General features: G+C 70.6%; 102 protein-coding genes, 1 tRNA gene and 1 riboswitch (1 of these 104 cut by a window edge). Of the genes, 56 read left to right on the forward strand and 47 right to left on the reverse strand.

The genetic code is table 11. The features are described 5' to 3' along the window. Positions 1–509: 509 nt before the first annotated feature. Together ACFYWM_RS36115 and mgrA are read left to right on the forward strand one after the other, a co-directional pair. A complete protein-coding gene (locus tag ACFYWM_RS36115; protein WP_389923481.1) occupies positions 510–2,570 on the forward strand; it encodes a S9 family peptidase in 2,061 nt (686 codons plus the stop codon). Further along, positions 2,567–3,595 carry an L-glyceraldehyde 3-phosphate reductase gene (gene mgrA / locus ACFYWM_RS36120; protein WP_389923483.1) on the forward strand — a complete coding sequence of 343 codons (1,029 nt, stop codon included), beginning with the start codon at positions 2,567–2,569 and terminating at the stop codon, positions 3,593–3,595. The genes ACFYWM_RS36115 and mgrA overlap by 4 nt, the downstream gene beginning before the upstream one ends. A 64-nt stretch (positions 3,596–3,659) precedes the next feature. Here the strand turns inward: mgrA and ACFYWM_RS36125 are convergent, their stop codons facing one another. Next, entirely contained in the window at positions 3,660–6,086 is a 2,427-nt protein-coding gene (locus tag ACFYWM_RS36125; RefSeq protein ID WP_389923485.1) for a flippase-like domain-containing protein, read from the reverse strand. 73 nt (positions 6,087–6,159) lie between these two features. On the opposite strand from ACFYWM_RS36125, the gene ACFYWM_RS36130 reads away from it, so the two are divergent. The 3 genes from ACFYWM_RS36130 to ACFYWM_RS36140 all read left to right on the forward strand — a co-directional run bounded on the left by ACFYWM_RS36130 (position 6,160) and on the right by ACFYWM_RS36140 (position 10,634). Beyond that, complete coding sequence (locus ACFYWM_RS36130; RefSeq protein ID WP_389923487.1) at positions 6,160–6,609, forward strand: RpiB/LacA/LacB family sugar-phosphate isomerase; 450 nt, start codon at positions 6,160–6,162, stop codon at positions 6,607–6,609. Between the two features lie 163 nt (positions 6,610–6,772). After that, the gene (locus ACFYWM_RS36135) at positions 6,773–8,521 is read left to right on the forward strand and encodes a M28 family metallopeptidase (RefSeq protein WP_389923489.1); all 1,749 of its coding nucleotides are present in this window, start codon (positions 6,773–6,775) and stop codon (positions 8,519–8,521) included. A gap of 94 nt (positions 8,522–8,615) precedes the next feature. Further along, positions 8,616–10,634 (forward strand): molybdopterin-dependent oxidoreductase, encoded by a 2,019-nt coding sequence (locus ACFYWM_RS36140; protein WP_389923492.1) that lies wholly within the window; start codon positions 8,616–8,618, stop codon positions 10,632–10,634. 39 nt (positions 10,635–10,673) lie between these two features. Here the strand turns inward: ACFYWM_RS36140 and ACFYWM_RS36145 are convergent, their stop codons facing one another. Beyond that, on the reverse strand, positions 10,674–11,036 hold the full coding sequence (locus tag ACFYWM_RS36145) for a MazG nucleotide pyrophosphohydrolase domain-containing protein (protein WP_389923494.1): 363 nt from the start codon (positions 11,034–11,036) through the stop codon (positions 10,674–10,676). A 149-nt stretch (positions 11,037–11,185) separates the two neighbouring features. On the opposite strand from ACFYWM_RS36145, the gene ACFYWM_RS36150 reads away from it, so the two are divergent. After that, positions 11,186–11,650, forward strand: coding sequence for a hypothetical protein (locus ACFYWM_RS36150; protein WP_389923495.1), 465 nt, complete (start codon positions 11,186–11,188; stop codon positions 11,648–11,650). An 81-nt stretch (positions 11,651–11,731) separates the two neighbouring features. On the opposite strand, the gene ACFYWM_RS36155 is transcribed toward ACFYWM_RS36150, so the two are convergent. From ACFYWM_RS36155 to ACFYWM_RS36165, 3 genes are all read right to left on the reverse strand, one after another. Beyond that, positions 11,732–12,100, reverse strand: coding sequence for a VOC family protein (locus ACFYWM_RS36155; RefSeq protein WP_389923497.1), 369 nt, complete (start codon positions 12,098–12,100; stop codon positions 11,732–11,734). 95 nt (positions 12,101–12,195) lie between these two features. Continuing rightward, positions 12,196–12,519: a DMT family transporter gene (locus ACFYWM_RS36160; protein WP_389923499.1), complete on the reverse strand. Its 324-nt coding sequence runs from the start codon at positions 12,517–12,519 to the stop codon at positions 12,196–12,198. Between the two features lie 19 nt (positions 12,520–12,538). Next, positions 12,539–12,604, reverse strand: a riboswitch (guanidine-III (ykkC-III) riboswitch). A gap of 59 nt (positions 12,605–12,663) precedes the next feature. Further along, a complete protein-coding gene (locus ACFYWM_RS36165; RefSeq protein WP_389923502.1) occupies positions 12,664–13,449 on the reverse strand; it encodes a class I SAM-dependent methyltransferase in 786 nt (261 codons plus the stop codon). Between the two features lie 168 nt (positions 13,450–13,617). Here ACFYWM_RS36165 and ACFYWM_RS36170 point away from each other — a divergent pair, with 168 nt between their 5' ends. Beyond that, positions 13,618–15,447: an acyl-CoA dehydrogenase gene (locus tag ACFYWM_RS36170; RefSeq protein WP_389923504.1), complete on the forward strand. Its 1,830-nt coding sequence runs from the start codon at positions 13,618–13,620 to the stop codon at positions 15,445–15,447. A gap of 127 nt (positions 15,448–15,574) precedes the next feature. Here the strand turns inward: ACFYWM_RS36170 and ACFYWM_RS36175 are convergent, their stop codons facing one another. Further along, positions 15,575–15,877 carry a hypothetical protein gene (locus ACFYWM_RS36175; RefSeq protein ID WP_389923507.1) on the reverse strand — a complete coding sequence of 101 codons (303 nt, stop codon included), beginning with the start codon at positions 15,875–15,877 and terminating at the stop codon, positions 15,575–15,577. 5 nt (positions 15,878–15,882) lie between these two features. Then, entirely contained in the window at positions 15,883–16,161 is a 279-nt protein-coding gene (locus tag ACFYWM_RS36180; RefSeq protein WP_389923510.1) for a hypothetical protein, read from the reverse strand. Positions 16,162–16,364: 203 nt separating this feature from the next. Here ACFYWM_RS36180 and ACFYWM_RS36185 point away from each other — a divergent pair, with 203 nt between their 5' ends. The 5 genes from ACFYWM_RS36185 (at position 16,365) to ACFYWM_RS36205 (ending at position 20,869) form a co-directional block, all read left to right on the forward strand. Continuing rightward, the gene (locus ACFYWM_RS36185; protein WP_389923512.1) at positions 16,365–17,108 is read left to right on the forward strand and encodes an NUDIX domain-containing protein; all 744 of its coding nucleotides are present in this window, start codon (positions 16,365–16,367) and stop codon (positions 17,106–17,108) included. After that, positions 17,105–18,085, forward strand: coding sequence for a lipopolysaccharide kinase InaA family protein (locus ACFYWM_RS36190; protein WP_389923515.1), 981 nt, complete (start codon positions 17,105–17,107; stop codon positions 18,083–18,085). The genes ACFYWM_RS36185 and ACFYWM_RS36190 overlap by 4 nt, the downstream gene beginning before the upstream one ends. 42 nt (positions 18,086–18,127) lie before the next feature. Then, positions 18,128–19,084 carry a hypothetical protein gene (locus ACFYWM_RS36195; protein ID WP_389923517.1) on the forward strand — a complete coding sequence of 319 codons (957 nt, stop codon included), beginning with the start codon at positions 18,128–18,130 and terminating at the stop codon, positions 19,082–19,084. Between the two features lie 293 nt (positions 19,085–19,377). Further along, positions 19,378–20,592, forward strand: a complete 1,215-nt coding sequence (locus ACFYWM_RS36200) for an adenylosuccinate synthetase (RefSeq protein ID WP_389923520.1) — start codon at positions 19,378–19,380, stop codon at positions 20,590–20,592. Between the two features lie 52 nt (positions 20,593–20,644). After that, positions 20,645–20,869 (forward strand): DUF6458 family protein, encoded by a 225-nt coding sequence (locus tag ACFYWM_RS36205; RefSeq protein ID WP_389923523.1) that lies wholly within the window; start codon positions 20,645–20,647, stop codon positions 20,867–20,869. A gap of 14 nt (positions 20,870–20,883) precedes the next feature. Here ACFYWM_RS36205 and ACFYWM_RS36210 read toward each other — a convergent pair whose 3' ends face one another. The 5 genes from ACFYWM_RS36210 to pdhA form a co-directional block, all read right to left on the reverse strand. Further along, positions 20,884–21,177, reverse strand: coding sequence for a Dabb family protein (locus ACFYWM_RS36210; protein ID WP_389923526.1), 294 nt, complete (start codon positions 21,175–21,177; stop codon positions 20,884–20,886). 127 nt (positions 21,178–21,304) lie between these two features. Next, positions 21,305–23,134, reverse strand: coding sequence for an ABC transporter ATP-binding protein (locus tag ACFYWM_RS36215; RefSeq protein WP_389923528.1), 1,830 nt, complete (start codon positions 23,132–23,134; stop codon positions 21,305–21,307). A gap of 649 nt (positions 23,135–23,783) precedes the next feature. Continuing rightward, positions 23,784–25,379 (reverse strand): dihydrolipoamide acetyltransferase family protein, encoded by a 1,596-nt coding sequence (locus ACFYWM_RS36220; protein WP_389923531.1) that lies wholly within the window; start codon positions 25,377–25,379, stop codon positions 23,784–23,786. A gap of 13 nt (positions 25,380–25,392) precedes the next feature. Further along, positions 25,393–26,370 (reverse strand): alpha-ketoacid dehydrogenase subunit beta, encoded by a 978-nt coding sequence (locus ACFYWM_RS36225; RefSeq protein ID WP_389923534.1) that lies wholly within the window; start codon positions 26,368–26,370, stop codon positions 25,393–25,395. After that, a complete protein-coding gene (gene pdhA, locus ACFYWM_RS36230; RefSeq protein ID WP_389923537.1) occupies positions 26,367–27,458 on the reverse strand; it encodes a pyruvate dehydrogenase (acetyl-transferring) E1 component subunit alpha in 1,092 nt (363 codons plus the stop codon). The genes ACFYWM_RS36225 and pdhA overlap by 4 nt, the downstream gene beginning before the upstream one ends. Before the next feature lie 334 nt (positions 27,459–27,792). Between pdhA and purS the strand changes: the two genes are divergently transcribed. The 4 genes from purS to purL all read left to right on the forward strand — a co-directional run bounded on the left by purS (position 27,793) and on the right by purL (position 31,752). Then, positions 27,793–28,050: a phosphoribosylformylglycinamidine synthase subunit PurS gene (gene purS / locus ACFYWM_RS36235; RefSeq protein WP_389923540.1), complete on the forward strand. Its 258-nt coding sequence runs from the start codon at positions 27,793–27,795 to the stop codon at positions 28,048–28,050. 141 nt (positions 28,051–28,191) lie between these two features. After that, the gene (locus tag ACFYWM_RS36240) at positions 28,192–28,659 is read left to right on the forward strand and encodes an ATP-binding protein (protein ID WP_389923542.1); all 468 of its coding nucleotides are present in this window, start codon (positions 28,192–28,194) and stop codon (positions 28,657–28,659) included. Between the two features lie 157 nt (positions 28,660–28,816). After that, the gene (gene purQ, locus ACFYWM_RS36245; protein ID WP_389923545.1) at positions 28,817–29,500 is read left to right on the forward strand and encodes a phosphoribosylformylglycinamidine synthase subunit PurQ; all 684 of its coding nucleotides are present in this window, start codon (positions 28,817–28,819) and stop codon (positions 29,498–29,500) included. Then, the gene (gene purL, locus ACFYWM_RS36250) at positions 29,497–31,752 is read left to right on the forward strand and encodes a phosphoribosylformylglycinamidine synthase subunit PurL (RefSeq protein WP_389923547.1); all 2,256 of its coding nucleotides are present in this window, start codon (positions 29,497–29,499) and stop codon (positions 31,750–31,752) included. Before purQ ends, purL begins: the two co-directional genes overlap by 4 nt. Before the next feature lie 158 nt (positions 31,753–31,910). On the opposite strand, the gene ACFYWM_RS36255 is transcribed toward purL, so the two are convergent. Next, on the reverse strand, positions 31,911–32,951 hold the full coding sequence (locus ACFYWM_RS36255; RefSeq protein WP_389923549.1) for a hypothetical protein: 1,041 nt from the start codon (positions 32,949–32,951) through the stop codon (positions 31,911–31,913). A gap of 304 nt (positions 32,952–33,255) precedes the next feature. Here ACFYWM_RS36255 and ACFYWM_RS36260 point away from each other — a divergent pair, with 304 nt between their 5' ends. The 3 genes from ACFYWM_RS36260 (at position 33,256) to ACFYWM_RS36270 (ending at position 37,625) form a co-directional block, all read left to right on the forward strand. Beyond that, a complete protein-coding gene (locus ACFYWM_RS36260; protein ID WP_389923552.1) occupies positions 33,256–35,244 on the forward strand; it encodes an adenylate/guanylate cyclase domain-containing protein in 1,989 nt (662 codons plus the stop codon). Positions 35,245–35,301: 57 nt separating this feature from the next. Then, positions 35,302–35,970 (forward strand): Crp/Fnr family transcriptional regulator, encoded by a 669-nt coding sequence (locus ACFYWM_RS36265; RefSeq protein ID WP_389923555.1) that lies wholly within the window; start codon positions 35,302–35,304, stop codon positions 35,968–35,970. Between the two features lie 170 nt (positions 35,971–36,140). Next, positions 36,141–37,625 (forward strand): MFS transporter, encoded by a 1,485-nt coding sequence (locus tag ACFYWM_RS36270; protein ID WP_389923558.1) that lies wholly within the window; start codon positions 36,141–36,143, stop codon positions 37,623–37,625. Here the strand turns inward: ACFYWM_RS36270 and ACFYWM_RS36275 are convergent. After that, positions 37,611–38,276 carry a TetR/AcrR family transcriptional regulator gene (locus ACFYWM_RS36275; protein WP_389923734.1) on the reverse strand — a complete coding sequence of 222 codons (666 nt, stop codon included), beginning with the start codon at positions 38,274–38,276 and terminating at the stop codon, positions 37,611–37,613. The genes ACFYWM_RS36270 and ACFYWM_RS36275 overlap by 15 nt on opposite strands. Before the next feature lie 82 nt (positions 38,277–38,358). Here ACFYWM_RS36275 and ACFYWM_RS36280 point away from each other — a divergent pair, with 82 nt between their 5' ends. After that, a complete protein-coding gene (locus ACFYWM_RS36280) occupies positions 38,359–39,795 on the forward strand; it encodes an MFS transporter (protein WP_389923560.1) in 1,437 nt (478 codons plus the stop codon). A gap of 89 nt (positions 39,796–39,884) precedes the next feature. Here the strand turns inward: ACFYWM_RS36280 and ACFYWM_RS36285 are convergent, their stop codons facing one another. Then, positions 39,885–41,981, reverse strand: a complete 2,097-nt coding sequence (locus ACFYWM_RS36285; RefSeq protein WP_389923736.1) for a PhoX family protein — start codon at positions 41,979–41,981, stop codon at positions 39,885–39,887. 160 nt (positions 41,982–42,141) lie between these two features. Between ACFYWM_RS36285 and ACFYWM_RS36290 the strand changes: the two genes are divergently transcribed. Further along, a complete protein-coding gene (locus ACFYWM_RS36290; protein WP_389923739.1) occupies positions 42,142–42,597 on the forward strand; it encodes a sterol carrier family protein in 456 nt (151 codons plus the stop codon). 33 nt (positions 42,598–42,630) lie between these two features. Here ACFYWM_RS36290 and ACFYWM_RS36295 read toward each other — a convergent pair whose 3' ends face one another. Continuing rightward, positions 42,631–44,142: a hypothetical protein gene (locus ACFYWM_RS36295; protein WP_389923562.1), complete on the reverse strand. Its 1,512-nt coding sequence runs from the start codon at positions 44,140–44,142 to the stop codon at positions 42,631–42,633. A gap of 160 nt (positions 44,143–44,302) precedes the next feature. Here ACFYWM_RS36295 and purF point away from each other — a divergent pair, with 160 nt between their 5' ends. Continuing rightward, a complete protein-coding gene (purF, locus tag ACFYWM_RS36300) occupies positions 44,303–45,748 on the forward strand; it encodes an amidophosphoribosyltransferase (RefSeq protein WP_389923564.1) in 1,446 nt (481 codons plus the stop codon). 28 nt (positions 45,749–45,776) lie between these two features. Next, a complete protein-coding gene (purM, locus tag ACFYWM_RS36305; RefSeq protein ID WP_389923567.1) occupies positions 45,777–46,802 on the forward strand; it encodes a phosphoribosylformylglycinamidine cyclo-ligase in 1,026 nt (341 codons plus the stop codon). A gap of 201 nt (positions 46,803–47,003) precedes the next feature. On the opposite strand, the gene ACFYWM_RS36310 is transcribed toward purM, so the two are convergent. Beyond that, the gene (locus ACFYWM_RS36310; RefSeq protein WP_344747622.1) at positions 47,004–47,237 is read right to left on the reverse strand and encodes a DUF3073 domain-containing protein; all 234 of its coding nucleotides are present in this window, start codon (positions 47,235–47,237) and stop codon (positions 47,004–47,006) included. Positions 47,238–47,386: 149 nt separating this feature from the next. Continuing rightward, positions 47,387–48,490, reverse strand: a complete 1,104-nt coding sequence (locus tag ACFYWM_RS36315) for a Glu/Leu/Phe/Val dehydrogenase (RefSeq protein WP_389923570.1) — start codon at positions 48,488–48,490, stop codon at positions 47,387–47,389. Positions 48,491–48,669: 179 nt separating this feature from the next. On the opposite strand from ACFYWM_RS36315, the gene ACFYWM_RS36320 reads away from it, so the two are divergent. Continuing rightward, on the forward strand, positions 48,670–49,527 hold the full coding sequence (locus ACFYWM_RS36320; protein ID WP_389923572.1) for a hypothetical protein: 858 nt from the start codon (positions 48,670–48,672) through the stop codon (positions 49,525–49,527). A 318-nt stretch (positions 49,528–49,845) separates the two neighbouring features. Continuing rightward, positions 49,846–50,049: a developmental transcriptional regulator BldC gene (gene bldC, locus ACFYWM_RS36325; RefSeq protein ID WP_013133571.1), complete on the forward strand. Its 204-nt coding sequence runs from the start codon at positions 49,846–49,848 to the stop codon at positions 50,047–50,049. A gap of 180 nt (positions 50,050–50,229) precedes the next feature. Here bldC and ACFYWM_RS36330 read toward each other — a convergent pair whose 3' ends face one another. After that, the gene (locus tag ACFYWM_RS36330; protein WP_389923575.1) at positions 50,230–50,964 is read right to left on the reverse strand and encodes a TetR/AcrR family transcriptional regulator; all 735 of its coding nucleotides are present in this window, start codon (positions 50,962–50,964) and stop codon (positions 50,230–50,232) included. A 135-nt stretch (positions 50,965–51,099) separates the two neighbouring features. On the opposite strand from ACFYWM_RS36330, the gene ACFYWM_RS36335 reads away from it, so the two are divergent. From ACFYWM_RS36335 to ACFYWM_RS36345, 3 genes are all read left to right on the forward strand, one after another. Further along, the gene (locus tag ACFYWM_RS36335; RefSeq protein WP_389923577.1) at positions 51,100–52,188 is read left to right on the forward strand and encodes a LacI family DNA-binding transcriptional regulator; all 1,089 of its coding nucleotides are present in this window, start codon (positions 51,100–51,102) and stop codon (positions 52,186–52,188) included. A 123-nt stretch (positions 52,189–52,311) separates the two neighbouring features. Beyond that, positions 52,312–52,560, forward strand: coding sequence for a hypothetical protein (locus ACFYWM_RS36340; protein ID WP_389923580.1), 249 nt, complete (start codon positions 52,312–52,314; stop codon positions 52,558–52,560). Between the two features lie 88 nt (positions 52,561–52,648). Then, positions 52,649–53,524 (forward strand): N-acetylmuramoyl-L-alanine amidase, encoded by an 876-nt coding sequence (locus ACFYWM_RS36345; protein ID WP_389923583.1) that lies wholly within the window; start codon positions 52,649–52,651, stop codon positions 53,522–53,524. A 37-nt stretch (positions 53,525–53,561) separates the two neighbouring features. Here the strand turns inward: ACFYWM_RS36345 and ACFYWM_RS36350 are convergent, their stop codons facing one another. Continuing rightward, positions 53,562–55,097, reverse strand: coding sequence for a N,N-dimethylformamidase beta subunit family domain-containing protein (locus ACFYWM_RS36350; protein ID WP_389923586.1), 1,536 nt, complete (start codon positions 55,095–55,097; stop codon positions 53,562–53,564). 131 nt (positions 55,098–55,228) lie between these two features. Here ACFYWM_RS36350 and ACFYWM_RS36355 point away from each other — a divergent pair, with 131 nt between their 5' ends. Further along, positions 55,229–56,872 carry a beta-N-acetylhexosaminidase gene (locus ACFYWM_RS36355; protein WP_389923588.1) on the forward strand — a complete coding sequence of 548 codons (1,644 nt, stop codon included), beginning with the start codon at positions 55,229–55,231 and terminating at the stop codon, positions 56,870–56,872. A gap of 141 nt (positions 56,873–57,013) precedes the next feature. Here the strand turns inward: ACFYWM_RS36355 and ACFYWM_RS36360 are convergent, their stop codons facing one another. From ACFYWM_RS36360 to ACFYWM_RS36380, 5 genes are all read right to left on the reverse strand, one after another. Then, entirely contained in the window at positions 57,014–57,217 is a 204-nt protein-coding gene (locus ACFYWM_RS36360; protein WP_389923590.1) for a heavy-metal-associated domain-containing protein, read from the reverse strand. Between the two features lie 491 nt (positions 57,218–57,708). Continuing rightward, the gene (locus tag ACFYWM_RS36365; RefSeq protein ID WP_389923593.1) at positions 57,709–58,818 is read right to left on the reverse strand and encodes a quinone-dependent dihydroorotate dehydrogenase; all 1,110 of its coding nucleotides are present in this window, start codon (positions 58,816–58,818) and stop codon (positions 57,709–57,711) included. 11 nt (positions 58,819–58,829) lie between these two features. Then, positions 58,830–59,174: an STAS domain-containing protein gene (locus ACFYWM_RS36370; protein ID WP_389923596.1), complete on the reverse strand. Its 345-nt coding sequence runs from the start codon at positions 59,172–59,174 to the stop codon at positions 58,830–58,832. Beyond that, positions 59,171–59,878 (reverse strand): GAF and ANTAR domain-containing protein, encoded by a 708-nt coding sequence (locus ACFYWM_RS36375; protein ID WP_389923598.1) that lies wholly within the window; start codon positions 59,876–59,878, stop codon positions 59,171–59,173. Before ACFYWM_RS36375 ends, ACFYWM_RS36370 begins: the two co-directional genes overlap by 4 nt. A gap of 44 nt (positions 59,879–59,922) precedes the next feature. Further along, positions 59,923–60,393: a GAF domain-containing protein gene (locus tag ACFYWM_RS36380; protein WP_389923601.1), complete on the reverse strand. Its 471-nt coding sequence runs from the start codon at positions 60,391–60,393 to the stop codon at positions 59,923–59,925. A gap of 186 nt (positions 60,394–60,579) precedes the next feature. On the opposite strand from ACFYWM_RS36380, the gene ACFYWM_RS36385 reads away from it, so the two are divergent. From ACFYWM_RS36385 to ACFYWM_RS36400, 4 genes are all read left to right on the forward strand, one after another. Beyond that, on the forward strand, positions 60,580–60,963 hold the full coding sequence (locus ACFYWM_RS36385; RefSeq protein WP_389923604.1) for a hypothetical protein: 384 nt from the start codon (positions 60,580–60,582) through the stop codon (positions 60,961–60,963). A gap of 414 nt (positions 60,964–61,377) precedes the next feature. Then, positions 61,378–62,082 carry a phosphatase PAP2 family protein gene (locus ACFYWM_RS36390; RefSeq protein ID WP_389923607.1) on the forward strand — a complete coding sequence of 235 codons (705 nt, stop codon included), beginning with the start codon at positions 61,378–61,380 and terminating at the stop codon, positions 62,080–62,082. A 40-nt stretch (positions 62,083–62,122) separates the two neighbouring features. Next, positions 62,123–62,788: a phosphatase PAP2 family protein gene (locus ACFYWM_RS36395; RefSeq protein WP_389923610.1), complete on the forward strand. Its 666-nt coding sequence runs from the start codon at positions 62,123–62,125 to the stop codon at positions 62,786–62,788. A gap of 294 nt (positions 62,789–63,082) precedes the next feature. Beyond that, positions 63,083–63,346 (forward strand): hypothetical protein, encoded by a 264-nt coding sequence (locus ACFYWM_RS36400; RefSeq protein WP_389923613.1) that lies wholly within the window; start codon positions 63,083–63,085, stop codon positions 63,344–63,346. 568 nt (positions 63,347–63,914) lie between these two features. On the opposite strand, the gene ACFYWM_RS36405 is transcribed toward ACFYWM_RS36400, so the two are convergent. Further along, complete coding sequence (locus ACFYWM_RS36405; RefSeq protein WP_389923615.1) at positions 63,915–65,816, reverse strand: glycoside hydrolase family 15 protein; 1,902 nt, start codon at positions 65,814–65,816, stop codon at positions 63,915–63,917. Positions 65,817–66,341: 525 nt separating this feature from the next. Between ACFYWM_RS36405 and ACFYWM_RS36410 the strand changes: the two genes are divergently transcribed. Further along, positions 66,342–67,268: a hypothetical protein gene (locus ACFYWM_RS36410; RefSeq protein ID WP_389923618.1), complete on the forward strand. Its 927-nt coding sequence runs from the start codon at positions 66,342–66,344 to the stop codon at positions 67,266–67,268. Between the two features lie 234 nt (positions 67,269–67,502). On the opposite strand, the gene ACFYWM_RS36415 is transcribed toward ACFYWM_RS36410, so the two are convergent. Further along, positions 67,503–68,459 carry a cupin domain-containing protein gene (locus ACFYWM_RS36415; protein ID WP_389923621.1) on the reverse strand — a complete coding sequence of 319 codons (957 nt, stop codon included), beginning with the start codon at positions 68,457–68,459 and terminating at the stop codon, positions 67,503–67,505. 392 nt (positions 68,460–68,851) lie between these two features. On the opposite strand from ACFYWM_RS36415, the gene ACFYWM_RS36420 reads away from it, so the two are divergent. Next, positions 68,852–69,364, forward strand: a complete 513-nt coding sequence (locus ACFYWM_RS36420; protein WP_389923624.1) for a DUF1772 domain-containing protein — start codon at positions 68,852–68,854, stop codon at positions 69,362–69,364. 190 nt (positions 69,365–69,554) lie between these two features. Beyond that, positions 69,555–70,691, forward strand: coding sequence for a serine hydrolase domain-containing protein (locus ACFYWM_RS36425; RefSeq protein ID WP_389923627.1), 1,137 nt, complete (start codon positions 69,555–69,557; stop codon positions 70,689–70,691). A 57-nt stretch (positions 70,692–70,748) separates the two neighbouring features. Here the strand turns inward: ACFYWM_RS36425 and ACFYWM_RS36430 are convergent, their stop codons facing one another. The 5 genes from ACFYWM_RS36430 to ACFYWM_RS36450 all read right to left on the reverse strand — a co-directional run bounded on the left by ACFYWM_RS36430 (position 70,749) and on the right by ACFYWM_RS36450 (position 75,100). Next, the gene (locus tag ACFYWM_RS36430) at positions 70,749–71,606 is read right to left on the reverse strand and encodes an NAD(P)-dependent oxidoreductase (protein ID WP_389923630.1); all 858 of its coding nucleotides are present in this window, start codon (positions 71,604–71,606) and stop codon (positions 70,749–70,751) included. Positions 71,607–71,738: 132 nt separating this feature from the next. After that, positions 71,739–72,770 (reverse strand): ABC transporter ATP-binding protein, encoded by a 1,032-nt coding sequence (locus tag ACFYWM_RS36435; RefSeq protein WP_389923633.1) that lies wholly within the window; start codon positions 72,768–72,770, stop codon positions 71,739–71,741. After that, positions 72,767–73,501: an ABC transporter permease gene (locus ACFYWM_RS36440; protein WP_389923742.1), complete on the reverse strand. Its 735-nt coding sequence runs from the start codon at positions 73,499–73,501 to the stop codon at positions 72,767–72,769. The genes ACFYWM_RS36435 and ACFYWM_RS36440 overlap by 4 nt, the downstream gene beginning before the upstream one ends. 223 nt (positions 73,502–73,724) lie before the next feature. Beyond that, positions 73,725–74,132 (reverse strand): molybdopterin-binding protein, encoded by a 408-nt coding sequence (locus ACFYWM_RS36445; RefSeq protein ID WP_389923636.1) that lies wholly within the window; start codon positions 74,130–74,132, stop codon positions 73,725–73,727. A gap of 245 nt (positions 74,133–74,377) precedes the next feature. Then, the gene (locus ACFYWM_RS36450; protein WP_389923639.1) at positions 74,378–75,100 is read right to left on the reverse strand and encodes a helix-turn-helix domain-containing protein; all 723 of its coding nucleotides are present in this window, start codon (positions 75,098–75,100) and stop codon (positions 74,378–74,380) included. A 385-nt stretch (positions 75,101–75,485) separates the two neighbouring features. Here ACFYWM_RS36450 and ACFYWM_RS36455 point away from each other — a divergent pair, with 385 nt between their 5' ends. Beyond that, the gene (locus tag ACFYWM_RS36455) at positions 75,486–76,715 is read left to right on the forward strand and encodes a serine hydrolase domain-containing protein (protein WP_389923641.1); all 1,230 of its coding nucleotides are present in this window, start codon (positions 75,486–75,488) and stop codon (positions 76,713–76,715) included. Positions 76,716–76,782: 67 nt separating this feature from the next. Here the strand turns inward: ACFYWM_RS36455 and ACFYWM_RS36460 are convergent, their stop codons facing one another. Together ACFYWM_RS36460 and ACFYWM_RS36465 are read right to left on the reverse strand one after the other, a co-directional pair. Beyond that, entirely contained in the window at positions 76,783–78,084 is a 1,302-nt protein-coding gene (locus ACFYWM_RS36460; RefSeq protein WP_389923644.1) for a ThuA domain-containing protein, read from the reverse strand. A 361-nt stretch (positions 78,085–78,445) separates the two neighbouring features. Continuing rightward, complete coding sequence (locus tag ACFYWM_RS36465) at positions 78,446–80,611, reverse strand: ATP-dependent RecD-like DNA helicase (protein WP_389923647.1); 2,166 nt, start codon at positions 80,609–80,611, stop codon at positions 78,446–78,448. A gap of 1,242 nt (positions 80,612–81,853) precedes the next feature. On the opposite strand from ACFYWM_RS36465, the gene ACFYWM_RS36470 reads away from it, so the two are divergent. From ACFYWM_RS36470 to ACFYWM_RS36480, 3 genes are all read left to right on the forward strand, one after another. After that, complete coding sequence (locus ACFYWM_RS36470; RefSeq protein ID WP_389923650.1) at positions 81,854–82,879, forward strand: LacI family DNA-binding transcriptional regulator; 1,026 nt, start codon at positions 81,854–81,856, stop codon at positions 82,877–82,879. A gap of 243 nt (positions 82,880–83,122) precedes the next feature. After that, positions 83,123–85,009 carry a ricin-type beta-trefoil lectin domain protein gene (locus tag ACFYWM_RS36475; RefSeq protein WP_389923653.1) on the forward strand — a complete coding sequence of 629 codons (1,887 nt, stop codon included), beginning with the start codon at positions 83,123–83,125 and terminating at the stop codon, positions 85,007–85,009. 312 nt (positions 85,010–85,321) lie between these two features. Next, complete coding sequence (locus ACFYWM_RS36480; protein ID WP_389923655.1) at positions 85,322–85,753, forward strand: hypothetical protein; 432 nt, start codon at positions 85,322–85,324, stop codon at positions 85,751–85,753. 369 nt (positions 85,754–86,122) lie between these two features. On the opposite strand, the gene ACFYWM_RS36485 is transcribed toward ACFYWM_RS36480, so the two are convergent. Both ACFYWM_RS36485 and ACFYWM_RS36490 read right to left on the reverse strand, forming a co-directional pair. After that, complete coding sequence (locus tag ACFYWM_RS36485) at positions 86,123–86,596, reverse strand: hypothetical protein (RefSeq protein WP_389923658.1); 474 nt, start codon at positions 86,594–86,596, stop codon at positions 86,123–86,125. Positions 86,597–86,921: 325 nt separating this feature from the next. Further along, positions 86,922–87,695, reverse strand: coding sequence for an SDR family NAD(P)-dependent oxidoreductase (locus tag ACFYWM_RS36490; RefSeq protein WP_389923661.1), 774 nt, complete (start codon positions 87,693–87,695; stop codon positions 86,922–86,924). Positions 87,696–87,921: 226 nt separating this feature from the next. Here ACFYWM_RS36490 and ACFYWM_RS36495 point away from each other — a divergent pair, with 226 nt between their 5' ends. After that, complete coding sequence (locus tag ACFYWM_RS36495) at positions 87,922–88,662, forward strand: hypothetical protein (protein WP_389923664.1); 741 nt, start codon at positions 87,922–87,924, stop codon at positions 88,660–88,662. 391 nt (positions 88,663–89,053) lie between these two features. Further along, positions 89,054–91,177 carry an MGMT family protein gene (locus ACFYWM_RS36500; RefSeq protein ID WP_389923667.1) on the forward strand — a complete coding sequence of 708 codons (2,124 nt, stop codon included), beginning with the start codon at positions 89,054–89,056 and terminating at the stop codon, positions 91,175–91,177. A gap of 131 nt (positions 91,178–91,308) precedes the next feature. Here ACFYWM_RS36500 and ACFYWM_RS36505 read toward each other — a convergent pair whose 3' ends face one another. From ACFYWM_RS36505 to ACFYWM_RS36530, 6 genes are all read right to left on the reverse strand, one after another. After that, positions 91,309–91,974 (reverse strand): response regulator, encoded by a 666-nt coding sequence (locus ACFYWM_RS36505; RefSeq protein ID WP_389923670.1) that lies wholly within the window; start codon positions 91,972–91,974, stop codon positions 91,309–91,311. Continuing rightward, positions 91,971–93,251: a sensor histidine kinase gene (locus ACFYWM_RS36510; protein WP_389923673.1), complete on the reverse strand. Its 1,281-nt coding sequence runs from the start codon at positions 93,249–93,251 to the stop codon at positions 91,971–91,973. Before ACFYWM_RS36510 ends, ACFYWM_RS36505 begins: the two co-directional genes overlap by 4 nt. 73 nt (positions 93,252–93,324) lie before the next feature. Further along, on the reverse strand, positions 93,325–94,110 hold the full coding sequence (locus ACFYWM_RS36515; protein WP_389923675.1) for an ABC transporter permease: 786 nt from the start codon (positions 94,108–94,110) through the stop codon (positions 93,325–93,327). 175 nt (positions 94,111–94,285) lie between these two features. Continuing rightward, complete coding sequence (locus tag ACFYWM_RS36520; RefSeq protein WP_389923677.1) at positions 94,286–95,206, reverse strand: ABC transporter ATP-binding protein; 921 nt, start codon at positions 95,204–95,206, stop codon at positions 94,286–94,288. A 481-nt stretch (positions 95,207–95,687) separates the two neighbouring features. After that, on the reverse strand, positions 95,688–96,881 hold the full coding sequence (locus tag ACFYWM_RS36525) for a cellulose binding domain-containing protein (RefSeq protein ID WP_389923680.1): 1,194 nt from the start codon (positions 96,879–96,881) through the stop codon (positions 95,688–95,690). Between the two features lie 556 nt (positions 96,882–97,437). Beyond that, positions 97,438–98,385 (reverse strand): PaaX family transcriptional regulator C-terminal domain-containing protein, encoded by a 948-nt coding sequence (locus ACFYWM_RS36530; RefSeq protein ID WP_389923683.1) that lies wholly within the window; start codon positions 98,383–98,385, stop codon positions 97,438–97,440. A 409-nt stretch (positions 98,386–98,794) separates the two neighbouring features. Between ACFYWM_RS36530 and ACFYWM_RS36535 the strand changes: the two genes are divergently transcribed. From ACFYWM_RS36535 to ACFYWM_RS36575, 9 genes are all read left to right on the forward strand, one after another. Beyond that, positions 98,795–99,076: a hypothetical protein gene (locus ACFYWM_RS36535; protein ID WP_389923686.1), complete on the forward strand. Its 282-nt coding sequence runs from the start codon at positions 98,795–98,797 to the stop codon at positions 99,074–99,076. A gap of 45 nt (positions 99,077–99,121) precedes the next feature. Further along, positions 99,122–100,378, forward strand: a complete 1,257-nt coding sequence (fmdA, locus tag ACFYWM_RS36540) for a formamidase (RefSeq protein WP_389923689.1) — start codon at positions 99,122–99,124, stop codon at positions 100,376–100,378. Positions 100,379–100,588: 210 nt separating this feature from the next. Then, complete coding sequence (locus ACFYWM_RS36545) at positions 100,589–101,446, forward strand: SAM-dependent methyltransferase (protein ID WP_389923692.1); 858 nt, start codon at positions 100,589–100,591, stop codon at positions 101,444–101,446. 782 nt (positions 101,447–102,228) lie between these two features. Further along, complete coding sequence (locus ACFYWM_RS36550) at positions 102,229–103,395, forward strand: glycosyltransferase (protein WP_389923694.1); 1,167 nt, start codon at positions 102,229–102,231, stop codon at positions 103,393–103,395. Continuing rightward, positions 103,392–104,711 (forward strand): aromatic ring-hydroxylating dioxygenase subunit alpha, encoded by a 1,320-nt coding sequence (locus ACFYWM_RS36555; protein ID WP_389923697.1) that lies wholly within the window; start codon positions 103,392–103,394, stop codon positions 104,709–104,711. The genes ACFYWM_RS36550 and ACFYWM_RS36555 overlap by 4 nt, the downstream gene beginning before the upstream one ends. After that, positions 104,708–105,220 (forward strand): aromatic-ring-hydroxylating dioxygenase subunit beta, encoded by a 513-nt coding sequence (locus ACFYWM_RS36560; protein ID WP_389923700.1) that lies wholly within the window; start codon positions 104,708–104,710, stop codon positions 105,218–105,220. The genes ACFYWM_RS36555 and ACFYWM_RS36560 overlap by 4 nt, the downstream gene beginning before the upstream one ends. A gap of 7 nt (positions 105,221–105,227) precedes the next feature. Next, on the forward strand, positions 105,228–106,454 hold the full coding sequence (locus tag ACFYWM_RS36565) for an MFS transporter (protein ID WP_389923703.1): 1,227 nt from the start codon (positions 105,228–105,230) through the stop codon (positions 106,452–106,454). Continuing rightward, positions 106,451–106,981: a carboxymuconolactone decarboxylase family protein gene (locus ACFYWM_RS36570; RefSeq protein WP_389923706.1), complete on the forward strand. Its 531-nt coding sequence runs from the start codon at positions 106,451–106,453 to the stop codon at positions 106,979–106,981. The genes ACFYWM_RS36565 and ACFYWM_RS36570 overlap by 4 nt, the downstream gene beginning before the upstream one ends. Continuing rightward, positions 106,971–107,507, forward strand: a complete 537-nt coding sequence (locus ACFYWM_RS36575) for a hypothetical protein (protein ID WP_389923709.1) — start codon at positions 106,971–106,973, stop codon at positions 107,505–107,507. Before ACFYWM_RS36570 ends, ACFYWM_RS36575 begins: the two co-directional genes overlap by 11 nt. On the opposite strand, the gene ACFYWM_RS36580 is transcribed toward ACFYWM_RS36575, so the two are convergent. Then, positions 107,450–108,106: a flavodoxin family protein gene (locus tag ACFYWM_RS36580; RefSeq protein ID WP_389923712.1), complete on the reverse strand. Its 657-nt coding sequence runs from the start codon at positions 108,104–108,106 to the stop codon at positions 107,450–107,452. The two genes, ACFYWM_RS36575 and ACFYWM_RS36580, sit on opposite strands and share 58 nt — an antisense overlap. Before the next feature lie 260 nt (positions 108,107–108,366). On the opposite strand from ACFYWM_RS36580, the gene ACFYWM_RS36585 reads away from it, so the two are divergent. From ACFYWM_RS36585 to ACFYWM_RS36595, 3 genes are read left to right on the forward strand one after another with little or no spacing between them, the layout of a single operon-like run. Further along, positions 108,367–108,732 carry a YbaB/EbfC family nucleoid-associated protein gene (locus ACFYWM_RS36585; RefSeq protein ID WP_389923714.1) on the forward strand — a complete coding sequence of 122 codons (366 nt, stop codon included), beginning with the start codon at positions 108,367–108,369 and terminating at the stop codon, positions 108,730–108,732. Then, the gene (locus ACFYWM_RS36590; RefSeq protein ID WP_389923716.1) at positions 108,729–109,637 is read left to right on the forward strand and encodes a hypothetical protein; all 909 of its coding nucleotides are present in this window, start codon (positions 108,729–108,731) and stop codon (positions 109,635–109,637) included. The genes ACFYWM_RS36585 and ACFYWM_RS36590 overlap by 4 nt, the downstream gene beginning before the upstream one ends. A 7-nt stretch (positions 109,638–109,644) precedes the next feature. Next, entirely contained in the window at positions 109,645–110,004 is a 360-nt protein-coding gene (locus ACFYWM_RS36595; protein ID WP_389923718.1) for a hypothetical protein, read from the forward strand. Between the two features lie 196 nt (positions 110,005–110,200). Here the strand turns inward: ACFYWM_RS36595 and ACFYWM_RS36600 are convergent, their stop codons facing one another. Both ACFYWM_RS36600 and ACFYWM_RS36605 read right to left on the reverse strand, forming a co-directional pair. Continuing rightward, positions 110,201–110,410, reverse strand: coding sequence for a hypothetical protein (locus ACFYWM_RS36600; protein WP_389923721.1), 210 nt, complete (start codon positions 110,408–110,410; stop codon positions 110,201–110,203). A 141-nt stretch (positions 110,411–110,551) separates the two neighbouring features. Continuing rightward, positions 110,552–110,634 (reverse strand) — tRNA-Phe (locus ACFYWM_RS36605). 184 nt (positions 110,635–110,818) lie between these two features. Between ACFYWM_RS36605 and ACFYWM_RS36610 the strand changes: the two genes are divergently transcribed. Beyond that, positions 110,819–111,277, forward strand: a complete 459-nt coding sequence (locus ACFYWM_RS36610) for a hypothetical protein (RefSeq protein ID WP_389923723.1) — start codon at positions 110,819–110,821, stop codon at positions 111,275–111,277. A gap of 121 nt (positions 111,278–111,398) precedes the next feature. On the opposite strand, the gene ACFYWM_RS36615 is transcribed toward ACFYWM_RS36610, so the two are convergent. Both ACFYWM_RS36615 and ACFYWM_RS36620 read right to left on the reverse strand, forming a co-directional pair. After that, entirely contained in the window at positions 111,399–111,992 is a 594-nt protein-coding gene (locus ACFYWM_RS36615; RefSeq protein ID WP_389923725.1) for a hypothetical protein, read from the reverse strand. 216 nt (positions 111,993–112,208) lie between these two features. Next, positions 112,209–113,222, reverse strand: a complete 1,014-nt coding sequence (locus ACFYWM_RS36620) for a WD40 repeat domain-containing protein (RefSeq protein ID WP_389923728.1) — start codon at positions 113,220–113,222, stop codon at positions 112,209–112,211. A gap of 231 nt (positions 113,223–113,453) precedes the next feature. On the opposite strand from ACFYWM_RS36620, the gene ACFYWM_RS36625 reads away from it, so the two are divergent. Continuing rightward, positions 113,454–113,524 carry the beginning of a helix-turn-helix domain-containing protein gene (locus tag ACFYWM_RS36625; RefSeq protein ID WP_389923731.1) on the forward strand. 1,132 nt of this gene lie beyond the right edge of the window, so 71 of the gene's 1,203 nt are visible here — the first part of the coding sequence; it begins with the start codon at positions 113,454–113,456; the stop codon falls past the right edge of the window.

Raw genomic sequence — 113,524 nt, forward strand, 5'->3', positions numbered from 1 at the left:
TCAGCCAGGCCCGAACTCCGGGGCGTTCGTTTTGTTTTATTCTGTTCTTTCGTTGTGCCCTTATTCTTTCAGGCCCGCTTTTTCGTGTCAAACCGGCTTGTTTTGATCCGGTTGATTCGATCTGGCTGGTCCTGCTGGAATTCGGGCGGCTCCGTTTCCAGAGCAACCCCTCAAACTTACCAGCCTCTGAGCGGCTCTGCGAACCGATCTTCGGAACCGTTGGGTTCAAAGGGATTGTCGGCAAACACGACACAAGCCATACGGAAGTCACCGGAGTGATTGGAGTGGTTTGCGCCGGACCTCGCCGACATCAAAAGATTAGCAGCCCCCGAAGACCGCTCGAGACGGAACGGCTAACCCCGCGCGACCGGGAGACGAACCGGAGGGCGAACCGAGCTGAACGGGCCTGCCGAGCTGAACGGGCGACCGAGCCGACGCCGACCGGACCGGCCGAGGAGGCCGGGCGGGTGGATCCGAACAGGCACCGGCGGAAACATAGACTCGGCCGAGTGAGCAGCCAGACGCCGCCGACGGCGAAGAAGGTTCCCAGCGAGCGCGTGCACCACGGGGACACCGTGGTCGATGACTACGCGTGGCTGACGGTCAAGGACGACCCGGAGGTGGTCGCCTACCTGGAGGCGGAGAACGCCTACACACAGGAGGCGACCGCCCACCTCAAGCCCCTGCAGGAGACGCTCTTCCAGGAGATCAAGGGACGCACCCTGGAGACCGACCTCTCGGTCCCCACCCGCAAGGGCGGCTGGTGGTACTACTCGCGGACGGAGGAGGGCAAGCAGTACGGCATCCAGTGCCGGGTGGCCGCGGACGGCGAGACGCCGCCCGAGCTGAAGGCCGGGGAGTCGCTTCCCGGCGAGGAGATCCTGCTCGACGGCAACGAGCTCGCCGGCGACTCCGACTTCTTCTCGATCGGCACCAGCTCGGTCAGCCCCGACGGCACCCTGCTGGCCTACTCCACCAACTTCACCGGCGACGAGCGTTTCACCCTGAAGGTGAAGAACCTCACCACCGGTGAGACCCTCCCCGACGAGATCCCCGGCATCTTCTACGGTGGCGCCTGGTCCGCCGACGGCACCGCGTTCTTCTACACGACGGTCGACGACGCCTGGCGGCCCAACCAGGTCCACCGGCACACGATCGGGAGCCCGGCCGAGGACGACGCGCTCGTCCACGAGGAGTCCGACGAGCGGTTCTGGGTCGGCATCGGGCTCAGCCGCAGCGAGCGCTACCTGGTCCTCTCAGCCGGAAGCAAGATCACCAGCGAGGTGCGCATCCTGGAGGCCGGCGACCCCACCGGCGAGTTCCGGGTCGTCAGGCCCCGGGAGACCGGTGTCGAGTACGGCGTCGACCACGCGGGCGACCGCTTCCTGGTCCTGCACAACCGGAACGCGGAGAACTTCGAGCTGGCCACCGCGCCCCTCGACGACCCCGGCAGCTGGACGCCACTCATCGAGCACCGCGCCGACACCCGGCTGCTCGACGTCGACGCCTTCGAGGGCCACACCGTCGTGCACTTCCGCAGGGACGGCCTCACCGGCATCCGCATCCTGCCCCGCGACGGGGAGGCGTACGAGATCCCCTTCCCCGAGCCGATCTACGACGTGGCGCCGTCGGGCAACCCGGAGTTCGTCACGGGGCGGCTGCGGCTCGGCTACACCAGCATGGTCACCCCGCCGTCGGTCTACGACTACGACCTCGGCGCGGGCGAGCTGGTCCTGCTGAAGCAGAAGGTGGTGCTGGGCGGGTACGACCCGGCCGACTACGAGCAGTTCCGCGAGTGGGCGACCGCCTCGGACGGCACCCGCGTGCCGATCTCGATCGTGGTGAAGAAGGGTACGGAGCGGCCCGCCCCCACCGTGCTGTACGGCTACGGAAGCTACGAGATCTCGATCGACCCCTCGTTCTCCGTCGCGAGGCTCAGCCTGCTCGACCGGGGCTTCGTGTTCGCCGTCGCGCACGTCAGGGGCGGCGGTGAGATGGGCCGCCGCTGGTACGAGAACGGCAAGTTCCAGCAGAAGAAGAACACCTTCACCGACTTCGTGGCCGCCGCCGAGCACCTCTCCGCGGCGGGCTGGTCGAGCGCGATCGTCGCCAGGGGCGGGTCCGCGGGCGGGCTGCTGATGGGCGCCGTCGCCAACCTCGCGCCGGAGACCTTCGCGGGCGTGGTCGCGGAGGTGCCGTTCGTGGACGCGCTGAACACGATCCTTGACCCGTCGCTGCCGCTGACCGTGATCGAATGGGACGAGTGGGGCGACCCGCTGCACGATCCCGAGGTGTACGCGTACATGAAGTCGTACACGCCCTACGAGAACGTCGACGGCCGGGTCTATCCGCCGATCCTGGCGATCACGAGCCTCAACGACACGAGGGTCTTCTACCACGAGCCCGCCAAGTGGGTCGCGAAGCTTCGCGACGTCGCGAGCGGCGGGCCCTTCCTGCTCAAGACGGAGATGGGCGCCGGGCACGGTGGCCGTAGCGGCAGGTACGACTCCTGGCGCGAGGAGGCCTTCACCCTCTCCTGGATTCTCGACACGACGAAGGTGACGCAGTGACATATATCGCGGCGAACGACAGGTACGACGATCGCCAGCCGTACAACAGGGTCGGCAAGAGCGGGCTCAAGCTGCCCGCCGTCTCCCTGGGGCTCTGGCACAACTTCGGCGACGACAAGCCCTTCGATGTCCAGCGGGACATCCTGCGGAGGGCCTTCGACCTGGGGGTGACGCACTTCGACCTGGCCAACAACTACGGCCCGCCGCCCGGGACCGCGGAGACCAACTTCGGGCGGCACTTCCGCCAGGACTTCGCGCCCTACCGGGACGAGCTGGTCATCTCCACCAAGGCGGGCTACGACATGTGGCCGGGCCCGTACGGCGAGTGGGGGTCGCGCAAGTACCTGCTCTCCAGCCTGGACCGGTCGCTGGAGCGGATGGGGATCGACTACGTCGACATCTTCTACAGCCACCGGTTCGACCCGGACACCCCTCTTGAGGAGACGATGGGCGCGCTGGACCACGCGGTCCGGTCGGGCAAGGCGCTGTACGCGGGCATCTCCTCCTACTCGCCCGAGCACACCAAGGAGGCCGCGCGGATCCTGCGGGAGATGGGCACGCCGCTGCTGATCCACCAGCCCTCGTACTCGATGATGAACCGGTGGATCGAGGGCGGGCTGCTCGACGTCCTGGAGGAGGAGGGCGTCGGCTGCATCGCGTTCTCGCCGCTGGCGCAGGGCATGCTGACCGACCGCTACCTGAACGGGATCCCCGAGGGGTCGCGGGCCTCGCAGGGGCGCTTCCTCACCCCGGACATGCTCACCGACGAGGCGATGAAGCACATCCGCACCCTGAACGAGATCGCGAGCCGGCGCGGCCAGTCGCTGGCGCAGATGGCGCTGGCGTGGGCGCTGCGCGACCGGCGCGTCACCTCGGTGCTGATCGGCGCGAGCAGCGTCGGGCAGCTGGAGAACAGCCTCGCGGCGGTGGAGAACCTCTCGTTCGACACCGGGGAGCTGGAGGCGATCGACAAGGACGCGGTCGACGCGGGCATCAACATCTGGGCCAGGTCCAGCGAGACCTGACCTCCCCTTTAGCGTACGGAGGCCGCTGGTCCAGGTGATCGGCGGCCTCTGCTTTCGGCAGGGGCTAGAGCGCCTCGTGTCTCTGCAGGTACGTGAACGAGGCCCAGCCAGGCAGCACCGGCAGCCAGAAGGTCAGCAGCCGGAACAGCAGCACGGCCGAGGCCGCCACCTCGCTCGGCACGCCCGCCAGGGTCAGGCCGGCCGTGAGGGAGAACTCGACGGCGCCGAGCCCGCCGGGGGTCGGGGCGGCCGAGCCGATGGCGTTGCCCGCGAGGAAGACGATGGCGACGGCGGCGAAGTTGATGGAGCCGCCGAAGGCGCGGACGCAGGCGTCCAGGCAGACCACGAAGAACACGGTGAGCAGCAGGGTGCCGCCGAAGCCCTCGACGATCTTCCGGGGTGACTGGAGGATGTCGAGCAGGCGCGGGATGACGCCGGAGAACAACGAGCGGAGCCGCTTGGTGATCGTGCGGCGCAGGCGCGGCACGCTCACGACGACCAGGATCAGCACGGCCACCGCGAGCAGAGTGATCACGAGGGTGCGCGACGGGGTGAACGACGAGGCGGTGTTGGAACCGGTGATGTAGGCGAACAGCAGCAGCAGGGCGATGTGGAAGGCCAGCCCGATGAGCTGGGAGGCGCCCACGCTGGCCACCGCCTGCCCCGGGGGGATGCCGCGTTTCTGCAGGTAACGGGTATTGACCGCGACCCCGCTCACCGCGGCGGGCGCGACAAGCTTGACGAACGACCCGGCGAACTGGGCGAGCACCGTACGGCCCAGGGGCAGCTTCTCCGGCACGAAGCCCATCAGCATGAGGGCGGCGGCGACGTAGCTCAGCATCGCGGCGGCCAGCGCCACCCCGGTCCAGCCCCATTTGGCCGACGTGATCATGTTGAGGTTGATCTGGGTCATGTAGTAGACCAGGAAGTACGCGGCGAACGCGGTGCCGATGATGGTGATCAGGGTCCGGGGGCGGAAGCGCTCGAGGCGCACCTCCTCGGCCTCGGTCCTCGGCTTGAGCTCGACGATCCGGTCGCGGATCTCGGTGAGCAGCTCCTTGTTCTTGGTGAGCGCGGCCCTGGTCTCCCTGGTCAGCGCGATCCGCTGGAGCAGGGGCAGCGCGTCGGCGAGCACGCCGGACCCGGCCACGGCCGCGGCGGCGGCGACCGCCCGCTCGGCGCCGACGCGCAGGCTGAGGTAGGTGAGCAGCTGGGCGATGTCGAGGCGGAGCAGCAGGTCGCCGGCGGCGATCTCACCGCTGCGGGCGTCCGTGAGGATGACCCGGCCCTCGGCGTCGACGTGGATGCTGTCGCCGGTCAGCCGCCGGTGGGCGAGCCGCTGGACCTGCAGCAGCAGGACCTGCTCCCAGATCTGGGCGAGCAGGTTGTCGTCGATCTCCTTGTCGGGGATGCTGTCGAGCGCCCGGGTGGGGGTGTGCTCGTAGGCGAGCAGCGCGGCCTCGCTGCCGATCTCGCTGGTGCCGACGAGCCTGGGGGTGCTCGCCCCGGCCGCCTGCGCGGCGTAGGCCATCAGGGCCTCGCGCTCCAGCTCGGCGCGGAGGGAGCGGATGGCCTTGCGGCGGGTCTCGGAGTTGAGGCGGATGCGCCGCCAGAGGCGGTAGAGGACCCCGGCGACCTGGCGGTCGCGGTCGAGGACGACGACGTCGAGGCGGCTGCCGTCCTTGAGGTCGACGGCGTAGCGGCGGCTGCTCTGGTAGTCGTCGTCGAGCCTGCGGGCCCTGACGGGGACGAAGCCCAGCTTGCGGAGCGCCGCGACGACCGTGCTGCCCGGGGGGCGGGTGTTGGGGCTGCCCACGCCGTACAGGGTGGCGTAGCCGATGGCCAGGCCGACCAGGATGGAGACGACGATGCCGAGGATGGTGGCGGCGAGCCCGGCGAACAGGGCGACGGCGTTGAGCGCGACCGCGCTCCACAGGGCCGCCCGCCAGGTGGGACGGCGGGATATCCGCACCGCGGTGACGTAGGCGATGATCGGGGTGAGCAGGGTGTTGATCGGCTCGACCCCGGCCCGCCCGCCGGTCAGCAGGACCTGCAGGTCCTCGGGCCCGGCCTTGAGGATCCATTCGCCGAGCACGAAGGAGAACACCATCGCGGCGATGGCCGCGAAGAGCCCCTCGGCCACCCGCAGGCCGTCGCGGTGGAGCACCCGCTCGATGGCGAAGGCGACGGGCACGCCGAGCATGGCCGACGCGCTCAGCACCCCGGCCAGGCCGCTGAGCAGGAACGGCGCCCGGCTGGTGCCGTCGGCGACGTCGCCCTCCAGGCCGTTGAGGGTCTTCTTCGCCACGAACGCGAGCATGATCACGGCCGCGAGCACGAACAGGGTCGCCAGGAAGCGCAGCAGGTCGGAGGGGCGGCGGATCCGCTGCGGCAGCAGCGGCTCGACGACGTGCACGGCGAGATCGTCATCCGTCGCCGGCCCTGTGCCGTCGACGGACGCCTCTTCGTCCAGTTCCCCGATTTTCGTCACCGCCTGCGATTCTGCACGCTCCGCATTACAGGTGCGTCACCGATCTTCTCCCTGAGTGGCCACAATCAGAGTCATGCGCATCTCAGTGGCCTCCGACAGTCTCGATGGTGTTGCCTCCATCCTGGTCTCCGCAATCGAAAAAAGAGGTCACACGGTGATACCGCGCGGGGCCCTGGCCGAGGAGGCGGCCGGCGAGCGGGCCGACTGGGCGTGGTGTTGCGCGCGTGCCGCCGGGGACGTGGCCTCGGGGGCCGCCGACCAGGCGGTCGTGTGCTGCTGGACCGGGACGGGCGCGTCGATCGCGGCGAACAAGGTGCCCGGCGTCCGGGCGGCGCTGTGCGCGGACGCGGCCACGGCGGACGGGGCGCGTCGCTGGAACGACGCCAACGTGCTGGCGATCAGCCTCCGGTTGACCTCCGCCCCGCTGCTCGGGGAGATCCTGGACGCCTGGTTCGCGGGGAGCCCCAGCCTCGACGAGGAGGACCGGGCGAACATAGCGTACCTGTCCGAGATGGAGAATTGACCGTTCTACCTGCGGGAACAATCAATTCGATGGGTGACGGCCTGAAAAACTGACCATCATGTTCCGTCACCCGTCCGCGTCCCGTCGAGCCGCGTCCGAGGGCCGGGAAGCCCCTTCCTTCGCTCCGAGGAAGACGCTGGCCGCGATCACCATGGTCTCGGTCGTGTCTCTGGCCACCGTCTCCACCGTGCCCGCCGTCCCGGCCGGCGCGGCGCCCGGTCCCGGGGGCATCGACTCCGGACGGGTCGGTGTGGTGTCCGTCTCGGAAAACGAGAACTTCGGACGGGTCGGCGTGGCGTCCGTCTCGGGAAACGGTGGCTCCGGCGCGGCGTCCGCTCCCGGGGGACCCGGCTTCGGGGCACCGGCCGGGGACCCCCTTCCGCCGGGCGCGGAGGCGTTCGGGGCTTCGGTCAGGCTCGCGGCGCTCAAAGGGCACCTGAGGAAGCTCCAGGAGGTCGCCGACGCCAACGGCGACAACCGGGCGGCGGTCACTCCGGGCTACGACGCCTCGTTCGCCTACGTCGCGGACAAGCTTCGTGCCGCCGGATATCGGGTCACCTCGCAGGAGTTCAAGATCTCCTTCTTCCGCGAGGTCGCGGCCCCCGTACTGAAACGGATCCGGCCCGCCGCCAGGGCGTACGTGCCCGGCACCGACTTCAGGACCATGACGTACTCCGGCTCGGGGAACGTGACGGCTCCGGTGCAGGGGGTCGACCTGGTCCTGCCGCCGGTGAGGACGGAGGAATCCACCTCGGGATGCGAGGCGAGCGACTTCTCCGGGTTCGTCCGGGGCAACATCGCGCTGGTCCAGCGCGGCACCTGCAGTTTCCAGGCCAAGGTGGAACAGGCCCAGGCCGCCGGCGCGTCCGGGGTGATCATCTTCAACGAGGGCCAGGCGGGCGAGGGGCCCGCCGACCGCCGGGGCCTGTTCGGCGGCTCGGTCAACACCTCCGCCGTGCGCATCCCGGTCGTCGGCGCCACCTTCGCGACCGGCGAGGAGCTGGCGGCGCCGGGGACGAGCGCGACGCTCGGCGTGGACGCGGAGAGCGCCCCCGACCGCAGGACGCGCAACCTCATCGCCGACAGCCCCTGGGGTGACCCGGACAGGATCGTCATGCTCGGCGCCCATCTGGACAGCGTCATGATGGGCCCCGGCATCAACGACAACGGCTCGGGCACCGCGGGCATCCTGGAGACGGCGCTGGCGGCGAAGTCGCTGCGGACGGAGAACCGGCTGCGCTTCGCCTTCTGGGGTGCCGAGGAGCTGGGCCTGCTCGGGTCGAAGCACTACGTGGCGGCCCTGCCCCGGGCGGAGCGGGCGAAGATCAAGCTCTACCTGAACTTCGACATGATCGCCTCACCGAACTACGTCTTCGGGATCTACGACGGCGACTCCTCCGGCCCGGTCGCCGGAGCGACCCCGCCCCCGGGATCGGGCCAGATCGAGAAGCTCTTCCAGGCGTACTTCGCGGCGGTGGGCGAGCCGTACCAGGACGCCGAGTTCAGCGGGCGCTCCGACTACGGCCCCTTCATCGCGGTCGGCATCCCCTCGGGCGGGCTGTTCACCGGCGCCGAGCGCCTCAAGACCGCCGAGGAGGCCGAGAGGTTCGGCGGCACGGCCGGGGTGGCGTACGACAAGTGCTACCACCAGGCGTGCGACACCATCGCCAACATCAACGACAGGGCACTGGAGGTGAACGCCGGCGCGATCGCGACGGCGGCGTTCGTCTACGCGTACGCCCGAGACCTCCCCGGCCGTCCCGGCGTCGTCCCCGAGGGGCCCGCCGCCCGCCGTGCTCCGGAGAGCCGGGAAGGACCGGGTAAGGGGGTCGTCGCCCCCGGCGGGCCGGGTACCGGCGCGGGCGGCCTGGAGGCCGGTCACGACCACGGGCACGGCGCCCTTCTCAGGTGACGCGCCCGCCCGGCCCTCCCGCCTCGTACCACGGGGGTCGCGGGAAGGGGAACGCGCGTGCGTTCCGGTCGGGGGGCGCGGCTACAGTCGGTGCATGTCGTCAGGCGAATTGCGAGTGCTGGGGGCGTGCCCGCTGGACTGCCCCGACACCTGCTCCTGGGTGGTGACCGTCCAGGACGGCAACGCCGTCAAGATGCGTGGCAACCCGGATCATCCGTACACCAGAGGCGCTCTCTGCGTGAAGGTCAACCGCTACCTGGAGCACACCCGGGCGGCCGACCGCATCCTGCACCCGATGCGGCGGGTCGGCCCCAAGGGGTCCGGGCGGTTCGAGCGGATCAGCTGGGACGAGGCCCTGGAGGAGATCTCCGTACGGTTGCGCGGCATCGTCGACGAGCACGGCGGCGAGGCGATCTGGCCCTACCTGGGCACCGGGACCCTGGGATACGTCCAGGGGTCGGAGGGGATCGCCGGGAGGCGGTTCTGGAACGTCCTGGGGGCGTCGAGGCACTTCCTGAACATCTGCTCCTCGGCCGGGAACGCCGGGCTGCGGCAGGTCTACGGCACGCCCGGCGGCATGGACCCCGAGACGTTCGCCCTGTCCAGGCTCATCCTGCTGTGGGGGACGAACACGCTGACGAGCGGGCACCACCTGTGGAAGTTCGTCCAGGACGCCCGCGCGGCCGGGGCGCACGTGGTGGCGATCGACCCGATCCGCACCCGCACCGCCGAGCAGGCCGACGAGCACCTGCCGATCCGGCCGGGCACCGACGCGGCCCTCGCCCTGGGCCTGATGAACGTCGTCCTGGCCGAGAGCGCCGAGGACCGCGACTACTTGGAGAACCACACGAGCGGCTGGGAGAACCTCCGCGAGGAGATTCTGCGCCATCCCCCGGCGCGCGTGGCGGAGATCACCGGGCTGCCCGAGGCCGACATCCGGGCCCTGGGGAAGCGCCTGGCGCACACCCGGCCCACCGGCATCCGGGCCACCATGGGCGTGCAGCGGCACGCGGGCGGCGGCACCGCGATGCGGACGATCGCCTCCATCCCCGGCGTGACCGGCGACTGGCGCCACCCGGGCGGCGGGATCGTGTACTCCACCAGCGGGCACGTCCACCTGAACATCGACACCCGCGACGACCTGCTCCCCGGCCCTGTCCGCACGCTCACCATGACCCGGCTGGCCGACGAGCTGGACGATTCGGTCAAGTGCCTGTGGGTGTACGCCGCCAACCCGATGGGCTCCACCTCCGGCCAGAACCGGGTCCGCGAGAGGCTGCTGCGCGAGGACCTGTTCACCGTCGTGATGGAGCAGTTCCCCACCGACACCGTCGACTACGCCGACATCGTCCTGCCCGCCACCATGCAGATCGAGCACGCCGACCTGCACGCGGGCTACGGGCACATGTATCTGATGTGGAACGAACCGGCCGTCGAGCCGCCGGGCGAGTGCCTGTCCACCACCGAGACGTTCCGCCGCCTGGCGCGGCACATGGGGCTCACCGAGCCGTCCCTGTACGACTCCGACCTCGAGCTGGCCGAGCAGCTGCTCACCTCGGGGCACCCGTCCCTGGAGGGGATCACGCTCGACCGGCTGCGCAAGGAGGGCTGGGTCCGGCTCAGCGTCCCCCGGCCGTTCGTGCCGTTCACCGACGGCTTCCCGACGCCCTCGGGCCGGATGGAGTTCGGGCCGGGACCGGCCTACGTCCCGTCGCACACGGCCTCGGCCGCGCCGGGGCCGTACCCGCTGGCGCTCATCACGCCCGCCTCCCACACCTTCCTCAACACCACCTTCGGCAACAACCCCGAGCTGCTGAAGCGCTCGAAGGGCCCGCGGATCCTGGTCAACCCCGAGGACGCCTCGCGCAGGGGGCTGGGCGAGGGGCAGCGGGCCCGGGTGTTCAACGACGACGGCGAGTTCGAGGCCGTGGTGGAGATCAGCGAGAGGGTACGGCCCGGCGTGGTCGCGTCCACCAAGGGGCACTGGCGCAAGCTCAGCCCGGGGGGCGCGACGGCGAACGCCGTGGTGGCCGCCCGCGACGCCGACATGGGCCGGGGCGCCGTCTATCACGACAACCTGGTGGAGATCGCCCCGTACGCCACGGCCGAATGACCGGCGCCTTTGGCGGGCTTGGCCCCGGGAGGAGAAGCGCTAGTCTCCTGCGAGCACCCCGGCCACGTCGGCGGGCGTGAACCCCGGCCCCTTGGCGGCCTTGCCGTTCTCGGTGCCGGACTTCGTCATGTTGGCCCTGTGCACCTCGGCGAGCACCCGGTCCAGGTCGATCCCGTACGTCAGGGCGGTGCCGTACGCGACGTAGACCACGTCGGCCAGCTCGTGCGCCACGGCGGCCAGGTCGCCCGCCTCGGCGGCCTGCGCCACCTCGGCCACCTCCTCGTCGAGGAACCTCTGCCGCAGGCGGGCCAGCTCCTCGGGAGGCAGGCCGGGGGCGTCGGAGAGGGGGAGCCCGATCTTCTCGTGGAACTCCCGAACCAGGCGCGCCGGTGATCCGTCCATGCGGGCCAGCCTAGGCCGTGCTCTCACCCGGGAAGGCCCCGGAGTCCCGGAGGGCTCCCGGCGGGCGGCGTCCCCGATGCGGCGCCTCCGGGGACAGTCAGGGTTGCTCCCCGATGTGGGCAAGGGGGTGCGGGAGGCACCCTGGTGGCATGAAAGACGAACTGACTCGAAGTGACGAGATGTCCATCGCCGGAGCGGCGCTGCGCGGCGCTCCCTGGAAGACCGCGGCCGTGGTCGGCGGCGCGGCGGCGACCACCGGCTTCGTGCTGAGCGTGTTCGCCGACGGCGGGGACCTGCCGTGGGCGATGGCGATCGGTATCGGCCTGTTCTCGCTCATCGCGGCGATCGGCTCGATCAGCAGGCCCACCGTCGGGGACCGGGTGACCAGGGAGGCCCGGCTCTGGGCGCTGCGCCACCCCTGGAGGTTCTCCCTCTATCCCGCGCTCGGCTCCGCCATCCTCCTCTATCCCGTGCAGCTCGTCCTCGACCGCGAGGGCGTCTTCGGGGCGGCCCTGGACGCGCTCCAGGGGGGTCTCGCGATCTATCTGATCACGGCGTTCGTGGCCATGACCCTCAAGGGACGCGGCCAGACCTCGCTGCCCGGTGGCCGCTGAACCCCGCTGAACCTCACGGTCCTGAATCTCGCGGCCCGGCCGAGCCTTTCGGCGGGACCGGGCCGAGACCGTCGGAAGACGCTAGACCCTCTCGTACTCGGCGCGGCAGACGCAGAACTCGTTGCCCTCGGGGTCGAGCATCGTGACCCAGCCGCCGTCGGGGTTGCGGTGGTCCTCGGAGACCGTGGCGCCGAGTCCGGCGAGACGCTCGACCTCCTCGTCACGGGTGGTGCCCGCCGAACCGGTGACGTCCAGGTGGACCCGGTTCTTGACCGCCTTGCCCTCGGGGACCCTGATGAACAGCAGGTCGACCCGGCCGCCCTGGAGAAGGACCTCGTCGTCGTCCTTCTCCGTGTCGGGGTGGAGCTCCCCGCCGGTGGCGTCGCGCCAGAAGGTCGCCAGCTCGTACGGCCGGGCGCAGTCGAAGGTCACGCAGTGAACGTCAATCATGCTCCCACCCAACCCGACACCACCAAAGCCGTCAAACCGGTTTCGTGCGGCGGGCCGGGGTTCGAGGGTCGCGCCGCGGAAGTGTCCGGGCGCGATCAGTGGCCGCCTCCGGCGAGGTTGAGCCCGACGACGCCCGCGATGATGAGCAGGATCGAGGCGATCTTGAGTGCGGACGCGTCCTCGCCCAGGGCGACGATGCCGAGCGCGGCGGTGCCGACGGCCCCGATGCCCGTCCAGACCGCGTAGGCCGTACCGACCTCCAGGGTCTTCAGGCCCATGGCGAGCAGGCCGAAACTGAGCACGCTGAAGACCACGAAACCGACGCTCGGCAGCAGCGCGGAGAATCCGTTGCTCAACTTCAGCGAGTACGCCATCGCGACTTCGAACAGACCGGCGACCAGAATGAAGACCCAGGCCATGACAGCTCCTTCTCGTTCAGGAGCGTCGTCTTTGCCTACCGGGTACGGCGCGTCTCGTCCGGGGACGTCTCTTCTGAGGGTCCGCCCATGGAACGCGGCCCGGCCCCGCTTGATTCCCGCCGGGCCCGGGAAAGCGATCGAGCCTCACCTCGGCTCCCACCAGAGCGTGAACCACCGGTCGCGGGGCACCGGCCACATGTCCAGCTCGACCACCGCCGCGACGACCTCGTCGGCCCGTTCCCGTTCGAGGCAGAGCCTGCGGCAGGCGCTTTCGGCGAGGTCTTCGAGCCGGGTGAAGCGGGGCAGCGGGGCCACGCGCCACTCGTGACGGACCTCGTGGCCGAGCGCCTCGGCGACGGCGATCACGTCCTGGGCCGTGGGCCTGCCGGGGCGGGTGATGCCGTGGAAGTGCTGCCAGAGGGGGTTGAGCCAGCTCATCGGGTGCCGGCCGGTGAGTTCCAGCACGACGCGGGAGCGGGCGTGGCGGGTGAGCTCGGTGAGGAACGCCGCGAGGTCGGGCACGTCGTAGACGACGTGGGCGGAGACGGCGACGTCCGCGACCGGTGTCCGCGCCGCGACGTCGGGCCAGCGGCCGTTGACGGTCCGGGCCGGGACGCCGAGCGCCGCGGCCCGGGAGGCCAGCTCGGCGAGCATGGCGTCGGAGACGTCCACCGCGATCAGCTCCCCCAGGTCCGTGCCCAGCGGCAGGGAGGCCGCCCCGGTCCCGGCGCCGACGTCCAGCACGCTGCCGCCGGGCGGCAGGGCCTCGGCGACCCGCGCCAGGGTCGGCCCCTCGGGAGCCGCGAGGGCGAGGTCGGTGCGCTCGGCGAACCGCGCCGGAGAGTGGCCCCAGGGATTCACCGGCGCCCTGGCCGCGATCTCCTCGGGGATGCCCCACCTCCCGAGATCGGCCCGCCACTGCTCGTCCATGGGACGAGCCTAGGAGAGCTTTCCCTGCCCGTCGATCAACCTCGCCAGGGCGTGTGACAGACGTCCCGGTAGGGGTTGTTTTTTAGGGGTTACTCGCGGGTAGCATTACAGGTAACGTTACTGGCGAGTATGGAAGTCCCGGACCCCCGGTTTCAAGGAGCAGACCCCATGGGCCACTACAAGAGCAACGTCCGTGACCTGGAGTTCAACCTCTTCGAGGTCTTCGGGCGCCGGGAGATCCTGGGCACGGGCCTCTTCGCCGACCTGGACGAGGACATCGTGCGGAGCGTCCTGGAGGAGGTCAACCGCCTTGCCACGGGCGTGCTCGCCGACTCCTTCGAGGAGGGCGACCGCACCCCGCCGGTGTTCGACCCCGCCACCTCGACGGTGAGGATGCCGGAGGGCTTCAAGAAGTCCTTCGCCGCCTACCGCGACGCGGGCTGGACCAACCTCGGCCTTCCCGCCGAGATGGGCGGGCCCGGCCTGCCGAACAGCGTGAACTGGGCCCTGGCCGAGCTGGTCCTGGGCTCCAACCCCGCCGTGTGGATGTACTCCAGCGGCCCGGCCTTCGCCCACATCCTGCACGGGATCGGCACCGAGGACCAGCGGCGCTACGCCGAGCTGGCCATCGAGAGGCAGTGGGGCGCCACCATGGTGCTCACCGAGCCGGACGCCGGCTCCGACGTGGGCGCGGGCCGCGCGAAGGCCGTCAAGCAGGACGACGGCACCTGGCACATCGAGGGCGTGAAGCGCTTCATCACCAGCGCCGAGCACGACCTGACCGAGAACATCTTCCACCTGGTGCTGGCCCGCCCCGAGGGGCACGGCGTCGGCACCAAGGGCCTGTCGATGTTCCTGGTCTCGAAGTACCACGTGGACCTGGAGACCGGTGAGCTCGGCGAGCGCAACGGCGTGTACGTCACCAACGTCGAGAAGAAGATGGGCCTGAAGGTCTCCACGACCTGCGAGGTCACCTTCGGCGGCGAGCACCCGGCCGTGGGCACGCTGATCGGCGAGGTGCACGAGGGCATCAAGCAGATGTTCATGATCATCGAGCACGCCCGGATGATGGTCGGCTCGAAGGCGATCGCCACGCTCTCCACCGGCTACCTCAACGCCCTCGAGTACGCCAGGCAGCGGGTGCAGGGCTCCGACCTCACCCAGATGGCCGACAAGTCGGCCCCCCGCGTGACGATCACCCACCACCCGGACGTGCGCCGGGAGCTGATGCTCCAGAAGTCGTACGCCGAGGGCATGCGGGCCCTGGTCATGCTCACCGCCACCTACCAGGACGACGTGCTGATCGCCGGGCACGAGGGCCGCAGGGACGAGCACGCCGAGGCGATGAACGACCTGCTGCTGCCGCTGGTCAAGGGCGTCGGCTCCGAGCGCTCGTACGAGCTGCTGGCCCGCTCGCTGCAGACCCTGGGCGGGTCCGGCTACCTGCAGGACTACCCGATCGAGCAGTACATCAGGGACGCGAAGATCGACTCCCTCTACGAGGGCACCACCGCGATCCAGGGCCTGGACCTGTTCTTCCGCAAGATCCTGCGCAACCAGGGGGCCGCCCTCGGCTCGCTGTACGCCGACGTGAAGGCCTTCGCCGCCTCCGAGGCGGGCAACGGGCGACTGAAGGAGGGGCGCAAGCTCCTGGGCGAGGCCGCCGACGAGGTCAAGGCCATGGCCGACACCATGGCGGGCTGGGCGATCGGCTCGCTGGAGACCCCGCAGGAGGTCTACAAGGTCGGCCTGAACACCACCCGGTTCCTGCTCGCCCTGGGCGACGTGGTGATCGGCTGGCTGCTGCTGCGCCAGGCCGAGGTGGCCCTGGCCGCGCTGGGCTCGGCCACCGGGGGGAGCGACCAGGCCTTCTACGCCGGCAAGGTCTCCGCGGCCTCGTTCTTCGCCCAGACCGTCCTGCCCCGCGTCGCCGCCGAGCGCCGCACGCTCGACGCCACCGACCAGGACCTGATGGAACTGCCCGAAGAGGCCTTCTGACCCTGTTCGCCCCGGCCCGAGCCCTCGGCTCGGCCCAAGGATCACCTGCTCCCGCGGCAGGCACGATGAGGGACCGGCCCCGTTCTCACGGGTCCGGTCCCTCATCCGTTCTCCACGGCCGGAAGGGTCAGGAGGCGCGTCTGTGCTGGTACTCGGTGACCGCCGCCATGATCACACTGATCGGGACCACGGCGTCCTGCCCGGCGAGCGCCGCCTCCACCCATTCCCTGATGAGCGCGGTTGGCTTCACCCCGCGTTCCTGTGCCCGCGCGCGGACCTGGTCCATCACGGGTTTCGGCAGTCGCAGCGAGGTGACGATCATCACCTCGTCGGCGGGCGTCGGCTCACGCGGAACCGCACGCCCCAGCTCCGCCGTCGTGTCGTGCTCGTCGTAGTAATCGGCCAGATCGTCGATTCCGTCTCGCGTCATGGTCATCACCTCGCCTTCCGGGCGAACAGCCGCTTCTCATTGGCGATCATGTCTCGTGCGGTGGCCACGTACCAGGCCCCCGATTCGGTGACACTCTCCACCAGGACGACGAGCAGGTATCGCCCGGCATCCGTCACGCCGTAGACGAGCGTGCTGCCCTCCCGGCCCGCCGCCTCCCAGTGGGGGCGGGTGAGCACCACCTGCTCCACCTCGGCCGGCGTGACGGCGTGTCGTGCGATGTGCCCCTCGGATCGCTCGGTCCAGTGAATGGTTCGATACCCCACACATCTTAACGTAATACGTTCGCATTACAAGGAATGGGCAAACCGCTGGTTCCCTGTCGTCGGAAAAGCCTGCTCGGAGGCGGGGTCCCGCACGACAGGGCCTACCGGAGCACGACGAACAAGGATGGATCGCCGCGAAGGCGTTGACAGCGGTCCTTTGTTATTCTCATACTGAGATTGTCTCAATCTGAGAAGGACATGTGATGGATGAAGCCGAGTTCCTGGCCGGGTACGACCCTCGGGCGTATCCGGCGGTCGCGGTGACGGTCGACGTGGTGGCGCTCACCATTCGCGGGGGCGGGTTGCGGGTCCTGCTGATCCGGCGGGCCGAGCAACCCCATGCGGGGCTGTGGGCGCTGCCCGGGGGGTTCATCAGGCCGGGGGAGGATCTGCCGCAGGCCGCGGCGCGGGAGCTGGCCGAGGAGACGGGGCTTTCTGGGCCGTCGGGACGACTCCACATCGAGCAGCTCGCCAGTTACGGGGCGCCCGAGCGCGATCCGCGGATGAGGATCGTGTCGGTCTCCTACCTGGCGTTCGCCCCCGACCTGCCCGATCCCCGGGCGGGTTCGGACGCGGCCGACGCCTCCTGGCACCCGGTCGACAAGCTGCCCGAGCTCGCGTTCGACCACGACCGCATCCTGGCGTACGGGCTGGAGCGGGCCCGAGGCAAGCTGGAGTACACCCCGCTCGCCACCGCGTTCACCGGTGAGAGGTTCACGATCTCCGAGCTGCGCGGCGTCTACGAGACGGTCTGGGGCGTGCCGCTGCACGCGGGCAACTTCCACCGCAAGATCCTGTCGGTGCCCGGCTTCGTGGAGAGCACCGGCGAGACCACCGAGAGCGGCGGGGCGAGGGGCGGGCCGCGCGCCAAGCTCTACCGGGCCGGCGACGCCCGGCTCCTGCACCCCGCCCTGCTGCGGCCGGCCAGGGAGGAGCAGATCAGATGACCACCACGGCCGAGGCGATCGCGCTGGTGAACGCCGCCCGCACGCCCGAGGACCTGTTCGGCGGGGACTTCCCGCACCGGACGTACCGGAGGCTGGCGAGGGCGCTCCACCCCGACCTCGCGCCGGGAGCGGAGGCCGCCGAGGCGTTCACCCGGCTGGCGGGGCTGTGGGCGGCCCGCGAGGGGGCCCTGACCGGAGCCCCGGAGCGAGCCAAGGAGACGGTGATCACCACCAGGCGGGGCACCTACCGGATCGGGGGCGTCTTCCGGCGGGGCGCCTCGGCCGTGCTCTACGAGAGCGGCGCCGACACGCTGCTCAAGCTCCCGCGCAGCCACGCGGACAACGACCTCATGCGCCGCGAGGCGGAGTCCCTGGAGACGATCGCGCGTGACGGCGACCCACTGCTCCTGCCGTACGTCCCCCGGCTGGTGGAGTCGTTCCGGCACCGCTCCGAGGGGGTCGAGCGGCAGGCCAACGTGATCAGCCGGGTGCCGGACGGGTTCCTGAGCCTGGACGAGGTCAGGCGGCGGCGGCCGGTGCTCGACGTGCGGGACGCGGCGTGGATCTGGCGGCGGCTGCTGGTGGCCGTCGGCGCGGCCCACCGGGCGGGGGTCGTGCACGGCGCGGTGTTCGGCCAGCACGTCCTCGTCCACCCGCTCGACCACGGCCTGGTGCTCGTCGACTGGAGCCAGTCGGTCCCGGTCGGCACCCCGATCACCGCCCTGGTGTCCAGGCGCCGCGACGACTATCCGGCCTCGGTCCTGGCCAAAAGGCCCGCGACCCCGGCCACCGACATCCACCTGGCCACCCGCTGCGTGGCCGCCCTGATGGGCGACCCCGTCCCCGCCCCGGTCAGGAACTTCGTCCGGGGCAGCCTGCTCAGCCCGCCGAACGACGCCTGGCGGCTCCTGGGAGAGCTCGACGACCTGCTCGACGACCTGTACGGGCCGAGGAAGTACCGGCCGCTCCATCTCTGACCCTCACAACATGTTCCACCCCTGATTCGAGGAGATCCATCCGTGGGAAGCGGAAACTGGTCCACCGACGTCTACTCCGCCGCCGCGAGCTACCGCGCGGCCAAGGGTTCGAGCGCCTTCGCCTACAGCGACAGCGGCGCACGCTCCGCTCACCCCGACCTCGACCCGCGCGGGGTGACGCGCCGCGAGAGCCGCGACTCCGCCGAGCACCCCAACTCCCTGGCCGTGGCCGTCCTGTTCGACGTGACCGGCTCGATGGGCGGGGTGCCCCGCACCCTCCAGACCAAGCTGCCCGACCTGCTCGGGCTGCTGCTCCGCAAGGGGTACGCCTCCGACCCGCAGATCCTCTTCGGCGCGATCGGCGACGCCACCTGCGACAGGGCCCCGCTGCAGGTCGGCCAGTTCGAGTCGGACAACCGGATGGACGAGCACCTGGGCAAGATCCTGCTCGAGGGCGGGGGCGGCGGCCAGATGACCGAGTCGTACGAGCTGGCGATGTACTTCATGGCCAGGCACACCTCGATCGACTGTTTCGAGAAGCGGGGCCGGCGGGGATACCTGTTCATCATCGGCGACGAGATGCCCTATCCGTACGTCAAGCGGCGCGAGGTCGAGGCGGTCGTCGGCGAGCGGCCCGGGCAGGACATCCCGATCAGGGACATCCTCGCCGAGCTGACCAGGGTCTACGACGTCTACTACATCCTCCCCGCCGGGGCGAGCCACGCCGGGGACGGCCGGGTGCTGGCCGCCTGGCGCGAGCTGCTCGGCCAGAACGTGCTGGAGCTGGACGACCTGGACGCGGTCTGCGAGACCATCGCGCTCACCGTCGGCCTCGGCGAGGACGCCATCGACCTGCGGGAGGGGCTGGACGACCTCGACGAGCTCGGCTCGAACGCCGGGACCGCCGTGGGCAAGGCCCTCGCCAAGCTCGACCGGGGCACCCTCGTGGTGGCCGACGGGCTCGACCTGGGCGGCGACAGCGGCGTGACGCGGCTCTGAAGACCTCCCCGCCGTGCGGCGGCCACCGCGAGAGCGGCGGGGAGTGCCACGAAAGGAGGCGGTCCCTCCCCGGCGGGAACGACACCCCGCCGGGGAGGGACCTCCGGAGGCCCACGGTAGGGCCGAACGGACGATGCCCACGGTGGAAAGCCGGACGGACGACACCCTCGGTGGAGAGCCGAACGGACGACACCCTCGGCGGAGAGCCGGGTGGACGACGCCCACGGTGGAGGACCGGCGGGGAAGGGCCCGCCGAGGAGAAGGGGAGGAGACGAGGGTGAACGGGTGGACGCATGCGTGAACACGTGATCGTGACCGACCTCGGGTACGGCGACGCGGGCAAGGGCACCGTCGTCGACTGGCTCTGCGCCCGCGAGCCCGTCCAGGCGGTCGTCAGGTTCAACGGGGGCGGGCAGGCGGCCCACAACGTCGTCCTGCCCGACGGGAGGCACCACACGTTCGCCCAGTTCGGGTCGGGGACGTTCAGGGGCGTGCCGACCCACCTGTCCAGGTTCATGGTCGTGGATCCGCTGTCGCTGGCCAGGGAGGCCGACCACCTGGCGGAACTGGGCGTTCCCGACCCGTTCTCCCTGCTCACCGTGGACCGGGACGCCCTGCTCGCCACGCCGTACCACGTGGCGGCGGGGCGGGCCAGGGAGCTGGCGCGCGGCGCGGACCGGCACGGGTCGTGCGGGATGGGCGTCGGCGAGACCATGGCCTACGCCCTGGAGCACCCCGAGCTCGCGCCGGTCGCGGGAGACTGCGAGGAGCCGGTACGGCTCGCCCGCAAGCTGCGCGCGCTCCGCGAGGCCCTGGGGGTGGCCGGGCCGCCGGTGGAGGACTGCGTCGACGCCTACCGGGCGTTCGCCGAGCGGGTGATCCTGGTCGGCTCCTCGTTCACGACCGCGCTGCTGCGCAGGCGGCCGGTGGTCTTCGAGGGGGCACAGGGGGTGCTGCTCGACGAGTGGCACGGTTTCCACCCGTACACCACCTGGAGCACGACGACCTTCGCCAACGCGCTGGAGCTGCTCGACGGGGTGCCCGCCACGCGGCTGGGCGTGCTGCGGACCTACACCACGCGGCACGGCCCGGGACCGCTGGTCACCGAGGACGCGACGCTCACGCCGCCCGAGGCCCACAACGGGACCGGCCCCTGGCAGGGGCCCTTCCGCGTCGGCCACTTCGACGCGGTGGCCCACCGCTACGCGCTGGCGGTCTCCGGCGGGGCCGACGCCCTCGCGCTCACCCACCTGGACGCGCCGGTGTCGCGGATGTGCGTGTCGTACGACATCGGCGAGCTTCCGGTGGGCACGGCGGGCGATCTCGACGGGCAGGCCGGGCTGACGGCACGGCTGGCGGGGGCGGGGCCGCGCTACGCCGACGGGATCGACGACTGGCCCGCGGCGGTGGCGGAGGCCCTCGGGGTGCCGGTGTGGCTGGGTTCCTCGGGGCCCACCGCCGCGGACAAGGTCCTTCTCAGTGGTGTGAGCGCCCCTGAGAGGGTATGACCAACTCCAGACTCTCTCTTTGCCTGGCTTTCAGCCTTACCCGGAGGAACCCATGGGTGTCGGGGTCAGCATCTTCTTTCTCACGCTCGGCGCCATCCTCCGCTTCGCCATCGATCCCGACGTCCTCGGCGAGGCGGTGCACATCGACGTGATCGGGCTGATCTTCATGATCGTCGGTGCCGTCGGGGTCGTGCTGAGCATCGTGATGGCCCCCAAGCGCGGGAACACCTCCGAGGAACGCCTGATGCACCGCGAGAACCACCCGCCGGACGTCTGAGCCGCGCCGTCGTCTCAGACCTCGAACTGCGCCGCCGCCCGCGAGGCCACGATCGGCTTGATGTACTCGGCGATCGCGGCCTGGTGCAGCGGGTGGTCGCGGTAGACGAGGAAGTCGTCGACGCTGTCGAAGTCCGCGACGACGGCGAACTGGTGATTGCCCGGGTTCACACCCGCGTCGGGGCCGAGGGTGTAGGAGCGGATCTCCGGGATGGCCCCGGGCAGCTCGCCGAGCCCCGTGGCGACCCTGGCCCGCTGCTCCTCCGTGGCCTCTTCCTTCCAGGTGAACAGCACGACGTGGCGGAACATGGTCTTCCCTTCGTTCGGGTGCCCCAGGTGTCCTGAGTGCCCGGCAAGCGTACGGCCAGGCGCGCCACCGCCCCTCACCACCCCCGGCCGGCGCGGGAGGGCGCCGACCTCGTACGGGAACCCGCTCTCACGTCGGGCGCAAAGCGGACCCGCGGGGCCCGGCGGACTTGATCCTTATCCGGCCGGAGCGTCTCGGCACGGCTTCGAGCACGATCTTGTGGGCCGCCTCGGGAATGAACCGGAGGTCGTGGGTGATCAGGATGGTGGTCCGCCCGGCCATCAGCCGCTTGAGCGGTTCCATGATCCGTGCGGCGGTGGAGGCGTCGAGGCCCGTCATCGGCTCGTCGAGGACGAGCACGGGCGCGTCGCGCAGGATGGCCCTGGCGATGGCGATCCGCTGGCGCTGCCCGCCCGACATCAACCGGCCGCGCTGCCCGATCGGCGTGTCGTACCCGAGGGGAAGCGCGGTGACGAAGTCGTGGACGTCCGCCATCACCGCGGCCCTGACGACGGCGTCCGGGTCCGCGCCGGGGCTTCCGTAGGCGATGTTCTCGCGTACGGTCCCGGAGAAGAGCAGGCTCTCCTGCTGCAGGATGGTGATGTTGTCACGCAGCGACTCACGCGACAGCTCCCGGACGTCCGTCCCGTCGAGAAGGACGTGCCCGGCCGTGGGGTCGTAGAAGCGCAGCAGAAGCTTCGCGATCGTGGACTTGCCCACGCCGCTGGGGCCGGTGCACACGACCAGCTCCCCCGGCTCGACGGCGAAGGACAGGTCCCGCAGCGTGGGCCTCCTCCTGTTCGGGTAGGTGAAGCCGACCCCGCGGAACTCGACGCGGCCCCGTCCGCGCCCCAGGTGGACGGCGTTGTCGCGGTCGGTGACGGTCGGCCGGGTCCCCAGGATCTCGATGACGCGGTCGGAGCCCGCCGCCGCCTCGGAGACGGTGAGGGCGATCTGGCCCAGGTTCTGCACCGCCGGGTAGAGGTAGGCGAGGTAGGCGGCGAAGGCGAGCAGGCCGCCGATGGTGAGGCGTCCCGAGGAGATCTCCCACGCGCCGAACCCGAGGATGGTGATCAGGCAGACGGTCTCGATGACCTGCAGCACGGGCCCGTACAGGGAGGAGAGCCACGCCTGCGCCACGTTGGCCCGCATCCAGGTGCTTCCCTCTTCGTGCAGCCGCGCGGCCTCGGTGCCCTGGCGGTTGTAGGACTGGACGAGCGACTGGTTGGACAGGCCCTCCTCGATGACGCTGTTCATGATCCCGTTGCTCAGCCGCTCGCGCGCCGACACGGTCCTGAACCTGCTCGCGAAGACCTTGGCGACCAGCAGGAAGGCCGGGACCAGCACGAACGTCAGCAGCGCCAGGTCCCACCTGATGTAGAAGGCGGCACCGGCGAAGAAGACGATGCTGACGAGCGTGGTGAAGAGCTTGACCAGGCCGGAGCCGATGAGCTCCTCGATGGCCTCGATGTCGTCGGTGAGCCTGGCCATCAGGTCGCCCAGGCGGCGGTTGTCGAAGAAGTCGGGCGTGAGCGTCTGGATGTGCTCGAACACCCTGTCGCGCAACCGCAGCAGGAAACGCTCGCCGCCGAGGGCGGTGACGTAGGAGCCCACGAAGGAGACCAGTCCCGCGGTCGCCGCGAGGCCCAGCCAGGCGGCGGCGGGGAGCCAGAAGGCCCCCAGGTTCTGCTTGCTGAGGACCTCGTCCGTGATGTGGCCGAACAGGCCGATCGCGGCGACCTCGCAGACGGCCGCGACGATGGCGAGCAGGCCACCGGCCACGAGCAGGTGGCGGATGCCCCAGGTGTACGGCCAGAACTCCCGGAAGGTCCTGCGGATGGTGACCGTCGGCGCCAGCGGGGGGCGGCGCACCGCGGCCCTCGCCCCGTGGGGCGAGAGCGACTTCGAGAACGAGAGCCGGCGGTTGACCCGCCGGCTCTCGTTTGTCTCCGCTAGCACCGGATCCGGCCTACCACCACCATCCGCCTCCGCCGCATCCACAGCGGCGCCGGCGGCGGCAGCATCCCCAGTCCATGAGCCGGCCGGTCGGGAAGAGCTGCTTGAAAGTCATGGCGTCCCCCTTCGTGCTGAGGTTGTCGCGCTTACCAACCACGACACTAGCACCCATACCCTGACAAATCACCAAATTCGGCACGCATTAAAGATGTTTTAACAAGCCATTCGGAGAAGTCGTAAAACGTATCGGGGGTAAAGGCTGGAACAAGTTCCAAGCGTTGCCCCGCAGCCTCGCCCCAGCTGGGGATACGCACCTTAAAGCTTGATCCACAGGAGACAAAAAAGGGGTTTCCCATTACCGCCCCGGTGACGGCCTCGTACGGCGTCCCGGAGGCCGTACGGGCCACTCGAAGCCCTCGGTCGTTTTCCCGTCGCGGCAATTGACGTACAAGACCGGGAAATGCCGGGAAGCCACTCCGGGACATATCGGAAGGGCCCGTCCCCCTTGGGTCGAGCGTCATCCTTTGACCGAGCCGTCCCCCTTTGGCTGAGCCGCCCGCCGGACCGCTCCGGCTCAAAGCCGCTCCGGCTCGGGAAACGCGGGCGGGCCCGCCCCCTCCTGTGAGGGGACGGGCCCGCCGGTGTCGTGGGGTCAGCCCCAGGCGAGCATGCGGAGGGGGTCCTCAAGCATGGCGCCGACGTCGCGGAGGAACAGCGAGCCCAGCTCCCCGTCCACCACCCGGTGGTCGAACGAGAGGGCGAGCGTGCAGACCCTGCGCGGCACGATCTGCCCGTCCACCACCCACGGCATCTCCCTGACCTGGCCGAACGCCAGGATCGCCGACTCTCCCGGGTTGAGGATCGGGGTGCCCGCGTCCACCCCGAAGACGCCCACGTTGGTGATCGTGATCGTGCCCCCCGCCATGTCGGCGGGCTGGGTACGGCCCGCCCTGGCGGTCTCGGCGAGGGCGCCGAGGGCACCGGCCAGGTCGGGCAGCGACATGCGGTGGGCGTCCTTGACGTTGGGAACCAGCAGGCCGCGGGGGGTGGCCGCGGCGATGCCCAGGTTGACGCGGTGCTTGACCACGATCTCCTGGCGGGCCTCGTCCCAGGCAGAGTTGATCATCGGGTAGCGGCGGGCGGCGACGAGCACCGCCTTGGCGACCATGAGCAGCGGGGAGACCTTCACCCCGGCGAAGTCGGGCAGCCCGCGCAGGCGCTGGACCGCCTCCATGGTCGCCGTCACGTCCACCTGGAGGAACTCCGTCACGTGCGGCGCGGTGAACGCGGACGCCACCATGGCCTGCGCGGTCGCCTTGCGGACCCCCTTGACCGGGATCCGCTCCTCGTCCTCGCCCTCCCAGGTCACGGCTCGGGGGGCGGGCGCGGCCTGGACGTCGTCCTCCCGGGCCTCCCGAGCCTCCCGAGCCTCCCGGGCCTCCCGGGCCTCCCGGGCCTCCCGGGCCTCCCGGGCCTCCCGGGCGGGGGTGGCGAGCGCGGCCTGGACGTCGTCCCTGGTGATCGACCCGTGCGGACCGGTCCCCAGGAGGGAGGCCAGGTCGACCCCGAGGTCCCTGGCGAGCTTCCGCACCGGGGGCTTCGCCAGAACCGCGACCCGCGCCGGGGCCGGGGATGCGGCCGAGGACAGGGCCGCGCCGGGCCCGTCCACGCCGGGCGGCACCGCCTCGGGAGCCCGCGCCGCGGACACCGTTCCCGCGGGGGCGCCCCCGGAAGACACACCGGACACGCCCCCGGAAGACACAGAAGACGCCGGAGACACCGGGGACATACCCGGAGACGCCGAAGACACGCCGGGAGACGCCTCGGGCGCGCTTCCCGGCGAGGAGGACGGTTTGCGGGGACGGCGCCTGGCCGCGCCCGGCTTGACGCCGTAGCCCACCAGCACCGGCTGCCGTACCTCGGCCGGCGGGGTCGGCACCATGTCGTCGGCCAAAGCCTCCGTCCGGCCCGCCGCCGGGTCCGCGGTGGGAGCGGGGGCCGGCGGGGGGCCGGAACCGTCGTCCACCGAGATGATCGGCCTGCCGACGTCCACGACCTCGCCCTCGTCCGCCATCAGGGCGGCCACCACGCCCTCGAACGGGGAGGGGAGCTCGACGACGGCCTTAGCCGTCTCGATCTCCACGATGATCTGGTTGACCTTGACCGGGTCCCCGGCCTTCACGTGCCAGCGGACGATCTCCGCCTCGGTCAGGCCCTCTCCCACGTCGGGGAGCTTGAACTCCTTCATCTCCAGCCCTTCCTCAGAACGCGAACGCGCGGTCGACGGCGTGCAGGACCCGGTCCAGGTCGGGCAGGTAGTGGTCCTCCAGCCGCGAGGGGGGGTAGGGGGTGGAGGGTCCTCCGACCCTCAGGACCGGGGCCTCCAGGTGGTAGAAGCACTCCTCGGTGACGCGGGCGGCGACCTCGGCGCCGAAGCCGTTGAAGACGGGCGCCTCGTGCACCACGACGCAGCGCCCGGTCCCGCGCACCGACTCCACGATCCTCGCGGTGTCGAGCGGGTTGAGCGAGCGCAGGTCCACGACCTCCAGGGAGCGGCCGTCGTCCTCGGCCGCCTTCGCGGCCTCCAGGCAGGTCTTCACCATCGGCCCGTACGCGAGCAGGGTGAGGTCCGTCCCCGGCCGCACCACCCTGGCCTCGTCGAAGGGGGTCCAGCCGGAGGATTCGACGTCCACCTCGGCCTTCTCCCAGTAGCGCCGCTTGGGCTCGAAGAAGATCACCGGGTCGTCGCAGCGGATCGCCTGCTGGATCATGGTGTAGGCGTCGGCCGGGTTGGAGCAGGCCACGACGCGCAGTCCCGCCGTGTGGGTGAAGTAGGTCTCGGGCGACTCGCTGTGGTGCTCCACCGCGCCGATGCCGCCGCCGCACGGGATCCGGACGACGACCGGCAGCTTCAGCTTGCCCAGCGAGCGCAGCGGCATCTTGGCGAGCTGCGTGATGATCTGGTCGGCCGCGGGGAAGACGAACCCGTCGAACTGGATCTCGCAGACCGGCCGGTAGCCACGCAGCGCCAGGCCGATGGCCGTCCCGACGATGCCCGACTCGGCCAGGGGGGTGTCGATGACCCGCTGCTCGCCGAAGTCCTTCTGCAGGCCGTCCGTCACCCGGAACACGCCGCCGAGCTTGCCGACGTCCTCGCCCATGACGAGGACCTTGGGGTCGTCCTCCATCGCCTTGCGCATGCCCTCGTTGAGCGCCTTGGCCAGCGTGAGAATGCTCATGCCTCGAACCCCTCCAGGTAGGTGGCGAACTCGGCACGCTCGGCGTCGATCAGGGAGTGCCGCTCGGCGTAGACGTTCTCGAAGATGGCCAGCGGTTCGGGGTCGGGCAGTTCGAGGCAGCGCTTGCGGACGTCCCGTCCCAGCTCGTCGGCCTCGGCGTCGACCGCGTCGAAGAACTCCTGGTCGGCGATCTGGCTCTTGAACATGTAGGCCCTGACCCGCTCGATCGGGTCCTTGAGCTTCCACGCCTCCAGCTCGGCGGCCACCCGGTAGCGGGTCGGGTCGTCGGAGGTGGTGTGGGCGCCCATCCGGTAGGTGAAGGCCTCGATCAGCATGGGCCCCTGCCCGGACCTGGCGTCGGCCAGTGCCTTGCGGGTGACGGCCAGGCAGGCGAAGACGTCGTTGCCGTCGACCCGGACGCCGGGGAACCCGAACCCGCTGGCCCTGCGGTACAGCGGGATGCGCGACTGCTTCTCCAGCGGCTCGGAGATCGCCCACTGGTTGTTCTGGCAGAAGAACACCACTGGCGCGTTGAACACCGACGCCCAGATGAACGACTCGTTCACGTCGCCCTGGGAGGTGGCGCCGTCGCCGAAGTAGACGATGCTGGCGGCCTCGGCGCCGTCGCGCTGGATGCCCATGGCGTAGCCGACCGCGTGCAGGGTCTGGCTGCCGATCACGATGGTGTAGAGGTGGAAGTTGTGCTCGGCCGGGTCCCAGCCCCCGTGGTTGACGCCGCGGAACAGGCCGAGGAGGTTGACCGGGTCGACCCCCCGGCACCAGGCCACGCCGTGCTCGCGGTAGGTCGGGAACGCCATGTCGGCCTCGGTCAGCGCCCGGCCGGAGCCGATCTGCGCGGCCTCCTGCCCGAGCAGCGAGGCCCACAGACCCAGCTCGCCCTGGCGTTGCAGGGCCACGGCCTCCAGGTCGACGCGGCGGACCATGACCAGGTCCCGGTAGAGCCCGCGGATCTCCTCGGGCGTCAGGTCTATGTCGTAGTCGGGATGCTCGACCCGTTCTCCCTCGGGGGTCAGCAGCTGGATGAGCTCCGGAGGTGCTTCCGCACCACGAGAGGCGTCGGCTGTCACGTGCCGCTCCTGTGTGCTCGGGGCCGTCTGGATGGGTTCTCCACCTTTGTCCGGCCGATTCGCGACGCGTTCGACCCGTCTGGTGGTGGTTCGTCCGCGCTTGTGGCCATCGTGGCAGAGGTCACAGGCATCTGCGCAAGACCTCCCTCGGCGTCCATATGCTCCCCGTTCCCCGCGCGTTCCCTTTCACCCGCCCGTTTCGGGCGTGTGGCGCGGAGCCGCCCGGGCTCCTCTCGCGTGTACGACATGGAATCCGGCCCCCGCACCGGAGCGCGGCCGGGGCCCGTTACTCTTGAGGCGCCGGACCGTCCCCGTCGCAACCAGGAGGAACACCGTGGCGCGCGTCATCGTCGACGTCATGCTGAAGCCCGAGATTCTCGACGCGCAGGGGCAGGCGATCGCCCGCGCACTGCCGCGACTCGGCTTCTCCGGTGTCTCAGCGGTACGGCAGGGCAAGCGGTTCGAGGTGGAGCTCGAAGGGCCCGCCGACGAGGCGGCACTTGCGGACGTCCGGAAAATGGCCGAGACCCTGCTCGCCAACACGGTGATCGAGGACTACACCGTCACCGTCGAGCCCGCCGTCGAGTCCTAGGACCTCACCCCCGCCGACCAACCGCCCAGATCCGGTTATATCCGGCTTTGTGGGCGGAGCAATCCCACGGCTTGACCACCAGTCAATAACATTACGGTTATTTTGCGGTTAGCCCGGATTCTGTAGGGAAGCCTTCACGAGGTGACATCTGACCCCGGGAGGGAACCGGTGGACATGGAGTTCTCGCTGGCTCTGCCACGACAGGCCGTCGGTATTCCGATGGTCCGCAGGGCACTCGGTGACTCCCTGCGCTCGCTCGGAGTCACCGAAGACTGCGTCGCCGACATCCTGCTGGCCGTGACCGAGGCGTGCGCCAACGCCGTACGGCACGGGGGTCCGGCCACCCGCTACGAGGTCGAGACCGCCATCGGCCACGGCCGCTGCGACGTCCGCATCATCGACCGGGGCCAGGGTCTCGTCCGGGTGCCGGAGCACTACCCGCCGACCGACGCCGAGAACGGCAGGGGCCTGCTCATCATGCAGGCCGTGGTCGACGAGATCTCCTTCGCCATCACCCCGGGCCGGGGCACCGTCGTGCACCTGCGCAAGCACCTCGACTGGGACGACGACGCGCTCCACCCCCGCGACCGGGTGCTCGCCGCCGTGTGAACCCGGTAAACCCCGCCCCCGTCCGCTGAGCTGTGCGATCGGACACTCCGCGCCTGACCGCTCGCCGGGAGCGGATAGCCTGGGAGGACCGCCGCAGACCGACGTCCGAGTGTGTGAGACGCCGGCGCGGCGCTCGTTTGTGGAGGGGAACGCTGTCATGAGTGCTGCCCGCGTGGGCGTGGTCACTTTTCCCGGAACTCTTGACGATCAGGACGCGGCTCGCGCCGTGCGCCACGCGGGCGGCGAGGCCGTCCCGCTGTGGCACGCGGACCCCGATCTCAAGGGGGTGGACGCGGTCTTCCTGCCGGGCGGGTTCTCCTACGGAGACTACCTGCGCTGCGGGGCCATCTCCAGGTTCGCGCCGCTGATGGAGGAGCTGATCCCCGCCGCCGGAGCCGGGCTGCCGGTGCTCGGCACCTGCAACGGCTTCCAGATCCTCTGCGAGGCCCACCTGCTGCCCGGGGCGCTGATGCGCAACGCCGGGCTGCACTACATCTGCCGCGACCAGGGCATCCGGGTCGAGAACACCGCCACCCCCTGGACCTCCGACTTCACCGAGGGCCAGGAGATCGTGCTGCCGGTCAAGCACGGCGAGGGCCGCTACGTCGCCGACGAGGCCACCCTGGGCGCGCTGGAGGCGGGCGGCCAGGTCGTCTTCCGGTACGCGGGCGGCAACCCCAACGGCTCCCTGAACGACATCGCGGGCATCCGCAACGAGGCCGGGAACGTCGTCGGCCTCATGCCGCACCCCGAGCACGCCGTCGAGGACCTCACCGGCGCCCCGAGCACGGACGGGCGCGCGTTCTTCTCCTCGATCCTGAAGAAGCTGGTGAACGCATGAGTCTCGACACCGTCAAGCGGGCCGAGGACACCCCCGACGAGCGCCAGCCGTACGCCGAGCTGGGCATGAAGATCGACGAGTACGAGCGGGTCCGCGAGATCCTCGGCCGTCGGCCCACCGGCTCCGAGCTGGCCATCTACAGCGTCATGTGGAGCGAGCACTGCTCCTACAAGTCCTCCAAGGTGCACCTGCGCCAGTTCGGCACCAAGGCCCCCGAGTCCGAGGCGCTGCTCGTCGGCATGGGCGAGAACGCCGGGGTCGTCGACATCGGCGACGGCTGGGCCGCCACCTTCAAGATCGAGTCGCACAACCACCCGTCCTACGTCGAGCCCCACCAGGGCGCGGCGACCGGCGTCGGCGGCATCGTCCGCGACATCATGTCGATGGGCGCCCGGCCGATCGCGGTGATGGACGCCCTCCGCTTCGGCGCGGCCGACGCCCACGACACCCGGCGGGTGCTGCCCGGCGTGGTCGAGGGCATCAGCCACTACGGCAACTGCCTGGGCCTGCCCAACATCGGCGGCGAGGTCGTCTTCGACCCCTGCTACATCGGCAACCCGCTGGTCAACGCCCTGTGCGTGGGCCTGCTGCGCAAGGACCAGATCAAGCTCGCGGTGGCCCCGGGGCCGGGCAACAAGGTCGTCCTGTTCGGCGCCCTGACCGGCCCCGACGGCATCGGCGGCGCCTCCGTGCTCGCCTCGGCCACCTTCGAGGACGAGTCACAGGCCAAGCGCCCCAGCGTGCAGGTCGGCGACCCCTTCATGGAGAAGCTGCTGATCGAGTGCTGCCTGGAGCTCTACCAGGCGGACGTGGTCGTCGGCATCCAGGACCTCGGCGCCGCCGGCGTCTCCTGCGCGACCACCGAGCTCGCGGCCAAGGGCACCGGCGGCATGGACGTCAGGCTCGACCTCGTCCCGCTGCGCGATCCGTCGCTGCGGCCCGAGGAGATCCTGATGAGCGAGTCGCAGGAGCGCATGATGGCGGTCGTCACCCCCGACGACATCGACGCCTTCATGGCGATCTGCGCGAAATGGGACATCCCCGCGACCGTGATCGGCGAGGTCACCGACACCGACCGCCTCGTGATGACCTGGCACGGCGAGACCATCGTCGACATCCCGCCGGGCACCGCGGCCGACGAGGGCCCGGTCTACGAGCGGCCCTTCCACGAGCCCGCCGGCCAGGTCGCGCTGAACGGCGACGACCCCGGCCGCCTCGACCGCCCCGCCGACCTGCGCGCGGCGCTGCTGGAGCTCCTCGGCTCGCCGAACCTGGCGTCCAAGGAGTGGGTCACCTCCCAGTACGACCGCTACGTCCGCGGCAACACCGTGCTGGCCCAGCCCGCCGACGCGGGCGTGCTGCGCGTCAGCGAGGCCATGCCCGGCGCCGAGGAGACGACCAGGGGAATCGCCCTGGCCACCGACGGCAACGGCCGCTACGCCCGCCTCGACCCGTACGCCGGGGCCCAGCTCGCCCTCGCCGAGGCGTACCGGAACGTGGCCGTGACCGGCGCCACGCCGCTGGCGGTGACCAACTGCCTCAACTTCGGCTCCCCCGAGGACCCCGAGGTCATGTGGCAGTTCGCCGAGGCCGTGCGCGGCCTGGCCGACGCCTGCAAGACCCTCGGCGTCCCGGTGACCGGCGGCAACGTCTCGTTCTACAACCAGACGGGATCCGTCCCGATCAACCCGACGCCGGTCGTCGGCGTGCTGGGCGTCATCGACGACGTGGCCCGGCGCGTGCGGACCGGCTTCACCGGCGACGGCGACCGGATCGTCCTGCTCGGCGAGACCGAGGAGGAGTTCGGCGGCTCGGAGTGGGCGCACGTGGCCCACGGCCACCTCGGCGGGCTGCCGCCCGTGGCCCGGCTGGAGTCGGAGCGCGACCTGGCCCTCGTCCTGGCCGAGGCCGCCTCCCAGGGGCTGCTGACCGGTTCCCACGACCTGTCGGACGGCGGGCTGGCCATCGCCCTCGCCGAGGCCTGCATCGCCCAGGGCGTCGGCTGCGAGATCTCCCTGACGGGCGACGACGCGTTCGTCGACCTGTTCAGCGAGTCGTCGGCCCGCGCGCTGGTGACCGTCGCGCCGGAGTCGTTCGACGCCTTCGCGGAGCTGTGCGCGGCCCGCGAGGTGCCCTGCTACGGCCTGGGCACCACCGGCGGAGACTCCCTGAACGTGGCGGGCGTCCTGGACGTCCCGATCACCGAGCTCAGGGAGACCCACACGGCCACCCTGCCGGGCATCTTCGGCTGATCGTCTTTCGTACGGGTCAGAGGTCGGGCCCCTCACCGTCGTGTGACGGTGAGGGGCCCGGCCGATCTATGTGGATCACACGGTCGGCTCCGAGGCCGCGACGGGTTCCCACCGCGGCACACGTCGCCTCTCGCGAACGGGTCAGACGATCGAGACGATCAGGCGGCCGCGCAGATCACGTACACGGTGCCCTGGGTCCTGCCGCTTCCTCCATGGCCGGTGGTGGAGCTTCTGGCAGCGGAGCCGCTGGGGGCGGGGGAGCTGCTGGTGGCGGCCCCCGAGTTCTCACTGGTCGTGGCGTTGGCGTTGTGGCTGGAATTCACCTCGACGGAGACGGACCAGCCGCTCGGCTTGTTGTTGGAGAAGGTGGGCGCGGAGACGGTCACGACGGCGTTGTCCCTGACCTGCGACAGGGAGTAACCGCCGCCCGTGGCGACCTTGCCGCTGCCGCACGAGACGCTCTTGCCGCCCTCCCCGGAGTGGAAGGTGAAGGACTCCGACTTGTAGCTGACCGCCAGGTCAGCGCCCGTGCCGGGGTCGCCCTTCGGGCCCTGCGGGCCGGTGTCGCCCTTGGGACCTGCCGGACCGGCGGGGCCCCTGTCGCCCTGGGTGCCGTTCCTGCCGTCCTTGCCGTCCCTGCCGTCCTTGCCGTCGTCGCCCTTGACGCCCTGCGGGCCGCGCGCTCCGGTGTCACCCTTGGTTCCCTGCGGACCGGCGACGCCCGGGTTGCCGTTCTTGCCGTCGTCGCCCTTGGGACCCTGCGGGCCGGCGGGTCCCTGCTGGCCGTTGGCGCCCTTGTCGCCATCGGCCCCCTTGGGACCCTGCGGGCCGGCTTCGCCCTTGGCGCCCTGCGGGCCGGTGGCGCCCTTGGGGCCCTGCTGACCCTGCTGACCCTGCGGGCCCTGGGGCCCGGTGTCGCCCTTGAGGCCCTGCGCGCCCCGCGGGCCCTGCGGCCCGGCGGTGGCGACCCCCTGCTGGCCCTGGGTCGTCTGCCCCCACCTGATCCGGATCTCGGTCGGCCTGCACTTGGCCGTCGCGTTGACGATCCGGGTGTAGCGCGTCTGCTTGTGGACGCACGCGTGAATCTCCGCCGCCGCCGACGAGGCGACGGCGCTGCCGCTCGCGGTGAACAACGTTCCGACGAGCACGCCAACGGTCACTACGGCGAGCGTGCGTCCGCCCGGCAACGTGATAGCCACTGGGCTTCCTTTCTGCGACACCAGAGCATGGTGTGATTGGAGGGATACACGTAGTACACGTTTCAATCGTTCCAGTGGTTGGCAGCCGAAACATCACGCTTCGGTGTCGGAAGCCCCGGCGGTCAACTCGCCCGCCGACAGCTGCCCCCGTACGGGATAATCGGACCGTTCGGGGGAACCCGCCCGCTGGGCGTGGACGAACAAGACCGGGAACCGACAGGGTTCTCCAGACGCGGAGGCCACCGTGCCGACCATCAACCCGACAGACGCGGTCGTGGAAGACCGGGCCCGACGGGAACCGTATTTGCCACCTGCGACCCAGCCGATCCGCACGGTGGTGTGGGCGCTGCATCTGGCGCTGCCGATGCTGGGGCTCTGGCTGCTGCTGGCCGAACCCGACCTGAACATCGTGCTGCAGCACAACCCCAGCCACTTCTGGCTGATCGTCACCGTGGCCGGGATCAACCTGGTCCTGGGGCTCATGGTCGGCGAGGCGTCGGCCCGCCGGGCGGACGCCCGGCTGCTGCTGGTCTCGCTGGTCTTCCTGAGCGGCGCGGGATCGTTCCTGGTGCACGGGCTGACCACGCCGGGAGTCATCCTGGACAAGATCAGCTACGGCTTCGACCTCTCGCACCCGGTCGGTCTCCTCGTGGCCTCGGTGTTCGCGTTCGCGTCGGCGCTGCCCCTCGGTGAGCGGGCGGCCGAGGCCGTGCTGCGGAGCCAGATGTGGCTGCGCGGCGGTCTCGCGGTCCTGATCGCCCTGTGGGCGCTGGCCTGCCTGGTGCCGGGCCTGACCCCCCTCAGCGGCTCGCCCCCCGAGGGGGTGGGCCTGGGCGGCGTGGAGTGGATCGGGGTGGGCCTCTTCGTGGCGGCGGCGGCGATGATGTTCCAGCTGCACCGCAGGCGCCCGGCGGTCGTGCTGATCAGCCTGGTCACCGCGTACGCGCTGCTCGCCGAGGCACTGGTCGCCGGGCTGTCCCACCGCAACTGGCACCTGTCGTGGTGGCTGTGGCACGTGCTGCTGACCACGGCGTTCGTCTTCGTCGCCTACAGCGCCTACCTGCAGTTCCGGCGGGAGGGCACGAGCGCGGGGCTGTTCGACTCGGTGGCGCTGTCGGCGACGGTCAACAGGATCAGGGCCGACTACGAGGCCGCCCTGGAGGAGCTCGTCGGCCACCTGCGGCGCAGGGAGGAGAGCAGGGTTCCGATCGCGGACCGGCTCGCGGGCAAGTTCGGGCTCACCGAGTCGCAGGCGGCGGTGCTCGACCGGGCGGGCGAGGCACTGGCCAACGAACGGGAGCTGAGCGACCGGCTCGCGGCGCTGGTCGACATCGGCAGGCAGGCCCGCGTGGGCCTGCCGGAGAAGGAGATGCTGGCCCAGGGCCTCGACCGCGTGCGGCAGGCGTACGGGGACGTCCGCATCAAGCTCGTCGACAACGGCCGGGTCACCGTCAACTCCAAGGAGTACGGCCAGCGTGACTTCCCCGAGGACGGGCCGATCCGGCTGGAGGGGAAGCTCCTGCACCCGCTGACGGTGAAGGGCAGGCTCGCCGGGGCGCTGGAGGTGCCGATCGGCAGGACCCCGCAGGACGAGGCGCTCGCCGCCACGCTGGCCGGTCAGATGTCCATCTCCCTGGAGAACGCCCGGCTCTACAGCGAGCTGGAGACCCTCTTCCGGCAGTACATGTCGCCGGACGTGGCCCAGTCGCTGCTGGCCGACCCGCAGACCGCGGCGCTCGGCGGCGAGCTGGTGGAGCTCACCGCCCTCTTCGCCGACCTCAAGGGCTTCACGAGCTTCTCCGAGCGGGTGGCGCCCGGCGAGATCGTCGAGATGCTGAACCGGTACCACACCGCGGCCGTGCCCATCGTGCTCGGCAACGGCGGCACGATCGTGCAGTTCGTGGGCGACGCGCTGCTCGCGCTGTTCAACGCCCCGGCCCGGCAGGAGGACCACGCCCTCGCCGCGGTGCGGGCGGGGCTGGCGATGCAGGAGGCGGCCGAGGAGATAGCGGCGGGGATGCCCGGATATCCTCGCTTCAGGATTGGCATCAACACAGGTGAGGCGCTTGTCGGAAACATCGGCAGTCCCGAGCTGCGCGGGTTCAACGCGATGGGCGACTGCGTCAACGTGGCGGCCCGGCTCGAGGGGATCGCGGACCCCGGCAGCGTCGTGATCGGCCAGACCACCCTCGACCTGATCGGCCCCCGGGCCGAGACCCGGTCCCTGGGCTGGCTCAACCTCAAGGGTAGGGAACAACCCGTCCATGCCTACGTGCTGTCTGGACTCTCGTAAAAGTACCTTTCGCCGCGAGAGCCGTACGAACACAATCGAGATCGCCAGGAGGTGGTTATGACTTCTTCCCCCGAACCGGGCGAATTCATCACATTGCTCACGGAAGACGAGGTGAAGGCCCTGTACGCCGTCGGGCGACCCCGGCGCTGGGACAGGGGCGCGACGATGTTCACCGAGGGTGACGTGAGCGACTGGGTGCTCATCCTCACCTCCGGTCGCGTCAAGGTGTCCTCGCACACCGCGGGCGGCAGCGAGGTGGTCCTCGCGGTGCGCGGGCCCGGGGCGCTGCTCGGCGAGTTCGCGGCGATCGACGGGCTGCCCAGGTCCGCCACGGTCACCGCGCTCGAACCCGTGGAAGGGATCACGGTCCGCGACTTCTCCTCGTACTTACAGGCCAATGGGAGAGTCGCCGTACTGCTGATGCAGATGGTGACCGGCAAGATGCGCGACTCCGACCGCAAGCGCATCGAGTACGGCGCGTTCGACACCACGGGCCGGGTGGCCACCAGGCTCGTCGAGCTGGCCGAGCGGTACGGCGAGCCGGACAACGGCGGGGTGCGGGTGGCGCTGCCCCTCTCCCAGGACGAGCTGGCCGGCTGGACCGGGGCCTCCCGCGAGGCGGTCAGCAAGGCGCTGCGCTCCCTGCGCGACCGCGGGCTGATCGAGACGGGCCGACGCCGCGTGATCATCCACGACATGGAGGGCCTGCGCAAACGGGCCCGCTGAGAGCGGACCGGCGGAGGGGCGTGCCTGCCCGCGGGGAAGGCACGCCCTCGGCGCGGGAGTGCCTCCAGGGCGGCCCTTGAAGGCGAGGCACGGCGGCGGAGCACGGGCGGGGCGCGTTCGGAGGGGAGCTGGATCACGGTCGACGTACAAAACACGTCAGACTGGTAGCCATGGTCGCAATCCCCCAAGACCTGCCCGGATCCCCCGAATACCTATCGAAACTCCGCTACGCGTGGCGGGTCTGCTCGGTCACCAGCCTCGGGCTGATCATGATCGGCATCTCCGGCAGCACCCTGAACGTGGCGCTTCCCACCGTGGTCAGGCACTTCCACGCGGACGCGTTCTCCGCGGGCTGGGTGCTGCTCGCCTTCCTGCTCGTCAACACCGCGACGCTGGTGTTCTTCGGCCGGGTGGCCGACCTGCTCGGCCGCCGGGAGATCTACCTGGCGGGGTTCGTCCTGTTCACCGCCGGGTCGTTGCTGGCCGGGTTCTCGCCGGACATCTGGTTCCTGATCGCGATGCGCGCGGTGCAGGCGGTCGGCGCCGCGATGATCCTCGCCAACGGAACCGTGATCATCACCGACGCCTTCCCTCCGGACCGGCTCAGCCAGGGCATGGGCGTCTACATCGGCACCCTCTCGGTCGCCCAGCTCGCCGGTCCCACCCTGGGCGGCCTCATCGCCGAGACCGCCGGCTGGCAGTGGATCTTCTGGATGAACGTGCCCGCGGGGGTGATCGCCCTCACCTGGGGCGCGTTCACGCTGCGCCGCGTCGCGCGGGGAGCGCGCCGGCCGGTGGACGCGCTCGGCAACCTGATCGTGTTCACCGCCCTCTCCGCCGCCCTGATCGCGCTGTCCGAGGCGGGCTCGCGCGGCCTGTCGAGCCCCGTGGTGATCGTCGGCGCGGCGATCGCGGCGGCGCTGGTGCCGGTACTGCTCGTGGTGGAGCGCCGGGCCCCGCACCCCGTGCTCGACCTGCGGCTGTTCGGCGAGCGCATGCTGGCCTTCGCCAACCTCGCCTCCTTCTGCAACGCGATGGCGCGCTCCGCGCTGATCCTGCTGGTCGCCCTCTACCTCCAGGCCGCCAGGGGCGTGGACGCCGTCACCGCGGCCCTGGGCGTGCTCCCCGTCGCGATCGGCATGGCCCTCGCCTCCCCCGTCACCGGCGCCCTCGGCCGCCGCATCAGGCCGTACGCGCTGTCTGTGGGCGGCGCCCTGATGAGCACGACCGGGCTGGGCGTCCTGATGCTGAACACCGACCCCGTCACGCCGTACTGGATCATCGCGGTGGGCCTGTTCCTGTGCGGCTGCGGCAGCGGCACCTTCCTGACCGGCAACACGACGCAGGTCATGTCCGCCCTGCCCGCCGGGAGCCTGGGCGTGGTGAACGGCTTCCGGCTCATGATCATGAATGTCGGGATCGTGCTGAGCGTCGCGCTCACGCTCAGCGTCCTGACCAGCTCGGTCAGCGCCGAACTGCGCGGGCAGGTGTACGCGGGCACGCTGTCCCGCGTCTCCCCCGTCGCCGTCGAGCAGCTGATGACCGGCTTCCAGCGGACCTACGCGGTCCTGTTCGCCGTCGCGCTCACCGGCGCCCTGGCCGCCGCCCTCGCCCGCCCCCGCGGCTCCGGACGCGCGGGGTCAGCGGCTCCCTGAGCGGGCGGCGAGCGTCTCGATCCCGGCCATGAGGAGGTCGACGCCGAAGGTGTCGTAGAGGTCGGGGGCACCGCTCTCGGACAGGGGCACGGCCATCTCCACGATGTGGGGATAGACGTCCGGCGGTAGCGACTGGAGCCTGAGCCGCTTGAGGCGCGTCCGCTCGGCCGCCTCCTGCTCGGAGACCCCGGCGGGGCAGTGCCTCCTCGGGCCCGCCGCGAGCGCGACGGCGCCGCTGAGCAGGTACTGGGAGATCATGCAGCTCTCGTCGCTGGAGAACCCGCCGCGCTTGGCGAGACCGAGGGCGGTGTCCCAGACCGCCAGGTAGGCGGGCACCTCCATGTGGTCCACCGCCCCCAGCACGTCCGCCGCGCACGGGTGGCGCCTGAGCACCCTGACCAGGCCCGCGACGAGCTCGCGGAGCCCCTCCTGCCACGGGCCCGCGTAGCCCCTCTCGATCACGAAGCCCTCGATCAGGTGACCCGCCATCCCGGCGGTCAGCTGCTCCTTGTTCTTGAAGTGCCAGTAGAGCGCCATCGGGGTGACGCCCAGCTCCTGGGCGAGTCTCCGGATGGTCACCGCCGCCAGCCCCTCGGCGTCGCCGATCTCCAGCGCCTGCTCGACGACCGCCTCGCGGGTCAGTTTCCCCATCACGCTTGACAACTATACGCCGTACGGGTTCCACTGTGCACCGTACATGTACGTCGTATAAGTACAACGTAGAGGACGGGGAATGACGGACACCCGCAGGTGGTGGGCGCTGGGAGCGATCTCGCTGGCCACTTTCATGACATATCTCGACAACAACGTGGTGAACGTCGCGCTGCCCACGATCCAGCGCGACCTCGGGCTGAGCATCTCCGGGCTGGAATGGATCGTGAGCGGCTACATCCTGGTGTTCGCCGGGCTGATGCTCGTCGGCGGGCGCCTGGCCGACGTCTTCGGGCGGCGGCGCGTCTTCCTGATCGGCCTCGTCGTGTTCACCGCCGCGTCGTTCGCGGCCGGGATCGCCACCGACGGCGGCGTGCTGATCGCCACCAGGGCGGTACAGGGCGTGGGGGCGGCCTTCCTCACCCCCACGGCGCTGGCGCTGCTCACCTCGATCTTCCCCGACGCCAGGGAACGCGCGACGGCGGTCGGCCTGTGGAGCGCGGTCGGAGCGCTCGCCCTCGCCCTCGGCCCGCTGACCGGCGGGTTGATCAGCGAGCGCTGGCACTGGGGCTGGATCTACCTGATCAACGTGCCGATCGGGATCGTGACGCTCGGCCTCGGGCTCTGGGCGATCAGGACGGCCCCGCAGGAGAGGGTGCGGCGCGGCCTCGACGTCCCCGGCCTGGTGACGTCGAGCCTGGCGCTGTTCGCGCTGACGTACGCGCTCATCGAGGGCGCGGGAGCCGGATGGACCTCCCCGGAGATCCTGGGCGCCTTCGGGGTCGCGGCCGGGTCGGCGCTGGCCTTCGTCACGATCGAGCGCCGGAGCCGGGAGCCGATGATCGACCTGTCGCTGTTCAGGTCGCGGGTGTTCAGCGGGGGCGCCCTGTCGATGGGCCTGTGGTCCTTCGGGGTGTTCGGCATCTACTTCTTCACCGCGCTGTACCTGCAGAACGCCCTCGGCTTCTCGCCCATCGAGGCCGGGGCGGCGTTCGTGCCGATGGCGCTGGTGATGGCCGTCGCCGCCACCCTCGCCCCCAGACTGGACAGGGCCCTGGGCACCGCCCGGACCGTGGCGGCCGGGCTCCTGCTGATGGCCGTGTCGGTGTTCGGGATCTCGTTCGTCGGGGAGGGCGGGTCGTTCGGCGACCTGCTGCCGTGGTTCCTGGTCTACGGGGTGGGCGGCGGCATGCTGGTGCCGCTCACCACGGCGATCCTCGGCGCGCTCCCCGCGGGCAGGACGGGGGTCGCCTCGGGCGTGCTGAACGTCTCGCGCGAGGTCTTCGGCCTGCTCGGCATCACGATCCTGGGGGCCGTCATCGGCGCGCGGCAGTCCTCGCTCCTGACGGAGGGCGCCGGGCAGCTGACCGCCTTCCTGGACGCGTACCGGTACACCCTGGTCGTCGCCGCGGCCATCGTGCTGGTGGGCGTGCCGGTGAGCCTGCTGTCACTGCGTGCCTCCCGGGCCGCCGGCCCGCCGGTGGCCACCGAGGAACGTCCCGCCGTACCGGTGGGCTGAACGGGAACACACCGGCTCGCGTCCTCCCGGGGAGGACGCGAGCCGGTGCCCGTACGCGAACCGCGACCGGGTCAGGAACCGCGACCGGGTCAGGAGCCGATCTTGCCGCCCTTGGCGTGCCAGGCGACCACCACGGACGGGCGGGGCTGGGAGGAGCCGCCGTCGGGCCAGTGGCTGGTGGGTGCCTCGGGGGTGGCGCCGGTGGTCTCACCGGGGTGCTGCACGGCCACGAAGACGCTGCGCTGGTCCGCGGTGACCAGCGGGCCGCAGGTCTCCGCGCCGACCGGCACGCTCAGGAACTGCTTCAGGTAGCCGCGCTCGGGACCGCGGACCGGCATGGCGAACAGGCCGTCGTGGGCGCCGAGCTGGCTGCCGTCGGTGGAGATCCAGAGGTTGCCGTCGGCGTCGAAGGCGACGTTGTCCGGGCAGGAGATCGCCGAGACCTTGGACTTGTCGAACCCGGCGAAGTAGGTCGCCGGGTCGTTCGGGTCGCCGCAGACCAGGGGCAGGGACCAGGCGAAGGTCGTGGCCCCGGCGTCGTTGCGCCGCTCGACGATCTCCAGGACGTGGCCGTGCTTGTTGGCCGGACGCGGGTTGGCCTCGTCCACCTGGGCCGGGGTCCGGTTGGTGTTGTTGGTCAGGGCCACGTAGACGCCGCCGGTGACGGGGTTGCGCTCCACGTCCTCGGGACGGTCCATCTTGGTCGCCCCGACCTTGTCGGCCGCGGTACGGGTGTAGACGAGCACCTCGGCGGCCGTCATCCCGGGAACGTGCGAGACCTTGCCGGTGACCAGCGGGATCCACTCGCCCGAACCGTCGAACTGCCCGTCGGAGGGGAGCTTGCCGGTGCCGTCGATCTCGGTGGCCGGGCTGTCGCCGGTGAACTTCGCCACGTACAGCGTGCCGTCGTCCAGCAGGGTCCGGTTGTGCCGGTCGAAGCCCCGGATGTAGCGCTGGCGGGAGACGAACTTGTAGACGTACTCGAACCGGGAGTCGTCGCCCATGTAGGCCACCACCCGGCCGTCGGCGGCCAGGGAGGTGGTGGCGCCCTCGTGGGCCAGCCTGCCCAGGGCGGTGCGCTTGATCGGGGTGGAGTCGGGGTCGAAGGGGTCGATCTCCACGATCCAGCCGGTGCGGTTGACCTCGTTCGGGTGCTTGGCCAGGTCGAAACGCTCGTCGACCCGGTCGAACCTGCGGTTGCCGCTCGGGATGCCCGCGGTGGCGCTCACCCCGTACCGGGTGAGGTACGGCTTCTGCGCCTCGGGCACGCCGTTGCCGTTGACGAAGTACTGGTTGAAGTTCTCCTCGCCGCTGAGCACCGTGCCCCACGGCGTGGTGCCGCCCGCGCAGTTGTTCAGCATGCCGACCGGCGTGGTGCCCCTGGGGTCGGCGGCGGTCCTCAGCAAGGCGCTGCCGGCGGCCGGGCCGGTGAACTTCATGGGGGTGTGCACGGTGATGCGGCGGTTGTAGCGGCGGGAGCCCCGGGTGACCAGCTTCCACTGGCCGGACCCGCCCACCCGCTCGATCTCGACCACCGAGCCGCCGTGCGCGGCCATCCCGATCCTGATCTGCTCCTCGGTCGCGGCGGTGCCGTCCGTGTAGCCGCGGAACATCAGGTTCTCGTCGGTGTACTCGTGGTTGACCCAGAGCAGGCCCCGGTGCTGCCCCATCGGGAAGAGGGTGACGTAGTCGCAGTTGTAGCCGAACTGCTTGGCCTGCGCGGCGGCCGTCTGGTTCTCGAAGTCGAACGCGGGGGCGCCGGGCAGGACCGGGTCGCCCCAGCGCACCACGGCGGCCGACAGATAGCCCGAGGGGACCGTCACCCTGTCGTCGGTGTTCGGCGCGATGGCGGTGAAGCGAAGGCCGCCCTTCGGCCCGTGCCCGTGCCCGTTGCCGTGGCCGTTCCCGTGGCCTCCGCCGAAGGTGTTCGCGTCCACGTCAGGGTCGGCGAGGGCGGGGACGGCCGTGCCGATCCCGACGCCGGCGACGATGGCGCCCAGGGCGCCGGCGCGCAGCATGCCGCGACGGGTCATCGCCTCGGCGACCACGTCGCCGAAGTAGGTGTTGTCGCTGGTGTTCGTCACATCGTGGGCGCACTGGTCACCGCAGCGGAACCGGCAGGTGAGCGCGCTGCGTCCACCCTTGTGAGGGCTCGTGAGCAGGGGGAGCAGTCGGCGCGGCGACATGTTCGCCACAGGGTCCTCCAAAAAGGGGCGAGGTCTTCCGGCCCGGAGGCTACGCGGGCCGGCCGAACCCGGGGTGAACGACGTTTGCCCAGATGATGAACCGTTCGCCGGGATGGGCCACCCGGTGGTGCCGTCCCGGGCCAAGGCTCCGGCGGGCATCATGGAGGGCGTGCCACCTCACAAACCCGACGCGGCCAAGGTTCGCGCCGCCCTCGACACCCAGCTGAGCACTCTCGACGAGCCACCCTACGACGGGCCCGGCGGGCTCGCGGCGCTGCTGGGCGCCTGCGTGAGCGTGGTGCTGCGAGCCTTCGAGCGGGGCATCCGCCCGGAACGGGAGATCACCCGCTTCGCCGTACGGCACCTGCTGGACGAGCTGGCGACGGCCGCCCCGGGCCGGACCGTCGAGGTCCGGGTCCCGCCCTACGCGGCGGTGCAGTGCGTCGAGGGCCCCCGCCACACCCGGGGCACTCCCCCCAACGTGGTGGAGACCGACGCCCGCACCTGGCTGGAGCTCGCCACCGGCGCCCTGACCTGGTCCGAGGCGACGGCCGCCGGAAAGATCGCGGCGAGCGGCGCCCGCGCCGACCTGTCCGGCCACCTGCCTCTCCGGTAGCGGCCCTCCGGCGGGCCCTGCTACCGGGCCCTGCTACGGGGTCGGCACCTGGACGCCGAACCTGTCCTCGATGCAGCGCCGCTGCAGCTCCGGAGGCAGGTTGACGCAGTCGCCGACCCTGCTGTAGAGCCAGCTCAGGAACACCGCGGCGATCACCAGGGTGAGCAGGCTCAGCGCGATCCCCACCCAGGCCCGGCCCGGCCTCGACTTCTTGGCGAGCGCGACGATGCCGACGATCAGGCCGACGATCGCCACCAGCACGCCGAGGCCGCAGACGACGAGCGACACGATCGCGACGATCCCGAGCACCAGCGCGGCGGTGCCCAGCCCCCCACCGGCCCTGCGCCCCTCGTCCGGGTACGCCGGGTAGGGCGCGGCGTGCGGGTAGCCGGGCGCGCCCGGAGGTGCCGGGTACGGTGTGCCGCCCTGGGGCGGCTGGGAGGGACCGGTCGTGGCCGACGGCGGCACGCCGGGGCCGCCGTAGGGCTGCCCGGCCTGCTGCGCCTCCCCGTACGTGGGCCGCTCCCCGTGCCCCGGCCCCCCGTACGTCTGCCGCGGGGCTCCCTGGGCTCCCGGGGCGGGTGGCCGGTCCGCCTGAAAACCGCCGGCGGCCCCTGCCGCCCCTGCCACCCCTGCGGCCCCGGCCGACGCGGCGGCCCCCGCGCCCCCGGAAGACTCCCGCGAGGCCGCCGGTTCCTCAGCGAACGGGGACCGCTCGGCGGACGGGGACTGCTCTTCGGACGGAGGCTGCTCGTAACGCGAGGGCGGGGCGGAGGCGGCCGGGGCCTCGGGACGGTCCGTCTCGGGACGGCCGGACTCGCCGGAGGTCTCCGGGGCGCTCTCCCAGCCGGGGTAGGCGAGCGGCGTGGTGCCCGGCACGGTGTGAGGCTGCCCCTCCGGCTGCCCTTCCGACGCTGCGTGCGAGCCGCCCGCCTGGTCGGGCGGGGGCACCTCCGGCGCGGCCGGTGTGTCCGGATGCGGCGGGACCCGTGGTTCGGCGGGAATCGAGGACGGCGGCCAGGTCGAGGGCTCCTCCGGGTCGGGAACGGGTGCCTCGGGGTCCGGCTCCTTCCACGGCTGCGGGGTCGACGGCACCGGGGGCGTCGATCCCGAGCCCCACACGGCCTCCTCGCCGGACTCCCTGCCCGGCGGCTCGGCCCTGCCGGAGATCTCCGTCCACCCGGCCGACCCGGCCCCGCCGGAAGACGCGGCGGAACCGGCCCCGCCGGAGGGCTCGGCGTAGCCGGAGGACCCGGTGCCGCCGTAGGACCCCGTACCGCCGGAAGGCCCCGCGCTCCCCGAGGGGTCGGTCCACCCGGTGGGCTCGCCCGCCGGGGTGGGGGGTTGCCGCCACGTGGGCGGCTCGTTCGAGGGAGGGACGGGCCAGGCGGCCGGTTCCGGGGCGGCGGGCTCGTGCTCGCCGGGGACCACGGCCTCCTCCGAGGCGCCCGGCGGCTCCTCCGGACCGGCCCCCTCCTGGTCGGAGCGCCTGTCCCGCGGCACCCGCCGCGGGTCGGACTCGTTCGGGTCCACAGGTGTTGTCACGTCTCTTCTCCCGACGCTCGGGCATGCCGGATATCTCACACTCCCCTGTCAGCCATCGGCGAAACAGGCTGACACGGCAAAACACCGATGATCGTTAGGTCAGGGTGCGACATGCCACGGAACGGACCCGGGGTGCGAGCAGGGAAGAAGCCGACCTAGAATGAAGCATGTGCTGAAGGGCGACGGCCATCTGAGCCATGACCTTGACCCCCGCGACCGGCCTCCGAAGGACGCATGTGGCGTCTTCGGTGTGTGGGCCCCCGGGGAGGAAGTCTCCAAACTCACCTACTACGGGCTGTACGCGTTGCAGCACCGCGGTCAGGAGTCCGCGGGCATCGCGGTCAGCGAGGGCAGCAGGATCCTCGTCTACAAGGACATGGGCCTGGTGGCCCAGGTCTTCGACGAGTCCGTGCTCGGGACCCTCCGCGGTCACCTGGCGATCGGGCACTGCCGCTACTCGACGACCGGATCGAGCGTCTGGGAGAACGCGCAGCCGACGCTGAGCTCGACCGAGTCCGGCGGGCTCGCGCTCGCCCACAACGGCAACCTGATCAACACCCCCGAGCTGTCCAGGCGCCTGGCCCCCGGTTCCACCCGGGCCACCACCGACACCGAGGTGCTGACGACGCTGCTGGCCCAGGATCGCGGCCAGTCCATCGACGACGCCGCCGCCGAGCTGCTCCCGCAGGTCAGGGGCGCCTACTCGCTCGTCTTCATGGACGAGAAGACCCTCTACGCGGCCCGTGACCCGCAGGGCGTCCGCCCGCTGGTCCTGGGGCGTCTGGAGCGCGGCTGGGTGGTCGCCTCCGAGACCGCGGCGCTGGACATCGTGGGCGCCACGTTCGTCCGCGAGATCGAGCCGGGCGAGCTGATCACCATCGACGAGCGCGGCGTGCGCTCGCGCAGGTTCGCGCTCGCCGAGCCCAAGGGTTGCCTGTTCGAGTACGTCTACCTGGCCCGCCCCGACACCACGATCGCCGGGCGCGGCGTGCAGACCACGCGCGTCGAGGTCGGCCGCGTGCTGGCCCGCGAGCACCCGGTCGAGGCCGACCTGGTCATCCCGACCCCCGAGTCGGGCACCCCCGCCGCCGTCGGCTACGCCGAGGAGAGCGGGATCCCCTACGGTCAAGGTCTCGTCAAGAATTCCTACGTGGGCCGGACCTTCATCCAGCCGTCCCAGACGATCCGCCAGCTGGGCATCCGCCTGAAGCTCAACCCGCTGAAGGAGGTCGTCGCGGGCAAGCGCCTGGTGGTCGTGGACGACTCGATCGTGCGGGGCAACACGCAGCGGGCGATCGTCAAGATGCTGCGCGAGGCGGGCGCCCTGGAGGTCCACGTCCGGATCTCCTCCCCGCCGGTCAGCTGGCCGTGCTTCTACGGCATCGACTTCGCCACCCGGGCCGAGCTGATCGCCGGTTCGCTCAGCGTGGAGGAGATCCGCGCCTCGCTCGGCGCCGACTCGCTCGGATACATCTCGCTGGAGGGCCTGACCGCGGCCACTACGATCCCGGCCGACCGGCTCTGCCGCGCCTGCTTCAACGGCGACTACCCGATCCCGATCGACCAGGACAACGTGGGCAAGTACGTGCTGGAGGCCAAGCGTTGAGCGGGCCGGGCGCGCAGAGAGAGGCTTCATGACCAGCTACGCGGCCGCCGGAGTGGACATCGACGCGGGCGAGCGCGCCGTCGAGCTGATGAAGGCGAAGGTCGCGCGGGCCCGCAGGCCCGAGGTCGTCGACGACGCCAGCGGCTTCGCCGGGCTCTTCGACGCCTCGGCCCTGCTGTCGTACCGGCGTCCGCTGCTCACCACGTCGACCGACGGCGTCGGCACCAAGGTCATGCTGGCCCAGCGGCTCGACAAGCACGACACGATCGGGATCGACCTGGTCGGCATGGTCGTCGACGACCTGGTGGTCTGCGGCGCCGAGCCGCTGTTCATGACCGACTACATCGCCTGCGGCAAGGTGGTCCCCGAGCGGATCGCCGAGATCGTGGGCGGTGTCGCCGAGGGCTGCCGCCTGGCGGGCTGCGCTCTCGTGGGCGGGGAGACCGCCGAGCACCCCGGTGCCATGGAGGCCGGCGAGTACGACCTCGCGGGCGCCGCCACCGGGGTGGTGGAGGCCGACAGGATGCTCGGCCGCGACCGGGTCCGCGCGGGCGACGTGGTCCTCGCGCTCGCCTCCTCGGGCGTGCACTCCAACGGTTACTCACTGGTTAGGCACATCATCGACCGGGCGGGGCTCTCCCTGGAGGCCGAGCTGCCCGAGCTGGGGCGGACGCTGGGCGAGGAGCTGCTGGAGCCGACCAGGATCTACTCCCTCGACTGCCTGGAGCTGGCCCGCGCGGTCGACGTCCACGCGTACGCCCACATCACCGGCGGCGGCCTGGCGGGCAACCTGTCACGCTCGCTGCCTCCCGGCCTGGACGCGCTGCTCGACCGCTCGTCGTGGACCCCGCCGGCCGTCTTCGAGGTGCTCGCCGGGCACGGCGGGGTGGCCCAGGCCGACATGGACCGGACGTTCAACCTGGGTGTGGGCATGACCGCGATCGTCCCCGCCGAGGCCGTGGGAGCGGCCCTGGCGCTGCTCGGGGAGCGCGGCCTTCCCGCCTGGGTGCTCGGCGAGATCGTCGAAGGCTCGGGCCAGGCGCGTTTCCGCTGATCCGCCCGCCTTCCCGGCGAAGGCGACCCCCGCTCCGTCCCCTCCCCGCGAGGATGGGACGGGGTGGGGGTATCCGCCCGGGTACGGCGAAAAGCGCTCCGGACCACCGGAGCGCCGCATGTCGTCGACTCGCAGCGAGAAGAACACCCGGCGGCCTGTGCTCACCGCCGGGTGCCCTGCTCACGTCAACCTGAAATCCGCCTAGCGGCGGCCGGATGTCCCGTCGTCGCGGTCATCTCCGGAGCCGAAGTCATCGGCGTAATCGGCGTACCGATCCGCCAGCTCGTCGTAGGCGTCGTTGGAGTCGTCATTGTGGTTGGAGTCGTCTCTGACTCCGAGCTCGTCGCGCAGACGCTCAAGATCAGTGCCACCGCTGTTGTACTTCAGCTGGCGAGCAACCTTGACCTGCTTGGCCTTTGCTCGGCCGCGCCCCATTGGCTCGACCCCCTCGTGTGGGGTCGTGCCCGACCCCTCGTCGCTAACGCACCACGCACTGACGCCACCTGACTTAGGCGTCAGCTCTCGTTCGCCTACAACCGTACCCGTTTTACGCCCGGCTCGGTACGTCGTATGGGCGTGTGGGGCTAGTGGCCCAGCCAAATGCCCCTAATTCGCCCGACTTCCGACATTCTGCGCTCAGCCAGCCTATCGGCTGCGACCGCCGGAGGGACGCCATCCTCCGCCGCGCTGGAGAAGATCTTGAGAGTCGTGTCGTAGATCTGGGTGGCCTTTGCCTGGGCCCGCTCCATGTTGAATCCCTTGATCTCATCCGCGACCTGGATGACGCCGCCGGAATTGACCACGTAGTCGGGCGCGTAGAGGATCCCGCGGTCGGCGAGTTGCTTCTCCACACCGGGGTGGGCCAGCTGGTTGTTGGCCCCGCCGCAGACGATCGTGGCGCGCAGGCGGGCCACCGTCTCGTCGTCCAGCGCCCCGCCGAGGGCGCACGGCGCGTAGACGTCGACGTCGGCGGCGGTGAGCTCCAGCCGGTCGGCGACGACCTCGACCCGGGGATGGACGCTCCGCAGCCGTTCCACGGCCCGCTCGCTCACGTCGCAGACCACGACCTCCGCGCCGTCCTCGATCAGGTGCCCGACCAGCCGGTGGCCGACCTTGCCCACCCCCTCGACGCCGACACGCCGACCGCGCAGCGTCGGGGTCCCGTAGGTGTGCTCGGCGGCGGCGCGCATGCCCTGGAACACGCCGAGGGCGGTCAGGACCGACGAGTCGCCGGCCCCGCCGTTGGCCAGCGTGCGGCCGGTCACGTAGGAGCACTCGCGGGCCACGATGTCCATGTCCTCGCTGTAGGTGCCCACGTCGCACGCCGTGTAGTAGCGGCCCCCGAGCGACTGGACGAACCTGCCGTAGGCGCGCAGCAGCGCCTCGCTCTTGTCCTTCGCCGGGTCGCCGATGATGACGGCCTTACCGCCGCCGAGGTCGAGTCCCGCCAGGGCGTTCTTGTAGGCCATCGCCCGCGAGAGGTTGAGCACGTCGGCCAGCGCGGCCTGCTCGCTCTCGTAGGGATAGAACCTGGTGCCGCCCAGGCCGGGGCCCAGGGCGGTGTTGTGGATGGCGATGATGGCGTGGAGGCCGCTGCGCTCGTCGGAGCAGAAGACGACCTGCTCGTGCCTCGCCTGGCCGGTTGCCGGGCCCGCGTCCTTGTGGGACAGCCCGAAGACGTCGGTCACTGTGGTGACTCCCAGTCGTTCGTTACCGCCGCACCGTCGCGGCGGAGATCACCCTCAGCGTAACCACATGTCCGTAAAGGCACGACGTGCGGGAACGTCCCATCTCAGTGTCCGAGACGGTGCCCACGGAAGCAGGTCCGCTACGGACAACGGCCGGTCCTTCGTGACACGATGCGGTCGTGCTGCCCTACGCCGCGTACCTCCGCGTCTACGAACCGCTGACCGCGTTCGCCCCGGCGGAACGCGTCTCGTGGGCCGCCTACGCCGAGGCGACCGACCGACCGCGCCGAGCGAGCGCCCTCCACGCCGAGCACGGCGAGGCGGTGCGGCGCCTCCTGGGGGTGCCGCCGTCCCCGGCACCCGCCCAGGAGAGCCCCAACGCCTATCTGAGGCGCGTGGAGGAGGTCCTGTACGTCTGCCCGTGGCAGAGCAGGCTGAGGTCCTGGCTCGCCTTCTCGCGCTTTCGCGGGGCGACCCCGCCCAAGCTGATGGAGCGCTTCGTCCCGCCCGCCGTCGCGGAGCGTACGGCCGACGACTTCGACCGGTTCAAGCGCCGCACCGACTCCGCCGCGCTGCGCACGCACATACGTGGCTCCACCTGGCACGTTCCGACCTCGTGGTTCGTCCCCTTCGACGGCAACGAGCGCTGGCTGGTCATCGACGGCGCCGAGGGCACGGGGGGCACGACCACCACGCGCAACCTGATCTACGTCACGTCCATGGCCCACGCCAGGCGACGCAGCGCCCGCGCTCTGCAGATCATCAGGAGGCAGGTCGGCGAGGTCTCGGTCACCGCCGACGTCGAGGACGTGGCGCGCTGGCTGGAGGAGTTCCACCCGCACTCGCTGGTCGAGCTCGACTACGGCGGCATCGTCAACCTCATGGACGACGAGACGCTCCAGGCCGACGAGTCCGTGGCGGAGCTCGCGGCGGCGCTGACGGGTCTGGAAAGAGGCGAGGAAGAACTGGCGTTCGCCATGTACCAGCGCGTCATCCTCCGCTGGCGATCAATACAACTTCTCGAATCAGCAAACTGAGTCGCAAATCATCCCTTCGACCTGCGTAAGTAGGTCCGTCGATGACCGGGGATGCACCTACGAACTGAGTAGTTTGCCGTTTTCACTGCGATACCACGAAACGTGTCGCTAGAATCACCGAGCGTGACAACAACACGTGCACAAGAGAGATGAGTCGCTCAAAGACTCGCCAATCGCTCTACGTGGCTGTATGGTCACATCGGGTGATGCCGCATATGGCCCAAACAGCCGCACGCATGGGCCATAGGCGGACATCCGTGACAAGCGTCAAGTCGCAGGATCGCTGTCGCCGGTCCACATGGAGGAGAGGCCGCACAAATGTCAGCTCGTACACCCGAGGCAGAGCCGCTGCTCACCCCGGCGGAGGTCGCAACCATGTTCCGCGTCGATCCCAAGACCGTGACCCGGTGGGCTAAGGCGGGCAAGTTGACGTCCATCCGCACCCTGGGTGGACACCGCCGGTACCGGGAGACTGAGGTTCGCGCACTGCTCGCGGGGATTCCGCAGCAGCGCTCAGAGTAAGACGGGGGCCGTCACTGACCTAGGGGGATTGGTGCGCGCTCACCCTTTGAGCGTGTAGGCCACACGGGTTTGTGGGGAGCGGCGTCGCCCGCCCGGCGCCGCCCCAGCACGTGCCCCGCCCTCCGGCACCTACTTAGAAAGATCGAGCACCTGCTCCCGAACGGCCCGGTGGTGCCTGTCTCAGGGACCTTCCTGGCCGTCCGCCTCGGGCCCGTGCCGGTCCGGACGGCTCGCCCGGTCCCGGACCAGGTCGTCCAGCAACTCGGCGACCTGCGGGTCGTGCTCGGCCGCCGCGCCGAGCAGCGCCACCATCTGACCGACCAGCATGCGTTCCAGCGCCGGCCGCTCGATGTCGCGGCGCTCCAGCCAGTCGAGGCCCGCGGTCTCGACGGAGGCGATCCACGAACGCAGCGTGACGCGGAGCACGGGACCCGGCTCCTCGACCCGCATCTGCTTCATGATCAGTTTGAGCAGCCGATGCCTGACCGCGTCGACGACCTCCCCGATCTCGCCGCTGCTGTTGGCGGGACCGCCCTTGAGCAGCGCGGCGAAGCCCGCCGCGTGTTCCTCGACGAAGTCGAAGTATCGGCTGAGGCCGTCGGCCAGCTCGGCCAGCGGGCGCCCGTCGCCCTGCGGCCGGAGCCTCGCCTCCAGCTGGGCCGCGGCGCTCTTCAGCGCGGCGACGTAGAGCTCCTGCTTGCCGCCGAAGTAGTGGTAGACCAGGGCACGCGACGCGCCGGCCGCGGAGGCCACGTCGTCGATCGAGACGTATTCGGCGTCACGCCTGCTGAACAGCTCCAGGGCCGCCGCCATGAGCTCCTCGCGGCGCCGGTCGACGCTGAGCCTGCGCCGCGCCGGGCGCGCGTTCCCCGTCACGGGTTTCGCCCGTTCGGCGGCTCCGGATGTCGACCCCACACCGGGAACCCTATCGGAGCCGATCCGCCCGGCGGCGGGGTCAAGATCGGAGTTCCCTTCCGCGCAAGCCGTACCCCATTCGGAACTCGATCGTTTTGTGTGACAGGTGCCCATCCACCATCGCGGGGGAGAGCCATGTCAGGACCGCCGGTCAACACCACCGTCACCCGAGCCCGCGGGTTCGCCGAACCCGTCATGTCCGACGGGGGCGCCGGGCCACGCCCCAGACCCACGATCCGCAACGTGGCCGAAAGGGCCGGTGTCTCCAAATCACTGGTCTCGCTCGTCCTGCGCGGATCGCCCCACGTCAGCGAGCATCGCCGCCAGGCCGTGCTCCAGGCGGCCAGAGACCTCGGCTACCGGCCCAACGCGGTCGCGCGCAGCCTGGTCGAGGGCCGTACCCACCTGGTCGGCGCGCTCGTCGCCGACCTGCACAACCCGTTCTACGCGGAGTTCCTGGACGGCCTGCAGGAGAGCCTGCACGGCGACGGGCTGAGGCTTCTCATCGGCAACAGCCAGTGGGACCCCGCGTTCGAGGACGAGGCGGTCGAGGCGTTCCTCGAACTGCGCGTCGACGGGCTCGTCCTTCTCGGGATCGCCCCCACCAGCGGGACGCTCATCGAGGCCACCGGCTACACGCCGACCGTGGTGGTGGGCGAGCGCGACATCGACCTCGGCGGCGTGGACATCGTCGTCGACGACGACCAGCTCGGCGCGCGCCTGGCCATCGACCACCTCGTGGAGCTCGGCCACCGCAGGATCGCCCACATCGAGGCCGCGGGCATCTCCTCCGGACGCTTCCGGTGCGAGGGCTACCTGGTCGCGATGCGCAGGCACTCCCTGGCGCCGTACATCATGGTCGAGGAAGGCGAGTCCAGTGAGGAGGGAGGCGCGCGTGCGGCCCGCAGCCTGCTCACGCGCGACCCCCGCCCCACGGCGATCTTCGCCGCCAACGACCTGGTCGCCATGGGCGTGCTGTCCGCGGCCGCCGAGCTGGGCCTGCGGGTTCCCGAGGACCTGTCCGTGGTGGGGTACGACAACATCCACCGCGCCGGGACCCAGCCGATCTCGCTGACCACCGTGGACCAGCCGCGCCGCGCCATGGGCCGCTCCGCCGCCGCGCTGCTGAACGACCGGATCGGCGACCCCGGCAAGGCCTCGCGCCTGCGCCAGGTCGCGCCGCAGCTGGTCGTACGGAACAGCACGAGTTCCACCGAACGCTAAAGAGCCTGCCTGGAGCGTTACAGGGCGCCCAGGCAGGCTCCATGACCTCCCCAAATCCGGGTCAACATCGTGAACGGCGGCGCGTCGCCGGTATTGACTCTGGCCGAGACGAGGGGGGTAACAATGCGTGATCCGGAACTGGTGTCATGCGCCCAGCGGGCCGCCGCGGAGCTTGAGCGGGCGTGGGCGCACTGGCGGGCCGCCCGGGGCCGCAACGGCGACGCCGGGGCTGAGTCCGTGGCCAGCTACGTGGCCCATTCGATCGACCATCCCTGGGGGCGGCCCCGCGTGGTCCTCGGGCTGGACGCCGAGGACGCCAGGGAGCTCGCCTCGCTCCTGCAGCAGCCGGAGGCCGGCGAGCACGCCTGGTGACGGGCTGGTACATATCGCGACAACGGCCGTGTCACGGTCCCGGGCCACGTAAGTTGGGTGGTTGACGACTTCCTTGGGGGCGATGAGCGTGACCGGTAGAGCAATCGCGGCGACCCTTGTCCTGTGCGGGCTCGGCGTCGCCGCCTGCGGCGGGACCGCCGCGGGCACGGACCTCGCGCGGGAGCGCGGGCCCGTCCCGCCCGCGGCCGGCACGGCCGCGGCCCCGGTGGCGAGTGGCCCGACCGGGGCCGCGGGCGATCACGCCGCGACCCCCGCGACCGGGCGGAGCGGCCAGGGGCGCGCGCCGCTCAGCGGCAAGGTCGTGGTCATCGACCCCGGTCACAACGGGCAGAACTACCGCCACCCCGCACAGGTCAACAAGAAGGTCAACGTCCTGACCCAGTGGAAGCCCTGCGACACCACGGGCACCGCCACCGCGAACGGCTACAGCGAGGCGGCCTTCACCTGGGACGTCTCACAGCGGCTGGCCAAGATCCTCAAGAGCCGGGGCGCGACGGTGAAGCTGACCCGCGACAGCAACTCCGGCGTCGGGCCGTGCATCACCCAGCGGGCCGCGATCGGCAACAGGGCGAAGGCGGACGCGGCGATCTCGGTCCACGCCGACGGGTCGAGCACCGCCAACCACGGCTTCCACGTGATCATGCCGGAGAAGATCGGCGGACCGGTCGACCCGGTGGTCAAGGCCTCCAGGAAGCTCGGCCTGGACGTGCGGGACGCTTTCAAGCGCGGCACCGGCCTGCCGTACTCCACCTACATCGGCAGGGACGCCCTCGACTACCGCGACGACCTCGGCGGCCTGAACCTCTCGACGGTCCCCAAGATCTTCATCGAGTCCGGGAACATGAGGAACCCCGCCGAGGCGGCCAAGTTCCAGCAGCCGGCGTTCCGGCAGAGGATCGCGCTCGCCCTGGCGAACGGGCTGCAGCAGTATCTGGGACGGTAGGAGCCCCTCAGGTCGTGACAGCGCCTGTCAGCGCGTGTCAGCGGCCCGGAGGGCCGTCCAGGCCCAGGGGTTCGAGGTTGTCCCGTGCCGGGTGGCGGCGCGCGGCCGGGCCCGCGGCGAAGGCCCGCAGGATGTTCACCGTGGCCCTGCGGACGAAGGCCCCGGCCCGCCTCGTGACGCCGTGGCCGCAGCGGGCGCCCCGCATGGCGCACACCCAGCGCATCGTGCCCGAGCTGAACACCGCGGCGCCGCTCGGCACGGTGTAATAGGCGCTGTGCGCGACCGTGGCGCGGCCCGCGCAGTTCACCGGCGACACCGACAGGACCTCCATCGGGCGCGGCACGCCCGCGCCGACCCTGTCGGTCTCCACGCCCACCATCCCGGGGAAGGTGGTGCCGCGCCGCACCCCGGTCCCCTTGAAGATCCAGTTGCCGGGGCGCCTGACCACGTAGGCGGACTCGGAGGGGAAGCAGTCGTACATCGGTCCGGTCAGCGAGCTCTCCGGCCTGCCGGTGGCGCGCCACAGGATCGTCCCGGGGTCCTCGGCGGCGTCCTTGTGGCAGACGACCAGGCGGCGAGGGCCCAGGCGTGTCGCGGCGAGCCGGACCCGCCAGTAGACGGCGTTGGCGCCCAGGAAGGCGAGGTTGGTGCCGTGGTCCCTCGCGGTCTCGACGGTGCGGCGCATGCCCGGCGACCAGTACTCGTCGTGTCCCAGTGACACCAGGCCCCCGGCCCCGTCGAGGACGCGCGGGTCGCGGTCCAGGTCCAGGCTCGTGAGGTAGGCGAGCGGCAGGCCGCGGCGCTCGGCGAGCTCGATGGCGTCGCGTTCCATGTCCAGGAAGAGCCGCGCCCCCGAGGCGTCGTACGGGCGGTCGAAGCTGACCGCCCGGGACCGGTCCCCGAAGCCGCCGGGGCCCCGGTAGAGGCTGCGGCCGCCCCAGCCGTTGTACGCCTGCCAGGTGGTGACCGCGTTGACGACGACCAGGCGTCCCCGGGTCGAGGCGGACCTGACGGTGAGGGGGACGTAGCGCCGTCCCCCGGTGGCGGCGTCCAGCCGGATCAGGTAGGAGCCCTCGGGCCAGCCCGTGGTGTCCACCTCGGGGCCGGGCCTCCAGTGGGCGGCGGTGACCGTCCCGGTGGCGGCGACCGTCCTGGGCGGCGCCTGCCTCGTGCCGGGCAGGCCGGAGGCCCGCCAGACCTGCCTGGCCCCCGCTCCGCCGTACCAGCCCATCCGGAAGGCCCTGGCGGTGTAGCGGGCGGCGGTGGTGGAGACGTACAGCCGGAAAGCCTGGCCCGGCAGCACGCTCACCCGGTCGGCGAAGCCCTCGATCTCGTGCTCGGCGCCGCGCCCACGCAGCCGCCAGCGAGGGTCCCCCTCCTTGGCGTTCTCCGCCGCGGTGGCGCCGGCCCCCTCGGCGCTCCGTATCGGGGAGGAGGGCGCCGTGGGAGTGGGCGAGGGCGGCGAGGGCGGGGTCGCGGGGCGCTCGACGGTGGCCGAGCAGCCGGCGGCCAGCATGATCGCCACCAGGACCGCCAGCGGGGTGCGGGCCGGGTGCCCGGACGCTTGGGACATGAGCAGCAGCATGTCCGCGCGAGGGGCCTTTCCCTGTCCTCCCGCGCGGTACTTGGGCGGTTCTTGGTTCCCTGTCCGGGGTCGCCAGGGTAAAGGGCTTATTTCTCTGGCGGTTTGGCATGATTTAAGCCATGACTGACCTCCTACCGCTCCCCTCCGAGCTCACCCCTGCCGGCGGTTTCCTCGGCCTGCCCGGCGGGGTCGTCGTCTCCGGCCCCGCCGAGCTGACCGACGCCGTACGCCTGGCGCTCGCCGTGCTCGACCCGCGTCCCGGCGAGGCGGGGACGATCACGGTGGAGCCCGACGCCTCGCTCGGCGCCGAGGCGTACGTCCTGGACGTGACGGACGGGGGCGTGCGGATCGCGGCCGGGGACCGGGCCGGGGCCTTCTACGCGGGCCAGACGCTGCGGCAGCTGCTGCCGGCGGCGGCGTTCCGCGCGGCGGCCGGTACGGGGGCGAGCTGGAGCGTTCCCCTCGGCCGGGTGCGGGACGCGCCCCGGTTCTCCTGGCGCGGGGTGCACCTGGACGTGGCGCGGCACTTCATGCCCAAGCGCGAGGTGCTGAGGATGGTCGACATCATGGCGGTCCACAAGCTGAACCGCCTGCACCTGCACCTGGTGGACGACCAGGGGTGGCGGGTCGAGAGCCGCCGGCACCCCCGGCTGCACGAGGTGGGCGCGCACCGCCCGCGCACGATCACCAGCTACTACAAGGAGGAGCCGACCTTCGACGACGTGCCGCACGGCGGCTACTACACGCTGGAGGACCTCGCCGAGATCGGCGCCTACGCGCGGGCCCGCGCCGTGACGGTCGTGCCCGAGATCGACGTGCCGGGACACGCCTCGGCGATCCTCGCCGCCTACCCCGAGCTCGACGCCCGCGCCACCGGGGGGCGGCGGCCCGAACCCTTCACCGTGCTGGAGCGCTGGGGCATCTCCCCCGCGATCCTGTCCCCGCTGCCGGAGACGGTCGACTTCCTGACCGGCGTGATCGAGGAGATCACGGACGCGCTGGGCGAGGTCCCGTACGTCCACATCGGCGGGGACGAATGCGTGCTCGACGACTGGGCCGCCTCCCCCGAGATCGTCGCCTTCCAGGCGGAGCTGGGGCTGGGGAGCGTGAGCGACCTGCACGCCTGGTTCCTGCGCCGGCTGGCGGACGCGCTGGCCGAGCGCGGCAGCAGGGCGGTGGTGTGGGACGAGGCGTTCGTCAGCGGCATGCTCAGGCCCGACACGATCGTGATGCCCTGGCGCGGGCAGGGGGTGGCCGGGCGTGCCGCCGCCGCCGGGCACGACGTGGTGCAGACGCCGGTCTTCCCGCTGTACTTCGACTACGCGGAGGCCTCCTCCGAGGAGGAGCCCGTGGCGATCGGCGACGCGATCACCGTCTCGGACGTCGCGGCCTTCGTCCCGGCGCCGGAGTCGTGGACGGCCGGGGAGCGGGAGCGCGTGCTCGGGGCGCAGTTCCAGCTGTGGAGCGAGCGGCTGCCCGACGGGCGCGCGGTGGACTACCGCGCCTGGCCCCGGGGATGCGCGCTGGCCGAGGTCGCCTGGTCGGGCGCGGCCGGGGCCGGGTTCGACGCCCGGCTGGAGGCGCACCTGGGCCGCCTCGACGCGCTCGGCGTCGAGTACCGGCCGCTGACCGGCCCGCGCCCCTGGCAGCTCGGCGGGACCGGCCACCGGCGCCACCGCCCGGGGGCCGTCAAGGTGGACGAGGTCATGAAGCACCTGGAGGAGATGACCCACGAGGCAGACTCGACCCGTCCCAGCATGTGACGGTCTTCTTCTTCCGGTTCTCGACCGCTCGGCTTTTCCGGTTCTCGGCTTTCCGGTGCTCGGCCGGCCCTGCCGACGGGGGGCGGGCGCGTGGTGTCCCGCGCCGCTCCCCGCGGTCGGGCCGGAACCTCGTGTCCCCGGTCAGGCGGAGACCTCGTACCCCGCCTCCTTGACGGCGGCGCGGACGGCCGCGTCGTCGAAGGAGTCTCCGGAGACGTCGACCCTGCCGGTCTGGAGATCGACCTCGACACCGGTGACACCCGGGACCTCGCCGACCTCCTCCTTGACCGAACTCACGCAGTGACCGCAGGTCATACCGGTGACGGTGTATGTGGCCGTGCTCATCGTGCCTCCCATGTCCCGAGATTACCCACCCAGGGTATAACGTCGGCGGCCTTCCGGCCCGATGAGGTGACGAATCGGGACCCGCCGCAAAGGTTCGGACCGCGACGGTTCCGGCCGCGCCGCGACCGAATCAGGGTGAACCAGACCATGCCGAACCCGGTCGAAGTTCGGCCGGAGCACCGTGCCCTGCCCTCGTCACCCACGACCGGAGCGGGAGTGATCAGACCGCGAGCCGGGCGAGCGTGAACCGGACCGGGCGCGAGTCGGACCGGGCGCGAACCGGACCGGTTGCGAGTCGGGCCAGGTGTGAACCGAGCCGAGTGTGAGACAGACCGGATGTGAGACGGATCACGGCGTGGCCGGAGCGGGCGCGATCGGGTCGCGCCGTGCCCCGGCCGGGTCGGAACGCGGCGCCCCGGCCGGGGACGGGGGCGGCGTTCCGGACGGGTCGGCACAGGGCTCCCCTGCCGGGGGCGGGGCGTTCCGGACGGTCAGGGAGTGACGCTCCGGTCCGCCGTACGGCCGATGATCTGGCGGAGGTCGACCACGCCGTGGCGGCGGAGGCGGCGGGAGAGGTCGCGGTTCACCCGGTGCGCCCACAGGGGGCCCTCGTAGATCAGCGCGCTGTAGCCCTGGACGAGCGTGGCACCGGCGAGCAGGCGCTCCCAGACGTCGTCCACGTCCTCGACGCCGCCGACGGAGACGAGCACCAGACGGTCGCCCACCCTGGCGCGCAGCCTGCGCAGGACCTCCATGGACCTGGCCTTCAGCGGGCGCCCCGACAGGCCGCCGCTCTCGTGGCTGTGGTCACGGCCCGCGGGTTCGGCGCCGGCCAGCGCCTGCCTGCCGATCGTGGTGTTGGTGGCGATGATGCCGTCGAGCCCGAGGTCCAGGGCCAGGTCGGCGACCGCGTCCACGTCGGCGTCCGCCAGGTCAGGAGCGATCTTGACCAGCAGCGGGGTGCGCTTGGGCGTGGCGTCGGCGACCTCCTTCACCGCCCGCAGCAGCGGGCCCAGCAGCTCCACGGCCTGGAGGTCGCGCAGGCCGGGGGTGTTGGGCGAGCTGACGTTGACGACCAGGTAGTCGGCCAGGGGGGCGAGCTCCCTGGCGCTGGCCACGTAGTCGGCGACGGCCCCCGACTCGGGCACGACCTTGGTCTTGCCGATGTTGACGCCGACGATCGCGGGGACACCCCGGGGCCTGGCCAGCGACCGGGCGGCGGCGGAGGCTCCCGCGTTGTTGAAGCCCATCCGGTTGATGATCGCCCGGTTCCTCACGAGGCGGAACATCCGGGGCCTGGCGTTGCCCGGCTGGGCGTGGGCGGTGATCGTGCCGACCTCGACGTGGCCGAAACCGAGCGCGGACACGGCCTCGACACAGCCGGCGTCCTTGTCGAAGCCGGCCGCGAGCCCGAACGGGCCGGGAAAGTGCACGCCGAAGGCCTGCACGCGCAGCGCGGGGTCGCGTGGCGCGAGGCGGCGGTGGACCAGCCGCCTGAGCACGGGCGTCGCCGATAGGACGCGGAGGGCGCGCACCGCCATGTGGTGCGCGTCCTCGGAGTCGAGGCGGCTGAGGACCTGCGAGAAGACGAATCGATACATCACCGATCAGGTTAGTGCCCCGGTGGGGTGGGGCTCGCGCCGACCGCCTCTCCGGGATGCCTGATCAGCAGGTGACGGTCGAATCCCAGCAGTCGCAGCAGCCGGAGCACCGGGCTCGACGGCCGTACGACGATCATCTCTTGGCCCAGGCCGCGCATGTGCTCGTCGGCCCGCAGCAGGGTCCGTGCGCCCGCGCAGTCGATGAAGACCACCTGGGCCAGGTCGAGCTCGACCGTCGCCGCCCCGAGCCCGCCGATGACGCGCCGCAGTTCGGCGCCCTTGACGGCGTCGAGATCACCGCGAACGGTGATCTCGACCCTGCCCCCGGCTGCCTCGGGCGACGTGAGCAGGATCACCGTATTTCGCCCGCCCCCTCACCGAGCACCTCGGCCGCCAGGTCGGCGACGCGGCGACGGGTGTCGCGGGCCTGCTTGCGCAGGCCGGTGAAGGCCTGGGTGGCGGTCAGGTCGTGCTTCCCCATCAGGTAACCGATCGCCCGCTCGATGACCACGCGGTAGTCGAGGGCGTACTGGAGCTGGTCGGCCAGGGCGCTCTTCTCCTCGGCGGCCATCGCGGCGGTGAGCAGTTGCTCGATCACGTCCGCGTAGCCGTAGAGCGCCTGGACGTCCGACTCGTCCCACTCGTAGAAACCGGCCTGGTAGACGTTCAGCGTGCCGACCGGCTCGCCTCCAAGACGCACCGGCACCCCGGCCACCGCTCCCACCTCGGGGTGCAGCCGGTCGGCGAGCTTCGGCCAGCGCGGATCGACGCGCACGTCACTAGAAGTCACCGCGCAATTCTGCTCGTACGCGGAAACGCACGGCCCCTGACCCAGATGGAGTTGTGCGCCCTCAAGACTGCGCCCACGCTCATCGGTGGCCACCAAATAGCGGAGATCTTTACCTTCCTCGGCAAACATCAGTCCCGCACCCGCATATCCGAACAGCGAGTTCACCACATCCACGGCACGCTCCAACTGATGAACTATGCCTGTGGTGGACGAGGTCGTCTGAAGCCTTCTCAGGCTCGCGACCAGCGCTTCCGGATCAATGTGAGTCATACGTGTGGCGCCTTTCAGCGTCGACCTGGTTACTGATGTGCACACTACGGCTTCCCTGAAAGGGGAGGTCTATGAGCCATGGTCTGGAGGACCATCACCATGAGCTCGCCGAGGCGTTCTCCTGTCCTGACTTTCGCCGGCTGCCATTCATGGCTCGTCCGGTCATAGAAATTCAGGGTGCCGATCAATCGTTCCTCCGCCCGCAACGGCACGGAGAGCACCGCCCGGACCTCCGAGACCCGCTCGGCCACCCCGGGGAACCCGTGGGGCCTGGCCGCCCTCAGGTCGTCGATCACGACGTCCTCGCCCCGGTTCAGGGTCTCGATGGCCGGTCCGGCGCCGATCTGCTCCTGGATCAGCTCCAGCCGCCGGCCCCGGTCGTCGGACCCCGCGACCGCGCGCAACCGGTCATGGTCGTCTATCAGCATGAGTGCTGCCCCGTCGGAGCCGAGGACGTCGGCGAGAGCGCTCAGGGTACGGTCGACGAGCCGGGAGAATTCGAGAACCTGGGTCATGGGCGGGCTTCCTCCATGTTGAGGTAGCTCCGCGGACACAAGGCGGAATGAGCTGCGGAGCAGAGCCTAGTGCTGCCCGGCGACTCCGGCCAAGCTGTTCACTCCTCGGCCGTACGGCCAAGGCAGGACATCACCGTCAATACATCGTTAAGCATTCGGCAAACGAGAATTGGCAGGGTGGGCGTTATGAGCATCTTGTCACGTTCAGCCATCGCCCGGCGCCGCCGCACCCTGGCGAACCTCGTGCTCCGCGACCTCGCCGACACCGGCGACGTCCTCGTCCCCACCTGGTGGGACGCGGAGATCGAGCGGGAGTTCGGCGGGCTGGGCGGGTTCCTCGCCGAGCTGAGCCGCCAGTGGTGGACGGCCTACGCCGCGCACCTGGACGCGCTGATCGAACTGGGCCTGGACGACCCCTCCCAGGCGTGGGAAGACGTCACCGAGCAGATGCCGTGGCTGCGGGCCGTCCTCGACGCCTACACGGACGACGCGGCCCTCGCCGAGGCCGAGCGGCGGCACTGTGACGTCCTGCGCTGGACGACCCGCCGCGAACCCCGGCACGCGGCTTGAAGAGACCCCGACGCGTAACCCGGCGCGCGGCTTGAGGGAGCTCCGACGCGTAGCCCGGCACGCGGCCCGGTCGGCTCCGTACGACATCTGTACGGCACCCGTACGCACCCGTACGGCATCCGTGGCCACGGGCCGGGGGCTCGCGGGGGTTCCGTCCCGTGTTCCGGGGCTTCGGCGGCTCGAAGCCCGGTGACCCCGGCCTCGACGGTCCGGAATTCGAGCGTTTCGCGGCTTTTGCACCCTCTGTACCCTCGGCTTTCCGGCCCTCGGGACCCAGCCGGTCCGGTCCCTCGCATATCGTGCGGGGAATATTCGCGAGGAGTCGGGTAGCCATGAACAATGGTCAGATTTGTCGAGGGTAAGCCCCCACCCCACAGAGATTCCGATGATCATGCCGCTGACCTGCGGCTGGGCGTGCGCCTGACGATGGCGATGGCGGCAGTGGCGATCTTCACCGTGCCGTTCGTGATCCTGCTCGTGCTCGTGAGGACCTCCTCGACCCCGCTCACCGATCTCGACGAGAGCATCGCCCTGAGCATGCACGCCCACGCGCTGGCGAACCCCGGCTACACCGCCTTCCTCAGGGTGGGGACAGAGGTGTTCGGTCCCTGGACGTGGCGTGTGCTGGTAGTGCTGACCGCCGTCTGGCTCTGGCGCCGGGGCGCGCCGCGCCTGGCGGTCTGGGCCGTCGCCACGATCACCTTCGGCGGCCTGCTGAACCTCGCGCTCAAGGTGATCGTCGACCGCGCCAGGCCCGACCTGCCGGATCCGGTGGCCTGGGCCCCCGGCGCCTCCTTCCCCTCCGGGCACGCGATGGGCGCGGCGCTGGGCACGTGCATCCTCGTGCTCATCCTGCTGCCCTTCCTGCGGAGCGGGACCTCGCGGATCGTCGTCTGGGGCGTCGCGGCGGCCATCATGGTGTTCGTCGCGTACAGCCGGGTGGCGCTCGGCGTCCACTGGACCAGTGACGTCGTCGCGGGGGTCGCGCTGGGCGTGGTGTTCGTGGTGGGGGCCGCGGTGGGATTCGAGACCTGGCGCCGGGGAGAGGGCCGCAGGCCCGCCGAACCGCACATGGAAGGTGTCGAACCCGAGGCGTTCCGAGGGGGCCGTTCGGGGTAGCTGGCGCCCCATGTCGAAAATGTCGGTGGATTTCAAAGGTGTGACGCGCCTCATCCTGGTGCCACTGGCCATCATGGCCGTGCTGACGATCGGCGTCGGGCTCCTCATCACCAAGGTCCTGCAGACGACGACCCTCATCGCGAACGACGAGGGTGTCAACGCGCAGCTGGCCGGAGACCGTACGGCCTACTGGAGCTCGATCACCGACGTGGTCTCGAGCATGTCCGACACTCCGGTGATCATCACTGCCACGGCCCTGCTGGTCATCGCCTTCCGGCTGGCCTTCAAGCGCTGGAATGAGTCGATCTTCCTCGCGCTGGCGGTCTTCTCGCAGTCGGCGATCTTCCTGCTGGCCACCGTCTTCGCCGAGCGCAAGCGGCCCGCCGTCGAGCACCTCGACCCCGCTCCCCCCACCTCCAGCTTCCCCTCGGGGCACACCAGCGCCGCGGTCGCCTTCTACTGCGGCGTCGCCCTGGTGCTGACCGTCCACACCCACCGCTACAAGATCCTGAACGTGCTGTGGTGGGCGGTCGGCCTGAGCATCCCGCTGGGCATCGCCTTCTCGCGCATGTACCGCGGCATGCACCACCTGAGCGACGTGAGCTGGGGTTTCCTGCTCGGCCTGGTCTGCATCGCGGTGGCCGCCAACGCGCTGCTGTTCCGGCCGGTGATCGAGGAAAAAAGGAAAAAAGTTCTGAGCGTGTAGCGATCCCCGCCCGTATCGGGGCTCCGGGGGTCGCGAAGATCGCTGGGACGCGGATCGGCGGGGGTGAGAGAGGGACATTCGCCACCCGCCGGGTCGCTTCGCATGAGACCGTTGTGAAGCAGCACCACCAGGGTTCACGTCTGTCACCTGGTGTGGCTGAAAGATCACTATGTGCCACGAAGTAAGATGGAGGCCTCGTTGGGAGGATTCAAGTCCTCCCGTCGGGGCACGAGCAGCCAGCCGGCCGGACCGAGAGACGTTCGACGGCTACCCTCAAGGAAGGAAGCCGGGCCCATGGATCACCAGTCCGTCGTCTGTCACAAATGTTCGGGCGTTCTCCTCGCCACCGACTCCCGCACCTACACGACGCAGCGAAGCCGCCTGATCCTCAGCAACGGCTACTGCACCTGCCCCGCCGAGCAGGCCCCCGTCGAGCAGGCCGCCCAGCGGCAGCAGCAGCCCCAGCCCGTCGCGGAGCAGCCCGTCTCGCACCGGCAGCCCACCCACCCCCAGCAGCAGAACGTGCCCGCGGGCCAGAACTCGATGGTGGTCGCCTAGCCACATCCCGGGGAGCGGTCGCGGCGCCGGGAGCGCACGCGGCGGCCCGGCTCCCCGACGACCGCGCGCCGCCACCTGGCTTTCGCGGATCGTCCTCCCTGACCGACCTGGTCATATTCGCTGATCAGCCGCTGTCACGGATCCGGACGCATTTCGGTCGTCCACCCTCTCGGATCCGGGCACACCCATCTCTTCGGCCGTCCGCCCGGACCTCCCGACGATTCTTCCGGGCCTCACGGATCCGGACGCACTCGCCGATCGGCCGCCCTCACGGATCCCGGCGCGTTCCCGGGCCCCGCACACTCCCGGATTCCCTCGTCCGGACTCTCGCGCTGCCGAGATCGGGGCGTCACGCGGCGCTCAGCCGCTCAGCCCCCAGGCCAGCACCACGGACAGACCGCTCGTCGCGAGCAGGCCGACGAGCACCACTATGGCAATCACTCGACGGTTCATACCGGAAAGCCTAGTCAGGCATCCGGCGACCTCGCACGTCGGCGCACCCGAGGGGCGTCACGGGGCACGGCGAGACGCGGCGGGGCACGGCCGGACACCCGGGGACGACGAGAGGTCATGACGGCCAGCTGGTCGGGGGGAGCTGCCCGCTCTCGGCGCGGATGATGTGGATGACCGCGTTGATGAGCGCCAGATGGGTGAAGGCCTGGGGGAAGTTGCCGAGGTGGCGCCCGGTCACCGGGTCGATCTCCTCGGCGTAGAGGCCGAGGGCGCTGGCGAAGGAGAGCACCCTCTCGCAGAGCCTGCGGGCGCGGGCGTGCTCCCCGATCTCCGTCAGTGCCGAGACGAGCCAGAACGAGCAGATCGCGAAGGTGCCCTCCTCCCCGGTCAGGCCGTCGTCCGTGTCCTTCGTCTCGTAGCGCAGGACCAGGTCGTCGGCGGTCAGCTCGTCGGCGATGGCCAGCACGGTGGCGCGGACCCTGGGGTCGTCGGGCGGCAGGAAGCGCACCAGCGGGATGAGCAGGAGCGACGCGTCGAGGACGTCGCTGTCGTAGTGCTGCTTGAAGATCCCGCGCTCGCCGACGCCCTGGGCGCACACGTCGGCGTGGATCTCGTCGGCGGCCGCCTGCCAGCGCGCGGCCAGCTCCGGCTCCTCCCTGAGCCGGGCGAGCCTGGCCCCCCTGTCGGTCGCCACCCAGCACATGACCTTCGAGGAGGTGAAGTGCCGGGGCTCGCCGCGTACCTCCCATATGCCGCGGTCGGGCTCCCGCCACTGCCTGATGGCGGACTCGACCTGCCGCTTCAGGATGGGCCAGATCCGCTCGTCCAGGCGGTCCCGCGACCGGGTGTGGATGTAGAAGGAGTCGAGGATGGCGCCCCAGACGTCGTTCTGGCGGTGCCGGTAGGCGGCGTTGCCGATCCTGACGGGCCTGGCGCCCTCGTACCCGCTGAGGTGGTCGAGGATGTGCTCGTCCAGCTCGCACTCGCCGTCGATGCCGTACATGACCTGGAGTTCCTCGTCCCGCTCCGCCACGTCGGCCATGAACCAGAAGAAGTCGTCGGCCTCCCAGTCGAAGCCCAGGGTGTACAGGCCCCAGAGGGCGAAGGTCGAGTCCCTGATCCAGGCGTAGCGGTAGTCCCAGTTGCGGTCGCCGCCCGGCGTCTCGGGCAGGGAGGTGGTCGAGGCCGCGATGAGGGCGCCCGTGGGGGCGAAGGTGAGGCCCTTGAGGGTAAGGGCGCTGCGCTCCAGGTATCTCCGCCAGGCGTGGTCGGGGAAGGCGCCCCTGGCGAGCCAGTGCTGCCAGTGGTGGGCGGTCCACACGAGCCGCTCGTAGGCGTCCTGGAAGGTGTACGGCGGCTCGTGCGGGGTCCAGGACAGCGCGCAGAAACGCGTGTCGCCCTCCTTGAGGAGGGTGCGCGCCATCGCGCGCCCTCTTTCGAACCCCAGACGCATGTCGGTGGTGAGCCGCAGCTCCAGGCTCTCCCCCTCGGCGGTCGCGACGCCCTGGTGGTAGCCCCTGTCGGTGTACGACCAGCGGGCGGGCCTTCGGCCGTAGTCGAGGATCGGCTCGCAGTCGAGCGTGATCTGCACCTCCCCGCTGACACAGCGCACCGTGCGGAGCAGCACGTGGGAGGCGTCGTAGTCGGTCGGCGCCCTCCTGTGCGTACGGGAGAGCTCGCCGTCGTGGTGCCAGGGGCCCATGAGCAGCACGTCACGCACGATGACCCAGCCGGTGGGGGTGCCCCAGCTCGTCTCCAGGATCATGGTGCCGGGCAGGTAGCGGCGCGCGGCGGGCACCCTCAGGTCGGCTGGGCCGAGGCGGAAGCCTCCCGCGCCCCGGTCGAGGATGGCGGCGAAGACACTGGGCGAGTCCATCCGCGGCAGGCAGAGCCACTCGACGGTCCCGCTCGGGGCGACCAGGGCGGTGACCTCGCAGTCGGACAGGAACCCGTAGTCGGCGATGGGCGGGAAGGGCGAGGGGCCGGGCAGCGCGCCCGCCGTCGGATCCGTTGTCATCGGCTCTCCTTGAGTGTGGAGAACTCCGCCCTGGAAGGCCCTCGAACGCTCTCGAACGCCCTGGAAGGCCTTCTGAACGGAGAAGGACCTCAGGCGCCCTTCCTACCCCGCCTGCCGGGGTCAAGCACGTCTTTCGCCTGATCAGGCGTGTCCGTGCCCTCTTCGCCTCTCGCGGCGGGGGCCGTACCGCGCCACGGTGCGGGCGGATTTCCTTGGTTGCCCTGGTGCGGTTGATCCGGGTTTCGGCCCGTTTCCCCGTGGTGCGGGAACCGGTCCGGCTCTCCGTCGGTACGGGGTCCGGCGCTCGTCTCGGACCTTCGTCCCGGATCTTCGTCTCGACTTCCGGCCTCGGCTCCCGACCCCTTGATATCCGCCGCTCAGCGAGGAATGGCTCGGTCCACTCTCGGCTTCCAACACAACCCCATAAGTCACATTATTCCCAGCTGTATGTGAACTTTTCGGACAAGTTGCTGTCGAATCTGCTATCAAGATGCCCGACCAAGGTTCACGTCAGAGAGGGTCATCGTGGGGCGCGACGATATCCAAGGATCGTACGAGGAAGATCCTCGCGAGCAGACCGGTCCCCTCGGACCGGCCCAGTACGAACCCGAACGTCCCGCCGGCGACGTGTTGTCGGACGGATGGAACGAGATCGACCTTCCGGAGCTCACGCCCGGCGACGGGTCCCAGGTGATCGTCCACGTCGACGGGTCCCGGGAGATCCTCCGGGCCGACGGGTCCCGGGAGATGGTCTATCCCAACGAGCGCCGCGAGGTGGGCGACACCGACATCACGTCCGACGGTCCCCTCTACCGCGATGACGACGAGGTGACGCCGTCGCGCGGCTTCCTCGGGTCGGGCTGGCGCGAGGAGACCGATCCCTACGAGGAGCGCCGCCGCAAGGGCAGGAGCAAGAGCAGGATCCTGCTGGCGGTCGTGGGCGGCGTCGTGGTCGCGGGAGTCGCGGGCGGCTGGCTGCTCTCCGCCTCCCTGAGCGGGGAGACCGGCACCACGTGCTCGCCCGGCGCGCGGTGCTCGGTGGCCGACCTGCCGCAGGTGCCCTCGGAGACGCCGGCGCCCCGGCCCGAGGAGGAGACCGCGGAGCCGTCCGACGAGCCGCCGACGGCCGACGAACCCACGACCGCCCCCAGCAGGGCTCCCCGGCCCCAGGAGCCCTCCACCCGGCCGTCGGCGACCCGCAGCGCCCCGCCGAAGGAGACCCGCCCGACGACCTCCAGCGAGGAGGCCGAGCAGGAGGCCTCCCGGGAGGACCCGACCTCGAACTCGCGGATCACCTCCGCGCCCGAACCCTCGCCGACGGAGCAGGTCCCCACGGAGAGCGCCACGCCGAGCCAGGAGCCGACGACGGCACCGCCGCCGCCGCAGGACACCGGGACGGGCGGCGACTCTGGCGGCGGCGGCCGGGGCGGCCTGCTCGACTGGCTGTTCTGACCACCTGCCACCTGACTCACGTCCGCCGGGACCCGCCGCGCGAGCGTGCCGGCGGCGTGGTCCCCCCGGCGACGCCGAGAACGGCCGAACCGCGACGCGAGCGTGCCCGGTGGCGTGATCACCCCGGCGACGCCAAGGGCGGCTGAACCGCGACGCGAGCGTGCCCGGTGGCGTGGTCCCCCCGGCGACGCCAAGGGCGGCTGAACCGCGGCGCGAGCGTGCCCGGTGGCGTGGTCACCCCGGCGACGCCGAGGACGGCTGGGCTCTGTTGCGGTGCTCCTGGGGGCTGACGCCGCGTTCGCGCTTGAAGGCGGTGCTGAGCGCGAACGCGCTGCCGTAGCCGACCTGCGTGGCCACCGCGCCGACGGTGGCGTCGGTCTCGCGCAGCAGGTCGGCGGCCATGGCAAGCCGCCAGCCGGTGAGGAACGCCATGGGCGGCTCGCCCACCAGCTCGGTGAAGCGGCGGGCCAGGGCGGCGCGGGAGACGCCGGCTCCCGCGGCCAGCGTGGCCACCGTCCATGGATGCGCCGGGTCGCCGTGCAGCATGCGCAGGGCCTTGCCCACCACCGGGTCGCTGTGGGCGCGGTACCAAGCGGGGGCCCCCGCCTCCGGGCGGGAGAACCAGGCCCGCAGGACCGCGATGAGCAGCAGGTCGAGCAACCGGTCGAGCACCGCCTCCTGCCCCGGCTCGTCCTTGACGATCTCGACGCCGAGCAGCGGGATGATGGGGCAGTCCCAGGCGTCCTCGGGAAGGACCAGCAGCTGGGGCAGCGCCTCCAGCAGGCGCCGGCTGACCTCCCCGCGCATCTGGTAGGCGCCGGTGAGGAGCACCGTCGACCCGTCGGGGTCGTTTCCCCAGGTCCGAACGCCGAGGGTCATCTCCTGAGCCAGGCTGCGCCCGTCGAGGGTGGTGCAGTGCTGGCCCGGATGGATCACCACATCGGGTGGTGTGGCCGGATCGTCGGCGACCGTGTAGGGATCGGGGCCGAGGATGATCGCGACGTCCCCGGGCCCCAGGCGCACCGGGTCGCCGTCGTCGGGGATCACCCACGCCTCGCCCCGCACCATGGCCGTCAGGGCGAGCGGCGCCCGGTCCTGGATCCGCAGGGACCAGGGCGGGTTCAGGATCGAGCGGAGCAGGAACGCTCCCCTGGCCCTCGGGCCGTCCAGGAGGTCGGTGAGTGCGTCCACGGCTTCACTTTAGACGCTGAAACATGGAATTGCGCTTATCGACCATGGCCCGTCTCACTCCTGGCCGGTTCACTGGTCCCGTGACAGAAAAAACGTATGAGAGGAACACGACGCTGGTCCTCGGCGGCACGGGCAAGACCGGCCGCCGCGTGGTGGAGCGGCCCACCACGCGCCCTGGGCCGGGAGCCCCGCGAATTTCGGTGACTACGCACGGGAGGTCACCGCCACCGGGGTCTGGGGCTGACGACGGGACGGCGGGAGTCCCCCACCCGAGCACGTCCCACCCCAGCCTCTCCCCCTCCCGTTCCTGTCGCGAGCACCCGAGCACCCGGCGGTGAGCATGTCCGATCCCGCCGCCGGGATCCCCACCCCCGACAGCCAAGGAGAACGTGATGTTGATCTTCCGAGGCGTCGCGCTGGTCGCGGCGGCCATCACCATGGGACTCGTAGCGGGTCTCTTCTACTCCTACGCCTGCTCCGTCATGCCCGGTCTGGCCCGGACGGACGACCGGACCTTCGTCAGCACGATGCAGCGGATCAACGTGGCGATCCTCAACGGCTGGTTCGCCGCCTGCTTCGGCGGCGCGCTGGTGCTGACCGCCCTGTCCGCGGTACTCCACCTCCAGGCGGACGGACGGCCCGTGCTGCCCTGGATCGTGGCCGCGCTCGTCCTGTACGTGGTGATGCTCGCCATCACGATGGGGATCAACGTGCCGCTCAACAACGCGCTCGACGCGGCCGGGGACCCCGACCGCGTCGCCGACCTCGCGGCGGTACGTGAGCGGTTCGAGGCGGCGTGGGTCCGCTGGAACCTCGTCCGTACGCTGGCGTGCGTGGCCGCCTTCGGCTGCATCACCTGGGCCCTCGTCGTGTACGGGCGCACCGGCCTGCCGAACGGGTCATGATCGAAGCCTGACCACGCCTCCTGACCACCGACACGCACGGGAGCCCGTCGATGACCGGGTACCAGGTACCGGGTTCTCACCGTCGACGACGACCCCGCGATCCTGCGCTCGTTGTCACGCGGCGAAAGTGCGCCGTGCTACCCGCCGTACGCGAGTGGCCCACCCGTATCCGGACCCATCCGGGGGAGACATGAGAATCCATCGCCTGCGAGGACCCGCCGTCGCGACGATCGCCGCACTCACGCTGGCCTGCTCGACGGCCCCGGCCCCGGCCCGCACCCTGCCCCGAGCCGCGTCCGTCCCCCTCACGGCGGCCGCGCCGGACGTCGCCGGAGCGGGCTCCTTCGACCTCCTACGGCCTTCGGCGCGTCCGGTCGAGCTGCGGAGCGCCCCGAGGAGGCTCTCGGTGACCTACACCTACGAGGGAGGCAGGCGCACGCTCGGCGACTTCCTCGCGCGTACGAGGACCAACGGCTTCGTCGTCCTGGACGGACGGCGCATCGTGGCGGAGCGCTACGTCAAGGCCGATCGCGACACCCGGTTCCAGTCCTGGTCGATGGCGAAGTCCTTCACGTCGGCCGCGATCGGCATCGCCCTGCATGAGGGGCACATCCGCTCGATCGACGACCCGGTGACCCGTTACCTGCCCGAACTGCGCGGCTCGGGGTACGACGGGGTGTCCGTCCGGAACCTGTTGCGAATGTCCTCGGGAATCGCCTGGGACGAGCGCTCCGACATACCGAAGGTGCAGATGGCCGCGAACCGGGGTCGGCCGGTCGGGAAGATCGCGGCGCGGCAGGTGCGCGGCTGGGAGCCCGGCAGCAGGTTCGAGTACACGAGCATGAACTCCTTCGTACTCGCCGAACTCGTCAGCCGGGCCACGGGCACGCCGTACCACCGGTATGTGGAGGAGAAGATCTGGAAGCCCGCCGGTATGGAGTCGACGGCGCGCGTCGACAAGGACTCCAGCGGCGACAGCCTCGGTTACTGCTGCTACCACGCCACCGATCGGGACTTCGCCCGATTCGGCCTGCTCTATCTCCGTGACGGGAAGGCGGGAGGACGCCAGGTCGTACCGCGCTCCTGGGTCAGGATGTCGGCCAAGCCCTCAGCCTCCTTCAATCCCGGTTACGGGCTGCACTGGTGGCTCGGCGACGGCGACCGGGGAGACTTCCTGGCCGCCGGATTCGGCGGGCAGTACATCTACGTCTCTCCCAGGCAGGAGGTGGTCATCGTCAAGTCGTCCCTCTCCGCCTCGGCCAACGACCAGCGCGAGGCGCTGACCGCGTTCCGCGCCGTGGCCGCCGAGGTGGTGAGAACCCGCTGACGGACGCGGCGACAAACACGGCGACGAGCGCGGTGACGGACGCGATGACGGGTGACGCTAGCGCGGTCGGGCGCGTAGCAGTTCGATGACCGCGCCGATGTCCGCGTCACCCCAGCCGCGCTCGGCCGCCTCCTCGTAGCGCCGCTCGACCAGCCGGGCGATCGGCAGGTCGACGCCCGCCGAGCCCGCCAGGTCGACGGCGAGCCGCACGTCCTTGGCGGCGAGCCTGGTCGTGAACCACCCCTGGTGGTCGCCGCTCACGACGTCGTCGACCCGGTTGTGCAGTGCGGGGGCGACGGTGGGCCAGGTGAGGAGGAAGTCGTGCAGCAGCGTCTCGTCGAGGCCCGCCGCCAGGCCCGTGGCGGCCACCTCGGAGAGCGCGGCGATCCCGGTCATCAGCAGGTAGTTGTTCAGCAGCTTGAAGGCGAGCGCCGCGCCGGGGTCCCGGCCGCAGTAGGAGTGGGCGGCGAACACCTCCGACCACACCGGCTTCAGCACGTCGGTGACCTCACGCTCGCCCCCCAGCAGGACCGACGCCCGCCCCTCGGCGACGGCCGGCGGCCACCCGATGACGGGCGCGGCCACGAACCGGCCCCCGGGGGCCATGTCCCGCAGCGCGCGGGCCGTGTCCGGGGCGACGGTGCTCGTGTCGGCCACGACGGGCCCGTCGGAGCCGGTTCCGGCCAGCCGCGACATCACCTCGCGCACCGCCTGGTCGTCGGCGAGTGACAGCAGCACCCCTTCGGCCCCCCGCGCGGCCTCGGCGGGCGAGGACGCCTCGACGGCACCGAGGCCCACCAGGTCCTCCGCCCGCCCCGGCGTGCGGTTCCACACCGTGACCGGGAAGCCGCACTCCAGCAGCCGCCGGGTCAGTGCCCGCCCCATCATGCCCATCCCGAGTACAGCGACGTGCATAGATCATCCCCCCTCACGCCATTGTGCCCTCGTGGGTCCGGGTGACCCGGGCCGCCACGCGGGCGGCGTCATGGTGGCGTCACGCGACGGCGTCACGGGGTTTCAGGCCGGGCGAGCACGTGCCGGGAAGGCTCAGGCCGGGTAGGCGTGGGTCTCGGTGGCCTTGACGGCCGCCCAGATCCGCTGTCCCGAGGTCAGGTCGAGGTCCGCGACGGCGGCGGGGGTGACGTCGGCCGAGGCGGCGATCGGCCCCTCCAGGTGGATGCGGACGTTGTCGCCGTGCCGCTCGATACCCTCGATCGTGGCCTCCCAGAGGTTGCGCGGGGTGCCGTCCGGGCGGGTCCGGTAGAGCGCGACCGCGCCGGGCCCGAAGGCGACGAACGCGGGACCGTCCAGATGCTCGGCGACGCTGAAGCTCACCTCCCCGACGGTGACCTGTCGTCCCGCCGCGAGACCCCGGTAGAGGTTGAGGCCGACCAGGCGGGCGACGTAGTCGGTGCGCGGGCGCCGGGCGACCTCCGCGGGGGTGCCGCGCTGCACGACGGCGCCGTTCTCGATGACGACCAGCTGGTCGGCGAGCACCATCGCGTCCAGCGGATCGTGGGTGACCAGGACGGTCGCGCCGTCGAAGTCCGCCAGGTGCCGGCGGAGCTGGGAGCGGATCTCCAGGCGGGTGTGGGCGTCGAGGGCGGCCAGCGGCTCGTCCAGCAGCAGCAGGCGGGGCCCCACGGCGAGGGCGCGGGCCAGGGCGACGCGCTGGGCCTGACCGCCCGACAGCTGCCGGGGTTTCGCCGCGACATGCCCGGTCAGGCCGACGCGCTCCAGCCAGGCGGCGGCACCGCGCCGCGCCTCCGCCCTGGAGGCGCCTCGGCAGCGAGGCCCGAAGGCGACGTTGTCCAGGGCCGACAGGTGCGGGAAGAGCAGGTAGTCCTGGAAGACCATGCCGATCGGGCGACGTTCGGACGCGAGGGTGTGCAGCGCCTCGCCGTCCAGGAGGATCCGCCCTCCGGACAGGGCGGTGAGCCCGGCCAGCGCGCGCAGCGCCGTGGTCTTGCCCGCGCCGTTGGGGCCAAGGAGGGCGACGACCTCGCCCGCGGCGACCTCCAGTTCGATGTCCAGGTGGAAACGGGGCCGGGTGACGACAAGGTGGGCGTTCAGGGTCACGGGCCGCTCACCCACCGGTCGCGCAGGCCGGCCAGGATGACCACCGAGACGGTGAGCAGGACGAGACTGAGCACGATGGCGGCCTCGGGTTCGGTCTCCAGGGCGAGGTACACGGCCAGCGGCATGGTCTGGGTCCGGCCGGGGAAGTTGCCGGCGAAGGTGATGGTGGCCCCGAACTCACCCAGCGCGCGAGCCCAGCACAGTACGGCGCCCGCGACGACGCCGGGGGCGATCAGGGGCAGGGTGACGCGGCGGAAGATGGTCCAGCGGGAGGCGCCCAGCGTCGCGGCGGCCTCCTCGAAGCGCGGGTCGGCGGCGCGCAGCGCGCCCTCGACGCTGATGACCAGGAACGGCATGGCGACGAACGTCTCCGCGATGACGACCCCGGCCGTGGTGAACGGCAGGGTGACACCGAAGGTGGAGTCCAGCCACTGGCCGACCAGGCCGCGCCGGCCCAGGACGAGCAGCAGGGCGACCCCGCCGACCACCGGGGGCAGCACGAGGGGGACGGTGACCAGCGCCCGCACCAGACGGCGGCCGGGGAAGGCGACGCGTGCCAGCATCCACGCCAGCGGTACGCCGAGCAGCAGGCACACCAGCGTGGCCACGGTCGCGGTCACCAGCGACAGGCGCAGCGCCTCCAGCACCTGCGGCTCGCCCAGCCTCTCCGCCAAGGTGGACCAGGGGGCGCGGACCAGCAGCCCGGCCAGCGGCAGCGTCAGGAAGAGCATGCCCGCCACCGCGGGCAGCACCAGCACCCAGGGCAGGCGACCCGCCACCCCACCGGAAGGACCACCGAAAGAACCGCCGGACGGACCGCCGGGCGGACCGCCGGTCAGACCACTCACCGCACCGCGCCGCGCACCGCCATCCGGCACGCCCCCGGCCGGACCACCCGCCGCGCCACCGGGCGGGCTCCCCGTCACGCCACCGGGCGGACCGCTCACGGCGCCGTCAACTCGTCGTACGGGCGTGGTCGGCGATCTCCACGACCACGTTGGTGGACTTGATCACGGCGACCGCCATCACTCCCACCTCCAGGCCCAGTTCGTCGGCGGCCTGGCGGCTCATCAGCGACACCACCCGGTACGGCCCCGCGGCGATCTCCACCTGGGCCATCACCGCGTCCCTGATCACTTCGGTCACGATCCCGCGGAAGCGGTTCCGGGCCGAGGAGTGTCCCGTACCGTCCTCGGACTCGATCTGGGCGCGCGCGAACGCCGCCAGGTCGGCGCCCTCCACCATCCGGTGGCCGTGCTCGTCCCGCCGGGCCGCGAGCCGCCCGGCGTCCACCCACCGGCGGACCGTGTCGGGGCTCACCCCCAGCAGCGCGGCGGCGTCGCTGATCCGAAACGTCGTCACGAACAATCACCATACCTTCGCGTATTCACACCCATATGCCCCTCCCCCATGGCAGTCGCGCCGCGATCCTGTGTCACGTCACCGCTCCTGCGAGCCCGGACGATCTGGAGGACCCTTTCCCTCCCCCGGGGAAACGCTCACATCGGCACACCGGCACACCGGGACACCGGTGAGCGGCCGACGCGCATCCCGTCCGGCGTACCGTCGGTGATCTCCAGCGGCACCGGGATCCGGGCGACGTCCCGCTATCCCTCGGCGTTCCGGGCGGCCAGGTTCCGCTGCCACTGCTCCATGACCTGCCGGAAGGCCTCGCTCAGGAGGAGAAGGAGTTCGGCGGAGGACTCGAAGCGGGCGCCCGCCGGGGTCGCGGGCCCGAGGATCTCGGCTCCGCGCCGCGACGCGGCCGCCAGGTCCTCGTTCATCCGCAGGGCCGCGAGGAGGGACGGGAGCCAGATCCCGTCGTCGATGACATAGCGTTCACGCCGCGCGCCGGGAACCCGTTCCCGCTTGAGCATTCCCTGCCGTTCGAGGAAGGCGACGGCGTGCGAGATCGACGCCGGGCTGACGCGAAGCCGCTTCACCAGGTCGGCGGCGGTCAGGTCGCCGGAGTCGGTGATGTACAGGCAGGCGAGCACCCTCGCCTCCATCCGGGGCAGGCCCTGCTGGATGAGGAGGGTGGTGAAGGACTCCGTGAAGTCCTGCACCGCCCGGGGGTCACGCCCGTGGCCGCCGTCGGGGACCGGCGGCGCGGGAGGCCGATCCTGCCTCTGCCGGCGCGCACGACGCCGCGTGGCCTCGTGCGCCCGGTCCGCCCCGTAGTCGTCGGGTCCGCCGTTGCGGGTGACCTCCCGCATGATGGTCGAGGCGGGCCGCCCCAGGCGCTTGCCGATCTCGGTGTATCCGAGTCCCTCGGCCAGCCCCGCGGCGATGTGCTGCCGATCCTGGCCGGTCAGTCTGCCTCCGGGCATCGGTGCTCGTCTCCCATCCGTCGACCTGTCGACACGCGCGGACCTCGACGTCCCGGCACGCTCCGCTGCACAGTATGCATTCACGCTCAGTTCATTGCAACGCCCGCTCTGGCTCCCCATTGCATTCAGCGTCACACTCATTGCAATAGAAGCTCATTAAGCCCTTCAAAACAGGCAGTACAAGTAATTTAGAGTGTTGCGAGATTTATGAATGCAATGTACTGTCGCAGACGTTCAGGGATTTCCGAACGTTCGCGAGCGCCGGTGGCGCCGCGGAGGAAATCCCGCGACCGAGCTCCAGCTCGCCGAGGCCACGGGCGTCACGCCGGGATGGGCCTCGCGGATCGAACACTGTGCTCGAACACTGTGCGCGAGGGGATTCATGATGGAAAAAGGCAACGGCGGCTTCTCCGAGGCGGGGCTGCGCAGGCTGCGTGACGTGCTGGCCCGGCATGTCGAGTCCAGGAGGATTCCCGGCCTCGTCGCCCTGGTCGGCCGGGGTGAGGAGACGCACGTCGAGGCGTTGGGGACGATGCGCCACGACGGTGGCGCGCCGATGCGCCGCGACACCATCTTCCGGATGGCCTCCACGACCAAGCCGGTGGCGATGGCGGCGGCGATGGTCCTGGTCGACGAGTGCAGGTTGCGGCTGGACGACCCGGTGGAGCCGTGGCTGCCCGAACTCGCCGACCGTCAGGTGCTGAGGCGGATCGACGGCCCGCTGGACGACACCGTGCCGGCGCGGCGGCCGATCACCGTACGGGACCTGCTCACCTCCACGTTCGGGCTCGGCATGGACATGACGGCGCTGGGCGCCCCGATCATGGGCGCGGTCTTCGAGCAGGGGCTCACGCCCGACCTGCCGACGCCGATGCCCGAGCCGGACGAGTGGATGCGCCGCCTCGGCACGCTCCCGCTGATGCACCAGCCCGGGGAGCGCTGGCAGTACCAGATCAGCCACGACGTGCTCGCCGTGCTGGTGGCCAGGGTCTCCGGCCGGTCGTTCGAGACGTTCCTGCGCGAGCGCGTCCTCGAACCGCTGGGCATGAAGGACACCGGTTTCCACGTGCCCGCCGACAGGATCGACCGGCTGCCGGCCCTCTACGCCCCCGACCCGCGGACCGGAGAGTTCGTCGTGTGGGACGAGGCCGCGGGTGGACGGTGGAGCGAGCCTCCGGCGTTCCAGGGCGGTGGCGGCGGGCTGGTCTCCACCGCCGACGACTACCACGCCTACTTCCGGATGCTGCTGAACGGCGGGACGCACGGGGGCGAACGCGTCCTGTCCCGGCCCGCCGTCGAGCTGATGACCACCAACCGCCTCACGCCCGAGCAGCAGGCCGCCCGGCACGCCATGGCCGTCGACAACGTTCACGTGTCGTTCGGCCAGGGTCAGCACGGCGGCTGGGGCATGGGGATGGCGGTGCGCACCTACCGGGGCGACTACGCGCCCGTCGGCCAGTTCGGCTGGGACGGCGGAAGCGGCACCTCGACCTACGCCGACCCGCGCAACGGGCTCGTCGGCATCCTGCTCGCCCAGGTCGGGATGTCGGTCCCGGATCCGGCGCGGCTCATCCACGACTTCTGGACCACGCTCTACCAGGCGATCGACGACTGACATCCGGGCTCGCACCCGGTGCGCCCGTCCTTTACCGATCGGCGGGAAAGGACGGGCGCACGGGAGGCTAGGCCTGCTCGGAGATGCGGAACGACTGGGCGGCGCCGCCGTTACAGGTGCTCTGCGCCAGCTGGACGCTGTCGGCCGTCGAGGAGCCCGGCACGCTCAGGCACTTGCCGCTGAGACGGCTGACGAAGTGGAAGTAGCCGCCGCCCTCCGACACCGCCTGCCACTGCTGGTTGTTGCCGCCGCCGTACAACCACAGCTGCAGGAGGGCGCCGTCGGCGCTGGAGACGTCCTTCACGTCGATGACCTGGGCGCTGTTGTTGCGGTTGTTGAGCCGCGCGAAGCCGCCGCTGGTCGGCTGGACCTGGAACTGCTGGGCGAGGGTGCCGTTGCAGGTGTACTGCTGGATCGCGGTGCCGTTGGCCGAGGCGGCCGCGCGGGCGTCCACGCACTTGCCGCTGGCGCGGTTGGCGAGGCTGTACCAGGCGGTCGGCGAGATGGTGTCGGTCGGGGGCGGGGTGCTCCCGCCGCCCAGCCACAGCAGGCCGTCGATGACGAACCGGTTTTGCACCTCACTGGCGAACGTGGACGACAGCGGGGTGTTGTTGGTGTAGTTCATGGCGTTGTGGCCGAAGTTCGCGTACAGCATCTTGTAGTTGCGGTTGGTCCACATGATCGGGTAGTAGCCGCTGTACCAGGTCTGGTTGGGGTCCGTGCCGACCGGGAAGCTCGACTGGTCGATCGACCCGAGGATCCTGATGTTCGCGTTGTTCCTCAGGTCGTTGGTCCAGCTGTACCACTCGCTGACCGACGAGGTGAAGGTGGCGGGCAGCCGCGCCGTGGAGGGGTGCGCCCCGCCCTCCGTGCGCATGGTCACCGAGGTGGGGCCCCAGGTGTTGGACCGGAACGCGCCGGTGCCGAGGAGCTCGTTGTGGTACCACGACCAGCTCTGGGCGTTGGTGTTGAACGCGCTCACGTGGAAGCCCATCCACGCCCCGCCGTTACGCATGTACTGCTCGAACGCCGAGCGCTGGGCGGCGTTCTGCGGCAGGTCGTCCAGGAAGATGACCACCTGGTACTGCTGGAGGTTGCTCGCGTTCAGCTGGCTCCAGTTGTTGGTCGAGGTGTAGGAGAAGTTGTGCTGCGCGGCCAGCTGCGGGAACCAGCGGTTGGCCTCCTTGACGAAGTCGACGTGGGCCGCGTCGTACACCCCGTTGTAGAAGGCGATCACCTTGAAGCTCGGGGCGGCCGACGCCCCCGCGCTCCCTCCGGCCGGAAGGGTGGTGAGGCCGAGCGCGAGGGCGAGCACGGCGAACAGCCGCACCCACGTCCTCGCCGTGCTGACCATGTTTTTCCTGGTCATCTACATTTCCTCTGTCTCGCGACGAACGACAAAGGCGAAGCCCGCCCCGCCCACGGGCATAACGGAGACCGGCGTTACCAACAACTTCGGCAAGCCGAGGACGGTTCTTGTCTAACTTAATTCAAGTTATGTGAAGAAAAAATGTCAAGAAGATCGCGAAGCCGGGAAATACGCGCACGGACGGGGCGGCGCCCAGCGCGTACGCGGAAGCGCCGCTTGGCAAAACTGCCCACGTTCACGGAAGCGCCACCCGGCAAGACTCCCGCGTACGCGGAAGCACCGCCCGGCATGACTGACCACGTTCGCGGAAGCGTCACCCGACATGACTACGCGAGCCGGTCCCGAGCGGTTCAAACCGCGTTCAGTCGAGGGCGGGGGCGGACTCGTACCGCAGGTCCGCGCCGAGGCTCAGCGCGAGCCTGCGGGCGAGCCCGGTGTTGCGGCGGTGGTCCAGCCTGCCGACGGCCATCTCCAGCGCCTTGCGCTCGCCGACGACGACCACCCACGAACGCGCCCGGGTGAGCAGGGTGTAGAGCAGCTTGCGGCGCAGCATCACGCCCCCGGACTCGGTGACGAGCGGCGCGACCACGAAGGGATACTCGCTGCCCTGGGAGCGGTGGACACTGATGGCGTACGTGTGGGTGAGCTCGTCGAGCTCGCCGAAGCCGTACTTCACGGTCTGCCCGTCGTCGGTACGGATCTCGACGAGCCGGTCCTCGGGAGTGATGGCGGTGACCGTACCGGTGTCGCCGTTGAAGACGCCCTTGTCGTAGTTGTTGCGGATCGGCATGACACGGTCGCCGACCCGGAAGGCGGAGGCACCCGACCAGTGCTCGGCGACTCCCTCGCGAGCCGGGTTGAGCCGCTCCTGGATCATGCGGCCGAGCTCGGCGGTCCCCGTCAGTCCCCTGCGCATCGGGCACAGCACCTGGACCTGGTCCGGGCTCACCCCCTGCTTGCGCGGGATCGCCACCGTCGCCAGGTGCATCACCCGCTCAGCGACCCGCTCGGGGTCGTCGACCTCCTCGAACCAGAAACCTCCCCCGCCGGGGAGCGCGGGCACCTCGCCCGCCCTGACCCGCCGGGCGGCCTGGATGATGCCGCTGCCCTCCGCCTGGCGGAAGACCTTCGTCAGGCGCATCCGCGCGATCGCCTCGACCCGCAGCAGGTCGGCCAGCACGCTGCCGGGGGCGATGCTGGGAAGCTGGTCGCTGTCGCCCACGACGAGCAGGTGGCTGCCGGGCTGGACGGCCGCGGTGAGCCGGGTGGCCAGGCTCAGGTCCAGCATGGACGCCTCGTCGACCACGATCAGGTCGGCCTGCGCGGGCGTCTGCTCGAACAGCGTGCCGCTCTCGGGGTCGGGCCGGTGGGCCAGCATCCGGTGCACGGTCATCGCGGGCAGGCCGGTGAGCTCCGACAGGCGCTTGGCCGCCTTACCGGTCGGCGCGGTGAGGGTCACCGTGCCGCCCATCGCCCGTACCGTCGCCGCGACGGTCTTGACGGTGTGGCTCTTCCCGCAGCCGGGACCGCCGGTGAGGATGGACACGGTGCTGGTGAGCGCCATGTTCACCGCTGCCCGCTGGTCCTCGTCCAGCCCGGGGTCCTCCTGGAAGGTGCGCATGGGCAGCGTCGAGGCGGCCTCCCAGAGCCTGGTCAGCTGGGCGGTCAGCGTGAGCTCCCGGCTGTGCGTCTCCTTCAGATAGACCACGGCCGTCCCGTGGCCGTCCGGCGACGCCTCGACGACCACGCGGCGGTCGGCGACGAGGGCGTCGACCATCCGGCCGACGAGCTCGTGGTCCTGCTCGACGAGCTCCGCGGACTGGGCGACCAGCGCGACCAGCCGTACGTAACAGTGCCCGTCGCGGCTCGCCGCCGTCTCCAGCCTGTCCAGGATCGCCGCCTTGATCCGCTGCGGGCTGTGCTCGGGGACCCCCGACCGCAGGGCGATCCTGTCGGCGGTGCCGAACGCGATGCCCCTGACCTTGCCGATGAGCCGGTACGGGTCGGAGGTGAGGATCTCCCCCGAGTCGGCCCCGAAGACCTGGTATATCTTCGCCGCGAGCAGCGGGCTGATCCCGAAGCCCTGCAGGACCACCATGAGCTCGGCGATCGCCTTCTGCTCCTCCCACGCGTCGGCGATCTGGGCCTGCCGCGTGGGTCCGATGTTGACGACCTCGGTGAGCCGTTCCGGCTCGGTGTCGATGACCGTCAGCGTCGCCTCGCCGAAGTGGCTCACGATGGCGTGGGCGAGCCTCGGCCCGATGCCGCGGATCAGGCCGGAGCCCAGATAGATGCGGATGGCCCGGACCGTGGCCGGTACCAGCCGCTCGCACGCGACGACCTCGAAGCGCCTGCCGTGCCGCGGATGCTCGCCCCACTCGCCGACGAGCCTGAGCGTCTCCCCCGGCTGGACCCCGCCCAGGGCCCGGCCGGAGGCGACGAAGCCGGGCACGCCCTCGGCGCTCATCCGCGCGATCGTGTACTCGTCCTCGCGGACGTACACCAGCTGCTCGACAGATGCCTCCACGGCAGAAAGCAACCCCTCCGTACTGGCCTCACCTCATCCTTCGCACATCAGACCAGCTCACCCGGGGTCCCCACAAGCCGTGACGTCCCGGGACGGCGATGGACGATGCCGTCGGAGGTGAGGGCCGGGCGGCTACGCGCCCGGCCCGGGTGGTCGCCTGCCGCCGTCAGAGGTCAGACACCCCCGCCGGGGGCGATCACCGGCTGGCTCGCCACCCGCCAGTGGGGCATGGGCCCCGGTCCTGGCTGAGGAGGCCGCGGACCGGGGTACGGAGGCCGCGGGCTCGGGTGCGGAGGACGCCATCCGGGGTACGGGGGCCGCCACCCCGGGTACGGAGGACGCCAGCCCGGGTACGGGGGCCGCCAGCCCGGATAGCCGACCGGGTACGGAGGACGCCACCCCGGATAGGGAGGACGCCATCCGGGGTAGGGAGGACGCCAGCCCGGGTAGGGAGGACGCCAGCCCGGGTAGGGCGGGTCCCACTGGCCCGGGTAACCGCTGGGGTATCCGGGATAGCCACCCGGGTAACCACCCGGGTGGCCGCCCGGGTAACCCGGCGCGGGCACGCAGTCGTACTGCGGGCACGGTGTGGTGAAGCACTGCCTGGGCGAGGGGACGCAGACGCGGCCCGGTCCGCAGTTGACCGCCGCGCACGGCGATCCGGGAGGACCGCACGTACCGGCCTCCTGCGCGGTGGCGGCGGCGGCCGGCTTGGCCGCCGCGACGGACGGCGTCCCGTCCGCCCACGCCGTGGTCGTTATGGCCGGCGATCCCGCCGCGATGACCGCGGCCAGGACCAGTTTTCGAAGCATTTTTCCCCCAGATGTCATGATCGGTTCTGACTCTTCGACGATGCTCGCACCGGCCTTACCTGCTAACGGCAAACTGGATCCCAGCAAGTCGGATGGCTTGTCGGGAATCGGTTGACGACGCTGTCGCACCGATGGAATCGACCGTTTTCTCCGCTTTTCTCAGCCGTCGATCCGGGGTTCACAGTCGTCGGCGCGAGGGTTCGCAGTCGTCGATCCAGGCGGTTCGCAGTCGTCGGTCCGGGCGGTTCGCAGCCATCGGTCCGCGTGATTTGCAGTCGTCGGTCCGGGCGGTTCGCAGCCATCGGTCCGGGAGTCCGCAGGCGTCGATTCGGGGTCCGTGGCCGTCGGCCCGAGGGGAGGACGTCTCTCCGTCGCTTCCTGTCGGCGCTGGTTATGCTGACGGCAGGGACACGGCTACCAGGGGGCACACATGGCTCGGCCCGGGACGCGCGCGACCGTGCGCGACGTCGCGGCGGAGACCGGCCTGTCCATCGCCACCGTCTCGCGGGTCCTGAACGGGCAGGCCAACGTCGCCCCGCGCACCCGGGAGCTGGTGCTGCGGGCCATCGGCCGCCTCGGGGACCAGGCGCCCCGGCCGCGCGCCGGACAGGAGACGACGGCCGGCGGCACCGTCTACGTGCGCTGCCCCTACCTGCTGACCGACTACTTCGGGCTCATCGTCTCCTCGGTCGGCGAGACCATCGAGCTGCACGGCGGCCAGATGATCCTGAGCACCGGGGAGTCCGCCCAGCACACCCCGGCGCTCGCGGGCCTGCCCGACCGCCCCGACATCGCGGGGGCGATCCTGATCCTCCCCCCGGAGCCGGGCGAGGAGCTCGTACGGCTCCGCGACCGGCGGTTCCCCTTCGTGGTGATCGACCCCAGGACGCCGCCTCCCAAGGACATCGTGGCGGTGTCGGCCGCGCACTTCGCGGGCGCGCGCAAGCTGATGGCGCACGTGGTCGGGCTCGGTCACCGCCGGGTCGGCATCGTCGGCGGCCCGGTGAAGTGGCTGCCCAGCGAGGCCAGGCTGGCGGGATACACCGCGTCGCTCGCCGACGTCGGCGTCCTGCCGTCGGCCGAGCTGCTGCGCAGCGTGCGCGAACCCAACTCGGAGAACGGCTACCGCGCGGCCTGCGAGCTGCTGGACCTGCCCGAGCGGCCGACGGCGCTGGTCGCGTTCAACGACAAGATGGCGGTCGGCGCGCTGTGGGCGGCGGCCGAGCGCGGCCTGACCGTTCCCGGCGACCTGTCGATCGCGGGGTTCGACGACCTCGACCTCGGCCGGGCTACCCTGCCGACGCTGACCACGGTGCGCCAGCCCTTGCAGGAGATGGGCCGGATGGCGGTCACGCTGCTGATGCGGCTGCTCAGCCGGCACACGCTGGAGGCCCTGCACGTCTCCCTGGGGACCGATGTGATCGTCCGCGGCTCCACCGGTCCCGTTCCCCGCTGAGAGCATTTGTTTCATTTGTTTCATCAACAGCACCTGCCGTAAGCGCCGTAAGGCACGTGCAGACCCCGGCGTTTCCGGGCCTTGACAACCGTTTTCCACATGTGTTGTCCTGTCGTGCAACAGAAAAGTTTCTTATCTGTTACATCGGTTACAGCGACGGTCCCCGGGATGAAGCGCGTATCCAGCAGCGAACGGCCCGGGACGTCGCGGGCCCGATCACACCCCCCGAAAGGACCCCCTGCCGTGCCTCGACCACCTCGCCGGGCCCTCACCCTCGCCCTGGCCTGCGCCGCCGCCCTGTGGGCGACGGGACCTGTCGCCGCCACTCCCGCCCTGGCCGCCAACGAGCCCGTGAACATCTGGCTCACCACCACGTCCGACGCCGGCGGCCGGACCGTCACGCGGGGTCTCCAGCAGCAGTCCCCCATCGCCTTCGGCCCCGCCGGAGGCAGTGCCAACCACACCATCACCGTCAACGAGGGCACCACCTACCAGCAGTTCGAGGGCGGCGGAGCCTCGATCACCGACACCACCGCCTACCTGCTGCGCGGCGGCCCGGTCAGCGCGGCCACCCGCGACGCGGTGATGCGCAGGCTCTTCCACCCCACCGACGGCATCGGCCTGTCGTTCGTGCGCAACCCGATCGGCGCCTCCGACCTCTCGCGCCCCGGCCACGTCTCGCTCGACGACACCTGCTGCGACCTCAACGACTTCGGCGCCAACGGGTACGACACCAACGTGCGCCTGCTCACCCAGCAGGCCAAGTCGCTCAACCCGGCCCTGCGCGTCAAGGGCGTACCGTGGAGCGCCCCCGGCTGGATGAAGGACAACGGCCGGATGGACCAGATGGGCTGGCTCAAGTTCGAGCACTATCCCACGTACGCCCAGTACCTGGTCAAGTACGTCCAGAGCTACCAGAACGCCGGTGTCCCGGTCGACTACATCTCCGTGCAGAACGAGCCCAACTGCTGCCAGGCGGGCAACCCGACCGCGATGAACTATCCCGGGATGAGCTGGAACTCCTCCGGGCTGGCCGAGTTCACCAAGAACCACGTCTACCCGGCCTTCCGCGCCGCGGGCATCACGACCAAGGTCCTCGTCCACGACTGGAACTACGGCGACTACGCCGCCATGGGCGCCGGCGTGCTGAACGACGCGGGCGTGCGCAACGACCCCCTGTTCGGCGGCATCGCCTGGCACGGCTACGGCGGCGACCCGGCGATCGGCACCCAGGTGCACAACCAGTATCCGGCCGTACGCCAGTTCAGCACCGAGCACTCGGGTGGCACCTGGATCGGCAACCAGCACAACGAGGACCTCGCCGACATCGTCAACTACGCCCGCAACTGGAGCGGCAGCCTCGTCAAGTGGAGCCTCGCCCTCAACCAGAACATGGGCCCGCACAACGGCGGCTGCAACGTCTGCACCGGCCTGGTCACCGTCCAGGAGGGCGGCTCCCGCGCGGGTCAGGTCGACAACACCATCGAGTACTACACGACCGGCCACCTCACGAAGTTCGTCAGGCCCGGGGCGTTCCGGATCGACTCCACCGCCAACGCCACGATCCAGAACGTCGCCTGGCGCAACACCGACGGCTCCAAGGCCCTGATCGCGCACAACCGCGGCACCTCGGCCCAGTCCGTCCGGGTCAACTGGGGCGGCCAGTCGTTCACGTACTCCCTTCCGGCCCGTACCACCGCCACCTTCACCTGGTCCGGCACGCCGAGCGGCAACCCCGGCAACCCCGGAGGCGGCGCCATCACCGGCCTGGCCGGCAAGTGCGTGGACGTCGCGGGCGCGAGCAGCGCCGACGGCACCGCCGTGCAGCTCTACACCTGCAACGGCACCGCCGCCCAGCAGTGGACCCGCCCCGGCGACGGCACGCTCCGCGTGCTCGGCAAGTGCCTGGACGTCGTCGGCAACGGCACGGCCAACGGCAGCCAGCTCCAGCTGTGGACGTGCTTCGGCGGCCCCAACCAGCAGTGGACCTACAATCCCACCACCAGGGACCTGGTGAACCCCGCCGCGAACAAGTGCGTGGACGTCACGGGCAACACCAGCGCCGACGGCGCCCGCCTGCAGCTGTGGACGTGCACCGGTGGCGCGAACCAGAAGTGGACGGTGTCCTGACCTGAGCGGACCACGGGCGCGGACCTCCGGACGGAGGTTCGCGCCCGCCGCGCGGTGCGGGAGACACGGGCCCGGCCTTCCCGCGCGAGCCCTCCGACGAGGAGTCCGCGCCGTGCCCCTTCCGGAGCCCTCCGGCCTGCGAACGTTTCCGTGGCGGCGTTCTCGCCGTGGTCCGCCGGCGCCGCCCCCTCGGTCGCGGCCGGTGGCCCGCGGCCCTTGACGCCAACTTTAGGCGTCGATGCGATTACCCACAGTGATTACGGTGCATGAGGTCCCATGCAAATAAACCCTCAGTACTCACGGGAGCACCCCATGCACACCCGCACCACCGCGACGGCGCTGGCCGCCCTCGGCCTTCTCGCCGCACTGACCACCGTCGGCGCGACCACCGCCAACGCCGCGACCGCCCCGGCCCCCTGCGCGCAGGAACAGCTCGCGCTGATGAACGCCGAGGACGCCCTCATCAACGTCGACTCCCTTCCGGAGGTCAAGGCCGCCCACAACGCCCTGCTGAAGGCCGGCACCACCGGGAACGTCGACCAGCTCTCCCAGAAGGCGGCTCTGCAGCAGCTCGGTGTCAAGGCACCGGGACTGGACCCCGCCGCGAAGAAGATAGTGGACGCCTACAACGCCGCCGGAGCCAAGTACGTGCAGGTGCGCGACGCGGCTCTGCAGAAGATGACACCGCAGCGGCAGAACTCCAGGGAGACGCTCAAGAGGTGCCTCATCTCCCACTCCTCGTGACCCCGAACGGGTGACACGGGCCGGAGTCCCCGGGACCACGACCAGGACGGCACACCTCCTGGCCCCCGGGGACCCCGGCAGGACCCGGAACCTCCCCTCCCGGCACGACCACCCCCGCAACCTCCGCTCGCGGCACGGGAACCCCTTGCCGCCCATCTCCGGCCCCTGGTACGCGTGGTCGGGCCGGGGCGGCCGGCGACCTCCCCGGTCGCGGCCACGAGACCAGGCGTGTTCCCCGCCGGGAGACGGCTCGTCGAAGCCGGCCGGCTCGTGGGTCCGGTTTTTGATGAACAACGCCGAACCGGCGGAGGCGACTGCCTCCGCCGGTTCGGCGTCGAGTGTGGTGCGGTTCATGACCTCACGGGAAGGTCAGAAGGAGTCGCGGTGGTAGTTGCCCCAGTCGAAGTGGCCGGAGTGGCCCTCGCCGACGCGGACGCGGAAGCCGTCGAAGCCGCCCTTGGCGCTGTAGCTGAACTTCCACCCGTGGTGACCGCCGGTGTTGAAGCGGCGGTTGTGCCAGCCGCGGTCGTCGTGGTAGTAGAAGTCGATGAAGGTCTTCTCCCGGTCGCGGTCGCGGTCCCAGGTGTCGATGTCGAAGTAGTAGCGGCCGTTGGAGTAGTACCAGTAGCCCTTGTAATAGGAGCGCTCGCCGCGCGACTCGCCGCGGCCGAAGCTGGAGTAGCCGGAGAACCAGTGCTTCTCGTACTGCGCCTGGGCGATCGAGGCCGTGCCCGCGGTGGCGGAGGTGGTCGCGGTGGCCGCCTGGGCGGGGGCGGCGACGACACCGGCCGCCAGGGCGCCGGCCAGAGCCGCACCGGCAAGGACGCTGCGAAGCTTGCGCATGGGATTCTTCCTTTGAGCGAGGGTGTTCGGGAACAACCTGTGTGACCTGCGTCCGGTGCGCTTCCTCAGTGCTGCGCGCTCCGGACAGCACTGACATTAGGCAGAAGGAAAGTCCCGTTCTGCGTACAAACGCACACATAAGCCCGAACGTGCATTACGACACACAAAGCCCTCCGGCCCGGCATCCCGGCCAGACCGGCGAGACCGGCGAGACCGGCGAGACCGGCGAGAGCGATGACCCGGCACACCCCAGCGGTGGGACCTCCAGCGACGGGCGGTTCGACGGGCGCCCGGGGTCACCGGCGCCGTCTCCCGCCGCCGGTCGTCAGGTCTCCTCGGGATCGCGCGCGAGCACCGACCGTCCGCCGTCGACGGGCATGACCACCCCGTTGACGAAGCTCGCGTCGTCCGACAGCAGGTACGCGACGGCCGCCGCCACCTCCTCCGGGCGTCCCACCCTGCCCAGAGGGTGGAGCAGGCGCATCTCGTCCTGGATGCGCCCGGCCGTCGCGGGTTCCTGCCGGTCGAGGAACGCCTCGTACCGTTCCGTGCCGATCGAACCCAGCGCGACGGTGTTGACGCGAACGCCCAGCGGCCCGTAGTCGACGGCCAGCGCCCGGGTCAGCCCCTCGGTGGCCGCCTTGGCCGTCACGTACGGCAGGGCTCCGCGAACGGCCCGCTGGGCCTGGTGCGAGGAGACGTTGACGATCGCACCGCCTCGGCCCGCCGCCAGGAAGCGGCGGATCGCCGTGGCGCACCCGACGACGGCGGGGTCGAGGTTCAGCGCGATGAGATCCAGGATCTCGCGCGCCGGCACCTCGTGCACCGAGGCGTCGCGGAACACCGCGGCGTTGTTCACCCAGCCGGTGAGCACGCCCGCGGCCTGCGCCAGATCGGCGGCCCGCTCCGTGACGGCCTCGTCCGCGGCGTCGCCGACCACGGCGACCACCCGGGAACCGGCCGGGTGGCCGCGGGTCCACGCGAGCGCCGCGGGGTCGAGTTCGATGACGACGACGATGTCCGCGTCTCCGAGAAGCCGCTCGACGATCGCGCGGCCGATGCCCTGGCCGCCTCCTGTCACGACGTAGGAACGCCCCACATCCACCTCCTGGCAAGATCGAGAACTATCGCCGGCGCGGGCGGGCACCCGGCCCGCCGTCACGCTCACGGTCGACTACCCACATCGCCCACGCCCTGACCCGGCTCTTCGAACGATCACCCACCCCGGGCGGCGGCCTCGGTACCTTCGCCGGCCGTCCGGGGTGGCAATGCGCCGCCGCGGACACCGGTGACGACTCCCGGCAGGGCATGCCACCGTAGATCACATGACGCCGGCCCAGCGACCCCTCACCTACCACGCGTTCGTCGCGCTCGCCACCGCCGACCCCGCGGTCGTCGGCCTCGTTCTCAAGGGTTCCCACGCTCACGACGACATGGCCACCGGGCACTCCGACCACGACCTGTACGTGGTGATCGCCGATGACGCGACAACGGACCTCACCCGGTTCGGCGGCCACCGTACTCCTGAGCTCGATCTCGTCATCGTCTCCCTCACCGAGTTCCGCGCGGCTGGAATGCCCGGCTTCGAGCGCTACGCCCTTGCCCGAGCTGAAATCGTGCTCGACAGGCTTGACGGTGGCATCGCCCGGATCCTGGCCGCCAAGGCGCGGCTCGACGCCGATGAGGCGTTCCGGAACTCCGCCGAATGGCTCGACGCCTACGCCAACTCCCTCTACCGCTCCGTCAAGAACGACCGTGACGGGCATCCGCTCGCCGCCCGCCTCGACGCCGCTGACAGCGTCCGGTTCCTGCTGGAACTGCTCTTCGCCCTCGACCGTCGTCCTCGCCCCTACAACAGGTATCTGGAATGGGAACTCGCCCGGCACCCGCTGCCCGGATGGGACACCGGCATGCTGCTGGACACCGTGGACCGCATCTCGGGAACGGGCGACGTGCCCCTGCAACGACGCCTGTTCGCCCGTGTCGAGCCGGCGGCCCGACGCGCCGGGCATGACGCGGTGCTGGATGCGTGGGGCGAGGATCTCGACCTGATGCGACCGCGATAGGAGAACCCGCGAAAGGCTCCCGCGCCGCTCACGGCCGGTCAGAAGCGCATCGGCGCCCGGTCTCCGGTCGTGCGGCGACGCGACGAACCGGTTCTGGCCGGACATCGGCCGTGGCGCGATAAGTGACCGATACGGGATTCCCGGAGGCAATGGAGATCTCCTGAAGAAATCTCATCTGCCGAAGCCCCGCATTTGTTCACGGAAACTATGCTCGTTCCAGTCTTCTCCCCTCAAATTCTCCGAGGACGATAAATCCTAATTGTCCGAATCAATCTCGCGAAAAACATCGCATTATTGCCGGTTTGTCCGCGCCGCCACGATGACCCGTTCAACAGGTGGCGACCCCGGCCCCTCCCGGCCACAGTCGGCTAGTGAAGATCAAGGAGCCCCCGTGTCCTTCGCCGAGCACATCGCACCGATTCTTCGTACGACCCTGGAGATCCTTCAGGAGGCCGGCCGCCCGCTACAGCCCGACGAGGTACGGAAAGCGGTGGCCGAAAGGGTCTCCATCGCCCCGGAGCACGAGGGTCTCAACGCGCACGGTCAGACACGCTGGTGGGCGCAGCTGGGACTTCGGACGGGGGAGGCCGCGTCGCTCGGCTGGATGAGCAAAAGGAACGGATGGGCGATCACACCCGCCGGGATCCAGGCGCTGGAGAATTTCCCGGGCGTCGAGCTCTATCGGGAGCTGGGGCGTCAGTACCGGGCCCGGCGGGTGCCCGCGCAGGGGCGCAGGTATGCCGACCCGCGTTGGAACCTGGTCCTGAAGGCCCTGGAGCAGCTGGAGCCCGGGCGCTGGACGACCTACGGTGACCTGGCCGATCTGGTCGGCATGTCGGCACAGTCGGTCGGCGGGTTCATGGCCGAAGCCCCCGAGGGGTACAACGCCCATCGAGTCCTCCAGGCCGGAGGCCGGGTCTCGCCGCAGTTTCGGTGGCTCGACCCCATGCGGGCCGACGAGCCGCGCGCCGTCTTGGAGCACGAGGGATTGACCTTCGACCAGGCCGGACGAGCGAACCCGGCGCGTCGCGTCACGGCGGACGACTTTCGCAAGGTGCTCACCAAGGCGGGACTCGCACCGGGTGTGACCGGCGACGTGGCGCCTGCTCCCGAACCCGACGACGTTCCGCCGGCGTTCGAGCAGTTTCAGCAGAACCTCGGATACGCCCGGCAACTCGTGCACGGGGGCCGGAACCTGGAACGGCTCAGGGTAGGTGCCTTCGACGTCAGCGATCTCTATCGAGCCGCCTGGACCCAGTCCGTGGCGGCACTGGACCACTGGGTCACGCGGGAGATCGTCGACCGGGCGGTCGCTCTCGCGTTGCAACCGCGGGTGGCCCGTCCTCCCAAGTTCAGCAAGCTGTCCATCCCCGTCGAGTTGTTCGAAAGGGTTCACCATCACGACGAGCCCCTGGGCGAGGCCTTTCGCGCCCACCTGGAGCAGGCCTTCGCGTACATGACCTTCCAGAACCCGGACAAGATCAAGGAAGGGTTCAGCCACGTCAGTACGGTCAACCTCTGGGTGAAGGTGGCGGAGATCCTCACCAGTCAGGACTCGGTGGCGCCGATCACCTCCGACGGCGTACGGAGCAAGTTGCGTGAGATCGCCTGGCGCCGGAACAACATCGCGCACACGGCCGATCACGACCCGGACCGGCCCGGACAGAAGGTTGCCATCAGCGCGAGCGAGGCGGAGGAGACCATCTCCTGGCTCGAATCGATCGCGATCGCCATCCATCTGGCCCTCGGCGACCCGCTTCCGGCCGCGGACTACGACGCCGCGCCGGTCGATGCGGGCGCCCTGGGAGCCGTCCCCCCGATGAACAGCGAGCAGCGGGCAACGCTGTCACGCGGCCGGAGCAAGTGGGACGAGGACAGCCTTCTCCAAGCGCTTGAGCAGTACTGCCCCGAAGACGTGGCCAACACCCTGCTCGCGGTCTACCGGCACGCGGAACGCCATCCGTCGTTCCGCGGATACTACTTCGGCGAGGCCGAGTATCCCTCGGTCACGGCATGGTTCAGTCTCGGCACCGACGAGGCTGCGGTCTGGAGCATCTACACAGGAGTGAGCAAGTCGGTTCTTTCGATCAACTTCGAATGGATGCACAACCGCGGGACCTATCAGGAACGGCTGGCGCGACTCGCCGATGCTCTGAGCACCCTTCCGGGGTGGGCGCGGATCCCCGAACAGCTTCTCACCGCGAACTACGCGAGGCGTCCCTCTCTCACTCCGGCCGCGCTCGCGCAACCTGGTACGTCAGAAGTCGTGACCGCCGCGCTCAATGATCTCCTGGCGGTGAAGTCGCGCGTCGTCCAGATACTCTCTCCCCAGCCTCCCGCGTGGTACAAGAATCCGAGGAGTACGGGCGCCCGGGGCGGTTGCAGCCAGCACGGAACTCCCCCGTGTCACGCCGACATCGTCGCAAGCGTCATCCTGGCCAACGCCGGTGGCGACAACATCCAATGGGCGGTCTGCCAACGCGGGCTCCAGGCGCTCAGGTCCGGTTCTTTCTGAACCACGGCCGCCGAGTGGCTGAGTGAGAGAGCGTCACGACGCGGGCCGGCGGTCCGCGTCCGTGCCGTGTCAGGGCTTCGGGGAGAACGGAGAAGCCGTGTCAGGATTCCGGGAGGGGCGAAGGAGCCGTGTCAGGGTGACTCCTGCGCCTCGGGGGTGAGCAGCCGCCGGTTGAACGCCTCGGCCACGGCGGCGGCGCGGTCTTTCACGCCGAGCTTGGCGTAGATGTTCAGGAGGTGACTCTTGACGGTGGCCTCGGTGATGAACAGCCGGGTGGCCGCCTCGCGGTTGGTGTTCCCGGCCGCCACGAGCGCGAGGACCTCCAGCTCCCGCTGGCTGAGCAGTTGCGGGGCGGGTGTCCTGACCCGGTTCATCAGCCTCGCCGCCACCGACGGGGACAGGACGCTCTCGCCCTTGGCCGCGGCCCGCGCGCCTCGCAGCAGGTCCTCCCGGGGCGAGTCCTTGAGCAGGTAGCCGGTCGCGCCCGCCTCGATCGCCGGCAGCACGTGGGCGTCGTTGTCGTAGGTGGTCAGGACCAGCACCCGCGCGGTGACGCCGAGCCTGGCCAGCTCGGTGATCGCGGTCAGCCCGTCCATGACCGGCATGCGCAGGTCCATCAGGATCACGTCCGGCCTGAGCTCCCTGGCGAGCCGCACGGCCGTGGCGCCGTCCGGGGCCTCGCCCAGCACCTCGAACCCGGGCGCGGAGGCGAACATGCTGCTCAGCCCGTCCCTGACGATGGGATGGTCGTCCGCGATCAGCAGCCGGATCGGGGGCTCGTCCGTGCGGTCGGTCATGTCTGGCTCCCGGCGGGCAGGGCGGGGACACAGGCCGAGATCCCGGTGCCGGCTCCGGGCTCGGACTCGATCCGCAGGCTTCCGGACAGCGCCTCGACGCGCTGCCGCATGATGGTCAGGCCGAACCCGCCGTCGCGGGACGCCTGGCGTGGCGCGCCGGTTCCGGCCGTGCCCGCTTCGAGACCCGCGGGATCGAAGCCCCGGCCGTCGTCTCGTACGTCCAACGCCACCTCGTTCTCCAGGTACGACAGCGTCACCCCGACCCTGGTCGCGCCCGCGTGCCTGGCCACGTTGGCCAGCGCCTCCTGCGCCGTGCGCAGCAGCGCGAACTCGGTCTCCGGCGCCATCCGCCGTACCGTACCGGTCGTCGTGACCTGGACGGCGAGCCCGTGCAGCGTCGACCACCGGTTGACGACGTCGGTGAGCGCGTCGCCCAGGCGCCCGGTCTCCAGCGGCTCGGGCCGGAGCGCGTCGACCGAGCGCCGGGCCTCCGCCAGGCTCTCCCTCGCCAGCGTCTTCACGGCTTCGAAGGGGCGGTGCCACTTCTCCGGGACGTCGTGCATCTGCTCGGCGGCCTGGAGCTGCGTGATGATCCCGGTGAGCCCCTGCGCCAGGGTGTCGTGGATCTCGCGAGCCATCCGCCGGCGCTCGTCGAGGACCCCCGCCTCCCTGGCCTGGGCGAGCAGCTGGGCGTGCAGGCCGGCGTTCTCGGCGAGCGTCGCCTCCAGCAACCGGTTCGTCCGGCTCAGCTCCTCGAGGGTCTGCTCGCGCCGTTCCTCCTCCTTCTCGGCGAACCGCAGGACCCAGGCGCAGCCGCACATCATGGCGATGTTGAAGGCGACGATGATCGCGTACAGCGCCAGGCCGAGCGCGTCCGTCTTGGGGACGTCGGACGCCTGTGCCGTACCGGCCACGACCGCCGCGGCGGTTACGCCCAGCAGCCGCCACGGCCAGCGCAGGACCGTGAAGGAGTAGATGTAGGCGGCGGGGGTGAAGAGCCCGAAGGCGGGATGACGGACCACCAGGATCGCGGTGATCACGAGCAGCCCCGCGACGAACACCCCCATGATCCGTGGCCGGTCCCACCAGCCTGGACGCAGGGTGAACATGCCGAGCATCCACGCGGCCGCCAGCCCGCACAGGCCGAGGTCGACGAGCAGGGAGCCGTCCGCCCAATCCTCCACGATCAACAGGATCGCGACGAGGAGCACCAGCAGCGCGTACGGCACCACGTTGACCAGAAGGAACGGCGGCTGTGGCGAAGTCTTCCTGCTCAAGATTCCCTCTCCCGGCGAGATTCTATTCCCGGTGTCCATCCGCGGCGTCCGCTCCGGCGTCCGCTCCAGGTGTCTACTCCCAACGGAACCAGCGGACCGCGACGAACGCGCACACCGCCGCGTAGGCCGCCAGGGTCAGCAGCGGCACGGCGGACGGGAAGTGGCCCAGGTACGCGTCCTGGAACGCTCCCATGCCCGCGCCGAGCGGGGTGTAGGGGGCGATGTCCCTCAGCAGCGGCGGCATCTGCGAGATCGGCACCCAGAGCCCGGCGAAGAACATCATCGGGAAGAACAGCACCGTGCCGATCGCCGTGGCCGGGCCACGCCCCGGCGCGAGCGCGGTGATCAGCAGGCCGATCGCGAGCAGCGCGGCGGCCGCGAGCAGCCAGGCGAGGGCGAAGCCGGGAAGGTGCTCCGGCAGGTCGACGCCGAAGCCGAGCCCGGCCACCGCGAGGAACAGGACCATCGCGACGACCGCGATGGCGAAGTTGGCCACGAGCTGGGCGGCGAGCACGCGGGCCGGGCCGACCGGCGTGGTCCGCATGCGCCGCAGCACGCCGTTCTCCCGGTATCCCGCGAGCGTGGTCGGCAGGGAGGCGGTGGCCAGGATGGCCAGGTTGAACAGGATCAGGACAGGGACGTAGAGGTCGAAGTACGTCAGGCCGCCACCGCCCTCCACGAGCTCCCGCAGATCGGAGACGCTGCCGAGGATGACCAGCAGGATCAGCGGGAAGCCGATGCCCCAGAGGGGGGCGACCTTGTCCCGGACGCACAACGTGCTCTCGGCCTTGATGAGCCGCCAGGTCGCGAAACCTCGCTCGGCGGTGACAGGGGGTGTGGCGGCGCGCAGGGATGGCATGGGTGTGGGGTCCTTTCTCAGTGACGCGTTGTCAAAGGCCGGGGATGTGTCGCCAGGGGCCGGGATGTGTGTCATCGGGACCGGGGGTGCGTTGTCGAGGGCCGGGGGTGCGTTACCGGGAGCCGGGGGTGCGTTACCGGGAGCCGGGGGTGCGTTACCGGGAGCCGGGGGTGCGTTACCGGGAGCCGGGTTCGAGGCGCTTGCCGGTCAGCTGGACGAACGCGTCCTCCAGGCTCGCCTGCTCGACGCGCAGCTGCTCGGCCACGATCTGGCCGCGGGCCAGGACGGTGGTGACGGCGTTGAGCGCGTTGCCGTTGCCGGTGACGACGACTAGCTCGCCCCGCCGGGTGACACCGGAGACGTCGGGCAGGCTCGTCAGCAGCTCGTCGTCGATCGGCCTGGACGGGCGGAACTGGATCCGCTGCTCGATGCGCGCCCGCTCGGTCAGGCCGGCCGGGGTGTCCACCATGACGACGCGGCCGGCGTCGATCAGCGCGAGCCGGTCGCACAGCCGCTCGGCCTCCTCCATGAAGTGGGTGACCAGCACGATCGTCACCCCGCGGGCGCGTACGCCCTCGATCAGGTCCCAGGTGTCGCGCCGGGCCTGCGGGTCGAGACCGGTGGTGAGCTCGTCGAGGATCGCCACCCGGGGGCTGCCGACGAGCGCCAGCGCGATGGAGAGCCGCTGTTTCTGGCCGCCGGACAGCTTGCCGTACCTGGTCCTCGCCTTGTCCGCCAGGCCGAGGCCGTCCAGCAGCGCGCGCCAGTCGGCGGGCCGGGGGTAGAAGGAGCTGTAGAGCTCCAGGGCCTCGGCGACCTGCAGCCGCTCGGGGAGGTGACCGGCCTGCAGCTGGACGCCGAGCCGCCGGGTCAGCTCGGCGTGGTCCCTGCGGGGATCGAGCCCGAGCACCCTGATCTCGCCCCGGTCCGGCACGCGGAGGCCCTCGACGCACTCCACGGTCGTCGTCTTGCCGGCGCCGTTCGGGCCGAGGATGCCGAAGATCTCACCCTCCTGGACGGTGAGCGAGACGTCGTCGACAGCGACCTTGTCCTCGTATCGCTTGTGGAGGTTGCGTACCTCGATGACCGGTGGCATGAGCGTGTCCTCTCGGGCTTGGACCTCGGTGTCTTGCTGTGTCCAGCCTTCTACGGCAGCGCTCGTTCCGACATTGACCGGTGGACGGGACCTGGCCGTCGCCCGGTGGGCGGGCCGGCCCCACCGGATGGCGACCGCCGTCAGCCGATCGGTTGATCGCGCCCCGTACGAGTGACACGAGGCGCGCCGGGTCCGGGGAGGACTCCCGTGCGCGCCCGGTCAGGAATCGCGGACGAGCCCGTCCACGTGTGGTCCCGCGGCGGTCTCCCGAGGGGGCACGGTCGTCCTCTCCGGTGACAGGCCGGTGTGCTCTCCGGCGAAGGACAGGACGTCCACGGTCGGCGCGCGTTCCTTGCTCGCGGGGAGGGCCGCGTCCCCTCCCCGCGGCCCGCGTCGTGCCGGCGCCGGCCTTCCTCTCCGCCCCCGCGGGGCGTCCCGCCGCGGGGGTCGTGCCACAGGGGTCGCGCCTCGGGCGAGCCGATCAGACGGCGGTGCAGGTGACGGTGGCTCCGGCGCCGGTTCCGTTCCCCTGGAACCCGAAGTTGGTGCTCTGCCCGGCCGGCAGCCGCCCGTTGTAGCTCTGGTTGGTGACGGTCACGGCGCCGCTGGTGCCGGAGTTGACGCCGTTCCACAGGGAGGTGATCGTGGCCCCGCCGGGCAGGGTGAGGGCGACCCTCCAGCCGTTGATCGCGGTGCCGCCCGCGGTGACGTTGACGGCGGCGACGAACCCACCGGCCCACTGGTCCTGCACCGAGTAGGTCGCCGAGCAGCCCTGCGGCCCGCCGCTGGGCGTCGGGGTGGGCGTCGGAGTGGGCGTCGGGGAGGGGGTGCCACCGTCGAGCGTGAGATTCTTCTGCTGGATCTGCCACTGGGTGCCGCACAGGCCGCAGCCGGCGCCGACGAAGTTGGCCCCGGCCGACGTGTCACCCTTCAGCCGCCACTTGAGGTACAGCACCGCGACGCGGCCGAACTCGCCGCCGTTGGTCTGGCCGTAGGTGCCCCCGTGCCCCACGTTCAGATTGCCCATGAACGCGGGCAACCCCGCCGGCAACTTACCCCAGTCGTCGATGGCGTTCTGGTACGCGATGTCGCTGGGCCCGCCGACGAAGTAGGCGATCGGCTTCGTCAGCCGGCGGAGCTGGTAGTCGTCGGCGTCGTTCAACAACCCGCTGCTGAAAATGGTGGTCGTGGTGACACGTGAGTCGTTGGAGACGGCGTAGGCCTCCAGCCCCCCGCAGGAGAAGCCCCCTACGGCGATCTTGCCGGTGTCGAGCCTGCCGTAGTACTTGCCGCCCTGGCGGTTGTTCTCCGAGACCGCCCAGTCGATGGACTGGGTGAGCATTTGGGACGTCGTCGAGCCGGAGCCGTTCGGGCTGCCGCTGGCGATGGCCAGGAATCCGTGCGAGGCGATCTCGCGGAGGAAGTTCAGCTGCGAGGTCCCGTTGGCGGAGCAGCCTCCGTTGCCCCACACGAAGATGGGAAGTTTCTCGGACGGGAGGGTCCCGGGCCGGTAGATGGTGTGGTTGGGCAGGCTGGTGGAGGTCTCGTAACCGGCCGGATAGGGGCCCGAGTCGGCGACCGCCGCGCTCGGCGTCATGGTGAGCGCCATTATTCCGGCGCAGAGCGGAGCGACCGCGGCCGCCACCACCGCGCCGATGATCGAGCGTTTTCTCATTTCGTCCTCCGTAGATGTCACGACAGCGCTCTGTGTCGGATGTGGCATGCGCGGCACACGCCGATGGAGCCCGGCGGCACGACCACTCCCACCGCGGCCAGGCCGGTCGGCGCCGGCCGAATCTGGAGATCGACACAGCGGACCGTCGCGCCCACGAGCCGCGCTCGTGGCGGGCGGAACGAACCGACGGGAGCAACGTGCAGTTACTATCAACGCGGTGATAAAAAGTGTCAAGCGAGCGCACCCGCGCCGGTCGGGCAGTGCGCGCGCGGACCGGGAACACCTCTTACGCAGCCGGCGCCGGGTGGAAGCCCGCCGATCACACGAACCTTCGGAACGGCGCCGCCGGCCCCCTGCCCGACGCCGGGAGGACGCACCGGTGCGGGCGGCTCCAGCGCAGGTCAGACGATTCCGGCATGGGGCACGGCGCCCTCGCCGGCCCGACGCTTCGACGCGACCCCGGCGGGCGGCGGCCGGTCGAGGGACCGGCGCGCCACGGCCGTCACGAAACGCGCCCCGGCGGCCGGTCCGTCGTTCGGGGAAATGAAAGTTTCCTTCAGCCGTCCCCGCCGGCCGGGGCCGATACGGAGTTCTCCGATGCCTGGAAGTGGGTGATCCAGGACGCGGCCTCCGGCCAGTACGGTGTCGCGACCCGGATGAGCCGCGCCTCGGCGAGCGAGCCGAGAGCGGAGTGGACCTCCAGCATGAGATCCCTGGCGGCCTGGCGGGGCCACGGTGCCGGCAGGAGGTGCTCGGGAAGGTCCGGGTCGATGTCGGGGAACTTCCGCCAGGAGTCCATGACGGAGGTCCGGGCCACCAGCGCCCGGGTCGCGTCGACCTCCCCGTCGCGGACGGCCAGCCGCAGGTCCGAGTACCGCGCGATGAAGGCCTCGTAGGCGGCGGCGAGACCGGCCAGGTCGTAGGCGGCGGCCGGACCGTGCGGGCCGGTCTCCTCGTCGAAGCGGGCGCGCATCACCGACCACCGGCTGCCGTCGACGTCGTCCAGGATGTCGTGCAGCGCCCGGGTCACCGGACCGGAGTCGGATCCGGGCCGGATCCACACGCTGTCGTACAGCCGCGCGAAACCCAGCGACCCCAGGGCCTTGCGGACCGCGTGCCGTGGAGCGTGGCCGGACTGGGGGATCGAGAAGGAGACGGTCACCCAGTCGCCGGTCCAGCGCGGCGGGCGTGCGCCGAAGCTCAGGAAATGGTCCATCCGGGAGCGATGTTTGGCGATCGCCTGGGGCGTGAGGTGGTACACGGGCGGCCGCCCGGGTCCCCGTACGGCGATCAGGCCGCGCTTGGTCAGCCGGGACAGCGCGGCCCGCGCGCTGGACTCGCTGATGCCGAACTCCCCGAGCATCGCGACCACCGCCGCCGATGGGAGGTCGGCGTCCGAGGAGTCGAGGTACTCGCCGAGCAAGGTCGTCAGCAGGTGCTGCGGGTTGGGGCCCACCTGCGCCCGCGGGGCCGCGACATCGTCCGAAGGCACATGGACACTCACGTCATCAGCTTGCCTCACGGCGACGCCCCTGCCGAACGACAACGCTTCGCCGGACGACCCCGGGCCCGCGCCGTCGCCGCGGAACTCCTCCTGGCGAACTCAGGACCGGCAAGACCACCGAGGGCATCGAAGGCGTGAGTCCGAGGCGCCCGCTCCAGGGGAGCACAGCCGCGAGAAGCCATACAGCTTACGCATTTTAAATGTAGAAATATTTCCTCTTATTTCCAGTCATAAGCTAAGCGATCTACCTCGCCGTGCGAGCAAGTTGGCGGAAGCGAGATGAGCCGCGTTGCATTCACACATTGAATTGCGGATACATCCGACCCTGAGACCATTTCCCGAGATCACGTCGGCAGGGAGGGGCGCGACCGGGGAAACCCATTTCGGATTCACTCGAAGGGCGCGTGCCATGGTGGTGTACGTCTACCGGTGCCCGTGCCGCTCCGAGATCGAGGTCACCTTCCCGATCGGCACCGCACCCGCCGCGGTGCCGTGCCCGGGCTGCGGCGCGACCTCGGTCCGGGCGTTCTCGGCGCCGATGCTCACGCGTACTCCGGCCGCCCTGTCCAGCCGGTTGGAGCGCGCCGAGCGCAGCGCCTTCGAGCCCGAGGTCGTCACCTCCCCGCCGCGGCGCCGTGCCGGAGGCGCGGTGGTCGCCCACCCCGCCACCGGCCGCCTGCCACGGCCGTGACCGTCACGCCACGTCGCACCACGCCACGCCGAAAGGAATCCAGCCGTGCCGGAGTTGATTTTCCCGCTCGACTCGAAGAGGAAGTTCACCGACCAGACCAAGGTCGGTCACAACCGCTGGCATCCCGAGATCCCGCCCGTGGCACGGGTCAGACCCGGTGACAGCTTCCGGGTCCACTGCCGGGAGTGGTTCGACGGCGCGATCCGCAACGACGACTCCGCCGAGGACATCCGTGACGCCCCGCTGACGACGGTGCACGCGCTCAGCGGCCCGTTCGCGGTCGAGGGGGCCGAGCCGGGCGACCTGCTGGTCGTGGACATCCTCGACCTGGGGCCCATCCCCCAGGAGGACAGCGGCCCGCTGGCCGGTCAGGGGTGGGGCTACACCGGGATCTTCCCCACCCGCAACGGCGGCGGCTTCCTCACCGAGCAGTTCCCCGACGCCTACAAGGCGATCTGGGACTTCTCCGGCCAGACTGCTACGTCACGTCATATCCCAGCGGTGTCGTTCACCGGCATCACCCACCCCGGGCTCATGGGCACCGCGCCGTCGGCGGCGCTGCTGTCGAGATGGAACGCGCGGGAAGCGGCGCTGATAGCCACGGACCCGCGGAGAGTGCCACCGCTGGCCCTGCCTCCCGAGCCCCGGGACGCCGTCCTCGGCTCCGTCTCCCCCTCCGAGTTCGACCGGGTCGCGGCCGAGGCGGCCCGCACCGCGCCGCCACGAGAGAACGGCGGCAACCAGGACATCAAGAATCTCACCCGGGGCTCCCGCGTGTTCTACCCGGTGTACGTACCCGGCGCGAACCTGTCGGTCGGCGACCTGCACTTCTCGCAGGGCGACGGCGAGATCACCTTTTGCGGTGCCATCGAGATGGGCGGCTTCGTCGACCTGCGGGTCGACGTCATCAAGGACGGCATGCGGACGTACCGCGTCGGCGAGAACGCCGTCTTCATGCCGGGCCGCACCGGCCCCCAGTACAGCGAGTGGCTCGCCTTCTCCGGGGTGTCCGTCACCCTGGACGGCGAGCAGCGCTACCTTGACTCGCAACTGGCCTACCAGCGCGCCTGCCTGCACGCGATCGACTATCTGACGGCGTTCGGCTACAGCCCCGAGCAGGCGTACCTGCTGCTCGGCGCCGCGCCGATCGAGGGACGGCTGTCGGGGGTGGTGGACATCCCCAACTCCTGCGCCACCGTCTACCTGCCAACCGCGATCTTCGACTTCGACGTCCGCCCCGGCGCCTCCGGCCCGTTCCGCGTGCCCCAGGGCACCGGCACACCGCACGCCGGCCCTGGCTGAGAACCATTTGCCCACCCCGCTCGCCGGCGACTGTCGGGGAAAGTCACCCGATTGAACTGTTTGTGGTTTTTCGGAGCTATAGACACATCGTCATTCCAGCGCTTACCGCATGAACTTGTCGCCATATATCCGCTCTTAGAGGGATTAAGGGTTATCATCTGCCCAGTTCCCCGCGATCAAGCGGGGCCCGATCGGGACGAAGGTGGCGAGGTGTCCGAGCGCGGCGAGGATCGGAACGAGGCGATGCCGGACAAGGGGCGGCTTCCCGCGGAGATCGACACGACGAAGCCCAGCATCGCGAGAGTTTACGACTGGTTCCTGGGCGGGAAAGACAATTTCGCCGTCGACCGGCAGGTCGCCGAGGCGGCTCTGAAGATCGCCCCGGGAGCCCGGCAGGCCGGGCAGCAGAACCGGGACTTCCTTCGGCGGGTCGTGCACCACATGGTGGCCGAGGCGGGGATCAAGCAGTTCGTCGACATCGGGTCGGGTCTGCCCACCCAGGGCAACGTGCACCAGGTGGCGCAGGAGGTCGATCCGGCGGCCCGGGTGGTCTACGTGGACAACGACCCCATGGTGATGGTCCACGGGAGGGCGCTGCTCACCACCGACGACAGCACGACGGTCATCCAGGCGGACGCGCGCGACCCACGGTCGATCCTGGAGAACGATCGGGTCAGGAAGTTCATCGACTTCAGCGAGCCGGTGGGACTGCTGATGCTGAGCATCCTGCACCATCTGCACGACAACGACGATCCCGCGGGAGTGGCGGCCACGCTGCGCGCCCCGCTGGTGTCCGGCAGCTTCGTGGCGATCTCGCACTTCTGCGATCCCGGTGCGGTGCACCCGGCGGCGTCACAGCAGGCCAAGACGGCCGAGAAGCTCTTCAACGAGAACCTCGGCACCGGCCGCTGGCGCACCACGGACGAGATCACGGAGTACTTCGGCGACTTCGAGCTGGTCGAACCGGGCCTCGTGCCGCTCCCCGAGTGGCGTGCCGAGCCGAGCGTCTTCGACAGGAACGCCCTTCTGTACCACACCTACTACGGCGGTCTGGCTCGCAAACGCTAGACGACGCCCGGCCAGGTGCCGATCCGCGGTACGGGCGGATCCGGATGCCGCCGGCCGGCTCCGGAACACACGGCGGGGCGTTCACGAACGCCCCGCCCGGCTCGGCACCGTGATATCCGCGGCGGAGTGGCGCCGTCGCTTCACGGTGCCCACCTCGGCCGAGGTGAGAATCGACCAGGCCGACCCCACCGAACTCGGGACACGTCAAAGTCCCCGAAAACCCGGCGCGGTTCAAGCGGTCGCGTTCAGAGACGCCCGTGTCTACTGACCTGCGGCTATGGCTGAGGCCGCACTTGAACCGTTCCCGGTCATTTCGCGAATGTTTCGCGGGCGGTAAGTCGGGTGACATCGGTCTCACCTGCCGTACGGGCACCGGCTCCGTCGCGTAAGACGTCCCATAGCCGTCCTTGACGAAATCGCGTCCGGCAGAGTGGTGGTAGCTGACAATTGCGAGGCGTTGACATCGATTGCACATCCCGGCAGGCTTTACGAAACTGCCTTGCAGGCAGGTGGCGAACCCGGTTGTTTCGAGATTTTCTCGAATAGCGTCGATCGATGTGCCCCCTCAACGGCGACGGGGAATGCGTAGAGCCTCGTAGCGGTATCAGTGCGTCGGCGGCCCCTTTCACCTGCCGGGCGTTCTCGCCTGTCCGGGAGTGGAGTCCCGCCGTTCGCGCGTCGCCGTCTCGACTCGTTTCTGGAAGCAGGTGGCCGCCGTGGTGCGTTCGGAGCCGGATATCGAGTCGTCCTGGTCGTCTTCTTTCGTCGGATCGGAGATCTGAGTGCGCGTCGCCCTCCTCACCACGACTCAGCATGGTCACCTGAACCCATACATCCCGGTGGTCAACGCGCTCCGGGCCGCCGGCGGGGAGGTCTCGCTGCTGCTGCTGTCCGCGGACGGCGGCGCGCTCGACGAGCAGCGTCGCCGGGCCCTGGGCGAGACGCGGGTCCACCTGATCGGGAAGGTCGAGATGGCGCCGTGGAGCGGCGACCCGGCGAGGATCGGCCCGATGCTCCGGTCGTCGCCGGTGGCGGACCAGACGGCTGACGCGCTCCGCGAGACGGCCCCGGACTTCGTGCTCGTCGATTCGCTGCCGGTCACGGCGTCGGCCATGGCCGGCGCACAGGCGTCCGGCGTGCCGTACGGGATGATCTGGGCCAACCTGGGCGGAGTGTGCCCGAGCGAGCGGCGACGAGGTCGCTGGCCGTACGACGAGCAGGTCGGCGACTACCTGACCGAGCACGGGGTGCTGTGGTCGACCCGGACCCACTCGGCGCGCTCGCCGATCCTCAACCTGATGCCGACGATCCCCGCTCTCGTCGGGGACGACGCGGTCACCGACGACGGTGTGCGGCTGGTCGGGCTGCCGGGCGCGGCGGGGGCCCGCGGCGACGAGGTCGCCTTCTCGGGCCTGGACCGGATCGACCCCGATCGCCCGCTGGTGTACGTCTCCTTCGGCACGATCTTCTACCGGCGGCCGGACCTGCTGCGCACGGTGATCACCGGGGCGGCGGCGACCGGCGCGCAGGTGATCGCCTCGGTGGGGGATCTCGCCGAGGAGCTCGCGCTGCCCGACGACGTGCTCACCGCCCCGTACGTGCCGCAACGCGAGGTGCTCGAACGCGCCGACGTGTTCGTCACCCACGGCGGATACAACTCCGTGGCGGAGTCGATCCGGGCGGCGACACCGATGCTGGTGATCCCGCTGGCCGTGGATCAGCCCATCCAGGCGCACTTCGTGGGCAGCGCGGGCTTCGGGACGGCGTTGGAGCCGGCCGCCGTCACGGAGCGGGCGGTCACCGACGCCGTCACCGATCTGCTCGATCCCGCCCGGGACTACCGGGCCCGGCTGCGCGCCGCGCTGCCGGAGTGCGGCGACTCCGCCGCGCGCACGGCCGAGCTGGTCGTCGGCACGGTCGGGACGCTACGGCGCGAGGGGGCGCGGTGACGATCGAGCTGCGGCGGCCGGTGGGCGACCCGGTCGTGATCGACGATCTCGAACGCCTCTCGTTCCGGGTGGATCGCCGCGCCTACACCGACGACGACCTGGCCGCCCAGGAGATGACCAGGATCTTCGATCGCTGCTGGCTGTACGTCGGGCACGAGTCGGAGGTGCCCGAGCCGGGCTCCTACGTGTCACGCGACGTCGGCGGGCGCCCGGTGGTCATGGCGCGCGGGTCCGACGGGGTGATCCGGGTGTTCGCGAACAGCTGCACCCACCGCGGGGCCCTGATCTGCTCGCAGCCGGCCGGGCAGACCAGGTCGTTCCGGTGCCCGTACCACGACTGGACGTTCTCCAACCAGGGCGACCTGGTCGGGGTCCCGATCCCGGACGGGTACGGACCGGGCTTCCGGAAGGCGGACTTCGGCCTGGCGCGGCACCGCAGTGAGAGCTACCGCGGTTTCGTGTTCCTCACCTTCGATCCGGAGCAGCCGCGCACCCTGACCGAGTACCTGGCCGGCGCGACGGACTACCTCGACCTCATCGACGACCAGTCCGAGGTCGGGATGGAGGTGATCCAGGGCGCGCAACTCCACGGGGCCCGGGCCAACTGGAAGCTCATGATGGAGAACAGCGTCGACATCTACCACTTCCGGGCCCTGCACAAGCGTTACGTCGGCTACATGGAGTCGCTCGGGTCGGTGCCCCCGCGACGGCGGGGCGGCTTCGGCCGCGCCCTCGGGCTGGGGCACGGGGCCAACGAGCTGCCACCGGCGGCGGCCCGCCCGCTCGCCTACTGGACGCCGATGTTCGGCGACGAGGTCCGGCCGCGGATCGAGGCGACGGCCGCGCGGTTCGTCGACCGGTTCGGCGCCGAACGCGCCGAACGGATCACCGGCACCAACCGCGCGGTGCTGATCTTCCCCAACCTGATGATCATCGACGCGATCGCGATCACGATCCGCAAGATCGACCCGGTCGGCGCCGGTCAGATGGCCATCACCTCGGTCGCCCTCGCCCCCAGGGACGAGGATCCGGACATCCGGGAACTCCGCAAGAGCCACTACCTGACCTTCCTCGGCCCCGCCGGCTTCGCCACCCCCGACGACATCGAGATCGTCGAGTCGTGCCAGAAGGGTTACCTCAACCGCACGGTCCGCTACTCGGACCTGTCGCGCGGCATGAACAAGGAGGTCCCGGAGACGACCGACGAGCTTCCCGCCCGCGAGTTCTGGCGGCAGTGGGACCGGCTGATGCACGGCGACGACGGTCACCACGAGGCCGCCCGCCCGGTCGAGACGCGAGGAGCGGAACCACGATGACCACCGAGCTCACGGTCGACGAGACGGCCCGGGTGCGGTTGTGGCACCGGGTGAGCCAGTTCCTCTTCCGCGAGGCGCGGCTGCTCGACGAGTGGCGCCTGCTGGAGTGGTACGACGAGATGCTGGCCGGCGACATCCGCTACTCGGTGCCGGCCACCGACGTCCGCGGCGAGACGGCCGGCGCGCTCGGGCTCATCGACGACGACGCCGCCCGGCTGCGCCAGCGGATCGAGCAGCTCCTCAACGGTGAGGTGTGGTGCGAGAACCCCCGGTCGCGGACGAACCGGATGATCGGCAACGTGGAGATCCTGACCGATCGGGGCACGCACCTCGACGTGGCGGCGAACGTCGTCGTGTACCGGTTCGGGCACGGGCGCTCTGACGCCTACGTCGGGAAGTACCGGTTCGAGCTCGCCGTCGAGGGCGAGTCCTTCCGGATCCGGCGACGGGTCGTGGTGCTCGACCACGAGACGTTGTACGAGCACGGAAAGCTCAGCATCATCCTGTGATCCGACAGTGACGACGGCCGGCCCTGGCAGCGTCCCGCCCGTTGCCGCCGCCCAGCCGGGCCTCCCCCGCGAGGTCTACGTCCTCAGTGTCGTCGGTGGCTGCGTCATGCTGGGCCTGGGACTGGTGCTCCCGGTGCTCCCGGTGTACGCGGCGACGTTCGGGGCCGGTCCCACCCAGATCGGGGTGCTCGTCGCCCTGTTCGCGCTGATGCGGCTGGCCGCCAGCCCGTTCTGCGGCCGGCTCGGAGCTCGTTTCGGGGAGCGGCGGGTCCTCGTCGCCGGCCTGCTGCTGTGCGCGCTCTCCTCGGCCCTGACGGCGTTCGCCGGGTCCTACGGGCAGCTGCTCGCGTTCCGCGGCCTCGGCGGCGTCGGCTCGGTGCTGTTCTCGGTGTCCGCGCTGGCGACGCTCCTGGCGGTCGCGCCGACCGACCGGCGGGGCCGGGCGAGCGCCGTGTTCGAAGCGGGCTTCCTGCTCGGCGGGATCTGCGGACCGGCCCTGGGCGGGTTCCTCGCCCTCATCTCCCTGTCCGCGCCGTTCGTGGCGTACGCCGTGCTGTTGCTGACCGCCGCGGCACTGACGTCGGCGGTGCTCCGCACCCACCGGACCGCCGGCGCGGAGACCGGCCGTGACGTGGTCCGGCTACCGGTCCTGCTGCGGGATCGACGCTACCTGGTGGCCTGCCTCGCGGCGCTGGCGCAGGGATGGGTCCTGTTCGGGCTGCGCGGCGCGCTGGTCCCCACGGTGATCGTGGCGTGGCGGCACGACGTGACGTGGGTCGGGTGGGCGTTCACGACGTCCGCCGTCGTCCAGGCGCTGCTGATCGTGCCGGCCGGCCGAGTCGCCGACGGGGCCGGCCGCCGGCCCGCCATGATCGTCGGCACCGGCGTGGCCACGGCGGCGATCACGGCCCTGGTGTTCGTGGACACGTACGCCTGGCTCGTCGTCCTGCTCTGCGTGTACGCGGCGGGATCGGCGCTGCTCGGCGCCGCACCGGCCGCGCTGCTCGGTGACGTCGTCGCCGGCCGGTCCGGCAGTGGCGTCGCCGTCTTCTCGATGTGCACCGATGTCGGCGCCGTGGTCGGACCGGTCGTCGTCGGGATCGTGGCGGAGCGGGTGAGCGTCCCGGCCGCCTTCGGCAGCGGCGCCGCGCTGCTGGCCGTCGCCTTCGTGGCGTCGTGGACGTTGACAACTGTTCGGCCGAGGGTCGGCCAACACGAAGGAGTTGATCGATGAATCAGCAGTCTGACCGGCACGAGCGGGGTGAGGCCATGTTCCAGCGGGTCTTCGGCCGCGAGCCGCGCCCGGGTTCCTACCCGGAGTTCCTGGAGATCACCGTCGACCACCTGTTCGGCGAGATCTGGACCCGCCCGCACCTGAGCGTCGAGGAGCGCGAGCTGGTCGCGCTGACCGCGGTCACCCTGGCGCGGACCGACTGGGAGCTGCGCGGCCACATCGGCGCCGCCCTGCACCTCGGGATGTCGCGGGAGAAGATCGTCGAGGTCATCATCCAGCTCGCCTACTACGGTGGCTGGCCGGTCGCCAACAACGGGCTGCGCGTCGCCCAGGAGGTCTTCGCCGAGCTGGACGGCGCCACCGAGCTGGGCGCCACCGGGGAAAACGGTTCCGCCGGGAGGAACGGCGTCACCGAGCTGGGCGGCGCCACCGGGAGGGACGGCGCTGGAGGGAACGGCAGCACCGGGAGGAACGACGCCACCGGAGGAGACGGCGCCACCGGGAGGGACGCGGACCATGACCGGTGAACCGTCCCCCTCCGACCTGGCCGAGAAGGTCGACCTGTGGCGCCAGCGGTTCTTCGAGGCCCAGGCGGCCGCGGAGGAGTTCATCCTGGGAGAGCACGGCGAGGAAGGCCTGGCCGCGTGGATCCAGGCGAACTCCCGCATCACCGCGGAGCTGCTGCGGGCGCAACAACCCGCCGGGGTGTCCGCCACCGATCACTTCATGACCCGGCTGCAGCATCAGCTGTTGCTGTACGACTCGGCGGTGACCAGCGAGCCCCAGCCCTCGGGCACCGTCGTCCTGCGCAACGCCGACTGCGGGATCCTCCGGTACCGCGAACGGGCCGCCCGCGCCGGCGTCGTACTGACGTTCTCGTCACCGTGCCCGTACTGCCAGGAACTCAACACCGCCATCGCCGCCCGCTACGTGGGACCGGACGTCACGGTGTCGTGCGAGCGGGCGGGCGGCGGGTGCACCTGGCGCGCGGAGTCTCACGCTCCGGGAGAGGGCGCGGCCGGGTCACCGCACCGCGGACGGGCCGGTGACTGAACCAGCGGCAGTGCCGGGCGGTCGTCGGCCGGCGACCGGCCGACGTCGAGCGTCATGCCGAGTTGCCGGCCCACGGCCACACACAGGTCGAACGCCGCGGTGCGGGTGAGGTCCTGATGATCGTTCTGGGTGAAGCACGCCGACGCCACGTTCCTGTTCCGTAGGCGCAGGTACCACGGGAACAACGATCCCAGCGCGGGCTCGGTCAGCATCGTGCGCGAATGCACGATCGTCCCCACCAGCAGGTTCCCGAACGGGCGTTGACTGGCGTTCATGAAGCTCTTCAGGCGTTCCTGGAAGATCTTCAGTATCGCGGGGACGTTCCCCGCGTACACCGGCATGGCGAGCAGCATCGCCTGCGCGCCCTCGGCCAGGCCGACGACGTGCTCGAAGTCGTCGTCGAGCGTGCACCGGCCCACCTCGGGATCGAGACAGGTGTCCTCGCCCTCGCACATCGCGATGCGATGGTCGATCAACCGGATCCGCTGGATCTCCGCGTCCCCGACCTCCCGGACGACGCCGGTGATCGCCGCCTCCAGCAGCGCGTCGGTCAGCGACGGGAGACGCTTCTGCGTGCAGGACAACGCAACGATCTTCATCCGAAGGGTCTCCCCGTCCGCTCAGCGCCACCCGGGACCGGCCGCCCGACGAAACCTCCGTGGCCGTACACCAAACCAGCCTCAACCTACCCATAACCGAGCATCACCGAAACGGGTCCCCAAGAACCACGAGCGGGCACCCTCACCACCGCCGGGCTGTCGCCGACCAGGCCGGCATTCCGCCTACGAGCAAAAAACCCTTATTTCCTACTTTTTTATGTGTATATTGCGAAGATCGCGCGGGTGACCCAGGAGGCAGGATGACATCACCGACAGATCCATTCGCCACCACCGGCGACCAGGAGCTGAGCAAGCTCTTTCACGGCTTTCAGCGGGACATGGAGGCACTGGAAGGGCTGCGCGATCGGATCGACTCCGTCAAGGGCCGGGGCGAGGCGGCCGACGGGCGGGTCGTGGTGAACGTGACGCAGGCCGGGAGGCTCGTCGGGCTCACGATCGATCCGCGCGCCATACGGCTCGGCTCCGACCCGCTCGCGGCGGCGATCATCGAGGCCGCCGCACGGGCGGCGCGCGACGCCGAGCGTGAGGCGAGCGATCTGGTGGCGCCGTTCGTCGCCGGCACGCCGCTGGACGGCGACCGTACCGACGGGACCCGGCCGCGTTGAAAATCAGTCCCGGTCGCGCGAGCATCTACGGGTTCGGCACCCTCGGCATCGCCGCCTTCGTGTTCGAGATGCTGGCCGTCCAGTACCCCGAGGGCGATCCGGACAAGGCGCGCCGAGCCGCCGCCGTCTGGGCCCGCCTTGCCGACCGCATCGAAAAAAGCCCCGACCAGACCTACTCGGCCGCGGAGGCGGTGTGGCGCAGGAACAGCGGGGGCGGGGTGGAGGAGTTCAAGGCTGCGGTCACCGCCGAGCTGTATCCGCAGGCCGAGGAGAACGGGTACGCCGCCAAGCTCGCGAAACGGTGCCGCGACAACAGCGCGGCCTGCACGGCCTTCGCCGAGGCGATCGAGACGGCCCGGGACGCGTACTGGACGCTGGCCCTGGCGAACCTCGCCAGCTTCGTCTTCATCACCACCTTCCCCTGGCAGGCCGGGGCGGCGTACCACATCACGCAGATCCTCATCCGGCGGGCGCAGGCCCGGCTGCTGGCGAAGCTGCTGGAACACAGCATCGCCAAGCTCGTGCTGAGCAAGCTGACGGAGTACACGATCGGCAGTGTCTTCTTCGCCGTGGGCGACGTGGCGGTCGTGGCGGGCGTCAAGGCGGCACGCGGTGAGTCACCCGGCTCGCTCAAGGAGAACGCCACGCAGGCGCTGAAGGAGTTCACCGCCTCGATCGCCTTCTACGGGGTGTTCGACGCGGCCGCGCCCCTGGCCAAGAAGGTGACCGCGAACGCGGACGTCCAGAACTTCCTGAACCGCATGGCCGGCGGATCGATCGGATACGGCCCCACGTACGAGGCCCTGAACGGGCAGTCGGGCACGGAACTCATCCCCACCTGGGAGCAGACCCTGGGCCGCGCGCTCCTGTACTTCACCATGGCTCACAAGCCGGCGGGAGGCTGAGGACGACATGGAATTCGACAAACCACAGATCCGCGAGGCGGCGGCCGCGTTCGACCTCGAAAGGGAGAACCTGGCCGCGTTCGTCGCCGACGCCACCGAGGACCTGAACGCCATCGGCGACTTCTGGGGCGGCACCACGGAGGGCGTGACGTTCTTCAAGGGCCAGGGCGGCGCCAACGGCTACGAGGCGGTCACCGGTCAGATCATCGCGGGCATCAAGGTACTCCTCGACACGCACCACGAGATCGCCGAACGACTGCGCGTCATGACCGACAACGTCGAGGTGACCGACTGGAACACGGTGGCCGACGTCCTGTCGACGCTTCCCCCCGCCGATCCCGGCCGGCCGATCTGGGGCACGGACTGACCGCACATCCGACGCGCCGGTTGTGGCGGATCCGGAACCGGACACCGTCTTCACCAGGTGTCCGGAGCCGGGACCGCCGACCGCGAGCGACCGTGTTCCCGCGCTTCACCCAAAGCGCTGATCTGGTGTGACCTACCGCGCTTTCGAGTTCGAGCTTCGACGGAGAGCTCGGGGACACCCGCTTCCATGGCCCTCGTCAATAGAGCCACTTTTCGCAATGGCGATGCCTGGTCGGCTCCGGTTCCTCACCGCGCAGCAATGCGAGTCGCACCCGCTGCCGCGCCTTGCGCTCCGCCAGGTTGGCATCCTCACCGATGCCCGAATAGGACCCGCCCATGTCGTGCCTGTAGCGACGACCATCCTGCTCCTGCAAACGAAGGGGCATCGTGTTGTCCGTCCTGCTCACGTTCTCATGATCCTGCGTCTTGGCAAGATCGTCCAGAACACGAAAAACCTGGGATTCGAAGCAGCGGAGACGTTGCTGTCACCGGAAATTAAAAAGCCCTGAACAATATTCGCTCGGAACGTTTGTGCTGCTCGGCTGCTGCGGTCAGGGGCGGGGTCGAACCACCCACCTTCCGCTTTTCAAGCTGCCCGGTTATCTTGGTGCCGCTGATGCCGACCCAGACCAAAGGCGGCATGAGGCCGCCGTCGTGCGCTCCCGGTGGTCGATGTTGTCGTCAACAAGCCCACCACCTCACCCACGGGCATCCAGCGGAGAACGCGATGGTGTGGCGAGGCCACCGAGGCGATCGTGAGTGTTTTTTCGCGGTGAGCAAGCCGTTTCTCAACGGCGCTGCCGAAGCGTGCCCCTGTGGGTGTCATCGACCCCTTGTCGGCCCTGGCGGGATTTATTGTTTTTCGGGGCTTGTCGTCATCGACCGCTACGCTGCCCCACATGAACCAAACGGCCGCGGTCGAGACTTGGCGTCGTCTACTGGACCCTGCCAAGTCCTGGGTCCTGTTCGCCCACGGGACCTGTGTGATCTTGATGGAACCGGCCGAGGATCTCGCACAGCAGGCGACTTCTCTCCTGAGGCAGTACGGCCCCGTTCGTGTGGGCACACCGGCTGGAGACTTCAACACCATCGACCTGGACGACGCACCCGGCTGGGCCGTAACCGGCCATCACCCCGACATCCTCACCTACGTCGATCCTGGTGAACTGGAGAACCACGACAACCTCACGGTCGGCCTCTTCGGCCGCGGCAAGCGCGACCAAGACGGCCACGATCTGACCGTCGTCCACATCGAGGACAAACGCGCCTTCTGAGTCAGGGCCAGTTCGACATCGTCCGCTGTGTCCACAGCCATGGGACGCGCATCGGCCTAGAACGCAGGCCTGCGTACGAACACCGGATCCGGCTTTTCCTGGACTGCCCACCCGATCAGGGTCACACCGCCGTGCCCTGCCGCAGATCCTTCACGACCGAGCCGACCAAGGGATGTCCTGCACACCACTCGCCGTGCAGGTCCAAATCCTCAAGCGAGACAGCGATCGCCGCGCCCGAAACGAGATACGAGGGGTCGAGCTCATACGTCACCAGCGTTCCGTCTCTTACGGGAGCGACGATCGCCTGTGGGGGAGCCAAGGGCTGCGTGCCGACCAACTCCTGACGGTAGCCGCGCCCCTCCGCCCACACCTCGATGATCGTACGTGCGCTCAGCGCTGTCGCGGCGGCCTGATGGCATCGTCGCCGATCGAGGAGTGACCCCACATGGTCCAGCCTGGGCACGCCTTGCTCGTCTGTTTCGCGGATCTGATCGTCGACAACGGTGAATCGCAGGTCACCGATGATCTCGACGTTCGTCCTCCGGTGTTCGCCGTCCTGGAGATGGAGTGCGTCCGTCATCAGAGCAGCCAAGATTCTGGTTGGTAGATCCGGATGCCGCTGACCAACTCCGAAATACATGGCCGGGCGTTTACGAACGACCTCATCCCAGCTCAGCACCGTGATATCCGCGGCGGAGTAGCGCCGTCGCCCCATGGTGTTCACCTCCGCCGACGTGAGAACCAACCAAGCAGACCTCACCGAAGCCAAGAAACATCAAAGCCGCCGGCAATCCCGGCGCTGTCAGGTCTCATGATCTGCGTGACAGATCGTCTCAGGACCTGGGTGACACTTTGCCAAGGGCTAGCGGAGTTGAGCGTGGTCGAGCAGCGGTACCCGATCACATTGAGCTGGCAGTCACACCCCTTGTCGTTATCGCGGTATTGCAGGCAGATCCCACACCCGCATCCGGTAGTCGTCATCGACCGTGACCGCGACCTGCCGACCATCCACCTGAGTGACAGCTATTGTCTTGACGGCATCGGTGTGGCCGGTCGCCGGCTTGCCCAGCAGGCGAAGCGTGGTCAAATCCCATAACCGCACCGTGCCCTTCAGATCGCCGGTGACGGCGATCGGCCGACCGTCCACCTGAGCGATAGCCACCGCGTAGACAGCGTCAGCGTGGCCGGGCAGTTGTCCCAGCAGGTGATGGGTGGTCAGGTCCCACAGCCGCACGCTGTCGTCCGAGCCTCCGGTGACAATGACCCGCCGGCCGCCCACCTGGCCGAGCGCTATTGCTTCCAGGGAGTTGGTGTGGCCGATCATCGGCTTGCCCACCAGCCGACGCGTGGCCAGGTCCCACACCCGCACCGTTTCGTTCCGGCCGCCGGTGATGACAACCGCCCTCCCCTTCACCTGGGTGACCGCCACCGCACTGACACTCTCAACGGTGTCACCGGTTATCGGCTCACCCACCGGTCGACGCGTGGCCAGGTCCCACACCCGCACCGCGCCATCCGCGCCGCCGGTGACGATGACCGTCCGTCCCTTCAACTGACCGACCGCCGCCATGTTGCCGTTGTGGCCGTTCATCGGCTCACCCACCTGTTGATGCGTGGCCAGGTCCCACACCCGCATCGTGCCGTCCACGCTGAGCGTGACGGCGATCGATCGGCCGTCCACCTGAGCGACCGTCACCGACGAGACGATGCTGGTGTGGCCGGTCATCGGCTTGCCCACCAATTGACGCGTGGCCAGGTCCCACACTCGCACCATGCCGTCCAGGTCGCCGGTGACGACGACCGGCCGTCCCTCCACCTGACCGACCGCGGCTGATGCGACGGGGTCGCGATCCCACGTCAGTTCTGACTCTTCCACCGTCGGACTCTTGGCGATCGGCCGGAAGATCACGGCGAGTGTGATGGCAGCCGCACAGGCGATGATCACTGTGATCCATATGGCGCCGAGACGTCGACGGGGATGCTTCGGTGAAGACGGCGAGTGGGACGTGGACGAAGGAGGCGGTTGATCTAGAGGAGTCACCACCGCTACATGATCGCCGACAAAGGGTAGATTCAGCTGGTTATCGGCTTATCAGTCGATAACCAGAGCCGAAGAGCTGCTCGCCTCGACCGAGGTCGGCTGGCTGTCCCTCCAGACCGGTAAGGGAACGGCGGGGTGAGCACCGAGTATCAGAGAGCCCTGGGGCGGCGCATCGCCCAGGAACGCAAGCGGCGCGGCCTGTCACA

The organism is Streptosporangium sp. NPDC002721 (genome assembly GCF_042888905.1).
In the GTDB taxonomy this organism is placed as follows: Bacteria; Actinomycetota; Actinomycetes; order Streptosporangiales; family Streptosporangiaceae; genus Streptosporangium.

Excerpts from the sequence above, each read along its gene's own strand:
- ACFYWM_RS36505 (WP_389923670.1), bottom strand. The coding sequence starts at position 91,974 with ATGACCGACCGCACGGACGAGCCCCCGATCCGGCTGCTGATCGCGGAC.
- ACFYWM_RS36420 (WP_389923624.1), top strand. The coding sequence starts at position 68,852 with ATGTTGATCTTCCGAGGCGTCGCGCTGGTCGCGGCGGCCATCACCATG.
- ACFYWM_RS36355 (WP_389923588.1), top strand. The coding sequence starts at position 55,229 with ATGACTGACCTCCTACCGCTCCCCTCCGAGCTCACCCCTGCCGGCGGT.
- ACFYWM_RS36615 (WP_389923725.1), bottom strand. The coding sequence starts at position 111,992 with ATGGGGCGACGGCGCTACTCCGCCGCGGATATCACGGTGCTGAGCTGG.
- ACFYWM_RS36335 (WP_389923577.1), top strand. The coding sequence starts at position 51,100 with ATGTCAGGACCGCCGGTCAACACCACCGTCACCCGAGCCCGCGGGTTC.
- ACFYWM_RS36460 (WP_389923644.1), bottom strand. The coding sequence starts at position 78,084 with ATGACCAGGAAAAACATGGTCAGCACGGCGAGGACGTGGGTGCGGCTG.
- ACFYWM_RS36160 (WP_389923499.1), bottom strand. The coding sequence starts at position 12,519 with ATGGCCTGGGTCTTCATTCTGGTCGCCGGTCTGTTCGAAGTCGCGATG.
- ACFYWM_RS36525 (WP_389923680.1), bottom strand. The coding sequence starts at position 96,881 with ATGAGAAAACGCTCGATCATCGGCGCGGTGGTGGCGGCCGCGGTCGCT.
- ACFYWM_RS36155 (WP_389923497.1), bottom strand. The coding sequence starts at position 12,100 with ATGATTGACGTTCACTGCGTGACCTTCGACTGCGCCCGGCCGTACGAG.
- purF (WP_389923564.1), top strand. The coding sequence starts at position 44,303 with ATGAAGCATGTGCTGAAGGGCGACGGCCATCTGAGCCATGACCTTGAC.
- ACFYWM_RS36270 (WP_389923558.1), top strand. The coding sequence starts at position 36,141 with ATGGTCGCAATCCCCCAAGACCTGCCCGGATCCCCCGAATACCTATCG.
- ACFYWM_RS36265 (WP_389923555.1), top strand. The coding sequence starts at position 35,302 with ATGACTTCTTCCCCCGAACCGGGCGAATTCATCACATTGCTCACGGAA.
- ACFYWM_RS36130 (WP_389923487.1), top strand. The coding sequence starts at position 6,160 with ATGCGCATCTCAGTGGCCTCCGACAGTCTCGATGGTGTTGCCTCCATC.
- ACFYWM_RS36340 (WP_389923580.1), top strand. The coding sequence starts at position 52,312 with ATGCGTGATCCGGAACTGGTGTCATGCGCCCAGCGGGCCGCCGCGGAG.
- ACFYWM_RS36290 (WP_389923739.1), top strand. The coding sequence starts at position 42,142 with ATGGAGGGCGTGCCACCTCACAAACCCGACGCGGCCAAGGTTCGCGCC.
- ACFYWM_RS36185 (WP_389923512.1), top strand. The coding sequence starts at position 16,365 with ATGGATGAAGCCGAGTTCCTGGCCGGGTACGACCCTCGGGCGTATCCG.
- ACFYWM_RS36280 (WP_389923560.1), top strand. The coding sequence starts at position 38,359 with ATGACGGACACCCGCAGGTGGTGGGCGCTGGGAGCGATCTCGCTGGCC.
- ACFYWM_RS36200 (WP_389923520.1), top strand. The coding sequence starts at position 19,378 with ATGCGTGAACACGTGATCGTGACCGACCTCGGGTACGGCGACGCGGGC.
- purL (WP_389923547.1), top strand. The coding sequence starts at position 29,497 with ATGAGTCTCGACACCGTCAAGCGGGCCGAGGACACCCCCGACGAGCGC.
- ACFYWM_RS36515 (WP_389923675.1), bottom strand. The coding sequence starts at position 94,110 with ATGCCATCCCTGCGCGCCGCCACACCCCCTGTCACCGCCGAGCGAGGT.
- ACFYWM_RS36360 (WP_389923590.1), bottom strand. The coding sequence starts at position 57,217 with ATGAGCACGGCCACATACACCGTCACCGGTATGACCTGCGGTCACTGC.
- bldC (WP_013133571.1), top strand. The coding sequence starts at position 49,846 with ATGTCAGCTCGTACACCCGAGGCAGAGCCGCTGCTCACCCCGGCGGAG.
- ACFYWM_RS36560 (WP_389923700.1), top strand. The coding sequence starts at position 104,708 with ATGACCACCGAGCTCACGGTCGACGAGACGGCCCGGGTGCGGTTGTGG.
- ACFYWM_RS36405 (WP_389923615.1), bottom strand. The coding sequence starts at position 65,816 with ATGACAACGGATCCGACGGCGGGCGCGCTGCCCGGCCCCTCGCCCTTC.
- ACFYWM_RS36150 (WP_389923495.1), top strand. The coding sequence starts at position 11,186 with ATGAAAGACGAACTGACTCGAAGTGACGAGATGTCCATCGCCGGAGCG.
- ACFYWM_RS36400 (WP_389923613.1), top strand. The coding sequence starts at position 63,083 with ATGGATCACCAGTCCGTCGTCTGTCACAAATGTTCGGGCGTTCTCCTC.
- ACFYWM_RS36440 (WP_389923742.1), bottom strand. The coding sequence starts at position 73,501 with ATGCTCTTCCTGACGCTGCCGCTGGCCGGGCTGCTGGTCCGCGCCCCC.
- ACFYWM_RS36450 (WP_389923639.1), bottom strand. The coding sequence starts at position 75,100 with ATGCCCGGAGGCAGACTGACCGGCCAGGATCGGCAGCACATCGCCGCG.
- ACFYWM_RS36575 (WP_389923709.1), top strand. The coding sequence starts at position 106,971 with ATGACCGGTGAACCGTCCCCCTCCGACCTGGCCGAGAAGGTCGACCTG.
- ACFYWM_RS36485 (WP_389923658.1), bottom strand. The coding sequence starts at position 86,596 with ATGCGCAAGCTTCGCAGCGTCCTTGCCGGTGCGGCTCTGGCCGGCGCC.
- ACFYWM_RS36285 (WP_389923736.1), bottom strand. The coding sequence starts at position 41,981 with ATGTCGCCGCGCCGACTGCTCCCCCTGCTCACGAGCCCTCACAAGGGT.
- ACFYWM_RS36585 (WP_389923714.1), top strand. The coding sequence starts at position 108,367 with ATGACATCACCGACAGATCCATTCGCCACCACCGGCGACCAGGAGCTG.
- ACFYWM_RS36350 (WP_389923586.1), bottom strand. The coding sequence starts at position 55,097 with ATGTCCCAAGCGTCCGGGCACCCGGCCCGCACCCCGCTGGCGGTCCTG.
- ACFYWM_RS36175 (WP_389923507.1), bottom strand. The coding sequence starts at position 15,877 with ATGACGCGAGACGGAATCGACGATCTGGCCGATTACTACGACGAGCAC.
- ACFYWM_RS36570 (WP_389923706.1), top strand. The coding sequence starts at position 106,451 with ATGAATCAGCAGTCTGACCGGCACGAGCGGGGTGAGGCCATGTTCCAG.
- ACFYWM_RS36595 (WP_389923718.1), top strand. The coding sequence starts at position 109,645 with ATGGAATTCGACAAACCACAGATCCGCGAGGCGGCGGCCGCGTTCGAC.
- ACFYWM_RS36430 (WP_389923630.1), bottom strand. The coding sequence starts at position 71,606 with ATGCACGTCGCTGTACTCGGGATGGGCATGATGGGGCGGGCACTGACC.
- ACFYWM_RS36535 (WP_389923686.1), top strand. The coding sequence starts at position 98,795 with ATGGTGGTGTACGTCTACCGGTGCCCGTGCCGCTCCGAGATCGAGGTC.
- ACFYWM_RS36170 (WP_389923504.1), top strand. The coding sequence starts at position 13,618 with ATGGGCCACTACAAGAGCAACGTCCGTGACCTGGAGTTCAACCTCTTC.
- ACFYWM_RS36225 (WP_389923534.1), bottom strand. The coding sequence starts at position 26,370 with ATGAGCATTCTCACGCTGGCCAAGGCGCTCAACGAGGGCATGCGCAAG.
- ACFYWM_RS36455 (WP_389923641.1), top strand. The coding sequence starts at position 75,486 with ATGGAAAAAGGCAACGGCGGCTTCTCCGAGGCGGGGCTGCGCAGGCTG.
- ACFYWM_RS36145 (WP_389923494.1), bottom strand. The coding sequence starts at position 11,036 with ATGGACGGATCACCGGCGCGCCTGGTTCGGGAGTTCCACGAGAAGATC.
- ACFYWM_RS36470 (WP_389923650.1), top strand. The coding sequence starts at position 81,854 with ATGGCTCGGCCCGGGACGCGCGCGACCGTGCGCGACGTCGCGGCGGAG.
- ACFYWM_RS36365 (WP_389923593.1), bottom strand. The coding sequence starts at position 58,818 with ATGTATCGATTCGTCTTCTCGCAGGTCCTCAGCCGCCTCGACTCCGAG.
- ACFYWM_RS36520 (WP_389923677.1), bottom strand. The coding sequence starts at position 95,206 with ATGCCACCGGTCATCGAGGTACGCAACCTCCACAAGCGATACGAGGAC.
- ACFYWM_RS36425 (WP_389923627.1), top strand. The coding sequence starts at position 69,555 with ATGAGAATCCATCGCCTGCGAGGACCCGCCGTCGCGACGATCGCCGCA.
- ACFYWM_RS36205 (WP_389923523.1), top strand. The coding sequence starts at position 20,645 with ATGGGTGTCGGGGTCAGCATCTTCTTTCTCACGCTCGGCGCCATCCTC.
- ACFYWM_RS36580 (WP_389923712.1), bottom strand. The coding sequence starts at position 108,106 with ATGAAGATCGTTGCGTTGTCCTGCACGCAGAAGCGTCTCCCGTCGCTG.
- ACFYWM_RS36190 (WP_389923515.1), top strand. The coding sequence starts at position 17,105 with ATGACCACCACGGCCGAGGCGATCGCGCTGGTGAACGCCGCCCGCACG.
- ACFYWM_RS36385 (WP_389923604.1), top strand. The coding sequence starts at position 60,580 with ATGAGCATCTTGTCACGTTCAGCCATCGCCCGGCGCCGCCGCACCCTG.
- ACFYWM_RS36140 (WP_389923492.1), top strand. The coding sequence starts at position 8,616 with ATGTCGTCAGGCGAATTGCGAGTGCTGGGGGCGTGCCCGCTGGACTGC.
- ACFYWM_RS36375 (WP_389923598.1), bottom strand. The coding sequence starts at position 59,878 with ATGACTCACATTGATCCGGAAGCGCTGGTCGCGAGCCTGAGAAGGCTT.
- ACFYWM_RS36210 (WP_389923526.1), bottom strand. The coding sequence starts at position 21,177 with ATGTTCCGCCACGTCGTGCTGTTCACCTGGAAGGAAGAGGCCACGGAG.
- ACFYWM_RS36495 (WP_389923664.1), top strand. The coding sequence starts at position 87,922 with ATGACGCCGGCCCAGCGACCCCTCACCTACCACGCGTTCGTCGCGCTC.
- ACFYWM_RS36275 (WP_389923734.1), bottom strand. The coding sequence starts at position 38,276 with ATGGGGAAACTGACCCGCGAGGCGGTCGTCGAGCAGGCGCTGGAGATC.
- ACFYWM_RS36310 (WP_344747622.1), bottom strand. The coding sequence starts at position 47,237 with ATGGGGCGCGGCCGAGCAAAGGCCAAGCAGGTCAAGGTTGCTCGCCAG.
- ACFYWM_RS36380 (WP_389923601.1), bottom strand. The coding sequence starts at position 60,393 with ATGACCCAGGTTCTCGAATTCTCCCGGCTCGTCGACCGTACCCTGAGC.
- purM (WP_389923567.1), top strand. The coding sequence starts at position 45,777 with ATGACCAGCTACGCGGCCGCCGGAGTGGACATCGACGCGGGCGAGCGC.
- ACFYWM_RS36165 (WP_389923502.1), bottom strand. The coding sequence starts at position 13,449 with ATGGACGAGCAGTGGCGGGCCGATCTCGGGAGGTGGGGCATCCCCGAG.
- ACFYWM_RS36220 (WP_389923531.1), bottom strand. The coding sequence starts at position 25,379 with ATGAAGGAGTTCAAGCTCCCCGACGTGGGAGAGGGCCTGACCGAGGCG.
- purQ (WP_389923545.1), top strand. The coding sequence starts at position 28,817 with ATGAGTGCTGCCCGCGTGGGCGTGGTCACTTTTCCCGGAACTCTTGAC.
- ACFYWM_RS36480 (WP_389923655.1), top strand. The coding sequence starts at position 85,322 with ATGCACACCCGCACCACCGCGACGGCGCTGGCCGCCCTCGGCCTTCTC.